The 112562-nt window shown below is 67.4% G+C and carries 95 protein-coding genes and 1 pseudogene (1 of these 96 running past the window's edge); 36 read left to right on the top strand and 60 right to left on the bottom strand.

The window, feature by feature from the left end:
• Nucleotides 1-313: 313 nt before the first annotated feature.
• Nucleotides 314-1015 (bottom strand): DUF4145 domain-containing protein, encoded by a 702-nt coding sequence (locus PIGHUM_RS08240; protein WP_124079076.1) that lies wholly within the window; start codon nucleotides 1013-1015, stop codon nucleotides 314-316.
• A gap of 337 nt (nucleotides 1016-1352) precedes the next feature.
• Here PIGHUM_RS08240 and PIGHUM_RS08245 point away from each other — a divergent pair, with 337 nt between their 5' ends.
• Entirely contained in the window at nucleotides 1353-2420 is a 1068-nt protein-coding gene (locus tag PIGHUM_RS08245; protein WP_124079078.1) for a DUF4062 domain-containing protein, read from the top strand.
• A 498-nt stretch (nucleotides 2421-2918) separates the two neighbouring features.
• On the opposite strand, the gene PIGHUM_RS08250 is transcribed toward PIGHUM_RS08245, so the two are convergent.
• The 4 genes from PIGHUM_RS08250 to PIGHUM_RS08265 form a co-directional block, all read right to left on the bottom strand.
• The gene (locus PIGHUM_RS08250) at nucleotides 2919-4658 is read right to left on the bottom strand and encodes an ATP-binding cassette domain-containing protein (RefSeq protein WP_246013031.1); all 1740 of its coding nucleotides are present in this window, start codon (nucleotides 4656-4658) and stop codon (nucleotides 2919-2921) included.
• Nucleotides 4655-5623 carry a Gfo/Idh/MocA family oxidoreductase gene (locus PIGHUM_RS08255; RefSeq protein ID WP_124079080.1) on the bottom strand — a complete coding sequence of 323 codons (969 nt, stop codon included), beginning with the start codon at nucleotides 5621-5623 and terminating at the stop codon, nucleotides 4655-4657. The genes PIGHUM_RS08250 and PIGHUM_RS08255 overlap by 4 nt, the downstream gene beginning before the upstream one ends.
• Nucleotides 5624-5709: 86 nt before the next feature.
• Nucleotides 5710-6537 carry a ChaN family lipoprotein gene (locus PIGHUM_RS08260; protein ID WP_246013033.1) on the bottom strand — a complete coding sequence of 276 codons (828 nt, stop codon included), beginning with the start codon at nucleotides 6535-6537 and terminating at the stop codon, nucleotides 5710-5712.
• A 106-nt stretch (nucleotides 6538-6643) separates the two neighbouring features.
• Entirely contained in the window at nucleotides 6644-7678 is a 1035-nt protein-coding gene (locus PIGHUM_RS08265) for a hemin-degrading factor (RefSeq protein ID WP_124079084.1), read from the bottom strand.
• Between the two features lie 166 nt (nucleotides 7679-7844).
• Between PIGHUM_RS08265 and ilvD the strand changes: the two genes are divergently transcribed.
• Entirely contained in the window at nucleotides 7845-9731 is a 1887-nt protein-coding gene (gene ilvD / locus PIGHUM_RS08270; protein ID WP_124079086.1) for a dihydroxy-acid dehydratase, read from the top strand.
• A gap of 40 nt (nucleotides 9732-9771) precedes the next feature.
• Here ilvD and PIGHUM_RS08275 read toward each other — a convergent pair whose 3' ends face one another.
• Nucleotides 9772-10161 (bottom strand): helix-turn-helix domain-containing protein, encoded by a 390-nt coding sequence (locus PIGHUM_RS08275; RefSeq protein WP_124079088.1) that lies wholly within the window; start codon nucleotides 10159-10161, stop codon nucleotides 9772-9774.
• Nucleotides 10162-10360: 199 nt separating this feature from the next.
• Between PIGHUM_RS08275 and PIGHUM_RS08280 the strand changes: the two genes are divergently transcribed.
• Nucleotides 10361-10639, top strand: a complete 279-nt coding sequence (locus tag PIGHUM_RS08280; RefSeq protein WP_124079090.1) for a hypothetical protein — start codon at nucleotides 10361-10363, stop codon at nucleotides 10637-10639.
• Here PIGHUM_RS08280 and PIGHUM_RS08285 read toward each other — a convergent pair.
• From PIGHUM_RS08285 to PIGHUM_RS08300, 4 genes are all read right to left on the bottom strand, one after another.
• The gene (locus PIGHUM_RS08285) at nucleotides 10606-12750 is read right to left on the bottom strand and encodes a M3 family metallopeptidase (RefSeq protein ID WP_124079092.1); all 2145 of its coding nucleotides are present in this window, start codon (nucleotides 12748-12750) and stop codon (nucleotides 10606-10608) included. The genes PIGHUM_RS08280 and PIGHUM_RS08285 overlap by 34 nt on opposite strands.
• 167 nt (nucleotides 12751-12917) lie before the next feature.
• Complete coding sequence (gene folD, locus PIGHUM_RS08290; RefSeq protein ID WP_124079094.1) at nucleotides 12918-13760, bottom strand: bifunctional methylenetetrahydrofolate dehydrogenase/methenyltetrahydrofolate cyclohydrolase FolD; 843 nt, start codon at nucleotides 13758-13760, stop codon at nucleotides 12918-12920.
• A 182-nt stretch (nucleotides 13761-13942) separates the two neighbouring features.
• Nucleotides 13943-14557, bottom strand: a complete 615-nt coding sequence (locus PIGHUM_RS08295) for a response regulator transcription factor (RefSeq protein WP_124079096.1) — start codon at nucleotides 14555-14557, stop codon at nucleotides 13943-13945.
• Nucleotides 14558-16936, bottom strand: a complete 2379-nt coding sequence (locus tag PIGHUM_RS08300; protein WP_342773180.1) for a PAS domain S-box protein — start codon at nucleotides 16934-16936, stop codon at nucleotides 14558-14560.
• 323 nt (nucleotides 16937-17259) lie between these two features.
• Here PIGHUM_RS08300 and aceE point away from each other — a divergent pair, with 323 nt between their 5' ends.
• From aceE to lpdA, 3 genes are all read left to right on the top strand, one after another.
• Nucleotides 17260-19971 carry a pyruvate dehydrogenase (acetyl-transferring), homodimeric type gene (gene aceE, locus PIGHUM_RS08305; protein WP_124079098.1) on the top strand — a complete coding sequence of 904 codons (2712 nt, stop codon included), beginning with the start codon at nucleotides 17260-17262 and terminating at the stop codon, nucleotides 19969-19971.
• Between the two features lie 118 nt (nucleotides 19972-20089).
• A complete protein-coding gene (aceF, locus tag PIGHUM_RS08310) occupies nucleotides 20090-21760 on the top strand; it encodes a dihydrolipoyllysine-residue acetyltransferase (RefSeq protein ID WP_124079100.1) in 1671 nt (556 codons plus the stop codon).
• A 9-nt stretch (nucleotides 21761-21769) separates the two neighbouring features.
• Nucleotides 21770-23572, top strand: a complete 1803-nt coding sequence (gene lpdA, locus PIGHUM_RS08315; RefSeq protein WP_124079102.1) for a dihydrolipoyl dehydrogenase — start codon at nucleotides 21770-21772, stop codon at nucleotides 23570-23572.
• An 83-nt stretch (nucleotides 23573-23655) separates the two neighbouring features.
• On the opposite strand, the gene PIGHUM_RS08320 is transcribed toward lpdA, so the two are convergent.
• Nucleotides 23656-25095: an iron-containing redox enzyme family protein gene (locus PIGHUM_RS08320; protein WP_124079104.1), complete on the bottom strand. Its 1440-nt coding sequence runs from the start codon at nucleotides 25093-25095 to the stop codon at nucleotides 23656-23658.
• Nucleotides 25096-25343: 248 nt separating this feature from the next.
• On the opposite strand from PIGHUM_RS08320, the gene PIGHUM_RS08325 reads away from it, so the two are divergent.
• Nucleotides 25344-26252, top strand: a complete 909-nt coding sequence (locus PIGHUM_RS08325) for a methyltransferase (RefSeq protein ID WP_246013035.1) — start codon at nucleotides 25344-25346, stop codon at nucleotides 26250-26252.
• Between the two features lie 39 nt (nucleotides 26253-26291).
• On the opposite strand, the gene PIGHUM_RS08330 is transcribed toward PIGHUM_RS08325, so the two are convergent.
• The 7 genes from PIGHUM_RS08330 to PIGHUM_RS08360 all read right to left on the bottom strand — a co-directional run bounded on the left by PIGHUM_RS08330 (nucleotide 26292) and on the right by PIGHUM_RS08360 (nucleotide 35716).
• The gene (locus PIGHUM_RS08330) at nucleotides 26292-27275 is read right to left on the bottom strand and encodes a Bug family tripartite tricarboxylate transporter substrate binding protein (protein WP_124079108.1); all 984 of its coding nucleotides are present in this window, start codon (nucleotides 27273-27275) and stop codon (nucleotides 26292-26294) included.
• Between the two features lie 23 nt (nucleotides 27276-27298).
• Nucleotides 27299-28666 carry an FAD-dependent oxidoreductase gene (locus PIGHUM_RS08335; protein WP_124079110.1) on the bottom strand — a complete coding sequence of 456 codons (1368 nt, stop codon included), beginning with the start codon at nucleotides 28664-28666 and terminating at the stop codon, nucleotides 27299-27301.
• A 20-nt stretch (nucleotides 28667-28686) separates the two neighbouring features.
• Nucleotides 28687-30105 (bottom strand): FAD-dependent oxidoreductase, encoded by a 1419-nt coding sequence (locus tag PIGHUM_RS08340; RefSeq protein WP_124079112.1) that lies wholly within the window; start codon nucleotides 30103-30105, stop codon nucleotides 28687-28689.
• A gap of 38 nt (nucleotides 30106-30143) precedes the next feature.
• Nucleotides 30144-31109: a Bug family tripartite tricarboxylate transporter substrate binding protein gene (locus tag PIGHUM_RS08345; protein ID WP_124079114.1), complete on the bottom strand. Its 966-nt coding sequence runs from the start codon at nucleotides 31107-31109 to the stop codon at nucleotides 30144-30146.
• A 17-nt stretch (nucleotides 31110-31126) separates the two neighbouring features.
• Nucleotides 31127-32476 (bottom strand): FAD-dependent oxidoreductase, encoded by a 1350-nt coding sequence (locus PIGHUM_RS08350; RefSeq protein ID WP_124079116.1) that lies wholly within the window; start codon nucleotides 32474-32476, stop codon nucleotides 31127-31129.
• Between the two features lie 85 nt (nucleotides 32477-32561).
• On the bottom strand, nucleotides 32562-33416 hold the full coding sequence (locus PIGHUM_RS08355) for an IclR family transcriptional regulator (RefSeq protein ID WP_160142207.1): 855 nt from the start codon (nucleotides 33414-33416) through the stop codon (nucleotides 32562-32564).
• A 47-nt stretch (nucleotides 33417-33463) separates the two neighbouring features.
• Complete coding sequence (locus PIGHUM_RS08360; RefSeq protein WP_160142208.1) at nucleotides 33464-35716, bottom strand: acyltransferase family protein; 2253 nt, start codon at nucleotides 35714-35716, stop codon at nucleotides 33464-33466.
• On the opposite strand from PIGHUM_RS08360, the gene PIGHUM_RS08365 reads away from it, so the two are divergent.
• Nucleotides 35612-36091 carry a VOC family protein gene (locus PIGHUM_RS08365; RefSeq protein WP_124079122.1) on the top strand — a complete coding sequence of 160 codons (480 nt, stop codon included), beginning with the start codon at nucleotides 35612-35614 and terminating at the stop codon, nucleotides 36089-36091. The genes PIGHUM_RS08360 and PIGHUM_RS08365 overlap by 105 nt on opposite strands.
• A 49-nt stretch (nucleotides 36092-36140) precedes the next feature.
• Here the strand turns inward: PIGHUM_RS08365 and PIGHUM_RS08370 are convergent, their stop codons facing one another.
• From PIGHUM_RS08370 to PIGHUM_RS08380, 3 genes are all read right to left on the bottom strand, one after another.
• Entirely contained in the window at nucleotides 36141-36599 is a 459-nt protein-coding gene (locus tag PIGHUM_RS08370) for a hypothetical protein (protein WP_124079124.1), read from the bottom strand.
• A 33-nt stretch (nucleotides 36600-36632) separates the two neighbouring features.
• Entirely contained in the window at nucleotides 36633-38627 is a 1995-nt protein-coding gene (locus tag PIGHUM_RS08375; protein ID WP_124079125.1) for a S8 family serine peptidase, read from the bottom strand.
• Between the two features lie 129 nt (nucleotides 38628-38756).
• Nucleotides 38757-40106: an MFS transporter gene (locus PIGHUM_RS08380; protein WP_124079126.1), complete on the bottom strand. Its 1350-nt coding sequence runs from the start codon at nucleotides 40104-40106 to the stop codon at nucleotides 38757-38759.
• Nucleotides 40107-40245: 139 nt separating this feature from the next.
• On the opposite strand from PIGHUM_RS08380, the gene PIGHUM_RS08385 reads away from it, so the two are divergent.
• A complete protein-coding gene (locus PIGHUM_RS08385; RefSeq protein ID WP_124079127.1) occupies nucleotides 40246-41652 on the top strand; it encodes a 3-deoxy-D-arabino-heptulosonate 7-phosphate synthase in 1407 nt (468 codons plus the stop codon).
• 31 nt (nucleotides 41653-41683) lie between these two features.
• On the top strand, nucleotides 41684-41980 hold the full coding sequence (locus PIGHUM_RS08390; protein WP_246013037.1) for a hypothetical protein: 297 nt from the start codon (nucleotides 41684-41686) through the stop codon (nucleotides 41978-41980).
• A gap of 16 nt (nucleotides 41981-41996) precedes the next feature.
• On the opposite strand, the gene PIGHUM_RS08395 is transcribed toward PIGHUM_RS08390, so the two are convergent.
• Both PIGHUM_RS08395 and PIGHUM_RS08400 read right to left on the bottom strand, forming a co-directional pair.
• Nucleotides 41997-43466 carry a UdgX family uracil-DNA binding protein gene (locus PIGHUM_RS08395; protein WP_124079265.1) on the bottom strand — a complete coding sequence of 490 codons (1470 nt, stop codon included), beginning with the start codon at nucleotides 43464-43466 and terminating at the stop codon, nucleotides 41997-41999.
• Nucleotides 43467-43488: 22 nt separating this feature from the next.
• Nucleotides 43489-44700 carry a putative DNA modification/repair radical SAM protein gene (locus PIGHUM_RS08400; RefSeq protein WP_124079128.1) on the bottom strand — a complete coding sequence of 404 codons (1212 nt, stop codon included), beginning with the start codon at nucleotides 44698-44700 and terminating at the stop codon, nucleotides 43489-43491.
• On the opposite strand from PIGHUM_RS08400, the gene PIGHUM_RS08405 reads away from it, so the two are divergent.
• Nucleotides 44699-45223 (top strand): GFA family protein, encoded by a 525-nt coding sequence (locus PIGHUM_RS08405; protein ID WP_246013039.1) that lies wholly within the window; start codon nucleotides 44699-44701, stop codon nucleotides 45221-45223. The two genes, PIGHUM_RS08400 and PIGHUM_RS08405, sit on opposite strands and share 2 nt — an antisense overlap.
• A gap of 25 nt (nucleotides 45224-45248) precedes the next feature.
• Here the strand turns inward: PIGHUM_RS08405 and PIGHUM_RS08410 are convergent, their stop codons facing one another.
• The 4 genes from PIGHUM_RS08410 to PIGHUM_RS08425 all read right to left on the bottom strand — a co-directional run bounded on the left by PIGHUM_RS08410 (nucleotide 45249) and on the right by PIGHUM_RS08425 (nucleotide 48765).
• Complete coding sequence (locus PIGHUM_RS08410; RefSeq protein ID WP_124079129.1) at nucleotides 45249-46145, bottom strand: NAD(P)-dependent oxidoreductase; 897 nt, start codon at nucleotides 46143-46145, stop codon at nucleotides 45249-45251.
• Between the two features lie 94 nt (nucleotides 46146-46239).
• Nucleotides 46240-47163 carry an alpha/beta hydrolase fold domain-containing protein gene (locus tag PIGHUM_RS08415; RefSeq protein WP_124079130.1) on the bottom strand — a complete coding sequence of 308 codons (924 nt, stop codon included), beginning with the start codon at nucleotides 47161-47163 and terminating at the stop codon, nucleotides 46240-46242.
• On the bottom strand, nucleotides 47160-47768 hold the full coding sequence (locus PIGHUM_RS08420; RefSeq protein WP_124079131.1) for a cupin domain-containing protein: 609 nt from the start codon (nucleotides 47766-47768) through the stop codon (nucleotides 47160-47162). Before PIGHUM_RS08420 ends, PIGHUM_RS08415 begins: the two co-directional genes overlap by 4 nt.
• A gap of 28 nt (nucleotides 47769-47796) precedes the next feature.
• Nucleotides 47797-48765, bottom strand: a complete 969-nt coding sequence (locus PIGHUM_RS08425) for a Bug family tripartite tricarboxylate transporter substrate binding protein (protein ID WP_160142209.1) — start codon at nucleotides 48763-48765, stop codon at nucleotides 47797-47799.
• Nucleotides 48766-48917: 152 nt separating this feature from the next.
• On the opposite strand from PIGHUM_RS08425, the gene PIGHUM_RS08430 reads away from it, so the two are divergent.
• Both PIGHUM_RS08430 and PIGHUM_RS08435 read left to right on the top strand, forming a co-directional pair.
• Entirely contained in the window at nucleotides 48918-49865 is a 948-nt protein-coding gene (locus PIGHUM_RS08430) for a LysR family transcriptional regulator (protein ID WP_124079133.1), read from the top strand.
• Nucleotides 49866-49934: 69 nt separating this feature from the next.
• Complete coding sequence (locus PIGHUM_RS08435) at nucleotides 49935-51341, top strand: GntP family permease (RefSeq protein WP_124079134.1); 1407 nt, start codon at nucleotides 49935-49937, stop codon at nucleotides 51339-51341.
• Nucleotide 51342: 1 nt separating this feature from the next.
• Here the strand turns inward: PIGHUM_RS08435 and PIGHUM_RS08440 are convergent, their stop codons facing one another.
• The gene (locus tag PIGHUM_RS08440) at nucleotides 51343-52257 is read right to left on the bottom strand and encodes a LysR family transcriptional regulator (RefSeq protein WP_160142210.1); all 915 of its coding nucleotides are present in this window, start codon (nucleotides 52255-52257) and stop codon (nucleotides 51343-51345) included.
• Nucleotides 52258-52381: 124 nt separating this feature from the next.
• Here PIGHUM_RS08440 and PIGHUM_RS08445 point away from each other — a divergent pair, with 124 nt between their 5' ends.
• From PIGHUM_RS08445 to PIGHUM_RS08460, 4 genes are all read left to right on the top strand, one after another.
• Nucleotides 52382-53359 carry a Bug family tripartite tricarboxylate transporter substrate binding protein gene (locus PIGHUM_RS08445; RefSeq protein ID WP_124079136.1) on the top strand — a complete coding sequence of 326 codons (978 nt, stop codon included), beginning with the start codon at nucleotides 52382-52384 and terminating at the stop codon, nucleotides 53357-53359.
• Nucleotides 53360-53428: 69 nt separating this feature from the next.
• Nucleotides 53429-54088 (top strand): isochorismatase family protein, encoded by a 660-nt coding sequence (locus PIGHUM_RS08450; protein WP_246013041.1) that lies wholly within the window; start codon nucleotides 53429-53431, stop codon nucleotides 54086-54088.
• Nucleotides 54089-54202: 114 nt separating this feature from the next.
• Nucleotides 54203-54940 (top strand): ABC transporter substrate-binding protein, encoded by a 738-nt coding sequence (locus PIGHUM_RS08455; RefSeq protein WP_124079137.1) that lies wholly within the window; start codon nucleotides 54203-54205, stop codon nucleotides 54938-54940.
• Nucleotides 54941-55098: 158 nt separating this feature from the next.
• Nucleotides 55099-56115, top strand: a complete 1017-nt coding sequence (locus PIGHUM_RS08460) for a Bug family tripartite tricarboxylate transporter substrate binding protein (RefSeq protein ID WP_160142211.1) — start codon at nucleotides 55099-55101, stop codon at nucleotides 56113-56115.
• Nucleotides 56116-56137: 22 nt separating this feature from the next.
• On the opposite strand, the gene PIGHUM_RS08465 is transcribed toward PIGHUM_RS08460, so the two are convergent.
• From PIGHUM_RS08465 to PIGHUM_RS08485, 5 genes are all read right to left on the bottom strand, one after another.
• Complete coding sequence (locus PIGHUM_RS08465) at nucleotides 56138-56905, bottom strand: TetR/AcrR family transcriptional regulator (RefSeq protein WP_124079139.1); 768 nt, start codon at nucleotides 56903-56905, stop codon at nucleotides 56138-56140.
• 83 nt (nucleotides 56906-56988) lie between these two features.
• On the bottom strand, nucleotides 56989-58086 hold the full coding sequence (locus tag PIGHUM_RS08470) for an LLM class flavin-dependent oxidoreductase (protein ID WP_124079140.1): 1098 nt from the start codon (nucleotides 58084-58086) through the stop codon (nucleotides 56989-56991).
• 100 nt (nucleotides 58087-58186) lie between these two features.
• Nucleotides 58187-58459, bottom strand: coding sequence for a hypothetical protein (locus tag PIGHUM_RS08475; RefSeq protein ID WP_124079141.1), 273 nt, complete (start codon nucleotides 58457-58459; stop codon nucleotides 58187-58189).
• Complete coding sequence (locus tag PIGHUM_RS08480; protein ID WP_124079142.1) at nucleotides 58456-60231, bottom strand: FAD-binding protein; 1776 nt, start codon at nucleotides 60229-60231, stop codon at nucleotides 58456-58458. Before PIGHUM_RS08480 ends, PIGHUM_RS08475 begins: the two co-directional genes overlap by 4 nt.
• Nucleotides 60232-60244: 13 nt before the next feature.
• Nucleotides 60245-61225 carry a LysR family transcriptional regulator gene (locus PIGHUM_RS08485; protein ID WP_124079143.1) on the bottom strand — a complete coding sequence of 327 codons (981 nt, stop codon included), beginning with the start codon at nucleotides 61223-61225 and terminating at the stop codon, nucleotides 60245-60247.
• A gap of 353 nt (nucleotides 61226-61578) precedes the next feature.
• Between PIGHUM_RS08485 and PIGHUM_RS08490 the strand changes: the two genes are divergently transcribed.
• The 5 genes from PIGHUM_RS08490 (at nucleotide 61579) to PIGHUM_RS08510 (ending at nucleotide 66981) form a co-directional block, all read left to right on the top strand.
• Nucleotides 61579-62319 carry a DUF3348 domain-containing protein gene (locus PIGHUM_RS08490; protein ID WP_124079144.1) on the top strand — a complete coding sequence of 247 codons (741 nt, stop codon included), beginning with the start codon at nucleotides 61579-61581 and terminating at the stop codon, nucleotides 62317-62319.
• A gap of 10 nt (nucleotides 62320-62329) precedes the next feature.
• On the top strand, nucleotides 62330-64750 hold the full coding sequence (locus PIGHUM_RS08495) for a DUF802 domain-containing protein (RefSeq protein ID WP_124079145.1): 2421 nt from the start codon (nucleotides 62330-62332) through the stop codon (nucleotides 64748-64750).
• Nucleotides 64750-65397 carry an OmpA family protein gene (locus PIGHUM_RS08500; RefSeq protein ID WP_124079268.1) on the top strand — a complete coding sequence of 216 codons (648 nt, stop codon included), beginning with the start codon at nucleotides 64750-64752 and terminating at the stop codon, nucleotides 65395-65397. The genes PIGHUM_RS08495 and PIGHUM_RS08500 overlap by 1 nt, the downstream gene beginning before the upstream one ends.
• The gene (locus tag PIGHUM_RS08505; protein ID WP_160142212.1) at nucleotides 65390-66082 is read left to right on the top strand and encodes a DUF2894 domain-containing protein; all 693 of its coding nucleotides are present in this window, start codon (nucleotides 65390-65392) and stop codon (nucleotides 66080-66082) included. Before PIGHUM_RS08500 ends, PIGHUM_RS08505 begins: the two co-directional genes overlap by 8 nt.
• Before the next feature lie 143 nt (nucleotides 66083-66225).
• Complete coding sequence (locus tag PIGHUM_RS08510) at nucleotides 66226-66981, top strand: YoaK family protein (protein ID WP_124079147.1); 756 nt, start codon at nucleotides 66226-66228, stop codon at nucleotides 66979-66981.
• A 31-nt stretch (nucleotides 66982-67012) separates the two neighbouring features.
• Here the strand turns inward: PIGHUM_RS08510 and PIGHUM_RS08515 are convergent, their stop codons facing one another.
• Nucleotides 67013-68194 (bottom strand): ABC transporter substrate-binding protein, encoded by a 1182-nt coding sequence (locus PIGHUM_RS08515; protein WP_124079148.1) that lies wholly within the window; start codon nucleotides 68192-68194, stop codon nucleotides 67013-67015.
• A gap of 235 nt (nucleotides 68195-68429) precedes the next feature.
• On the opposite strand from PIGHUM_RS08515, the gene PIGHUM_RS08520 reads away from it, so the two are divergent.
• Nucleotides 68430-69335: a LysR family transcriptional regulator gene (locus PIGHUM_RS08520; protein ID WP_124079149.1), complete on the top strand. Its 906-nt coding sequence runs from the start codon at nucleotides 68430-68432 to the stop codon at nucleotides 69333-69335.
• A gap of 32 nt (nucleotides 69336-69367) precedes the next feature.
• Here the strand turns inward: PIGHUM_RS08520 and PIGHUM_RS08525 are convergent, their stop codons facing one another.
• Genes PIGHUM_RS08525 through PIGHUM_RS08535 form a run of 3 tightly spaced genes read right to left on the bottom strand, consistent with a single transcriptional unit; the run spans nucleotide 69368 to nucleotide 71820 of the window.
• Complete coding sequence (locus PIGHUM_RS08525) at nucleotides 69368-70267, bottom strand: fumarylacetoacetate hydrolase family protein (RefSeq protein ID WP_124079150.1); 900 nt, start codon at nucleotides 70265-70267, stop codon at nucleotides 69368-69370.
• Entirely contained in the window at nucleotides 70264-70797 is a 534-nt protein-coding gene (locus PIGHUM_RS08530; RefSeq protein ID WP_124079151.1) for a VOC family protein, read from the bottom strand. The genes PIGHUM_RS08525 and PIGHUM_RS08530 overlap by 4 nt, the downstream gene beginning before the upstream one ends.
• 12 nt (nucleotides 70798-70809) lie before the next feature.
• Nucleotides 70810-71820, bottom strand: a complete 1011-nt coding sequence (locus PIGHUM_RS08535; RefSeq protein WP_124079152.1) for a CDP-6-deoxy-delta-3,4-glucoseen reductase — start codon at nucleotides 71818-71820, stop codon at nucleotides 70810-70812.
• A gap of 367 nt (nucleotides 71821-72187) precedes the next feature.
• Here PIGHUM_RS08535 and PIGHUM_RS08540 point away from each other — a divergent pair, with 367 nt between their 5' ends.
• Nucleotides 72188-74587 carry a phosphoketolase family protein gene (locus PIGHUM_RS08540; RefSeq protein WP_124079153.1) on the top strand — a complete coding sequence of 800 codons (2400 nt, stop codon included), beginning with the start codon at nucleotides 72188-72190 and terminating at the stop codon, nucleotides 74585-74587.
• 11 nt (nucleotides 74588-74598) lie between these two features.
• Nucleotides 74599-75579: a polysaccharide deacetylase family protein gene (locus tag PIGHUM_RS08545; protein WP_124079154.1), complete on the top strand. Its 981-nt coding sequence runs from the start codon at nucleotides 74599-74601 to the stop codon at nucleotides 75577-75579.
• Here PIGHUM_RS08545 and PIGHUM_RS08550 read toward each other — a convergent pair.
• Entirely contained in the window at nucleotides 75561-77510 is a 1950-nt protein-coding gene (locus PIGHUM_RS08550) for an ABC transporter ATP-binding protein (protein WP_124079155.1), read from the bottom strand. The two genes, PIGHUM_RS08545 and PIGHUM_RS08550, sit on opposite strands and share 19 nt — an antisense overlap.
• Before the next feature lie 112 nt (nucleotides 77511-77622).
• On the opposite strand from PIGHUM_RS08550, the gene PIGHUM_RS08555 reads away from it, so the two are divergent.
• On the top strand, nucleotides 77623-78522 hold the full coding sequence (locus tag PIGHUM_RS08555; protein WP_124079156.1) for a ketopantoate reductase family protein: 900 nt from the start codon (nucleotides 77623-77625) through the stop codon (nucleotides 78520-78522).
• A gap of 30 nt (nucleotides 78523-78552) precedes the next feature.
• Here the strand turns inward: PIGHUM_RS08555 and PIGHUM_RS08560 are convergent, their stop codons facing one another.
• From PIGHUM_RS08560 to PIGHUM_RS08575, 4 genes are all read right to left on the bottom strand, one after another.
• Entirely contained in the window at nucleotides 78553-81270 is a 2718-nt protein-coding gene (locus tag PIGHUM_RS08560) for an HAD-IC family P-type ATPase (protein ID WP_124079157.1), read from the bottom strand.
• A 159-nt stretch (nucleotides 81271-81429) separates the two neighbouring features.
• Nucleotides 81430-82827 (bottom strand): alpha,alpha-trehalose-phosphate synthase (UDP-forming), encoded by a 1398-nt coding sequence (locus PIGHUM_RS08565; protein ID WP_124079158.1) that lies wholly within the window; start codon nucleotides 82825-82827, stop codon nucleotides 81430-81432.
• Nucleotides 82828-82842: 15 nt separating this feature from the next.
• A complete protein-coding gene (gene otsB / locus PIGHUM_RS08570; RefSeq protein ID WP_124079159.1) occupies nucleotides 82843-83610 on the bottom strand; it encodes a trehalose-phosphatase in 768 nt (255 codons plus the stop codon).
• 244 nt (nucleotides 83611-83854) lie between these two features.
• Entirely contained in the window at nucleotides 83855-84808 is a 954-nt protein-coding gene (locus tag PIGHUM_RS08575; RefSeq protein WP_124079160.1) for a LysR substrate-binding domain-containing protein, read from the bottom strand.
• 134 nt (nucleotides 84809-84942) lie between these two features.
• Here PIGHUM_RS08575 and PIGHUM_RS08580 point away from each other — a divergent pair, with 134 nt between their 5' ends.
• The 5 genes from PIGHUM_RS08580 to PIGHUM_RS08600 all read left to right on the top strand — a co-directional run bounded on the left by PIGHUM_RS08580 (nucleotide 84943) and on the right by PIGHUM_RS08600 (nucleotide 90896).
• A complete protein-coding gene (locus tag PIGHUM_RS08580) occupies nucleotides 84943-85914 on the top strand; it encodes a Bug family tripartite tricarboxylate transporter substrate binding protein (RefSeq protein WP_124079161.1) in 972 nt (323 codons plus the stop codon).
• Between the two features lie 24 nt (nucleotides 85915-85938).
• Nucleotides 85939-87240, top strand: coding sequence for a sulfatase family protein (locus PIGHUM_RS08585; protein ID WP_124079162.1), 1302 nt, complete (start codon nucleotides 85939-85941; stop codon nucleotides 87238-87240).
• A 66-nt stretch (nucleotides 87241-87306) separates the two neighbouring features.
• The gene (locus PIGHUM_RS08590; RefSeq protein WP_124079163.1) at nucleotides 87307-88227 is read left to right on the top strand and encodes a LysR family transcriptional regulator; all 921 of its coding nucleotides are present in this window, start codon (nucleotides 87307-87309) and stop codon (nucleotides 88225-88227) included.
• 139 nt (nucleotides 88228-88366) lie between these two features.
• Nucleotides 88367-89857, top strand: coding sequence for an aldehyde dehydrogenase family protein (locus tag PIGHUM_RS08595; RefSeq protein WP_246013043.1), 1491 nt, complete (start codon nucleotides 88367-88369; stop codon nucleotides 89855-89857).
• Between the two features lie 61 nt (nucleotides 89858-89918).
• A complete protein-coding gene (locus tag PIGHUM_RS08600) occupies nucleotides 89919-90896 on the top strand; it encodes a Bug family tripartite tricarboxylate transporter substrate binding protein (RefSeq protein WP_124079164.1) in 978 nt (325 codons plus the stop codon).
• A gap of 58 nt (nucleotides 90897-90954) precedes the next feature.
• Here PIGHUM_RS08600 and PIGHUM_RS08605 read toward each other — a convergent pair whose 3' ends face one another.
• From PIGHUM_RS08605 to PIGHUM_RS08640, 8 genes are all read right to left on the bottom strand, one after another.
• Nucleotides 90955-93684, bottom strand: coding sequence for an autotransporter domain-containing protein (locus tag PIGHUM_RS08605; RefSeq protein ID WP_160142213.1), 2730 nt, complete (start codon nucleotides 93682-93684; stop codon nucleotides 90955-90957).
• A 133-nt stretch (nucleotides 93685-93817) separates the two neighbouring features.
• Nucleotides 93818-94165 carry a cytochrome o ubiquinol oxidase subunit IV gene (gene cyoD / locus PIGHUM_RS08610; RefSeq protein ID WP_124079166.1) on the bottom strand — a complete coding sequence of 116 codons (348 nt, stop codon included), beginning with the start codon at nucleotides 94163-94165 and terminating at the stop codon, nucleotides 93818-93820.
• Complete coding sequence (cyoC, locus tag PIGHUM_RS08615) at nucleotides 94165-94800, bottom strand: cytochrome o ubiquinol oxidase subunit III (RefSeq protein ID WP_124079167.1); 636 nt, start codon at nucleotides 94798-94800, stop codon at nucleotides 94165-94167. The genes cyoD and cyoC overlap by 1 nt, the downstream gene beginning before the upstream one ends.
• 130 nt (nucleotides 94801-94930) lie before the next feature.
• Nucleotides 94931-96925 carry a cytochrome o ubiquinol oxidase subunit I gene (gene cyoB / locus PIGHUM_RS08620; RefSeq protein ID WP_124079168.1) on the bottom strand — a complete coding sequence of 665 codons (1995 nt, stop codon included), beginning with the start codon at nucleotides 96923-96925 and terminating at the stop codon, nucleotides 94931-94933.
• A 6-nt stretch (nucleotides 96926-96931) separates the two neighbouring features.
• Nucleotides 96932-97840, bottom strand: a complete 909-nt coding sequence (gene cyoA, locus PIGHUM_RS08625) for a ubiquinol oxidase subunit II (RefSeq protein ID WP_246013045.1) — start codon at nucleotides 97838-97840, stop codon at nucleotides 96932-96934.
• A gap of 303 nt (nucleotides 97841-98143) precedes the next feature.
• A complete protein-coding gene (locus PIGHUM_RS08630; RefSeq protein ID WP_124079169.1) occupies nucleotides 98144-98698 on the bottom strand; it encodes a response regulator transcription factor in 555 nt (184 codons plus the stop codon).
• Nucleotides 98695-99903 carry an ATP-binding protein gene (locus tag PIGHUM_RS08635; RefSeq protein ID WP_124079170.1) on the bottom strand — a complete coding sequence of 403 codons (1209 nt, stop codon included), beginning with the start codon at nucleotides 99901-99903 and terminating at the stop codon, nucleotides 98695-98697. Before PIGHUM_RS08635 ends, PIGHUM_RS08630 begins: the two co-directional genes overlap by 4 nt.
• 43 nt (nucleotides 99904-99946) lie before the next feature.
• On the bottom strand, nucleotides 99947-101197 hold the full coding sequence (locus PIGHUM_RS08640) for an MFS transporter (RefSeq protein WP_124079171.1): 1251 nt from the start codon (nucleotides 101195-101197) through the stop codon (nucleotides 99947-99949).
• 166 nt (nucleotides 101198-101363) lie between these two features.
• On the opposite strand from PIGHUM_RS08640, the pseudogene arsC reads away from it, so the two are divergent.
• Nucleotides 101364-101717: pseudogene (arsC, locus tag PIGHUM_RS08645) on the top strand (arsenate reductase (glutaredoxin)); the annotation flags it as partial.
• Nucleotides 101718-101739: 22 nt separating this feature from the next.
• Here arsC and PIGHUM_RS08650 read toward each other — a convergent pair.
• The 5 genes from PIGHUM_RS08650 to PIGHUM_RS08670 form a co-directional block, all read right to left on the bottom strand.
• Nucleotides 101740-103146 carry a GGDEF domain-containing protein gene (locus PIGHUM_RS08650; protein WP_160142214.1) on the bottom strand — a complete coding sequence of 469 codons (1407 nt, stop codon included), beginning with the start codon at nucleotides 103144-103146 and terminating at the stop codon, nucleotides 101740-101742.
• Nucleotides 103147-103255: 109 nt separating this feature from the next.
• A complete protein-coding gene (locus tag PIGHUM_RS08655; RefSeq protein WP_124079174.1) occupies nucleotides 103256-104308 on the bottom strand; it encodes an NAD(P)H-dependent flavin oxidoreductase in 1053 nt (350 codons plus the stop codon).
• Nucleotides 104305-104751, bottom strand: a complete 447-nt coding sequence (locus PIGHUM_RS08660; RefSeq protein WP_124079175.1) for an RrF2 family transcriptional regulator — start codon at nucleotides 104749-104751, stop codon at nucleotides 104305-104307. The genes PIGHUM_RS08655 and PIGHUM_RS08660 overlap by 4 nt, the downstream gene beginning before the upstream one ends.
• Nucleotides 104742-105146, bottom strand: coding sequence for a group III truncated hemoglobin (locus PIGHUM_RS08665; protein WP_124079176.1), 405 nt, complete (start codon nucleotides 105144-105146; stop codon nucleotides 104742-104744). Before PIGHUM_RS08665 ends, PIGHUM_RS08660 begins: the two co-directional genes overlap by 10 nt.
• A gap of 139 nt (nucleotides 105147-105285) precedes the next feature.
• Nucleotides 105286-105660, bottom strand: coding sequence for a COG4315 family predicted lipoprotein (locus PIGHUM_RS08670; protein WP_124079177.1), 375 nt, complete (start codon nucleotides 105658-105660; stop codon nucleotides 105286-105288).
• 234 nt (nucleotides 105661-105894) lie between these two features.
• On the opposite strand from PIGHUM_RS08670, the gene PIGHUM_RS08675 reads away from it, so the two are divergent.
• From PIGHUM_RS08675 to PIGHUM_RS08690, 4 genes are all read left to right on the top strand, one after another.
• Nucleotides 105895-106191, top strand: coding sequence for a hypothetical protein (locus tag PIGHUM_RS08675; protein ID WP_124079178.1), 297 nt, complete (start codon nucleotides 105895-105897; stop codon nucleotides 106189-106191).
• A gap of 135 nt (nucleotides 106192-106326) precedes the next feature.
• Nucleotides 106327-107064 (top strand): glutamine amidotransferase, encoded by a 738-nt coding sequence (locus tag PIGHUM_RS08680; RefSeq protein WP_124079179.1) that lies wholly within the window; start codon nucleotides 106327-106329, stop codon nucleotides 107062-107064.
• 42 nt (nucleotides 107065-107106) lie between these two features.
• Nucleotides 107107-108384: a lytic murein transglycosylase gene (locus PIGHUM_RS08685; RefSeq protein WP_124079180.1), complete on the top strand. Its 1278-nt coding sequence runs from the start codon at nucleotides 107107-107109 to the stop codon at nucleotides 108382-108384.
• A 2-nt stretch (nucleotides 108385-108386) separates the two neighbouring features.
• Nucleotides 108387-109100, top strand: coding sequence for an ROK family protein (locus tag PIGHUM_RS08690; RefSeq protein WP_124079181.1), 714 nt, complete (start codon nucleotides 108387-108389; stop codon nucleotides 109098-109100).
• Nucleotides 109101-109143: 43 nt separating this feature from the next.
• Here the strand turns inward: PIGHUM_RS08690 and PIGHUM_RS08695 are convergent, their stop codons facing one another.
• The 5 genes in view from PIGHUM_RS08695 to PIGHUM_RS08715 are tightly spaced (at most 60 nt apart) and all read right to left on the bottom strand, a layout consistent with a single transcriptional unit that may run on beyond the window.
• On the bottom strand, nucleotides 109144-109479 hold the full coding sequence (locus PIGHUM_RS08695; RefSeq protein WP_124079182.1) for a thioredoxin family protein: 336 nt from the start codon (nucleotides 109477-109479) through the stop codon (nucleotides 109144-109146).
• A 60-nt stretch (nucleotides 109480-109539) separates the two neighbouring features.
• Nucleotides 109540-110961 carry an efflux transporter outer membrane subunit gene (locus PIGHUM_RS08700; protein WP_124079183.1) on the bottom strand — a complete coding sequence of 474 codons (1422 nt, stop codon included), beginning with the start codon at nucleotides 110959-110961 and terminating at the stop codon, nucleotides 109540-109542.
• A 4-nt stretch (nucleotides 110962-110965) separates the two neighbouring features.
• On the bottom strand, nucleotides 110966-111814 hold the full coding sequence (locus tag PIGHUM_RS08705; protein ID WP_124079271.1) for an efflux RND transporter periplasmic adaptor subunit: 849 nt from the start codon (nucleotides 111812-111814) through the stop codon (nucleotides 110966-110968).
• Between the two features lie 49 nt (nucleotides 111815-111863).
• On the bottom strand, nucleotides 111864-112070 hold the full coding sequence (locus tag PIGHUM_RS08710; protein WP_124079184.1) for a DUF1656 domain-containing protein: 207 nt from the start codon (nucleotides 112068-112070) through the stop codon (nucleotides 111864-111866).
• Nucleotides 112060-112562, bottom strand: partial view of an FUSC family protein gene (locus tag PIGHUM_RS08715; RefSeq protein ID WP_124079185.1) — the final stretch only. It continues 1552 nt past the right edge of the window; only the last 503 of its 2055 coding nucleotides appear in the window; the start codon falls outside the window, past its right edge; the stop codon is at nucleotides 112060-112062. Before PIGHUM_RS08715 ends, PIGHUM_RS08710 begins: the two co-directional genes overlap by 11 nt.

The following is a 112562-nucleotide window of genomic DNA, read 5'->3' on the forward strand; positions in this document are numbered from 1 at the left end:
GGCGCGGACTTGTGTCTACGAGCCCGTGGCGGTGGCGCGGCGGGAGGGGGAGTTGGTGGTGACGGAGATTAGGGGGAAGGGAAAGGTGCCTTGAGGAGACGATCTGTTCGCATGACGTATTTGCCGTTTATGCTCGACGCGGTGTTAGGGCTAATTTGTTCCGGGACTATTTTCGCCAAATGGGGAAGCCGGCGCTCACATTTGAGCCTGAGTTGGCCGCTGCCAAGTAGGCACTTGGCACGCGAGGCGGATGATGGCGCAATTGCCTCGATGATCAACTGTCTATCCGGCGGAGGTTCGCTCAAGCGAAGGATTAACCCACGCTTTTGCCTTTCTCCTCTTTCTTGCTAGCGGCCAAGGCAACGATGTGTTCAAGATGCTGCTCGCGTTCATGACGCGAGATGTACCAGTCCTTTAGCAGAATCTCGATCAAGTCAATGAGAAGCTGAGCCTCCTCCGGCTCAACATCGACGATGACGTTGATGTCTTTCTCCATGTGAGCACCAATGTTGCCGATACTTCGAATCGCATCGATCGCTTTCCACGTTGCAGTGTCAATCTTCGGCTTCAACTCGTTGACCTCATCAATGAGTCGATTGCGGGAAATGCCCCAGAAGTCACGGATGATTCCTTGCAGACATCTTCGAGCAAGTGTGGAGGAGGCCTTAGGACTGAGATCACGGATGAGGCAGGCTTCGTTGTAGTCGGAGATGATGGCCCTAGGGATATAGTTGGGAAAGGGTTTTGCACTGGACTGTGGTCGAAGTTGCCACTCTGTGAGCGGCAAGCCCTTAACCCTGGCTCCGTGGGCCGCATACTCCACGGCAAAGAGCTTGGCCTTCAGTTCGTACTCCCGGCACTGAGGGTTCGGACATGTCACCGCCGTCCAGGCGATTCCGAGAGGACCGTCCTTGTTGCCGTCATTGAACGTACCGAGACCACTTGTGAATGAATTATTCGTGATGATGGCCGCACGATTGCAGTACGGGCACGTCCAAGGAAAGGTGTTCGACATGAGGCGCTCAGTCTTGATGCGGGCTAATGTGGGAATTCAGCGGCCACCGAAGATGGCCCGCTGGAATGACGAGTGAAAGTGCATTAGACCTTCGCAAGCCACCCCTGAATATACTTACATGAATGCCGGACGTCATTCACGGCTGCCTTGATGAATGCGCTGCAGCGCGGGGAGGAAATACTCCCGACGAGGCTACCGTAACCGCTTCAGTTCCGCATAGCGTACACGATGGTCGACAAGTCTAGGTATGTAGAGTTTGGTTTGCGAGATTCGTCTAGTGTAGAGCGTTGCATTACAGGTAGAATTATCACTTATTCTATCTCCAAATGTGAGTGCTATGGATAAGCGCTACCAAGTCTTTATCAGTTCCACATATGCGGATCTTCAAGAGGAACGCCAAGAGGTCATTCAAGCGTTGCTGGAGCTCGACTGTATTCCCGCTGGCATGGAGCTATTTCCGGCAGCCAGTGAAGACCAGTGGACATTGATTAAGAAAGTGATTGATGATTGCGACTACTACATGGTCATAGTTGCTGGTAGATACGGCTCCATGGGCCCTGATGGATTTAGCTATACAGAGATGGAGTACCGATACGCTCTCGACACTGGTAAGCCAATCATCGGCTTCGTTCATCGCAACCCTGGAGACCTTGCAGCAAGTCGTTGCGAACCCTCAGATGAAGGGAAGGCAAAGCTAAGCACATTTCGAGATTTTGTACAGAAAAAGATGTGCCGTTTTTGGGAGAGCCCTGTGGATCTCGGCAGCCAAGTTAGCCGAAGTTTGGTTAAGCTCATTAAAAGCAGTCCTGGCATCGGATGGGTACGAGGCAATCTTGTGCCAGACGAGAGTACGATGGAGGAAATACTCAGTTTGCGTCGTCGTATTGAGGAACTTCAACAGGATCTCTTGGCCGCGAGCATTCATGGGCCTGAAGGAACAAGGGGGTTTGCTCAAGGAGCAGATGTTTTTGAAATTAACTATTCTTTCGTTGCGTCTCCCAGCGCCTATGCGCATGATGGAAAAGGTTATCGGGCAATCGTGGAAGCGGAATGGGATGAAATTTTTTCGGCCGTGTCGCCACTGATGATTGATGAAGCTACCGAAAATGAAATGGCTAAGTCCCTGAACAGATTAATCAGTGATTTGGCAAGCTCAGACCTGCAAAGCAACAAGGGCTTCAAAGACCTTGGATTAATGAACTTCCGAATAGATGGCGACGATTTTCAAACAATAAAGATTCAGCTTCGTGCCCTGGGGCTGATTACCAAGAGCACGAAGAGTCGGAGCGTGAAGGACACAGCTACATACTGGACGCTTACCCCATATGGTGACACTGTAATGACGCGATTGCGTGCCATACAAAGACCCAATACGCCAAGGGAGGGTACGGGTATGGTGGCATAGTCGACCACTGATCTGAGTTGCTGCCCGATCAAAGTCATATAATGAACGGTTGGTAACTGGTATGCATCCGAGTCCTGCCTTTACTGATGATGGGCTGTCTGTCACAGAGTCATTAGTCGAGACCGCAGGGTACTTGCAGCCGCTCGCCTCCAATCTTTCTTTCCTGTTCGAATCAAGATGAAGCGCCGTGGATGGTACCAATTGGCACCTGAATAGCTTCAACGAGAAAATTGGGTACTTCACTGCTCGCAGTTACGAACCTCGCGAAGTGCTGAAAAGGTGCAGCGTCATCGGAGTGTGCCGAGCATAGCGATGAGGACTGGAGTATTCAAAGAGTTTCCTTCCCTCTCCGACAGGTTTATAGTGCATGGGTTGCTAAATGTAAATCATGGTTAACCAGAAATAAACAGGATTTGCGTAGGTTATTGTTTATTATTTTTCTCCAGATTTGATGCTGTAAAAAGGCTGAAGTAAAGAGAATAGCGTATAGGTTGGTTATTACTTACGTCTGCCAAGCACTTCATCCCGTACTCCAGCATCTACCACCTTACCTCCCTCCATCACGACCACCGTATCAAACCGTGCCAACAAACTTGGCCTATGCACCGACGCCACAATGCAAGCCGCCGGAAAAGCCGCAACCATGCGATCAAATACTCGACCCTCGGCTTGAGGGTCGAGCGCACTGGTCGGTTCATCAAGCAACAAGAGCGAACTTCCCTTGGCCGCCAACGCCCCACGTGCCAATGCCAACCGCTGCCGCTGTCCACCGGAAAGATTTCCGCCACGCTCATTGATCGCGCTAGCCAGTCCCTCCGGCATTCGCTGCAGCACCTCGTCGAATACTCCCGCATGCACCGCCGACTGCAAGGCCTGCGCGTCCGCCGGATCTCCAAAGGTCAGGTTCTCTTCGACACTGGCCTCGAACACCTCGGCTTCTTGCGGAATCAGCGTAGCCAACGTGCGTAGTTCCTCCCAATCCACCACCGCGCCATCCCGCAACAACTCACCTTGCTGAGGCGGATAAAGCCCCGCAAGCATGCGCAGCAACGTGCTCTTGCCCCCACCGCTTGGGCCGATGAGCGCAACCCGCGAGCCGCGTCGCAGAACCAGATCAATCCCATGCAAACCGCCGCGCGCATCGTCTGCATAGCTCCACGTAGCGCCACGCAGTTCCAAGGTCTGCCACGGCGCATCCGCAACCACGGCCGGCACCGCAGCATCCGGATCCCCAGGCGCTTCCCAGATCGGCTCCGCGCTGCCGTAGTCGGTATGCATGCGCGCGAAGCTCTGGAAATTTGTGGCCATGGAGCCGACTACGGTGGCGGCTTGTTGCGCGTACTGGTAGATCATGAAGACGGTGCCCAGCATGATCGCCTGCCCGGGCTGGCGATGTTGCAGCACGTAGACCACCACCAGAATCCAGGTGAGCCCCATGCCCAGCAGGTCGACGGCGAACCATTTGCCTTCGTTGACCATGACGGCCTTGCGCAAGGGCGCCATGACGGCTTGCATGCGGCGGCCGAGGATTTTGCGGGAGGCGGCCTGCAGGCGCAGGCCGATGACGGTGCCGGCGTTGCCGACGAAGTCGAGCAGGGCGGCGGCGTAGCGGCGTTCGGCGTCGTTCTCGGCGCGGGCGAGCTGCATGAGGACGCGGTCGAAGCGCAGGATGATGAGGGCGATGACGACGTAGCCGCTTACCGCGATGGCGCCGCTGGTGCGCGAGAGCAAGGCCAGCGCGACCAGCGGGCCGACGAAGTTGAAGGCGCTTTGCAGGTAGCCGAACTGGTTTTGGGCAAAGTCCGAGAGCGCGCGGCTGGCTTGTACGACGCGGTGCTGGAGTTCGCCCGAGTGCCGGCCGTCGCGCCAGGCCAGCGGCGCGGCGGCGATGCGCGCGTAGAGCTGGTCGGCCAGCCGTTCGCGCACGCGGACGCCGACGTTGCGCTCCAGCACGCGTCCGGGGCCGTGCAGCAGCCACGACAGCAGGTAGATGCCGACGAGGTAGACGATCCAGCGGCCGGCCGTCGCCATGCTGCCTTGCTGGAGCGCGTTGATCGCCTGGGCGGCGAGCCAGGGCATGGTCAGCCGCAGCAGTTGCGCCGCGGACAACAGGCCGGCGGCACCGAGCATGTGGGGGCGTACGCCGGTCGCATGGCGCCAGAGTGCGCGATAGAGCTCGCGCGCCGCGCTGCCCAGGCCGATGGTGCGGGTGGGGGAAGAACTGCCGGACTTCGTCACGCGGCGCCGCGCATGATCCGATCCACCGCATCCAGCGCCCGCATCGCCGGCAGCACCGACGCAATATCGCACCCGCTCGGCCTATCTTCGCGCAGCGCCGCAATGAACTCCGCATCCTGCGCCTCGAATGCCGGCATCGCTCCGGGCATATCCACCACCTTCCCTTCGCTGTCCGTCAACTCATCGCGGAACGCCCGGTAGGTTTCTTCTTCCCCGATGTACCGATAGAACCCGCCGAACGGCCCTTTGTTGTTGAACGACATGGCCATGGTCAGCAGCGTGCAGCGCTTGCGCGAGCGCATGGCGACGGTGAGGTCCATGGGGATGCCGAGCTCGGGGTGGTCGGGGCCGCGCTGGCCCCAGACGTCGAATTCCGATTCGCCCAGCAGCCAGCAGAATAGGTCGACGGTGTGGCAGGCGTGGTGCCACAGCAGGCTGTCCACCCAGGTGCGCGGTTCGCCGAACATGTTGAGGTTGTTGCGGCGGAAGAAGTAGGTTTCGCAGACGAGATGGTGCAGGGTGAAGTCGCCGCTCTGGATGCGTTCGCGCAGGGTGGTGTGGGGCGGCGCGAAGCGGCGGCTGTGGGCGACCATCATGGGGACGCCGGTCTCTGCCTGCAGGCTGACCAGCCGTTCGGTGTCGGCCAGGCTCAGCGCCGCGGGGATCTCGATCAGCATGGGCTTGCCCAGGCGGGCGGCCAGTTCGGCGTGTTCGGCGTGGAGGCCCGAGGGGGTGGCCAGGACGACGGCGTCGACGTCGGGGCGGCTCAGGCAGGCCTGGAGGTCGTCGCTGCAGTGGGGGATGCCGTGCTGCGCCGCCAGTTGCCGGCCGCGTCCGAGGTCGGCTGCGGCGAGGGCGGTGATCGCCACACCGGGCATGCGCGAGAAGATGCCCGCATGCGTGGCGCCCATGGCGCCTTCGCCGGCGATGCACAGGCGTATCGGGGTGGACGGGCTGGCTGGCATGAGTGGTCTCCGTTGGAAAGGGCGGGGCGCCCTCAACGGACGATGGCGCCTAGGGGGATGATTCTAGTGCGCCGGCCCCCGGCCTTCTAGCGGAAGGCTTTGCAGGGATCCTCGCGCGTGGCGACGGGCAGGGCGATCGTTTGATCGTAGCGCCCGGGAGCGGCCGCTTCTTCGAGGAAGCCCACCGCGTAGGCAGGCTGGCCCAGCCACCTGGGCGCGCCCAGGTCGCGCCGCACGTGGCCGTTGCCGGCCAGCAGCACGACGGGCCGCGTGCCTTGGGCGTGCGCGGTCTTGACGGCATCGGCCATGACGGCATCGCGCGCCAGTTGCGCCATGGCCATGCCGCCCAGCATGGTGGCGGGCAGGGCGCGGCAGTGGGCTTCGGCCACTTCGTCGCGCTGCGCGGCCATCAGGCCGGCGGGAGGCGAGGCCAGGCCGAGCGCGCGCACGCGCTCCACGGTGAAGGTGGCGCCCAGGCCGTTGCGCATGACGGCCGCCGCATCGGTGCGCGAGAGGTTGGCCGCTACCACGGGCAGTTTCTGCTTGAGCGCCAGTTCCAGCACCGGGCGGTAGTAGGACCAGTTCCAGCCGGTTTTGGCGGGCGAGGCCGCGGCGATCACGCAATCGGCGTCGCGGCAGGTTTTCAGCGCCCGGTCGAGGTCGGCCTGGCGCTCGATGTCGAACTGCTCCATGGCGATGACCGGCCGCCAGCCGCCGTCCACGGCCTCGGCCAGCGCGCGCGTGCGCAGGCGGTGGCCTTCGGCGTTGTCGTGGACTTCGCCCAGCAGCACGATGCCGTGGCGCGGCAGTTCCTTGGCCAGCGCGTCGGCGGGCCGGTTCTTGGCGCCGGGCATGAACGAGCAGCCCGCCAGCAGCAGGGCCGCGGCGCAGGCAGCGGCCGTGCGCAGCGGCAAGAAGGAGCGAGGGGAAGGGAAGCAGGCGGGCATGGGCGATGGATGAAGAATGAGGGCGGTCCGGCCGTGGCGGGACCGCCCGACGGGCGCGGCGCGGCGCGGCGGCTCAGTCCGCGCGCCGCGGCGTGCCCGGCGCAATGCTGGCCAGGCTGTCCGCCAGTTCGGTCCATGCCGGCAGCTCGGGCTTGCCGGGCTTGCGTTCGCCGAAGAACTGCACGATCAGCGATCCGTCGGCATCGTAGCATTCCAGCGAGGTGACGATGCCGTCCTCGGTGGGCTTGCGCACGACCCACGCCTGTTCGAACAAGTCCATCCGCATGTGCAGATTGAAGCCGGGATCGAGCACGTTCAGCCAGGGGCCCATGGGGGCGATGCGATGCACCGGCCCGGTGTGGATCTGCACGCAGCCTGGGTTGCCGACGAACACCATGATGGAGAGCCCGGACGCAGCGGCCGATTCCAGCACCGTATCGACCGCGCCGATGCCGACCTGCTGGGCATGGTCGGCGGGCGCGAGCCGCAGCGCCTGGACGCGGCCCAGGCCGTGGCGGCGCAGCAGTCCGAAGAATTCGTGCGTGTCGCGCAGTTCGCGCCATTCCTGGCGGAAGGCCTCGACGTCGACGTCCGCATCGGGTTTGACCGTTTCTGCGGCGCGGCGCTCGGGCACGAGCGGGCCGGGGACGTCGGCGTGCGCGGCCAGCAGCGCGTCGAACGCGGCCCGGTCGGTGCCTTCCGTGACGTAGATCTTGTGGACGGCGTCGCCTTGCTGGTCGAACACCTGGAAGCTGGGGCGTTCGCCGCCCACGGCGAAGGCGTGCCGCCACTGCGACAGGAACAGGCGCAGGTCGATGGCCGGGTTCAGCGCCAGGCCCATCCTGCCTTCGATCTGCACGTGGTCGTAGGCGCCGGTTTTTTCGTGGACGGCGGCTTCGTTGCGGGTCAGGGCGAGCACCGGCCCGGCGGCCTTGAGCCCTCCCAGCAGCGCGGCCCAATCGGGCTTGAGGCGGACGGCGGAGGGATCGGCGGCCACCAGTTCGCCTTCGCTGGCGCCCAGTTGCGAGGCGGCATCGCGTATGCGCAGCTTGGGCTGTTCGGCCTTCAGGGCCTGGTAGCGCGCCCAAAGCGCGGCAGAAGTCGTCATGGAAATTTTTCCGGGGAGATGGGTAGTTTGTGAATAGTAATTATTTTTATTATCCGGGCCAAGTTCCACGCTGAACCGCTGCCCGTCCATGCCTGTCCAATCGTCATGTATGCTGTTTAAAGCCCTATACTTATCAGCTTCGCCCTTTTTTCGTGTGAGCTCCATCATGCCGCAATACCGTTCCCGTACTTCCACCCATGGTCGCAACATGGCCGGGGCCCGTGCGCTCTGGCGCGCGACCGGCATGAAGGACGGCGATTTCGGCAAGCCCATCGTCGCCATCGTCAATTCCTTCACCCAGTTCGTGCCCGGCCACGTGCACCTGAAGGATCTCGGCCAGATGGTGGCGCGCGAGGTCGAGGCGGCCGGCGGCGTGGCCAAGGAGTTCAACACCATCGCCGTGGACGACGGCATCGCCATGGGCCACGGCGGCATGCTGTACTCGCTGCCTTCGCGCGAGCTGATCGCCGATTCGGTCGAGTACATGGTCAACGCCCACTGTGCCGACGCGATGGTCTGCATTTCGAACTGCGACAAGATCACTCCGGGGATGCTGATGGCCGCGATGCGCCTGAACGTCCCGGCCGTGTTCGTGTCGGGCGGCCCGATGGAAGCGGGCAAGGTGATCGAGGCCTACCATCCGGCGCAGGATGCCGGCGGCCAGAAGATCATCAAGGTCGACCTGATCGACGCGATGATCAAGGCTGGCGACCCGTCGGTGTCGGATGCCGACGTCGAGAACTACGAGCGCTCGGCCTGTCCCACTTGCGGATCGTGTTCGGGCATGTTCACCGCCAACTCGATGAACTGCCTGACCGAGGCCCTGGGCCTGTCGCTGCCGGGCAACGGCACGGTGGTGGCCACCCACGCCGACCGCAAGGCGCTGTTCCTGCGCGCCGGCCGGCTGGCGGTGGAACTGTGCAAGCGCTACTACGAGCAGGACGACGCTTCGGTGCTGCCGCGCAACATCGCCACTAAGTCCGCGTTCAAGAACGCGATGGCGCTGGACGTCTCGATGGGCGGTTCGACCAATACCGTGCTGCACCTGCTGGCGGCGGCGCAGGAGGCCGGCGTCGATTTCACGATGAGCGACATCGACCAGATCTCGCGCCACGTGCCGTGCCTGTGCAAGGTCGCGCCCGCCACGCAGGAGTACCACATCGAGGACGTGCACCGCGCCGGCGGCATCATGGGCATCCTGGCCGAGCTGAACCGCGCCGGGCTGCTCGATACCTCGGTTTCCACCGTCCACAGCAAGAATCTGGGCGAGGCGATCGCCGCCAATGACGTGATGACCTCGAAGGACGAGGCCGTCTCGACCTTCTTCCGCGCCGCGCCCGGCGGCGTGCCCACGCAGGTGGCTTTCAGCCAGGACAAGCGCTTCGACAAGCTGGACGACGACCGCGCCGAAGGCTGCATCCGCGACAAGGCGCACGCCTATTCGCTGGACGGCGGCCTGGCCGTGCTGTACGGCAACCTGGCCGAGAAGGGCTGCATCGTCAAGACCGCGGGCGTGGACGAGAGCATCCTCAAGTTCTCGGGCAAGGCGCGCGTGTTCGAAAGCCAGGAAGACGCCGTGGACGGCATCCTGGGCGACACGGTGCACGAGGGCGACGTGGTCATCATCCGCTACGAAGGCCCCAAGGGCGGCCCCGGCATGCAGGAAATGCTCTACCCGACCTCCTACATCAAGTCCAAGGGCCTGGGCAAGGCCTGCGCGCTGCTGACCGACGGACGTTTCTCGGGCGGTTCGTCGGGCCTGGTGATCGGCCACGCCTCGCCGGAAGCCGCCGAGGGCGGCGCCATCGGCCTGGTACAGGAAGGCGACATGATCGACATCGACATCCCCAATCGCACCATCAATCTGCGTGTGGACGCGGCCGAGATGGCGCACCGCCGCGAAGCGATGGAAGCGCGCGGCGCCAAGGCCTGGAAGCCGGTGGACCGCCAGCGCGTGGTGTCGCAGGCGCTGCAGGCCTACGGGTTGATGGCGACCTCGGCCGACCGCGGCGCGGTGCGCGACATTTCGCAATTGATGGGCCGCCCCGGCTGATCGCCGAAGTTCTTCCTGCCGAAAACGCCAGCAGCAACGGTCAGACCGTTTCCTGCCTGGCGTTTTCTTCTTTCTGGAGCCGGTTGAGCAGTTTGACGAATTCGGCCGCGAGCTTGAGGTGCTTGGCGTCCAGCAGCGCGAGATGGCGCCGGAGCAGGCGTGTTTCGTCGGAGAGGTAGGGGGCTTCGTCGCCGTCGTGCAGTTCGGGGCGGGCGGGGATGACCTGGACGTTTTCGACCAAGGCATACAGGTCGGTCACGCCGACGTTCATCGCCCGGGCGATGCTCTGGAGCCGCTTTAGGGATGGGTTCTGCTTGCCGTTTTCGATGCGGGAAAGGTTGCCGGCGTCGAAACCCGCCTCCATGGCGACGGACTCGAGCTTGAGCCCGAGCTTCTCCCGCGTTTGCCTGATCGCCGAGCCGATATCCATGGCGTGATTGTCAAAGTGCTTTGCTTGCGACGCAAAGCGCTGTACGCAAATGGATCGTGTATATTTTGCGTTATATGCAAAATATATGACCAGGCCTGACGATGGGTGGGTGGACCGCCCGGCGTGAGCGCGGGGGAGGTTGCGTTTTATGCAAACAGGGAAAGCGTGTGCCGAGGTGCTCGTGTTGAGCGGGATAGAAATGAATGGCCGCACCGCCTGGCTGTTCGTGCCGCGCAACTGGAACGTTGCCGAGCTGGAGTCCACGTTTCCGTTCTCCGGTCTCCCAGGCACGCCGCATCGCAGGGCGCTGGTCGCGCTCGATGTCGCCAAGGACTTGCTGCGCACCTATGGCGGCCAGCCGCTGCTCGAACTGCCGGGCGAACCCACGCTGGACGCTTTGCTGTCCAGGGAGCTCGCCGCGGTGCGGATGTCGATCTCGCGCGATCAGGACGCCGCGGGCTCGGCCATGCCGCTGTGACGCAGCAGCGCATCGATGCTGGGATCGCGCCCGCGGAAGGCGCGGAACGATTCGATCGCCGGACGGCTGCCGCCCATTTGCAGGATCTCCTGCAGGAAGCGCGCGCCGACCTCGGGACGTAGCGTGTCTTCGGTCGCCGCATCCTCGAAGGCAGCATAGGCGTCGGCGGAGAGCACCTCGGCCCACTTGTAGCTGTAGTAGCCGGCCGAATAGCCGCCCGCGAAGATGTGGCTGAAGGTGTTGATCCAGCGCGAGACTTCGGGCTGCGGCATGACGTGCATGCGGTCGTTGACTGCGCGCGACAGCTCCAGCACGCTTTGTCCGCCGTCGGGGTCGTAGTCGGTATGCAGATGCATGTCGGTCGCGGCCAGCACGACCTGGCGCAGCGTCATCAATCCGCCCTGGAAGTTCTTGGCGGCGACCATTTTGTCGTACAGCGCGCGCGGAAGCGGTTCGCCGGTGTCGATGTGCGCGGTCATTTGCTCGAGCACCGCCCATTCCCAGCAGAAGTTCTCCATGAACTGGCTGGGCAGTTCGACCGCGTCCCATTCCACGCCGTTGATGCCCGAGACGCCCAGGTCTTCCATCTGCGTGAGCATGTGGTGCAGGCCGTGGCCGCATTCGTGGAACAGCGTGATTACTTCGTCGTGGGTGAACAGCGAAGGCTTGCCGCCGCTGGGCGGCGTGAAGTTGCAGACCAGGTAGGCGATGGGGGTCTGCAACGCGCCGCCGGGGCGGCGGTAGCGGGTACGGGCGTCGTCCATCCATGCGCCGCCGCGCTTGCCTTCGCGGGCGTATAGATCGAGGTAGAACTGCGCCAGCAGCGTGCCTTCCGCGGATTCCACGCGGAAGAAGCGCACGTCGGGATGCCAGGCGGGCGCCTCGTCCGGGCGGATGCGCACCGGGAACAGCGTCTCGATGACCTTGAACAGGCCCGCCAGCACCTTGGGTTCGGGGAAGTATTGCTTGACCTCGTTTTCGGAGAAGGCATAGCGCGCCTGGCGCAGCTTCTCCGAGGCGTAGGCGATGTCCCAGGGTTCGAGCTCGGCCAGGCCCAGCTCGGCTGCGGCATAGGCGCGCAGTTCGCTCAAGTCGCGTTCGGCGTAGGGGCGGGCGCGCTCGGCCAGTTCGGCGAGGAATTGCTGCACCTGCTCGGGCGTATCGGCCATCTTGGGCACCAGCGAGACTTCGCCGTAGTTGGCGTAGTCCAGCAGCTGCGCTTCCTCGCGGCGCAGCCGCAGCAGGTCCAGCATGATGGCGGTGTTGTCCCATTCGGACTTGCCCTGGCCGTACTGCGGCCCGAGTTCCGAGGCGCGCGTCACGTGGGCCTTGTACATGGCCTCGCGCAGCGGGCGATGGTCGGCGTATTGCAGCACCGGGAAGTAGGAGGGGAAGTGCAGCGTGAACTTCCAGGCCGGCCGTTCGTCCGTCCCTTCGCCGGCCTTGGCGGCGGCTTCGCGGGCGGCCTGCCGGACGTCGTCGGGGATCCCGGCCAGTTCGGCCTCGTCGCGCACGATCAGCGCATAGTTGTTGGTGGCGTCCAGCACGTGGTCGGAAAACGCCTTGGACTGCGTGGCCTGCTGTTCCTGGATCTCGGCGAAGCGCGGCTTGCGCGCCTCGGCCAGTTCGGCGCCGCCCAGGCGGAAACCGCGCAGCTCGTTCTCGATCAGTTTCTTGCGCGCAGGCGTCTGATGTCCGAATTCCTTGCCGGCCGCCAGCTTCTTGTAGCGTTCGTAGAGTGCCTGGTTCTGGCCCAGCCCGGCCCAGAACTCGGTCACGCGCGGCAGGTTCTCGCCGTAGGCGGCACGCAGTTCCGGCGTATCCGCCACAGAATTCAAATGCCCGACCACGCCCCAGGCGCGCGACAGGCCTTCGATGCCCGCATCCAGCGTCTCGACCACGTTCTCCCACGTCGCCGGCGCATCTGCCACATGATCGGCCTCCAACGCGGCCACCGTCGCCTCCGCGCGCTCCAGCAACGCCGTTACGGCAGGCGTGATGTGCTCCGGCCGGATCGCATCGAAGCGCGCCAGGCCGGATAAATCCATGAGCGGATTGTCGGCCAGGTCGGCGGAAGAGGGAATGGATTGAGCGGCGGACGATTGCGTCATGAGAACTCCGAAATGCTGACTGTGTACCGTATGTAAGGGCGGCAAGCCGAAAGCCCAAGGGACCATGGGCCCGACGAAGTCCGTTGGGTTTGACCCAGGAAACCGCGGATCCGGCTCCGCCGGTACGCCAGTTTCGCCCCCTGGGGCGCGCGTCAGCGCGTAGGGGGCTATCTTTCAGCCGATTCCAGAGTATTGGCCAGCAGCATCGTGATCGTCATCGGGCCGACGCCGCCCGGCACCGGCGTGATCCAGCCGGCCACCTGCGAGACGCTGTCGAAATCGACGTCGCCGCACAGCTTGCCTTCCTCGTTGCGGTTGATGCCCACGTCGATCACGATCGCGCCCGGCTTGACCATGTCGCCCGTGAGCGTGTTGCGGCGGCCCACGGCGGCCACGACCACGTCGGCCTGGCGCGTGTGGTAGGCGAGGTCGGGGGTGGCGCTGTGGCAGATCGTGACGGTGGCATTGGCCTGCAGGAGCAGCAGCGCCATCGGCTTGCCCACGGTATTGCTGCGGCCGATCACCACGGCGTGCTTGCCGCGCAAGTCGCAGCCGGTGCTCTCGATCAGCTTCATGCAGCCGTAGGGCGTGCACGGGCGAAAGCCATCCAGACCGGCCATCAGTTCGCCGGCGCTCAGCACCGAATAGCCGTCCACGTCCTTGCGGGTGGAAATGGCCTCGATCACCTTGTGCGGGTCGATGTGCCTGGGCAGCGGCATCTGCACCAGGATGCCGTGGATGGCCGGGTCGTGGTTGAGCTGGTCGATGCGGGCCAGCAGCTCGGCCTCGGCCATCGTGGCTTCGTACTTTTCCAGCACCGAATGGAAGCCCGCGTCGTGGCAGGCCTTGACCTTGTTGCGCACGTAGACGTGCGAGGCCGGATCGTCGCCCACCAGGATCACCGCCAGGCCGGGACGCTTGCCTTGCCGGGTCAATTCGGCGGCGCGCAGGGCGATGTCGGAGCGGATCTGCTTGGAAAGTTCGTTGCCGTTGATGAGGCGTGCGGGCATGGCGGTCTGTATGGAGAAGAAAAGCGGACGTGGCGGTGCGCCAGGGAATCGAGAATTTTACTCCATGGCCTTAAACGAGGAGCCTCGCCGAGACACCGTAGCAGACCCAGGGCACTGCGGATCCGGCTCCGCCGGTCCGCCAGTGCCGCCCCCCTGGGGGGCGCGCGCAGCGCGTAGGGGGGTCAATTTTTATGCAGCGCGACCTTCATCAAGTCGGCGACGGTGGTCACCTGCAGCTTTTCCATGATGTTGGCGCGATGCGCCTCGACCGTCTTGATGCTGATGCCCAGGTCGTCGGCGATCTGCTTGTTCAGGCGGCCGGCGACGATGCGTTCGAGCACTTGCTGCTCGCGCACGGTCAGGCGCGACAGCAGGGCCTCGTAGCCGCGGCGGGTGGCGTCGTCGGCGGCGCGGGCGTGGGCCTGTTGCAGCATGTTGGCGATGATGTCGCGCAGGTCGGCTTCGCTGAAGGGCTTTTCCAGGAAATCCACCGCGCCTTTCTTCATGGTCGAGACGGCCATGGGGACGTCGCCGTGGCCGGTCACGAACACGATGGGCAGCGAGGCCTTGCGGGCGATCAGTTGCTCCTGCAGTTCCAGGCCGGTCATGCCGGGCATGCGCACGTCGGCGATCAGCACGCCCACGACTTCGGCGTCGTACTCGGCCAGGAAGCGTTCCGCGCTTTCATAGGCCCGGACCCGGTAGCCGTTGGCTTCCAGCAGCCAGCGTAGGGAGTCGCGCACGGCCTCGTCGTCGTCGACGATGAAGACGGTGCTGGTCTGGGGCGTGTTGCTCATTTAGATAAGCTCCTTGGGGGCGGATTCCTGGTCGAGGGCCGGCGTGGTCGGTTCGGTGGGGCCAACCCAGGGAAGCGTGAACTTGAAGATCGTGCCTCCGGCGGGATTGGGGTCGGCCCACAGCCGTCCGTGGTGGAATTCGATGATCGTGCGGCAGATGTTCAGGCCCATGCCCATGCCTTCGGACTTGGTGCTGTAGAAGGGTTCGAACAGACGTTCGGGGTCGGCCAGGCCGTGTCCTCTGTCGGTGACTGCCACTTCCACCATGTCCTCTCGCACGTTTGCTTCCACCAGCAGTTCCCGCGACTCCGAATTCTGCATGGCCTCCAGGCCATTCTTGAGCAGGTTCAACACGACCTGTTCGATCAGAATAGGGTCGGCGAGAACGTCCGGCAACTGGTCCGGTATTTTTTGGATGATATCGATTCGCCGGGTCCGGGATTCGATCCCGGCGAAACCGACGGCATTATCCACGATCACGGGCAGGCTGACACGCTGGCGTTTGGGTTCGCTGCGCTTCACGAATTCGCGGATGCGGCGGATGATCATACCCGCGCGCTGGGCCTGGGCGGTGGTTTTTTCCAGCGCGGGCAGCAGCTTGGCCGGGTCGGTGTCGCCCGCGCGCACCAGGGCGACCACGCCCATGCTGTAGTTGTTGATCGCGGTAAGCGGCTGGTTGAGCTCGTGCGCCAGCGACGACGCCATTTCCCCCATGGTGATCAGGCGGCTGGTGAGCTGGATCTTTTCCTGCTGGGCGCGCGAGGCCTCCTCGGATGCGCGGCGCTCGGTGATGTCGCGCGCCACCTGCATGCGCACGCGCCGTCCGTCCACCCATTGCAGCATGCGGTGGCGCACCTCGAACCAGCGGTGGGTGGACGACGAATACACCTCGATGGCCTCGTCGGTGAAGCGGCCGCGCCGTCCGGCCGACAGTTCGTCGTGGCCGGTCGGCTGGGAGCCCAGCACGCGCCGGTAGGTCCGGTTGGCGAACAGCAGTTCCGAGCCCTTGGGGGTCTCGGCGGTGACGGAAATCGCGTCGTCCAGGCCTTCGAGCACCGTCATGAAGCGCTCGTGCGCCGCCGCCAGGGCCTCGCGGATGCGCTTGGGCTCGGTGATGTCGGTCATCGAGGTCATCCAGCCTATCTGCACGCCGCGCTGGTCGAGCAGGGGCGACACATACATGCGCGCGAAGAAGAGCGAGCCGTCGCGGCGCTGGGCCTCCATCTCGAAGCCGGTGCTGGGGGCGTTGCCGGACAGCAGCATCTCGGTATTGCGCCACTGCGCGGCGTGGTCGCCCTGCGGCCAGTAGGGGTAGGGCGGGGTGCGGCCGAGCAGGTCGGTCTCGTCCCAGCCCATCATGCGGCAGAAGGCGGGGTTCACGTAGGTGATGCGGCCCTCCATGTCGAGCACGCGCATGCCGGTCAGCATGGAGTTCTCCATGGCGCGCCGGAACGCGGTCTCGGCGATGACGGCCTGCTCCGCCTGCGAGCGGAAGCGGGTATGGCGCCACAGCGCCACCAGGCTCCAGATGATGACCGCCGACAGCGACACCACCACCCATACCAGCATGGTCTGCGAGGTGTCGGTCTGGGTGCGGTAGCCGCGCGCGCTCAGCATCATGCCGTTGCCGGGCGGATCGAGCGGGATCTCGTAGGCGTTGATCGCGCCCTTGTCGGCGCGCGCCGAGGACGAGACCAGCGGCATGTCGTTGCCGTCGAGGATGGTGACCTTGTATTTGCGCGCGGTTTCCTGGGGAACCAGGTGCTGCAGCATCGCGTCCACCGAGTACACGGTGGCCAGCGTGCCGAGGAAGCGCTCGTCCTGGTAGACGGGCACGTAGAGATCCAGGTAGACCTCGTTGTACTGGCCGCGGTAGGGGCGGGAATAGGCGGGCCGGTGTTCGTCGCGGGCGATCTCGAAAGAGCGGAAGGCCTCCGGGTCGGGCGTGCCGGGCACGCTCATGCGGAAGCTCTGGCCGGCGCGGCGGTCCGGCGTGGACACCCAGATGGCCTTGCGGTCGGCATTGATCCAGGCGACGTGGATGATCTCGGGATGCTCGACCAGAAGTTCGCGGGCATCGTCCTGGAACCGGCTTTCCGTCATATTGGTGCGCACGAGGTCGCGGCCGAGCGCGCCCATGCGGTCGCGCGCGACGAGCATGCGCAGGCGCATCGACTGCTGGGCCCAGTCGACGTCGCGCACCAGCGTGCCGTAGCGCTGGGCGTCGTCGCGGGAGTCCAGCCACCAGAGAATGGAGCCCATGACGCAGACGAACAGCCCCAGCGCGATGGCGGGAGTCAGCCAGTACCAGCTGCGGCGGCGCAGGCGGCCCATTTCGCGGAACGGGGCGGGAATGCGGGAAGGATGAACGGTAGACATGGGGAAAAGTGTACGCAGACTGGGACGAGTATGCTGAAGCCGGCGGGCTGTTGCGTGTGGAAGATCGCCGGCATCGCCTTGTGGCAGCAAGGTTTTGGGTTATTGCACTGCAAAATGATTTTCTCGGCGTTTCGTGCTAGATTTCACATCGTGGTAAATGATCTCGTAAGACGAAATTTATATTGCACGGAAGGCTTGCCGCCTTCTAGAATCGCGCCGGAGTTGCGGAACGGCCTTAGTTTTACATAGCCGAAGGCCGTTGGCAGCGACAGACTCCCCGGAGGGGCACCCCCGTCCGGGCCACACAGACTCAGGAGACAGGCATGTCCGCTCTTCCCCAGGTCGGGGCCGCTAACGCCGCCAACGACGAAGATACCCTGGAAACCCAAGAATGGCTCGACGCGCTGGAGGCGGTCCTCGATCGCGAAGGCCCGGAACGCGCCCACTACCTGCTTGAACGCCTGATCGACCTGGCCCGCCGTTCGGGTGCCTACATTCCGTTCTCGCCCAACACCGCCTACGTCAACACCATTCCGACGCACATGGAGCCGGCGCATCCGGGCAAGCTCGACCTGGAAAACCGCATCCGCTCCTACATCCGCTGGAACGCCATGGCCATGGTGGTCAAGGCCAACCGCCTGCACCCGCCCGACGGCGGCGACCTGGGCGGCCACATCGCCTCGTTCGCCTCGCTGGCGACCATGATCGAGACCGGCCAGAACCATTTCTGGCACGGCGAAACCGAAAGCCGCGGCGGCGACCTGGTCTATTTCCAGGGCCACTCTTCGCCGGGCGTGTACGCCCGCGCCTTCCTGGAAGGCCGCCTGTCGGAAGACCAGCTCAACCATTTCCGCCAGGAAGTCGACGGCAAGGGCCTGTCGTCCTATCCGCATCCGAAGCTGATGCCCGACTTCTGGCAATTCCCGACCGTCTCGATGGGCCTGGGCCCCTTGATGGCCATCTACCAGGCGCGCTTCCTGAAGTACCTGCACGCCCGCGGCATCGCCGACACCAGCAACCGCAAGGTCTGGGTGTTCTGCGGCGACGGCGAGATGGACGAGCCCGAGTCGCTGGGCGCCATCAGCCTGGCCTCGCGCGAGAAGCTCGACAACCTGGTGTTCGTGATCAACTGCAACCTGCAGCGCCTGGACGGCCCGGTGCGCGGCAACGGCAAGATCATCCAGGAACTGGAAGGCGAATTCCGCGGCAGCGGCTGGAACGTCGTCAAACTGATCTGGGGCGGCTACTGGGATCCGCTGCTGGCGCGCGACAAGGAAGGCATCCTGCGCCAGATCATGGAAGAGACCGTCGACGGCGAATACCAGGCCTACAAGGCCAACGACGGCGCGTTCGTGCGCGAGAAGTTCTTCGGCAAGCACCCCAAGCTGCTGGAACTGGTCAGCCGCATGAGCGACGAGGACATCTGGCGCCTGAACCGCGGCGGCCACGATCCCCACAAGGTCTATGCCGCGTTCGACGCCGCGCAGAACAGCAAGGGCCGTCCGACCGTCATCCTGGCCAAGACCATCAAGGGCTACGGCATGGGCGCCGCCGGCGAGTCGCGCAACCCCGCGCACCAGCAGAAGAAGCTGGACGACGACATCATCCGCGCCTACCGCGACCGCTTCAGCATTCCCGTGCCGGACGACAAGCTGGCCGACCTGCCGTACTTCAAGCCGTCGGACGAATCGCCGGAAATGAAGTACCTGCACGAACGCCGCCAGGCGCTGGGCGGCTATCTGCCGCACCGCCGCGAGAAGGCCGACGAGCACCTGCCGGTGCCTGAGCTGTCGGTATTCCAGGCCGTGCTCGACCCGACCGCCGAAGGCCGCGAGATTTCGACCACGCAAGCCTTCGTGCGCATCCTGACGCAGCTGCTGCGCGACAAGACCCTGGGTTCGCGCGTCGTGCCCATCGTGCCCGACGAATCGCGCACCTTCGGCATGGAAGGCATGTTCCGCCAGATCGGCATCTACGCCCCCGAAGGGCAGAAGTACGTGCCGGTCGACAAGGCGCAGGTCATGTACTACCGCGAAGCGGAAGACGGCCAGATCCTGGAAGAGGGCATCAACGAAGCGGGCGCGATGAGTTCGTGGATCGCCGCGGCGACCTCGTACTCGACCAACAACCGCATCATGGTGCCGTTCTACATCTATTACTCGATGTTCGGCTTCCAGCGCATCGGCGACCTGGCCTGGGCCGCCGGCGACATGCAGGCGCGCGGCTTCATGCTGGGCGGCACCGCCGGCCGCACGACGCTCAACGGCGAGGGCCTGCAGCACGAAGACGGCCACAGCCACCTGATGTCGGCCACCATCCCCAACTGCGTGTCGTACGATCCGACCTTCGCGCACGAGCTGGCGGTCATCGTCCAGAACGGCCTGAAGCGCATGGTGGAAGACCAGGAAAACGTCTTCTACTACATCACGGTGATGAACGAGAACTATGCCCAGCCGGGCCTGAAGGCCGGCGACGAAGAGGGCATCATCCGCGGCATGTACCAGCTGAAGAAGAGCGAGGCCAAGGCCGAGCACCGCGTCCAGCTGCTGGGCTCGGGCACCATCCTGCGCGAAGTCATCGCCGCCCAGGAACTGCTCGAGAAGGATTGGGGCGTGGCCGCCGACATCTGGAGCGTGACCAGCTTCACCGAGCTGCGCCGCAACGGCCTGGACGCCGAGCGCCACAACCTGCTGCATCCGGCGGACAAGACCCCGCAGGTCTCCTACGTCACCGAAGCGCTGTCCAAGACCGAGGGCCCGATCGTCGCCTCGACCGACTACATGAAGTCGTTCGCCGACCAGATCCGGCCGTTCATCCCCAAGGGCCGCGCCTACAACGTGCTGGGCACCGACGGTTTCGGCCGCTCCGATTTCCGCGCCAAGCTGCGCGAGCACTTCGAGGTGGATCGCCACTTCGTCACGCTGTCCGCCCTCAAGGCGCTGGCCGACGAAGGCAAGATCCCGCTCAAGAAAGTGGCCGAAGCCATCAAGAAGTACGGTATCAACCCCGAGAAAGCCAACCCCCAACGCGCCTGATCGGCGGCCGGGAGGGTAGGATAGGGCCTGCAGGCCCCGTCCCGCCCGCCCGGCTGGCGCGCGCCTGCCTGCGCAAGGGGGTGCGCCGGCCCGGGTCCGGCCTTCTGGAGACTACAGAATGAGCAATGTGAGTGAGCTGAAAGTCCCCGACATCGGGGATTTCAGCGCCGTCGAAGTGATCGAGATCCTGGTCTCGGTGGGCGACGCCATCAAGGCCGAGCAAAGCCTGGTGACCGTCGAATCCGATAAATCGTCGATGGAAATCCCCGCTTCGGAAGGCGGGGTGGTCAAGGCGATCAAGGTCAAGGTCGGCGACAAGGTGAGCGAAGGCTCGGTGCTGGTCGAGATCGAAGGCGCCGCCGCCGAGGCCGAGGCGCCCAGGCAGGAAGCCGCGCCGTCCAAGGCCGAGGCGCCTGCTGCACCGGCCAAACAGGAAGCGGCCCCCGCCGCCGCGCCCCAGGCCGCGCCGGCCCAGGGCGGCGGCGAGGAAACCATCGACGTGCCCGACATCGGCGACTTCAAAGACGTCGAAGTCATCGAAGTGCTGGTCAAGGTCGGCGACAAGGTCTCGGCCGAACAGAGCCTGATCACGGTCGAGTCCGACAAATCCTCCATGGAAATCCCCAGTTCGGCCGCCGGCGAAGTCGTCGAGCTGCTGGTCAAGGTGGGCGACAAGGTTTCCAAGGGCAGCCAGTTGGTCAAGGTCAAGACCGGCGCATCCGCCGCGGCTGCTCCGGCCAAGGCCGAGAGCGCGCCTGCCGCCAAGCCGGCCGAGGCCGCCCCCGCTGCTGCGGCGCCGGCCGCCGCGCCCGCCGCCACGCGCCAGCCCCCCGTGCAGGCCGAGGCCTCGTCGGTGCAGACGGGCGCCAAGAGCCATGCCTCGCCCTCGGTGCGCAAGTTCGCGCGCGAACTGGGCGTGGATCTTGCCAAAGTGACGGCCAGCGGCCCCAAGGGCCGCATCACCCCCGACGACGTGCGCAACTTCGTCAAGCAGGCGCTGGCCGGCGGCGCCAGCACGGCTGCCGCGGCGCCGGCTGCCGGCGCGTCGGGCGGCGGCCTGGACCTGCTGCCGTGGCCCAAGGTCGATTTCACCAAGTTCGGCGAGATCGAATCCAAGCCGCTGTCGCGCATCAAGAAGATCTCCGGCGCGAACCTGCACCGCAACTGGGTGATGATCCCCCACGTCACCAACAACGAAGACGCCGACATCACCAGCCTGGAAGCCTTCCGCGTTCAGCTCAACAAGGAAAACGAGAAGTCCGGCATCAAGCTCACGATGCTCGCGTTCCTGATCAAGGCGGTCGTTTCGGCGCTGAAGAAATTCCCCGAGTTCAACGCCTCGCTCGACGGCGACAATCTGGTGCTGAAGAAGTACTTCCACATCGGCTTCGCCGCCGATACGCCCAACGGCCTGGTCGTCCCGGTGATCCGCGACGCCGACAAGAAGGGCGTGCTGGACATCGCCAAGGAATCGTCCGAACTGGCCAAGAAGGCGCGCGACGGCAAGCTCTCGCCCGCGGAAATGCAGGGCGGCTGCTTCTCGATCTCGTCGCTGGGCGGCATCGGCGGGACCACCTTCACGCCCATCATCAACGCGCCCGAAGTGGCCATCCTGGGCGTGAGCCGCTCGTTCATGAAGCCCGTGTGGGACGGCAAGCAGTTCGTGCCCCAGCTCACGTTGCCCATGTCGCTCTCGTATGACCACCGCGTCATCGACGGCGCCGCGGCGGCCCGCTTCAATGCCCACCTGGCCGCGGTCCTGGCGGACTTCCGCCGGATCATGCTGTAAGGAGCGACGATGGCGAAAGAACTGAAGGTACCCGACATCGGCGATTTCAAGGAGGTCGAGGTCATCGAGGTCCTGGTGGCCGTCGGCGACACGATCAAGGCCGAGCAAAGCCTGATCACAGTCGAATCCGACAAGTCCTCCATGGAGATCCCGGCTTCCGAAGGCGGGGTGGTCAAGGCCGTCAAGGTCAAGGTCGGCGACAAGGTGAGCGAAGGCTCGCCGCTGGTCGAGATCGAGGCCGCCGCGGGCGAGGCCGCGCCGCCGCCCCGTTCCACCGAGTCGACCAAACTCGAATCCGCGCCGTCCGCCATGCACGAACTGGGCGAGCCCACCTCCGACAAGCCGGACCCGGATCCCGTCCCGCTGCCCACGCCCAGCGCGGCCAGCTTCGGCGGCAAGGCCGACCAGAGCTTCGACGTCGTGGTGCTGGGCGCCGGCCCCGGCGGCTACTCCGCCGCCTTCCGCGCCGCCGACCTCGGTCTGAAGGTTGCCCTGGTCGAACGCTACTCGACCCTGGGCGGCGTCTGCCTGAATGTCGGCTGCATTCCCTCCAAGGCCCTGCTGCACACCGCGGCCGTGGTCGAAGAAGCCGCCAAGATGGCCGAGCACGGCATCAGCTTCGGCAAGCCCGACATCGACTTGGACAAGCTGCGCAAGTTCAAGGAAGGCGTCGTCGGCAAGCTCACCGGCGGCCTCGCCGGCATGGCCAAGGCCCGCAAGGTCGCCGTGGTGACCGGCATCGGCGCCTTCGTCGGTCCCAACCATATCGAGGTGGAGACCAAGGACGGCAAGCAGGTGCTGCAATTCGCCAGCGCCATCATTGCCGCCGGCAGCCAGTCCGTGAAACTGCCGTTCGCCCCCGAAGACGAACGCATCGTCGACTCCACCGGCGCGCTGCTGCTCAAGAGCGTGCCCAAGAAAATGCTCATCATCGGCGGCGGCATCATCGGCCTCGAAATGGGCACGGTCTACTCGACCCTGGGCGCGCGGCTGGATGTGGTCGAAATGCTCGACGGCCTGATGCAGGGCGCCGACCGCGACCTCGTCAAGGTCTGGCAGAAGATGAACGAGCACCGCTTCGACAACATCATGTTGAAAACGAAGACGGTCGGCATCGAAGCCAAGAAAGACGGCATCTGGGTCACCTTCGAAGGCGAAAAAGCCCCCAAGGAACCCCAGCGCTACGACCTCGTCCTGCAGGCCGTCGGCCGCAGCCCCAACGGCAAGAACATCGGCGCCGACAAGGCCGGCGTGCAAGTGGGCGACCGCGGGTTCATTCCCGTGAATTCCCAGATGCGCACCAACGTGCCGCACATCTTCGCCATCGGCGACATCGTCGGCCAACCCATGCTCGCCCACAAGGCCGTGCATGAAGGCCATGTCGCCGCCGAAGTGGCCGCAGGCCAGAAGAGCCACTTCGACGCCACCGTCATCCCGTCCGTGGCCTACACGGATCCGGAAGTCGCGTGGGTGGGCCTGACCGAAGACGAAGCCAAGAAGCAGGGCCGCAAGATCACCAAGGGCATGTTCCCGTGGGCCGCTTCCGGCCGCGCCATCGCCAATGGGCGCGACGAAGGGTTTACCAAGCTGCTGTTCGATGAAGAGACGCACCGGATCGTGGGGGGCGGCATCGTGGGTACGAATGCCGGCGACATGATCGGGGAAGTGGCGCTCGCGATCGAGATGGGGGCGGATATGGTGGATATCGGCAAGACGATCCATCCGCATCCGACCCTAGGCGAGTCGATCGGGATGGCGGCTGAGGTGGCGGAAGGGGTGTGTACGGATTTGCCGCCGGTTAGGAAGAAGTAGGGATCGTAGTAGTTAGTCGAAGAGAGGCCGCACTGTGTGCGGCCTTTTTTTCGCGTGCCTTCGCCCGGCTCAGCCGACAGCCATCAAGACGCACCCCCACGCAATCCCTGACTGAACAACCGTGTCGCCAGCAACCCCTCCGGCGTGTGATGACTCGCAGGCCCCAGGTAAGGCAGCAGCATGCGCATGCGTTCCCGCTTGGAGTCCGCTTCATCCAGATCGGCGCAGAGGCGGCGCAGCGGTTCGTTGAAGTCGTTGTCGGCATCCTCGGGCGCCGGCAGGCCGGTATCCGCTTCTTCCATGCGCCGACGCGCCCGGTACGACAGGGCGCGCGAAGGGACTTGAAGTTGCGGGTCTTTCCACTCTCCGGCGATCCAGTCGTGGATGACGCGGATTTCGTAGTCGGTGAATACGCCGAACATTTCGGCACGTTCGCCCGCCAGCAGGCGCCAGAACCGGCTTGCCGCGGGGTCCTGGTTGCGCCGTATCCAGCCGCCACGCTGCAGCTGATCCAGAAAAGCCGGTATTTGCCCGGGGTCGGCCAGCCATGCGTTGACGGATTTGCCGGCGAGCTTGCAATAGTCGGAGTGCATGTGCCGGCCGAAGACGCTTTTGCGTTTGAATATGGCGATGACCTCTTGTTCGAGGTCGAAGTCGCGGATGATGGACTCGCTGCCGTCGCCCAGTTCGTTGAGCATGTACCCGTTGCGTACGCGCTCGAAGAAGGCTGCTCGATGCCTGGCGGGGAGGGTGAGCTGCAATGCGTCGAGGGCCCGCCGCGCGTGGCCGGTGGCCATGTTGTCGATGGTGATGTGCAGGGTGAAGTAGTAGGGGTCGATGCCGAGTTCGTTCAACTCGTAGGCGGTAATGGGCAGGTGCAGCGGGAGCTGTTCATAGCCGAGGTTGAAACCGATGATTTCGGGAAGGTATTTATCCGCGTTGCAGCCGAGGGCGAGTTGGATGGCGCCTTGCACGAAGCGGCTGTCGGCCATGCCGTCGCGGTGCCCGCACGCGTGGGCGTCGAGCAGGCGTCGGTACAACACCACGTGGTTCAGCTCGGGCGCGCCGTCGCCGAGTTCTTCGAGATAGGTTCGGATCAGCGGATGGAAGCGGGAGTCTTCCCATTGGGTCACCAGGCCGGCGAGCCAGGCGCCGTCCACCAGTTTGGTGGGCGCTATTTCATTGAGGAAGTACAGCGCGTGGGCTTCGCTGGAGAAATATTGGCGCGGCGCGCCTGATTGGCGCGCCGCGAGGTATTCGGCATAGCGTTGAGCCGTATGCGCGCTCTTCGCCTCCATCCAGGCGCCGCATGCCTGCGGCGTGGCCGGCATGTCGTTGGGCAGGGCCCGGACGGCCTCCAGGCTGGCATCGAGGAATTTGCCGGCACGCGCGCGAATGCCGGCATCGGGAGTCGCCGAGTAGAGGTTTTCGTAAAGCGAGCGCGCCGTGTCGTAGACGGCGGGTTGGGGCAATGAGGGCAGGCACGGCGACAAAGGGAATTCAACGGCGGTGTCTGAGAACATATTTCCTTATCCTGTGCGAGGGCGATCCTGGCGACGCCATCCGGTCTTCCCGCAATTTCCGTTCCCGCCCCTGGCGGCGTTGGCATCCCCGGCAGTGGCCGAGAGCTGCCGTCACGAAGCTCACAGTTCGACACGCAAGCGCAGGCGTGAGCCCGATATATTTCCCGGCTCGCTTACACGCCTGCAGGCGCATCGACATGCAAACCGGAGTTCCTGCCGAGGAGCCGCTGGTTCGGCTCATCCGTGCCGTGGCCGCCACCGGCTATACCTTCACGACGACCACGCCGGCCACCCACGCGCGCGTCTATCAGCGGACCGCCCATGCGCGGGCGCGAACGCTGCGCGATGTATTCGGCTGGAGCCGTCCTTTCGACCCGGGTGTTCTGCCGCCAGAGGTGTTCGATTTAATGAAAGCGGCCGACGTGCTGGAGCCGAGGGATGGGCTTTGGGCCAGCCGGATCCGGTTGTCCACGCTAGACGGGCAGCTCTACGCGCATTCGGCGTATCCCACTGTGCAGGATGACTCGGTTTTCTTCGGGCCGGATACCTATCGATATGCCGATGCCGTCAAACAGCATCTGGCCGGACGGGGCGCGGGGCCGGCCCGCATGGTGGATGTCGGCTGCGGCGCGGGGCCGGGCGCCATCCTGGCGGGCCTGGCTGTTCCTGGCGCGGAAATCGTCGCGGTCGACATCAACGACCGCGCCCTGGCGTTGACCCGGGTCAACGCCGCGGTGGCGGGGGCGGCCAATGTGCAGGCTTGCCACAGCAATCTCCTGGACGGCGTGGATGGCGAATTCGACCTCGTCATGTCGAATCCGCCTTATCTCGTCGATCCCCACGCCCGCGCCTACCGGCATGGCGGCGGTCCGCTGGGGGCCGAGCTTTCCCTGGCGATTATCGATGCGGGGCGCAGGAGGCTGAAACCCGGAGGCAGCCTGTTGCTGTACACCGGGGCGGCCATGGTCGACGGCACGGATCCCTTCCTGGCGGCCGTGTCCGACATGCTCGCGGATGGCGGGCTTGCCTGGCGCTACCGGGAATTGGACCCGGATATTTTCGGTGAAGAGTTGTCGAACCCGGCGTATGCAGAGTGCGACCGGATAGCGGCCGTGCTGTTGACCGCCACCCGGGTTTACGATGCCGAGGCGGGTTGACCGGGGCTTGCAAGGGCCTTTACCCCGGAACGGTCCGGTTCAATCGATCTTGAGATTGGCTTTCCGGATCACGTCGCCCCAGAGCTGGTAATCGTCCTTGATCATCTTCTCGAACGCGGCCGGCGGCCCACCGATCCTTTCTGCGCCCAGCCCCTCCAGCCGCTGCTTGAACTCCGGGGTTTCCATCACCTGGTTGATCGCCTGGTTGAGCTTGGCGACGACGCTGTCCGGCGTTCCCGTCCGCGCCACGATGCCGAACCACGAATACAGCTCGAAGCCCTTGATGCCTTGCTCGTCCAGCGTCGGCACGTCGGGGAACTGCGGGGAGCGCTTCAGCGCGGTGACGCCCAGGGAGCGCAGCCGGCCGGATTTCAGCAGCGGCTGCACGGAGAACTCGATGTCGAAGTGCACGGGCACGTCGCCCGCGACCAGAGCGACGTTGGCCGGCGCCGAACCGCGGTAGGGGATGTGCTGCATCTCGACGCCGGTGACCTGCTTGAAGCGCTCGGCGCCCAGATGGGGCATGGTGCCGGCGCCGCCCGAGCCGTAGTTCATGCGGCCTTGTTCACGCTTGGCCATGGCGATCAGGTCCTGAATGCCTTTGCCGGGGAAGTCCGGCGCCACGGCCACCTGGTGCGGGCTGCGGAAGACGCCGACCACGGCGCGGAAATCGCGCACGGGCTCGAAGTTCATGGAGGGATAGAGCCATTTGCCGGTGGAAATCACGTTGCTGGCCATCAGCAGGGTGTGGCCGTCGGCGGGCTGGCCCAGCACGACTTCGCTGCCGATGATGGCGCCCGCGCCGGGCTTGTTCTCGACGACGACGGGTTGCCCCAATACCTTGCCCAGGCCCTCGGCGATGGAGCGGGCGGTGGTGTCGGAGGGGCCGCCGGCGGGGAAGGGCACGATCAGCCGGATGGGCTTGCTGGGATAGTCCTGCGCCAGCGCGGGGAATGCGCCGCCGGCCGTGATGGCCGCCAGCATGGCCGCGGCCAGTGTTTTGCGTCGAACGGTATTTTGCATCTCTGTCTCCTTGTTCAATCGTTTCAGGCGGGGCGTGCTTCGACCGCGTTTTCATCCGCCGCGGCCAGCGCGTCGGCGGCGGATACAAGCGCGCCCTGGCTGCGCAGCAGTTGGCGCAGCTTGTCGACCGCGGGGTTTTCCTGCGTGGCCGCCAGCGCCGCATAGGCGCCGGCGGCATGGCCCAGGCACATGGCGGTGCCCATGTGGCGGGCGCCGCCGTTGGCTTCGCGCGTGGCGGAGATGGCGCGGCCGGTGACGACGATGCCTTCGACGCGCTCGGGCAGCAGGCAGGCCAGCGGGATCTCGAACGGCGCGGGCGGCATCCAGAGGTCCACGCCCGTGCCGCCGGCCTCGTGCAGGTCCATGGGGCCGGCGCCCAGGGCGATGGCGTCGGCGAAGCGCTTGCCGCCGACGATGTCTTCGGTCGTGAGGGTGTAGCGGCCGACGATGCGGCGCGTTTCGCGTATGCCGACGCGTTCGGCGATGCCGGCGAGCACGGATTGCTCGAAGCCGGGAACGTTCTCGCGCAGGAAGGGCACGATGGTCTTGATCTGCTGCCGCCCCACCTGCTCGGCACGCGTCAGTTCCGCGCCGTCGAGCGCGTCGATGCCGTGGATGCGGCTCATCAGGCAGATGGCGTCGGTGTCGCCGGGCGTGCTGCAGAACGACAGGCTTTCCCAGGCGAGCTGGCCGCGCTGCAGGCCGTCCAGGGCGATGGCGCGTTTCTGTTCGCGCGGAATGGCGCGAAAGGCGCGCACGTCCACGTTGGACATGCGGAACACCAGCGTCAGGGGCTGGCGCTTGTCGCGCAGTTCGGGCTCTTCGCCGACGTAGGGAACGCCGGCCGCGGCGGCGATGACGGCATCGCCGGTGGCGTCCACCAGCATGCGGGAGCGCAGCGCGCGGCGGCCGGACACGTTCTCCAGCAGCAGGCCGGCCACGCGGCCGTCTTCCAGCAGCGGTCCTACCACGCGCGAGTGCAGCAGCACGTCCACGCCGGCTTCGCGCGCCATGTCGTCGGCGACGATCTTGACGACTTCGGGATTGAAGGGGAAGTTGGTGATGGTGACGGGGTTGGCGCTGGCCTCGGCCAGGGTGTAGCGGCGAAAGCCGTCGCTGCCGCCCGCGGCCTCGATGCGCCGGGTGAGCTCGAAGCCTATGCCGCCCACGCAGCGCACGGTGCCGTTGAACAGGCCGATGTACTGCGCGACCATGCCGGAGGTGGCGGTGCCGCCCAGGCAGCCGGCGCGCTCCACCAGCGCCACGCGGGCGCCGCTGCGGGCCGCCGCGACCGCGGCGATCAGGCCGGAGGCGCCGCCCCCCGCGACGATCACGTCGTAGCGGTCCAGCACCGGCGTGCTCAGGGTTTCGGTAATGACCGAAGCATTCATGTCGTATGTCTCCTTGCGGTTCAGAAGGCCAGCGGCTCGGTCCAGCGGAGCTGCTTGGGGGAGATCTCTTCGCGGATGGCGCGCGCGGCGGCGTGGCCGGCCACTTCGCCGGTCTGGCAGCACCAGGGGAAGTTGCGCATCACCATGAAGATGGTCTCGAAAGTGAAGGACAGCGACGCGCCCGTCAGCAGCAGGTTGTCGACCTCCTTGGGCAGGAAGCAGCGGTAGGGCACTTCGAAGGTGTATTTGGTGTACTGGTCCCAGAAGAAGGTCTTGGCCATGGGCGGCGTCACGGCGTCGGCAAAGCGCCGCCCTTCGCGCGCGTCGTCGATGGAGAAAACGTATTCGCCGATGGGGTGGCGGCCGTCCCGCACGCCGACGTAGCGGCCGACGTGGGAAATGAAGGCATCCTGGAAGCCCGGCACGTACTTGCGCAGGAAGGCGGCCTCGGCGTCGATCAAGCGGCGCAGTTCCTTCTTGGCGCGCGAGGCATGTTCGGTGTCTTCGTCCATGTGCAGCGCCCATTCATAGGGCACGTTCTGCCACAGGATGAAGGTGCCCGGCCCCTGGATGGGGCTCATGTCCACAGTCGGGTGGCCGATGTAGTGGTCGCCGTAGACGCCCTGGTCGGCCAGGCGGGGGCGATAGAGTTCCGGCGGGATGTCGCCCGCCGCGCGCGCCGCGTTGATGAGCTTGCTCAGGGCGGGATCGTTCTCGCGTTTCTGGTAGGCGGCGGTCTGCGCGAAGTCGATGCCGCTCATGATCCACAGCAGGCCGCCGGGAATGGGGCGCGACTGCGCGTCCTGGGCGACGGTCTCGGGCTGCCGTCCGCCGCCGCGCACGAAGGGGGCGCCGGCGCGCGCGACCACTTCCGCGGTGCCGCTGCCTTCCACGAAGACGCGGCCGCCGACGGCTTGGCGGCCTTCTACCGTTTCGATGATGCCGTGGGTGATACGGCGCTCGCCGCCCTCGGCCTGCATCTCTACGTCCACGAAGGCGGCGCCGTAGATGGCCTGCACGCCGGCTTCCTCGAGCATCCGCAGCATGATGTTGCCGGCGCCGTCCGGGTTGAACGATGCGCGCCGGAAGGGCGAGCCGGGCGCCAGGTAATAGTCGTAGTGGGACAGGGCATTGCCGGCCCAGTCGGGCAGGTCTTGCTCGGTGGCCGTGTAGATGGCGCCGGCTGCCGCGAAGCGTTCCATCAATTCGGTATGGATGCCGCCGACCCCGGGGTTGGCGGCGCCCTGGAGCCCGGAGGTATGGACGCCGCCGGGCATGTCGAACTTCTCGACCAGGACCACGCTGCAGCCCTCGCGGCGCGCGCGCAGCGCCGCCGCGAATCCGCCCGGTCCCGCGCCGATGACGACGACGTCGGCTTGCGCGATAATCGGCACGCCCTCGGCGGTGCGGCCCAGGGGCTCGTTGCTACGGCTCTTCAATGCTCATTCTCCATGTGGGTATCGGGTGGCGGGGATCGCTATTCGGCGGTGATCTTGTTATCGACGATCACGGGTTTCCAGCGCGCCAGCTCTTCCTGCATGAAGGCCTTGAATTGCGCGGGCGTGCCGGGTGCGGGTTCCATCAGTTGCTGGCGCAGCAGCTCCACCACCTGGGGCTGGCGCAGCACCTCGCCGATGGCGGCGCTGATGCGCTCGGCCAGCGCGGGAGCCATCGCTCCGGGCGCGACGAAACCCATCCATGCGCTGCCGACGATGTCGGGGTAGAACTCGCGCAGCGCCGGCACCTCGGGCAGCAGCGCCGCGCGGTCGGCGGTGGAGACGGCGATGGGCACCACCTTGTCGCCGCGCACTTGCGCCATCGTGGCCTGCGCGGGCAGGCAGCCCATCTGCACCTCGTCCGTCATCACGGCGGTGGTGGCCTGGACAGCGCCGGCGTACATCACCGGGACGATCTGCGTGCCGCTCTTGTTGGCGAGCAGCGTCATGACCAGGTGGCCCAGCGAGCCGTTGCCGACGTACGAGTAGTTGTATTTGCCCGGGTTCTTCTTCAGGATCTCGACGAGTTCCGGCAGCGTCTTGACGCCCAGCGCCTTGGAGGCGATCAACAGGCAGGGCTGGTGCACGCCCAGCGTCAGGGGCGTCAGATCCTTGTCGGGATCGTAGGCCATGCGCTTGTAGAGCAGGGGATTGTGGACCAGCGGGCCGGCGATGCTGACGCCGAAGGTGCTGCCGTCCGGATGCGCGCGGGCGACCAGCGTGGTGCCTATCATGCCGCCGGCGCCGGGCCGGGAGTCCACGATGAAGGGAGTGCCGAACTTCTTTTGCAACCCCTCGGCGACGACGCGCGCCACGGTGTCGGTGGTCGTGCCGGCGCTGAAGGGGTTGACCACGGTGGTGGTCCGGCCCGGCCATTCCTGGGCGGCCGCGACGGTGGCGGCGGACAGCATGGCGAGGCAGGCGGTGGCGCGTAGTGTTCTTTTCATGGATGTCTCCTGGGGAATCAGGCGGTCTGACCGGGGCTGGCGATCTGCGCGCGGCGGAACAGGGCATGGGCCTCTTCGAGGCGTTGCTGAACTTCCGCAGCGGGGACGGCCGAGGGACGGCGGCCGCTGGCCGCCGCGATGGCGCCGAGCGTGCCGACCGCCTGCCCCATCGCCATGGAAGTCGCCATGTGGCGCGCGCCGGCCATCGCCTCGCGTGTGGCGCTCAGCGTGCGGCCGCACACCAGCAGGCCTTCCACCTCCACGGGCAGCAGCGCGCGCAGCGGGATCTCGAAGGGCTCGGGCGGCGCATACAGGCGGATGCCGGTGCCGCCCGGCTGGTGGCGGTCCATGGGGCCAGCGCCCAGGGCGATGGCGTCCTCGAAACCGCGCGCCTGCATGATGTCTTCTTCGCTCAGCGTGTACCGGCCTTCGATGCGGCGCGTCTCGCGCACGCCCACGCGTTCGGCGACGTCGGCCAGGACCGCGTTCTCGAAACCGGGAATCTCGCGCCGCAGAAAGCCCACGATGCTGGCGATCTGCCGGCGGCCTTCCTGTTCGGCGCGGGTGGCGTCGCGGGCGTCCAGCGCATCGACGTCCTGGATGCGGCTCATCAGGCAGATGGCGTCGGTGCCGCCCGGGGTGCTGACGAAGGACAGGCTTTCCCAGAACAGTTCGCCGCGCCGCAGGCCGTCCAGCACCAATGCGCGGCGCTGCTCCGAAGGCACTGCCCTGAAGCGCGCCACGTCCACGTTCGAGAGCCTGAAGGAGAGGGTGCAGGGTTGGCGCTCGCCGCCGTCGTTCTTGGCGGGAACGCCCGCGCTGGCGCACACCAGGGCGTCGCCGGAAGCGTCCACCACCACCGGTGCGAGGAAGGCCAGGCGGCCTTGCACGGTCTCGACCGTGACGCCCGCGATAGAACCGTCCTGCAGCAGCGTGCGCGCGAAGGTCGTGTGCAGCAGTACTTCCACGCCGGCTTCGTTCACCGCGCCGTCGAGCACCCACTTGACCGTTTCCGGGTTGAAGGGCAGCACGCGCAGCGGAAACGGGGTGCCGGCGGCCTCGCCCATGACGTAGCGGTGGAAGCCGTCCGAGCCGCCGGCGGCCTGCACGCGTTCGGCCAGCTCGAAGGGAATGCCGCCGACCACGCGGGTTTCGCCGTGGAAGAACGCGACCCATTGGGCCACGAGGTTGGCGGTGGCGGCGCCGCCGAGGCAGCCGCCGCGCTCGACCAGCAGCGTGCGGGCGCCCGAGCGCGCGGCCGCGATGGCGGCTACGGTGCCGGAGGCGCCGCCGCCGACGACGATGACGTCGTAGCGGCCCGCGACGGGCGTGTTCAGGGATTCCCGGATGGTGGCGGATGGCTGCATGCATGTCTCCCGGGCGCCCTGTGCGGGCGCCTCCTGTCATGCATGCAGTGTTGCGCTCAGTTCCGCATACCGCTAGGCGGTGTTCTCATACGTGAACATTTTTTGCCTCGGCGGCCTTGGCCCGGTCCGCCGCCGCGGCAATCTCCATCGCGGTGGCGCGCAGGATATCCACCAGCGTCTGCCTGCGCGCATCGTCCAGGCGGCTGGCCGGCATGGCGAGTCCCACGGCCGCGAGCATGCGCCCGTGCACATCCAGGACCGGAACGGCCAGGCCCACGATGCCGGCGGTGAATTCGCTGAGAGACCAGCCCACGCCTTCCTCGCGGATCTGCTGCAACTGCCGCCGCAGCACGGCCGCGGAGCGTATGGTCTGCTCGGTGCGCGGCTGCAGCTTGACGCGCTGGAGGTAGGACTCGCGTTCGGCCGGCGGCAGCCACGCGAGCAGCACCTTGCCGGCCGAGCTGGCATAAAGCGGCTGCATGACCCCGACGTGCACGGAATACAGGACGGCATTCGGCGACTGGGCGGAGGCGATGCGCTCGGCCATGTCGTTGCGCAGCACGCTGAGCACGGCCGACTCCTCCGTGTCGTGCATGAGCCGCTGCAGCCAGGGTTCGCTGGCACGCAGCAGGTCGCGATTGTGCGCGCCGCGGCGCGCGAGCGCATACGCGCCTTCGCCGAGCTGGAACTGCTGCGACTCCTGCAATTGCTCGATGTAGCCGCGGCCGACGAGGTTGTGCAGCAAGGCGGTCAGGCTGCTTTTCGGGACGGCGGTTCGCCGCGCGATTTCGGCGTGCGTCATCGCGCGCCCCGTGCTGGCAAGGAGTTCGAGTATGTCGAGGACGCGGTCCGCCGATTTGACGCTGGACCGGGACGGGCCGGGCGTTCCGCGGGAGGTCGGCGCGGCTCGCTGCGGCTTGGGCGGAAGGGCGGAGTTCACCGGAGAATTGTATGGCAGGGGCCCGGGCCGGGGGCCGCGCCCGCCTGCTAATGCGAAGAAGACTCCCCGGGCTGCGGGAGCGTCAGCGTTTTCAAGAAGGCGTCGAAGTCGGTTTCCTCGCCCGCCGCTTCCAGCACATTGCCGGCGGACTGCAGCGACCCCAGGATGCTCAAATGGCTGTCGTCCGCCATCAAGGGAATATGTTCGCTGGTTTGATAGGTGTTCTTGAACAGCACGGACCGGGTCAGGATATGTACGTTTTCCTTGCTTCGCGCATAGTCGGCAAGCGCCCGGTGCGCGCGGATCGCCATGCCGTCGCCCGAAGCGGATATTTCGTCGGCGGAGAAGTCCATGCCAAGAAGCAGGCTTCTTTCATAGGCCGACCGGACGTTCTTGTCGAACCGCGTGGGGGCTTGCATGATGATGACGGTTTTGTTCAGCCCGGCGATGGCGTCGATGGCTGCCCGCGTCGAGTCCATGAGTCCGCGTTTGTCTATCGGCCCCCAGTTCCCCGCCAGGACGACGTAGTCGTACCGGGCCAGGTTGTTCTTCACGTATTCCCTGTTGATCAGGCATTGTTCATAGGCCGGGCTGGACGTGGGCCCGATGAATGTCCGGTCGAATGCGGGGAAGCACCAACTGGTGGCGACCGCATGCACCTGGATGTGGAAATGCTTGCCCACGCGGTCCCAGAAAGGAATGTTGTGGCCGGCGAAGGAGTCGCCGAACAGGACGGCGGTCTTGAGTGCGGCGGGATCGCCGATATGGCAGTCCAGGCCCTCCGGGCCGACCTTGAGTGTCTTGACCGCATCCAGGCTGTAGAAGCACCAGCCGTTGGCAGGCAGCGGGATCGACAGCAGCCCGGATTGCTCCGGGGGCAGGGTTCCCGCCAGCCGTTCCGGAAACCCATCGTTGCTGCGCAGGTAAAGGGAGGACGATATCGCCAGGAACACCGGCAAGAAGATGAGGGCGAATTGCCTGGCTCGCGACTGCTCGAGCAGCGATCGCTTGCTGGCGTCTTCGATCAGCTTCCACGAGGCCCATCCAAGCATCAGGCTCAGGAGGATGGCCGAAGCCGTCGGCACGATTTGGCCTTGCGTTCCCGTATAGACGAGCGCGACGCATAGCGGCCAATGCCAGAGGTAGATCGAATAGGACGTCTTGCCCAGCCATTGCGCGGCCCGTGTCGTGCTGAGGAGCGAGCCGCCGTTCCGGGAAAGGATGACGAGGGCGGTCCCCAGCACGGGAACGATGGCTTTCCATCCCGGCCAGAGGTCGGCGCTGTCGAAGGCAAGGACGCTGAAGGCGATCAGCAGGAAGCCCAGCCGTTCGATGATTGTGTTCCCCTTATGGGAAAGTGTGTTTTTTCCTTGATGGAGATACACCATGCTTCCCGCCAGCATTTCCCAGGCGCGGGTGGGAAGCAGGTAGAAGGCGGGGCTGGGGGCCTTGGGCGTGACGACTACCGACAGGATGAACGATGCGGCCAGCCCGGCCAGAACGACCGAGCCCAGGAACTTCCTGCCCGGGCGTATTTTCCAGACGACGAGCAGCGCAATCGGCAGGGCGAGGCAGAATTGCCATTCCACCGATAGCGACCAGGTGTGGAGCAGCAGGTTTTCATGCGCGAGGGGGGCGAAGTATCCCGTCTCCCGCCAGAACTGGAAATTCGACAGGAACGCCAGCGCGCCGGCCGCATGGGCCGCGAGCCGCGTGTAGTCGGCAGGCCCGAGAATGAACCCTCCTGCCGCGATCACGCCCGCGCACAGCGCCGTCAGTGCGGGGAGAATCCTCCGGGCCCGGGCGAGGTAGAAGTCCAGTACATCGAATTTCCAGAACGAAGCCTTGTCCGATTTTTCGATCCTGCCGACGACGATGCCAGTCATCAGGAAGCCGGAGATCACGAAAAAAATGTCGACGCCGATGAAGCCGCCTTCAAAGCCCGGAACGCCGAAATGGAACAGGACGACGGAAACGACGGCCCAGGCGCGCAGGCCATTGATGTCTTTTCTAAAACGGTGCAAAGCGGCCCCCGGCTGACCTGGTTCGGTCTCCGGCCGGAACTGTACGCGAAATCGGGCTCGAGGGCCGGGGATGCCCGAGGCCCGGGATGGCCAGGTGCGCCGCCTTGCCGTATCTTTTCCTCGAGTTCCCGACAATCGCACCCATTCCGACCGACTCGCAGGAGACTTCGAATGACGAGCAAGAACACCATCTGCCTCTGGTATGACGGCACCGCCTTGGACGCCGCCACGTTTTATGCCCGGACCTTTCCCGACAGCGCCGTCCAGGCCGTTCACCACGCCCCGGGCGACTACCCTTCAGGCAAGCAGGGCGACGTGCTGACGGTCGAGTTCACGGTGATGGGGATTCCTTGTCTCGGCCTGAACGGCGGCTCGGCGTTCCAGCACAACGAGGCGTTCTCGTTCCAGGTCGCCACCGACGATCAGGAGGAAACGGACCGCCTGTGGAACGCGATCGTGGATAACGGGGGCCAGGAAAGCGCATGCGGCTGGTGCAAGGACAAATGGGGACTGTCTTGGCAGATTACGCCGCGCGTGCTGACGGCGGCAATTACCGACCCTGACCCAGCGGCAGCCAAGCGCGCGTTCGACGCCATGATGACCATGGGGAAGATCGATATTGCCGCGATCGAGGCGGCCAGGCGCGGTTGAGGCGCAGGCGGTCGCCGGTTGGAAACCGGTTGAAGAAGGCGCCCCGGCGTCAGTAAGGACGCGGTTCGGCGAAGGTCACCGGCAAGCCGACCTTGGCCGTCGGCAAGGCGGCCTTGAGCGCGCGCAGCGCTTCGACCGCCTGGGCGAAGTCGGCATACGTCGATACCGTGATGCCGGTCGCCTCGTAGCGCTTGACGGAGACGGGGCGGGGCTGCGTCTGTTCGATCACGGCCTGGACGTCGGCCGGGGCGTTGGACACCATGACCTCGTTGGCGCTTTTGCCCACCACGCCCTGCGCATCGAGCAGCAGGGTGTCCTGGCTGCCCGCATACTGAGGAGGAATCACCCTGATGCGGTTTCCGTCGATGTCGTAGACGGGCAGGGCGCCCCACTCGGCGATCTGCGACTTGGACAGCTTCTGCCCGGGGGCGAGGGCGAATGCCGCATTGCCGGCCAGCGCCAGCGATAGGCCGATCAGCCCGAAGTAGCGTCGATAGTTTTGTTTCATGTCTCGAATTCCTGGAGCGGGTGACGGCGTGGCCTATTGGGCCACGATGCGGGCTTCGGCGACGAATCTGAAGTCCCGGTCGCTGCCATCGCCGTTCTTCGAGGGGCAGGGTTCCGACAGGCGTTTCCGGGGTTCGCCGTCGTCGTCGGTATCGATCACCGTAATCTGTGTATCGGAATTGGACGCGATGGCGAAGAATTCCCAGGAGCCCTCTGCCGTTTCTCCGTGGAAAGCATAGCTTCCCAGCGTGTATTGCCGGAAGGTGTCCCAGCCGTCCGCCTTGAAATGGTCGTTGGGCAGCTTCAAGAGCGAAACAGTGCCCGCGGGAGACCTGGCGGCGATGCCCAGCGAGCCCAGGCAGACCCCTTCGCCCGACAGGCGGATCTGGAGTTGATCCACGGTCTGCCGGCTTCCCTCGAACTTGCCCAGCGACGTAATGCGCCGGTAGGGGAACGGTCCGATTCGGACAGCCGCGCCTTCGAGCTCGTCTTCGTCGAAGTCTTCCGATAGATCGTCGAGCTGCCAATAGGCAACGGGCCGGAACGCCGGCATCTGGACGTCCCCGGAGCGGCTCAGGCCGGGATTGTCCTTGTATTCGAGCGCCAGGGCCACTGCCTTCGCGGTGTCCGGCACGCCGAAGCCGTACCAGTTGGAATACTCGTAGCCCGCTGCGTTCTTCTGCCAGCCCAGGTCCATGGGAAAGGCGGTGGCGCCGTCGCGGATGTCGGCGGGGCTGCCCATCCGGTCGGTGGGCTGGTTGGTGGCGAGATCAAGCAGAGCGCCGAAGGGTTTGTCGCCCTTGAAGGGAATATGGTGGAGGTAGTCGGCATCCACCTTGCGGGCGGAGGCGCGGAAGATGTCGCGCACGTCGCGCCACGTGAGCGCCGGGTTGGCGCTGAGGACCAGGGCGGCCACACCCGCGAGGGTGGGCGTGGCCGCCGAGGTGCCGTTCATGTAGGCGTAGTCGCAATCGGCGTTGTCGGGCTGGCCGTTGCGCGCGGTCTGGCCGCGCAGGAAAGGTGTGTGCGCGCCGGTGCGGCTGTATCCGTAGATGCAGCCGCGCAGGTCCGTGGAAAAGATGGTCGGGCCGTCTTGGTCGTTGCCCGCGCCTTCGCCATAGTTGCCGTTGCTGCCGAATTCGCCGCCCATGCCCGTGACCCACACCACCGAGCCCGCACTGCTGTAGCTGCTGGCGCTGCCCTTGGCGTTGAGGGCGGCGACGGTGATGATGTTCGGTTCGAGATTGGAGATGTCGTTGGCCGGATTGGTGCAGTCGAAATAAGCGGCATCGAGGCCGCACAGGCCTGGACTGAAGGAGTTCCCGGCGGCTTTAAGGAAGACGGCGCCCTTGCCGTCGCGCAGTTTTTTCAGGCCCCTGACCGCGACGGTCTTGCTGCTGGCGACGTCGGATTCGTACGGCGCCGCGAGCGTGTCCGAACCGTAGGAAGCATTGAAGACGTGCGCCTTGCTGGACCAGGGCGCGCCCCCATAGGCGTCGAATATCCCGTCCGACTTGCTGATGAAGTTGGCCCCGCCAAGAGTGGCCAGCGGCGCAATGCCCATGACGCCTTTCCCATTCTGGGCCCCGGCGATGATGCCGGCGACGACGGTGCCGTGCGCAGCGCTGGGGTGGGTCAGATCGGGGTAGGGATCGTTTGTCTCCGTCAGGAAGTTCCAGGACATGCTGAAATCGGCGTTGGGCGCCAGGTCTTCGTTATGCAGGTCGGTGCCGATATCCAGTACCAGTACGTTCACCCCCTGGCCTTTGATGCCCTGCCGATGGACTGGCTCGACATTCAGATCCAGCCCGTTGCCGAAGGCGTCCGGGAAGCCTTTGAAATAGCTCGCTGCGTAGTTCAGCGCCCATTGGAAGGGGTACAGCGGCTCGGTTTCGCCTGTCTTGCAGGCGTAGGGGCCGGTTTCCGCACAGGCGGCGGGCGGATCCTCCTTCGCACCGCTGCCGCCGCAGGCGGTGAGCACGGCGGCGAGGAGAGGCAGCATACCGAAACGCACTGTTTTTCTATTCATGGGTCGTTGATATGGGAAATTGCCGGGCCATGGCGCCTCGCCCCAGGGATGGGTATCGCTTCCGGCCGGCAGTGGTCCTGGATTGCGCAGACGATCTCGACATTATGAATCAATTCATTTCAACTGTGACTATTTGATTCCTGGAATCGACGCATCGTTTTTCGGCTCGACTGCCTCTCCGGTGCTCGCCGCCGCCTTGCTCGCCTCGGGCGCGAGCGTCTCCCGTTTCAACGACAGCACCAGCAGCGCGGCGCCGCCGAGGCAGCAGGCCAGGGCGATCATGCCCGGCGAGAAGCTGCCGGTGCTTTCCTTGATCCAGCCCATCAGATACGGGCCGGCGAAGCCGCCGAGGTTGCCCACGGAGTTGATCAACGCAATGCCGCCGGCCGCCGCCGCGCCTTGCAGGAATACCGGCGGCATGGCCCAGAACGGCCCGAGGCTGGCATAGATGCCGACCGAGGCCAGGCCCAGGCAGCACAGCGCGACCCAGGGCGTGTCGAAGGCGATGCTGCCCAGGAAGCCGACGATGCTGAGGGCGGCCGCGGCGGCGACGTGGCCGGCCCGCTCGCCGCGCCTGTCGCTGTGGCGGCCCCAGGCCAGCATGGCTGCCGCGCTGGCGGCATAGGGGATGGCGACGATGACGCCGACCATGGCGTTGGAGTAGCCCATTGCCTTGGTGATCTGCGGCAGCCAGAAGCCGATGCCGTACAGCCCGATCACGATGCCGAAATACACCGCGCACAGCATGAGCACGCGCCGGTCCATCAGGGCCGGCCACATGGCGTGGTGGCTGCGGTGCGAAGCGGCGAGCCGGTCTTGCGCCAGGTCGGCCTCGACGACTGCGCGTTCCTGCGCCGACAGCCACTTCGCCTTGCCTGGGCCGTCGGGCAGCGCGAACAGCACCACGATGCCGAGCACGCACGAGGGCAGGCCTTCCAGGATGAACAGCCACTGCCAGCCCCGCAGCCCCATGAGATCGTCCATCCCCACCAGCAGGCCGGAGATCGGCGAGCCGATCGCGCTCGCCAGCGGGACCGCGGCCATGAACAGGGAGATGAATTTTGCGCGATGGCGGGCCGGGAACCAGTAGGTGAGATAGAGCAGCATGCCGGGCAGGAATCCCGCTTCGGCGACCCCGAGCAGAAAGCGCAGCGTGAGGAAGCTCCAGGTTCCCGAGACGAAGGCCATGGCCGACGAGATCAGTCCCCAGGTGAGCATGATCCGGGCGATCCACAGGCGGGCGCCGACCTTTTCCAGGATCAGGTTGCTGGGCACTTCGAAAAAGAAATACCCGATGAAGAAAATGCCGGCTCCCCAGCCGTAGATGTACGGCGTGAAACCCAGGTCCTGGTTCATGGTCAGCGAGGCGAAACCGATGTTCACCCTGTCCAGGAACGCCATCAGGTACAACAGCATCATCAGTGGAATGATGCGCGCGCTGATTTTGCGGTATGGACTGATCCGCGTCGTGTTTTCCATCCCCGTTCCCCGTCGGCTGCCATGCTTGGGCGTCGTTCTCGGCCGAGGCATGGTAGCGCATTCCGTCGGCGCATCGCGAGCGCCATGCGGTCTGCCGGCGTGCGCCCGGGGGACACCGCAATGACGAACGGACACCGCCATGCCCATACCGCCGGATCCCTCCATGGCCTTGCTCGACACCGTGCTGCGCGCCGCCGCGCGGCGCTACCGGCTGCCCGCCGGTGGCATCGATAGCGTGCGGCGCCAGGCAGACAGCCACGCCGCGAGGCTGGCGGCCGTGATCGAGCAGGCCCGCGAGGATCGTGCACGCGGCCAGACGCCGACTGCGTCGGCCGGGCATGCTTTCGTTGAAGCGCTGGCCGCCATGATCCGCGACGCGATGCGCCCGGAGGCGGGCGATCCTGTGTTCCAGGCCATGGCGCTGCGCCATCGGCATGCACCGGTGCGCGAATACGCGTCCTTGTCGGCGCATGCCGCGCGGGACCGCCGGCAGGTGCGCGCGGCGGTGAACGCGCTGGCCCATCCGGCCAGGCTGGAAAGCGTGCAGGCCGGCCCGCAGCGCGAGGCGCTGGCGCGATTGCATGCCGCCGCATCGTCGCAGTCGTGGCGCGAACTGGATGAAGCGCTGCGGAGCCTGGAGGCACGGCAACACGCAGACGGGACGCCGTTCGCACACAGTCTGGCGCGGCTTCTGGAGAGCGCCGCATTGCTTCGGCTGGAACGCCTGGCAGCATTGGAACGGGACGACCGCGTGCACCGCTACCAGGCGCTTCGGGATCTCCGCGGTCCGCGCTCGGGCAGTTCCGCCGCGGCCGAGCAAGGCTATGCCTCGCAGCAGCGTGGCAGGGCGGTCGAGGCGCAGGCCGCGCAGGCGCTGGGCGCGCTGGCCCGGCGGCTCGACGAGCAGGCGGGAGGAGCGGGGGTGTTCCGTGTGGCGACATCGCTGCTGGTCTCGCCCGCGATAGCCGGCAGCGCGGCGCGCGCCAAGACGGAGTGGGACGCGGTCCTGCTGCGTCGGGCACATGCCGATGGCGAGGGCCCCGTGTGGGACGTCTGCCTGCTGGTCGAAGCCAAGGCTTCCATCGATGCCGCGACGACGGACTTGCCGCGGCTGCTGCGCGGGTTGCGGCTGCTGGCGCAGGCCGGGGCGGACGCTATCTACCCGTTCGAGTCCAGGGAAGGCAGGGTATGCCTGCGGGGAGCGTCGTTGCGCAAGCTCAGTGCGGATGAACCAGTCCTGGCGCGTTCGGTGCTCTATTGCTGCGACGCATCGGCGGAACCGCCGCGTTTGCTCGGCGCCGCGAGCCGCATGCAACTGTTGTCCGCGCCCGCCAGCCTGGCATTCGCCGATGCGCTGGAGAACGGCGGGCAGACGGATCTCCGAATGCTGGAGCCGGTGTGGCATGCGCTGTTGGAGTCCCCGCAATGGGGGGCAGTGCTTCATCAGTACCCGATGCTGCGCCAGGCGCGCGAATTGGCGGTGCACATCGATGACCTGAAGGCCGCGATCGCGCGCGTGGCGGAAACCGGGCACGGCAGTTGCTGAACGCTCGGCCATTCCACTCCGGAGCGCCGCCATGTCGTCCAGTCCTGTTGCAGATAACGAGCCGTCCGTATCGTCCGAGGTGCCGGATGCCTCGCCGGAGTCTCGCTGGGAGCGCCTCAAGGCCTACGACGCCAATCGCCCCGACCTGCCCGGCGAACATCTGGTCGTATTCGGCGCCGGCGTTTTGCTGATGGTGGCCGGGATGCGCAGCCGCAAGGCGGTGTGGAGCACCTTGCTGACCGCGGCAGGGACGGCTCTGGTCGGCCGCGCGGCAAGCGGGACGGGAGGCATCGCGCGGGTGGCCAGGGTGGTGAAGCGGCTGCGCTGACGCGCGTGGGCGCGCGTCAGGCCGGAAGCGTGGCTTCGGCCAACTGGCGCGCGCGGGCCAGCGTTTCGGCGATGTGCGCGGCGACCTGCGCCGGCGTGCGGACGCCTTGCACCCGCAAGGCGTAGGAGGGATGGTACGTCGCCATGACCAAGGCATCGCCCCGGAGCACGGGCGCATCGAGATGATCCTGCAGCGCGGCCGCGCGCCGCAATACCGCCCGCAGGGCCGTCGCGCCCAGCGCCACGATGACGCGCGGCTTCACGCGCGCGATCTCTTCCTCCAGCCAGGCCGCGCACGCCTCGACTTCCCGTTGGCCCGGCGTCTTGTGCATGCGCCGCTTGCCGCGCGCCACCCATTTGAAATGCTTGACCGCGTTGGTGAGGTAGACGGTCTCGCGCGCGAGTTCGGCGCGGCGCAGGGCGTCGTCCAGCACCTGGCCCGCCGGGCCGATGAAGGGCTGGCCGGCCAGGTCTTCCTGGTCGCCGGGCTGCTCGCCCACCAGCATGATGCGGGCGCCCTGCGGCCCGCAGCCGGGGACGGCCTGGGTGGCGTGACGCCAGAGCTCGCAACGGCGGCACTGGTCGAGCGTGGAGGGCAGGGCGCGCGGCGGCTGCGCGCGGCCGGCTTCCATCGGCACCGGTTTGCCGGGCATCTCGCCTACCGCGGCAGCTTGGCCGACGCGCCGCGCGCCCGCGCGCGCCTGGGCGATCATGGCGGGGATGAGGGGGCCTTCGGGCAGGCCTTTCCAAAAGCGCACCGGCATGTGCTGCACCAGCGCGGCTTCGTTCAGGCGTGCGGGGTTGAAGATGCTCTGGTAGTAGGCCAGCCACAGCGGCTCGACCTGGTCGGCGGTGGCAGGCATGGCGGCGGGATCGGCCGGAAGCCCGGACAAGTGCATCGCCTGGCCGTCCCACAGGGCCGAGCCATGGGGCGTGCCTATCCACCACGAAGACTTTCCCATGCGGCGCGCGAAGTGTTCGGCGGCCGAGGCGAGCACGTCGTGGCCGGGTTCGTACCAGGCCAGGTATTCGGGCATGCCGCCGCCGGCGCGCTGCTGGAAGCGCACGTAGGCGATCATGTCGTGCCGCGCGCGGCGCACGGCCTTCGCCATTGCGTGCAGGCGCGCGCCATCGTGGTCGGCGGCCGAGGCGACGCTGCGGTCGCCGTTCTGCCAGCGCCACAAGGCGCGGTACAGCAAGGCCCAGCGCTGCGTCGAGCGATACAGCGCGGCATGCTGCAGCAGGGCGGCGAAATCCCTGGAGATGCGGACAGGCGCGGCCGGAACGGGCGCGGCGGGTTCGGCCACGGCGCACGTTTGCGCAGGCGGAGCGGGGGCATAGTCCAGCGTCATCTGCCCCGCGGCCGAAGCGGGCAGGGCGTCGCTTTCCGTCCAGGTGACGGCGTCGGGCGGCCACCCGGCCGCCAGGGCGCGCAAGGCTTGCGCCCGCCAGCCCGGATAGCCGCCCGCGACTGCCAGGATCCGCATGCCGGTCATGGGGACCATGCCCTCACAGCAGCGCCAGTTGCTCGGGCGCCCGCGCCAGCGCGCGCCGCAGGCGTTCCGACGGCGGCTCGGCCAAACCGGGCCGGTAGTCTTGCACGACGATGAAGGGCCTGGCCTTGTCCATGGCGCAGCGCAGCCGGATCAGGTCCTGATAGCGGATGGCGCGCAGGCGGCGCAGTTCAATCAGGCGCTTGGCGTTGCGCATGCCGATGCCTGGCACGCGCGCGATCAGCCGCTGTGGCGCGCGGTTCAGGTCCACCGGGAACACGCCGCGATGCGCCAGCGCCCACGCCAGCTTGGGGTCGATGTCCAGCGGCAGGCTGCCTTCTTCCTGGAACAGCTCCTCGGCCTGGAAGCCGTAGCCGCGCAACAGGAAGTCGGCCTGGTAGAGGCGGTGCTCGCGCAGCAGCGGCGGCGCCTGCATGGGAACGGTGGCGGGGCTGTCGGGAATCGGGCTGAAGGCGGAGTAGTACACGCGCTTGAGTTTGTAGGCGCCGTACAGGGTCTGGGCGGTCTGCAGGATGGTGCGGTCGTCGGCGTCGTCGGCGCCGACGATCATCTGGGTGCTTTGCCCGGCGGGGGCGCGGCGGGCGGCCTGTTTGTCGTCTTGCGCGGCTTCCTGCGCCAGGCGGATGGAGCCCATGGCGCGCTTGATGGTGTGCACGCTTTTCTCGGGGGCCAGCCGCTGCAGGGCGCCGCCGGTGGGCAGTTCGATGTTGACGCTGAGCCGGTCGGCGTAGCGGCCGGCCTCGGTGATCAACAGCGGGTCGGCGTCGGGTATGGTCTTGAGGTGGATGTAGCCGCGGAAGCGGTGTTCCTCGCGCAGCGACCGGGCGACCTGCAGCAACTGCTCCATGGTGTAGTCGGGGCTGCGGATGATGCCCGAACTCAGGAACAGGCCGTCTATGTAGTTGCGTCGGTAGAAATCCAGCGTGAGGTCGACGACTTCGCGCGGCGAAAAGCGTGCGCGGGGAACATTGCTGGAGCGGCGGTTGATGCAGTACTGGCAGTCGTACTGGCAGAAGTTGGTCAGGAGTATTTTCAGCAGCGAGACGCAGCGGCCGTCGGGCGTGAAACTGTGGCAGATGCCGGCGCCCGTACTGGCGCCCAGCCCTTCGCGCCCGCGCGAATCCCGCCTGGGCGCGCCGCTGCTGGCGCAGGACGCGTCGTACTTGGCGGCATCCGCCAGGATCTCGAGCTTGGTCGACAGTTGCATGAACGATAGAATACTGTATTTATATACAGTATTCTATGCCGCGAGCTCGAGGCTGGGCGCGTGGATTTCCGGCCTGGCCGCTTTCCCGATCATCGATATGGAGACCAGCAGCATGAACGGCAATTGTCTATGCGGGGCCGTCGCCTTCACCTCTCCGGACACCAGGGAACTGAGTGTCTGCCATTGCGGTTTTTGCCGAAAATGGGGAGGCGGCCCCCTGTTCGTCGTCCATTGCGGACCGAACGTCGTGTTCACGGGGGGCGGCCAGGTCGCCGTCTACCCGTCTTCCAACTGGGCCGAGCGGGCTTTCTGCAAACGCTGCGGCACGCACCTCTACTACAAGCTGCTGGCCACCGGGGAGTATTTCGTTCCGGCCGGAACCTTCGGCTCGACCGATTTCGAGCTTTCCAGCCAGATCTACGTCGACAAGCGGCCAGGCTATTACGAACTCGCCAACCGGACTCCCATGCTTACCGAGGCGCAGGTCATCGAGCAATACGGACAGCCGGGAGACAAACCCTAGACCAGAATCCCGGCGTCCGAGGCACTCATTTCCCGGCGGCTTTCAGCAGCCGATCCGCATAGTCCTGCCACGGCGCGGTCTTGAGGTCGAGGCCCTCGAACACGCCTTCGCGCGCCAGCCGGGCCACCCAGTCCTGCTTTTCGGCCGTGGCGCTGGTCATGAAGGGATCGAAACCGGCTTCCTGCACGGTCCGGGCGGATTCGCGCATTTCCTCGGCGCGGCGCTTGCCGTGCTGCACGACGCGGCTGAAGAAGTAGGCGCCTTGCTTGGTCCAGTCGATCTGCGGGAAGGTTTCCTGCAGGGTGGGCAGCACGTGGTCTTCGACGCCGTAGAAGCGCGCGGTGGCGTAGCTTTCGATCACCAGCGCCTCCAGGCCCTTGATCATGACGCTGCGGCTCATCTTGATGGCCGAGGCGATGCCCAGTTCCTCGGACACCGGCTTGGCGTCCATGCCCCAGCCGTTCAGCGTCGCGGCCAGGCTTTGCGCCTGCTTGCCGCCCAGCAGCATGGGGACGCGGATGCCGTAGGGCGGCACCGAGGTCATGACGCCGGCTTCGACGTAGCGGGCGCCGGCGGCTTCCAGCGCCGCGGCAGCGGTTTTCTTGGTGCCGGGCGAGGCGGAATTCAGGTCGAGGAAGAGCGTGCCCGCGCGCACGTGGCGGGCGGCTTCTTCGGCAACGGCCAGCGTGTTGGAGGCGGTGACGGCCGAGATCAGCAGGGTGGCCTTTGCGCACAGGGCGGCCATGCTGTCGACGGCTTCGATGCCGGCCGCCTTGGCCGTTTCGCGCGCCGCGGCGCCGTCCGCGCCGGCGAATTTCGTGTCCCAGGCGTAGACGGCCTCCACGCCCTCCTTGCCGAGCAGGCCGCGGCCGAAGATGCCGCCGACCTCGCCGAGTCCGATGATGCCCAAGGTAACGTTCATGTGCCCCTCGCTATGTGTTGGTTGGTTGATTGATTCGGTATCTGTAACCGGCAATCGTACAACCGAATCGGGGCAGGGATCGTTGCCCGGGCGGTCAGTCCGCGTCGTCCAGCGTTCGCGCCACGAAAGCGGCCGCATCGCGGGTGGCCGCGCGTGCGACGGGGCTGTCTTCGCCGTAGGCCGAAAAGCCGTGCGGCATGCCGGGGTAGACCGCGAGCTCGCAGGGGCGGCCCGCATCGCGCAGCAGCGCCGCGAATTGCCGCGAGTCTTCGATCAGCGGATCGGCGTCGCCCACGCCCAGCCATGTGGGCGGGAAACCGTCCAGGCCGGTTTTGGCCGGCACCGCGGCCGTGGGGGGATCGGGCCACGCGCCGCCGAGATATTGCCGCCAGACCCACTTCGACTGCGGCCGCAGATTCTCCCGCGGTCCGCCGAGGTTCCCGTAGAACAGGGCCAGCGCCGGCAGGGCGGCAGGATCGGCGCCGGTATCGGCCAGGCGGCGCCAGGCCAGTACGCACAGCGAGGCGCCGGCCGATTCGCCCCACAGCACGGCCCGCCCGGGCAGTCCGAGCTCGCCGGCGCGCGCCAGCAGCCCGCGTACGCCCGCCACGACGTCATCGCGCTGGGCGGGGAACACGTGCTCGGGGGAGCGCCGGTAATCCAGCGCCACGACGGCGCGGCGCGTAGCCTGGGCAATGCCGCGGCAGACCGCTTCATGCGAGTCGAGCCCGCCCGCCCACCAGCCCGCCCCGCGCACGAACACCACGAAGGCCTCGCCCGCTTCGTCCCGGGGCCGGTACAGGCGCGCGCGGATCGGGCCGGCGGCGCCGTCCACGGTCAAGTCGGTGGTGCCGCCTATGGCGGGCAGGGCGGCGTTGACGGCGCGGAAATAGCGGTCTTGCTGGGCGCGCGCTTCGGCCAGGGGAAGCGCCGTGGGGTCGGCTTGCGCGGCGCCTTCGGCCTTGAGGCGCGTCTGGACGGCGGCCAGCGCCGGGTCGACCGGGGCGAGCGCCGTCATGCTTCGGCTCCCTCGCGCATGCTCTTGGGAACGAGGGAGAAATCCCAGCCGTTGTTTTCCAGCGCGGCGAGCACGTCGGCGCCGTACTGGTCGATGATCTTCTGGCGCACGGAAGGCAGGCGGCCGACGTCGTCGAAATCTTCGGGTTGACCCTGGATGAAGACCAGCAGATGGGCGTCCTGGTCGGAAATGTTGATGAACTGGCGGGCGACGCGGGGCGGCATGGCGATCATGTCGTAGGGCTCGAGCACGATGCTTTCCTGGCCCTCGTCGCCCCAGCGTATCAGCCAGCGGCCGGACAAGGCCATGAAAGTCTCGTGGGTCTTCCAGTGCACGTGCAGCTCCGGCCCGTCGTTGGGCGCCGCGAGCGCCAGGCCGATGCGCATGACGCCCTGGTCGCCGCCGACGATGGCCGGGTTGGGAGACAGCCGGCCCGGCAGCGAGGCAGGCGCCATCAGCACGTAGTTGGCCTTGGGGTTGAAGATGCGCAGCACCTCGGCGGGAATGCCCAGGTCCTCGTTCCAGTGGGACGCGCGCGGCTTGAGCTTGTCGAAGCGGGCGATGCGGGACTGCATTTCTTCCTGGGTCGGGCAGAGCGTTTGCATAATAGGATTCCTGGTTGCGGCGGTGGGATCAGTTCTGGACGTTGATGGCGGCGTCGGCCACGACCTTCTTCCAGGCCGCGTAGTCCTGCTTGATGAAGGCGCCGAACTCGGCCGGATCGGAATAAACGAATTCGATGCCGTTGTCGGCCAGCCGCTTGCGCACGTCCGGCGCGGACAGCCCGCGTTGGATCGCGGCGGCCACCTTCTCGCGGATGGCCGGCGGCGTGCCTTGGGGCGCGAGCACGCCGTACCAGGTGGTCACCACCATGTCCGGCAGGCCGATCTCGACCGCGGAGGGCACGTCCGGCAAGAGAGGCTGGCGTTCCTTGGTGAGGACGAACATGGCCTTGAGCTGCTGGCCCTTGATCAGGGGCACGGAGTTGGGCAGGCCGTTGATGACCATGTCGATCTGACCGCCCACCGCAGCCGTGACCGCCTGGGATGCGCCCTGGTAGGGAACGTGGAGGATGTCGCTGCTCGTCAAGGCCTTGAATTTCTCGAAGGCGAGGTGGTTGGAGGAGCCCGCTCCGCCCGAGCCGAAACTGAATTTGCCGGGGTTGGCGGCAATGCGTGCGCGCAGGGCGGCGAAGTCGTCCCGGCCGAATTTCTGCGGGTTGACGACGAACACGTTGGGAACTTCCGCCACCATCGCCACCGGCGCCAGGTCGGTCAGCGGGTCGAAGCGCAGCGCCGGATTGATGGCCGGGGTAATCGTCAATGTGGGCGAGCTCAGCAGCAGGGTATAACCGTCGGCGGGCGCCTTGGCTACGTGTTCCATGGCGATGCGCCCGCCCGCGCCAGACTTGTTCTCGATCACGACAGCCTGGCCGAGTTCGCGCGTCAGGGTTTCGGCCAGGGTCTGGCCGACGACGAAGGTGGCTCCGGTCGGGAAAGGCAGCACCAGCTTGACCGGTTTGGCCGGATAGCCGGCATCGGCGGCCACGGCGCGGGCCGAACAGGCGAGCAGCAGCATCGCCAGGGCGCTGGCTGTTTTCATGCTTGTCTCCATACTTGTGTTGTGCAGGCATGCTACGCGCCGGCGCCCCTCCTGGCGGCAGGGCTGCGCTTATGAGGAAAATAAGCGCGCGCTAATGGGGCGGCGCGGCAAGCAAGCGCACGCCGCCTGCACGGTTTTCCGGATCCCTACCTATGCACCCGCTGGCCAACGTCGATTTCCGCAGCCTGCACATCTTCCTCACGCTGATGACCGAGCGCAGCGTCACCGCGACATCGCTCGTGGTCGGCGTTTCGCAGCCGGCCATTACCCAGGCGCTGAACCGGCTGCGCAAGAGCTTTGGCGACCCGCTGCTGGTGCGCGGTCCGCAAGGCATGCTGCCCACCGAGAAGGCGGTCGCGCTGGAGGCGGAGGTCCGGCGCTTCCTGGGGGAGCTCGCGGGCATCCAGGCGGCGCAGCAGGACTTCGATCCGTCGCGCCAGCAGCGCGAGGTCATCGTGACCGCGCCCGAGTACCTGGAGCAGCTCCTGCTGCCGTCCATAGCCATGGATCTGCGCCGCCATGCGCCGCAGGTCACCTTGAGCGTGCGTTCGCCGGACCAGCGGCGCATCAGCCATTTGCTGGCGTCGGGAGAAGTCGATTTCAGACTGGGCTGGGTGCGAGATCCGCAGCCTTCGGTACGCGCCATGCCTTTGTTCGACGACGATGTCGTGGTGATCGGCGGCCCGGCCAACGCCGCCTTGGCGCAAGCATTGACGCTGCCCGTCTATACGGCCTTGCCGCACGTCAGGCTGCAGGGCAACGGCAGGACGACCTCGGGGCGGGTGATCGACGAGTTCGTCAAGCGGCAGGGCCAGACGCTGCATGTCTGCATCCAGGCGCAGGGCTTGATGGCGTTGCTGGGAACGTTGATGGTGTCGGACGCGGTGGCGACGGTGCCGCGGCGGATGGCGCTCAAGATAAGCGAAGTCTTCCCGGTGCGGATCGCCGATTTCCCCGGTACGCTGCCGCGCGTGAACAACGCCTTGTACTGGCACGAGCGCACCCAGCGCAGCACCTTCCACCAATGGTTCAGGGGAGTGATCGGCCGGGCCGCACAGGATGTCGCAGGCATGGGCCAGCACGGGCAGCCGGCGCGATAGCCGATCCCACCCGCCGCGCCGCAGAAAAATGCGATCATTGGGGTTACCCCCTAGTCTTGCGATCGCTTCATGACCAGCACCCTCGCCATCGTCGTATCCCTTGCCGCTTTGATGTACCTGGCCTACCGGGGCGTGACCGTCCTGCTCCTGGCCCCGCTGATGGGCGCCCTGGCCGTCCTGCTTTCCGGCGATGCCGCATGGCTGCTGCCCATCTACACGAGCACGTTCATGACGGCCCTGAGCGGCTACGTGCTCCAGTACCTGCCCATCTTCCTGCTCGGCTCGCTGTTCGGCCAGTTGATGGCCGATTCGGGCGCGGCCAATACGCTGGCGCGCTGGATCGTGCGCAGCGTGGGCGAGCGGCACGCGATCGTGACGGTGGTGCTGGCCTGCGCGCTGCTCACTTACGGCGGGGTGTCGCTGTTCGTGGTCGCGTTCGCCATCTACCCGGTGGCGGTCAATCTGTTCCAGACCGCGGGAATCCCGAAACGGCTGATCCCGGCGACGATCGCGCTGGGCGCCTTCACCTTCACGATGACGGCGCTGCCCGGCACGCCGGCGATCCAGAACGCGATTCCCATCCCGTTCTTCGGCACGAACGTGTTCGCCGCGCCGGGGCTGGGCCTCCTGGCGTCGCTGGCGATGTTCTCGGGCGGGATCTGGTGGCTGCGCCGGCGCGCCGCAGCGGCTCAGGCGCGCGGCGAGGGCTATGGCGCGGCGGAGGAAGCGCAGGCCGCCGATCCGGCCGAACCGGGCGAGGATGCGCGCTGGTCGCTGATGCCTGTGCCGCTGGCCTTGCTGCCGCTGCTGCTGGTGGTGGGCATCAATGCGCTGTTCACCTACGTGGTGTTCCCCGGCGTGGATTTCTCATTCATGGCGGAGCGTTTTGCCGAGGTCGAGCCGCAGAAGATCGTCGGCCTGTGGGCCATCATCATCGCGCTGGCCGCGGCGTGCGCCACGCTGGTGGTGCTGCGGCTGGGCAAGTGGAGCGACCTGAAGGCGACGGTGAACAAGGGCGTGTTCGGCTTCATGCTGCCGCTGTTCAACACGGCTTCCGAAGTGGGCTACGGCGCGGTCATCGCCGGGCTGGCGGGGTTCGCCATCATCCGCGACGCGGTGCTGAACGTATCGCCCGGCAACCCCCTGATTTCCGAGGCGGTGGCGATGAACGTGCTGGCGGGCATTACCGGGTCGTCGTCGGGCGGCTTGAGCATCGCCCTGCAGACCCTGGGCGCGGATTACCTGCGCATGGCGGAGCAGGCCGGCATCAGCCCGGAGCTGATGCACCGGGTGGCGGTGATGGCGGCGGGCGGCATGGACACCCTGCCGCATTGCGGCGCCATCATTACGCTGCTGGCCATCTGCAAGCTCACGCACCGGCAATCCTACGGCGACATCGCCGCCGTGACGATGCTGTTCCCGCTGCCGGCGCTGGCCATGGTCATCGCATTGGGCACGTGGTTCGGCAGCTTCTGATTCATTCCAGCCGCCAGGCCAGGCCGTCCAGCCGCGCCAGCACCATGTCGAGGGCAAGCTCCACCAGGGGCCGGTCTTCCTTGATGGTGGCGGAGTGGCTGCGCCGTACCACGTAGAGGGTGCTTTCCAGGTCGCAGCCGACGATTCGCCGCGCCGCCAGCGTGCCCTGCGCCAGTTCGCGCGCCACGGTGCCGTAGGGCAGAACGCTGGCGGCCGACCCCCGCATGAGCAGTTCCCGGATCGCGGCGATGGATTGCACTTCATAGCGTATGGGCAGGTCGACCGGTGCAACGCCGACCGCGCGCGCCAGCGCGCTGCGGCCGATGTCGCGTTCCGTGCCCATGGCCAGGTCGAAGTCCAGGATCTGTTCCAGCGTGACGGATTCCTGGGCGGGGGCCTGGTCGGGGTGGGTGACGAACAGGTGGGCTTCCTTGAGCGCGGCGGTGATGCTCAGTCCGGGCCGGGGATCGATGTCGTAGGCCAGCGCGACGTCCAGCTCCTGTCGCTCGACGGCGTCGACCAGCAGGAAACTGGGGTCTTCGCGCAGGCTGAGCGTGAGCTGCTGGTGGTCGCGCGCGGCGGCCAATTGCAGGTCGGCGCCGATGAGCAGGGTCAGGCTGGTCGTGAGCCCGAACGAGATCGCGGGGCGCTGCCTGCGTTCGAGCGCGATGACTTCCTTGCGTATGCGCTCCAGCATGTCGAAGACCTCGGCGCTGCGCGTGTAGAGCAGCTGGCCGGCGGGCGTCGGGTCCACGCCGCGCGAATGGCGCTTGAGCAGGGTGACCTGCAACTCTTCCTCGAGCGCGCGGATGTGCTGGCCCAGCGCGGGCTGGGCGACGTGCATGCGCTCGGCGGCGCGGGTGAAATTGCGTTGTTCGACCGCGGCGCGGAAATAGCGGAGCTGGCGCAAATTCATCTGGCGTCTCGTCGTGCCATGCTGCAGTAGCGAAAACATACCGCTCGCATAGCAAAAATGTTCTGGATGGCGGTTCGCGCCGCGTCTCTAATGGCGTCCATCCATACGATACAAGGAGGACGACATGAATGCTTTTGCCCGTACAGCCTGCGCATGGTTGGCCGTTGGCGTGTGGCTGGCCCCCGCGGCAGTTTCCGCGGCCGATTATCCGTCACGTCCGGTCAAGCTGATCGATGCATTCGCGCCCGGCGGCAGCACGGACTACCTGGCGCGTTATTTCGCCTCGAAGGCGGGCGAGGCATGGAGGCAGCCGGTCGTCGTGGAAAACCGCCCCGGCGCGGCAGGCCAGATCGGCACGGCCGCGGTGGCCAAATCGGCGCCCGACGGCTACACCTTGCTGGTATTGCCCAACGAGATCTGGTCGGTTGCGCCGCTGCTCTACAAGAATCTGCCCTTCAACGTCGGCCGCGACCTGATGCCGGTGGCCAGCATCGCCAAAGTGCCGATCGTGATGACGGTGCATCCTTCGGTGCCGGCCAACTCCGTGCAGGAATTCATCGACTACGCGCGCAAGAACCCGGGCAAGCTGACCTTCGGGTCGGCCGGCGAGGGCACGCTGCACCATCTTTCGGCCGAACTGTTCCAGTCCATGGCGGGCATCCGGATGGTGCACGTGCCGTACAAGGGCACCGCGCCGGCGGTGGTCGACCTGGTCGGCGGGCAGATCAATCTGGTGTTCTCGCCCATTACCGCGGTGCTGCCGCACATCAAGGCGGGCAAGCTGAAGGCGCTGGCCGTGGCCGACACCGTGCCGGTCGCCGCGCTGCCCGGCGTGCCGCCGGTTGCCCAGGCCGGCGTGCCTGGCTATGCGAGCCAGTTGTGGGTGAGCGTGGTGGCGCCCAAGGGGACGCCGGGTGACGTGATCGCCAAATGGGAACAGCAGGTGCAGCGCGTCATGCTGTCGGACGACGCGCGCGCCACGCTGGCGGGGCAGGGGATCGAACCCGAGTTCCTGCCGCAGAAGGACCTGGTCGAGCGCTTCGCCGCGGACTCGGCCAAGTGGGACAAGGTGATCCGCGAGGCGGGTATAAAGGTGGAGTAGGGCTCCCATTCCCTGCCCGCCTGCGCGGGCTCCTTCAAGGGCTCTGAATTGTTTTCTAGGACTTGGCAAGTGACGCATATTTCTCAGCACCCCGACTTCGCTTTTTTCCAGGAGCGCGGCTTTGCCGTGCGGCTGGGCTTCGGCAAGCGGCCCGCCGTCATGGTGATCGACCTGACGAAAGGATTCACCGACCCGGCGCGGCCGCTCGGCGCCGACCTGGCGCCGCAGATCGGCACGGCCAACGCCTTGCTCGATGCGGCCGCGGCCCGGAACGTGCCGGTGATCTTCACCTGCGTGCGCTATGACGATCCGCTCATGCGGGACGCCGGCCTGTGGGCCATCAAGCAGAAGGGATCGATGTCGCTGGCCGCGTCGGGCGACGGCCACGAGATCGACGGCCGCCTGCACCGGCGCGAGCACGATGCCGTCCTGTACAAGAAGTACGCGTCGTGCTTCTTCGGCACGGATCTCGCATCCAGGCTGCAGAACCTGGGCGTGGATACGCTGATCCTCACCGGAACCTCGACCAGCGGATGCGTGCGCGCTACGGCCGTCGATGCATGCCAGATGGGTTTCAGGCCGATGATCGTGGCCGAAGGGGTCGGCGACCGCTCGGCCGCGGCCCACACGCAAAGCCTGTTCGACCTCGAGACCAAGTATGCCGACGTAGTGAGCCTGGACGAGACGCTGGCCTACCTGCGGGGCTTGCCGGCTGGCGACGCAGCGTGACGCCGCGGTAGGAGGCTGCTGCGGCGCCGGCAGGGGGCTGGGTGCCGGAATCCGGCTCGAATCTGGGCTACATTTCCGTTCGTGACCGCATAACGAACTGGAGCAAACCCCATCATGACCGATCAAGCCCTGGCGCGCGCCTTCGCCCCCACCGGCCCGCTGCGAGCCTCCATCAATCTGGGCAACCCCATCCTGGCCGGCAAGGATCCCGAGACGGGCGAACCGTGCGGCGTATCGGTAGATCTGGCGCGCGCACTGGCGGCCGAGCTCGGCCTGCCGCTGGAACTGGTGGTATTCGATTCGGCGGGCAAGTCGGTCGAGGCGGTCACCAACGAGCAGGCCGATTTCGGTTTCTTCGCCGTCGACCCGGTGCGGGGCGCTGGAATCTCGTTCACCGAGCCCTATGTGCTGATCGAGGGCTCCTATCTGGTCAAGCAGGACTCGCCGCTGCGCGACAACAGCGAGGTCGACCGCCCCGGCCACCGCGTGGTCGTGGGCAAGGGCAGCGCCTACGATCTTTACCTGACGCGCGAATTCAAGCATGCGCAGATCGTGCGCGCGCAGACTTCTCCCACCACCGTCGACGTCTGGCTGGAGCAGGGCCTGGAAGTGGCCGCGGGCGTCAGGCAGCAGTTGGAGAGCGATGCGCAGCGGGTGGGCGGCGTGCGCCTCCTGCCCGGCGGCTTCATGGTGATCCGGCAGGCCATGGGCTGCCCCAAGTCGCGTCCGGCGGAAGTGGTGCAGGCGCTGTCGGACTTCGTCGAGCGCATGAAGGCCGAGGGCTTCGTCGAGCAGGCGCTGCGGCGGCACGGCATCGAAGGCGCATCGGTGGCGCCGGCGCGCGGGGCATAGCTGCCCGGATCCGTGCGCGGCGCGCGCCGGCGCCGGTTCGCGGAAGGATCTTCCGAGCTGTTTTTCCCGTGTCCGCCTTGTTCCTGCCCGAGGCCCTCCCTATGATGCCTGGGAGCCGGGGCCATCGACGAAGCCGCGGCAACCCAGGAGACAGACGAGTGGACCACGAACCCAGGCTTGGAGATGACGCACTCGATCCGGCGCGCCGGTCGATGCTGGCGCGGATGGGGGCGCTGGCGGGCGCCACGCTGCTGGGCGGCAGGGCCCTGGCGCAAGGCGACTTTCCCGCCAGGCCGGTCTCGGTCGTGGTGGGAACGCCGCCAGGCGTTTCGGACCAGATGGTGCGCATGGTGGGCGAAAGCGTCCAGGAACAGCTCGGCCAGCCTTTCGTGGTCCTGACCAAGACCGGCGCCAACGGGCTGATCTCGGTCAACTATGTGTCGAATGCGCCGCCCGACGGCTATACGCTGCTGTTCGGCTCGATGTCCACGCTGACGATGAATCCCTTCGTCTACGCCAACGCCCGCTACAACCCCACCGTGGATCTGGTGCCGGTGGCGCAGCATGCGGTCTACCCCATGCTGTGGACGGCCAGCAAGAAATCCGGGATCACTTCGCTCAAGGAACTGGTGGCGTACGCCAAGGCCAACCCCGGCCGGTTCTTCGTCGGCCACCATGGCGAGGGCGGAATGTCCTACCTGACGCAATACCGCTTCTTCCAGCGGCACGACGTCAAACCGGTCTACGTGCCCTACGGCGGCAATGCGCAGACGCTGGTGGCCCTGCAGGCCAACGACATCCAGGCCAGCGTCGAACCGTTCCTGGTGGCCTTGCCGCAGGCGCGCAACGGCATGTTCACGCCCTTGGCGGTGACCAGCGTCGAGCGCAACCGGGCGCTGCCCGACGTGCCGGGCTTCATGGAAGACGGCATGTCCGACTACGGCATGGAGGCCTGGTTCGGCTTCTTCGCGCCCAAGGGCATGCCGGCGGAGCTGGTGAACAAACTGAATGGCGCCATCAACAAAGCCTTGCTCGATCCCAAGGTGCGCCGGCTCGTCGAAGAAGGAGGAGGCGTGCTGCGGCCGGTGGACGCGGGGGCGTTCGCGCAGACCGTGGCGGCCGACTACAAGCGGTTCTCGGCCTGGATTCCCGAGGCCGGGGTGAAGATGCAGTAGCGGGCGCCGCCGCCGGCATCGTTCAGCGCGGCGCGGACGTCCGCTTGGGCTCCGGAGGCCGGGAAGCGCCCGCGCGTTCGTCGGCCTGCGCCTGGACGCGCGCGCGCATGCCGTGCAGGAAGCTCTCGACCAGTTGGCGGATCGTGGCTTCCAGGTCGCGCGGCATGCGGGTCACGTACACCCACCGGCGCATACCGAGATAGAAGATGCTGGCATGCAGAGCCCAGACCATCTCGGTTTCCTCGTCCATGTCGAACGGCGCGTCGGGATGGCCGAATTCGGCATAGCATTCGCGCACCACGGGTTCGTATATCTTGACCCGCAGCAGGCGGAACAGGCGCTCGTTGATGCCTGCGTGCTCCAGGCCGGCGAAGATCAGCAGGCGCACCCAGTCCTGCTGCAGCATGGACTTGGCGTAGTCCTGGTAGTAGGCGATCAGGCGCTCCTGCAGCGGCCGCGAGCGGTCCTGGATCTGTTCTTCCCACAGGGGGTTCCAGCGCGACAGGTAGACTTCGGCATAGACCCGGTCGAACAGCGCCTGCTTGCTGGGAAAATAGCGGTACAGCAGCGACTGCGTGATGCCCAGCTCCTTGGCCAGGTCGCGCGTGCTGCCCTGGAATCCGTGGCGGGCGAAGTAGCGCACCGCATTGCGCACGATCATCTGCTCGCGGTCCGCGGAGCTGAGCTTGCTGGCGCGCTGGCGAACCGGCGCGGCATGCGCGCCGGCGCCGGGACTGGCGCCGGCGGGCGCCGCCGCTTCGGTCCGCAGCCGGGATTTTGTTGTTGTCATGGCAAGCTGGCAGGGTCACCCATGCGGCGGATTGTGCCACGCGCACCCGGCGCGGGCCAGTTCCGCCGTGCGCCGGCGCGGCTTCACGCGCAGGCCTGCACGGCGGCATTGACGCGAGGCAGCACTTCCCGAGCCATCAATTCCATCGACCGTTTGCCCAGCGCGGCGTCCTGCCAATCGTGGCAGGCGTACAGCAGCGTGCCGAAGTCGCCGACCTGCTCCCGGAACGCGAGCAGCTGTTCGGCCACGTCGTCCACCGTGCCGGCAATGACGAGGTTGCGCAGCACGAAGTCCAGGGTCAGGTCGGCATCCGGCATGGCCGGGTCGGGCTTGAAGAGGTTGCCGCGATTGCCGCCGCCGACCAGCTTGCGCATCAACTGCCTGAAGTAGAACGCGTAGGGGCCGTCGGCGCCCAGTGCATAGCGCTGCGCGGTGGCGCGGTCGTCGGCCACGAAGATGCTCTTGGCGACGCGCCAGTCCTGCGGCGAGGCCGCCAGCCCGGCGGCCTGGCGGCCTTCCACGAACTTGGGCCAATGCGTCGCCACCCACTTGGGCAGCAGGAAGTTGGCCGAGATGGGCGACCAGCCGCGCTTGGCCATTTCCAGTACGCCTTGGGAGTAGGGCGCCACCGCAGTGCCGACGATGGGCGGATGCGGAGCCTGGAGCGGACGCGCGACGATGCCCTGGCCGATTTCCGGAATCTGCGTGCGCGCGGTGCTGGCGCTCCAGTACTTGCCGCGGATGTCGTAAGGGGGATCGCGCCGCCACAGTTCGAGGATCATGTCGATGGATTCGACGAACATCTCGTTGCGGTTCTTGTCCAGCGAATCGAACATCTCCGCATCCGACATCAGGCCGCCCGGGCTGATGCCGAACAGCACGCGTCCGCCGCTCAGGTGGTCGAGCATGGCGACCTGGGCGGCGATGTGCGCGGGGTGCTGGTTGGGCAGGTTGCAGGTGCCGGTGCCCAGCTTGATGCGGCGCGTCTGGCAGGCCACGCTGGCGAGGAAGGCGATGCATGACGAGACGGTCTCGGCGGCATCGGTGACGTGCTCGCCAACGAAGGCCTCGGCATAGCCGAGCGCCTCGGCGAGCAGGATGGCCTCGCGGTCTTCCTGCAAGGTCTGCTGCATCGGCCGGCCCGGGGGATGCAGGGGCATCATGAACATTCCGAGTTTCACGGAGACTCCTTCATCGCGATCGAATTCGGCGGGCGCCGGACCGGGGTGGCGGGCGCCCGCCCATGGCGCAGAGCGGGCACGCGCCCGGTACGGAGACGGCTCATGGCGCGATGCGTTCCCGCCAGCCGGCCACGGCATCTGCGCCGAGCTGGCCGGCCAGGTAGTCGATGAGCTCGGACAGTTCGTCCAGGTCGGCCACGCCGAACGTGCCGTCGAGCCGTCCGGAATGCTTCAGGGTGTCCTTGATCTCGGACAGCGCCCACTCGATGCCCAGCAGCTCGTCGTCGTCGGGAATGTTCTCGATCGCGGTGACGCGGTTGGCGCAGACCGTGACGTGGTAGCTGCCGGGGGGAAATTTCTCGTCGCCCATCATTCGCTCTCCGCGAAATCGGTGGGCGCCGTGGACTTGGCCTGCATGACGGCAAGAATCTGTTCCGACAGTCCTTCGATCTCGGGCGGACGTTCCAGCGTGACCCCCATGCCGCCGCCGCATTTCCTGAGGACGACGTTGACGGTCCAGTTCGCGTCGTCCTGGTCCGGATAGTCGGTGCGGTAATGACCGCCGAAATAGCCGCCGCGGCTTTCCTTGCGTTCCTGCGCGGCCCGCGCGATCAGATCGCACAGGCCGGCCTGGCCTTCGGCTTCCAGCGCCTGCCGGATCTGCTGCGGCCAGCCCGCCGCGGACAGGTCTATGCGCAGGCGGGGCAGCGCTTCGGCGCGGACGCGCGCCACCTCGTTCCTGACGTGCTCCAGGCCTTGCGGCGTCTTGGCCATGTTCAGGTGCCGGAAGGCCAGCATCGAGAGCTCGTCGAGCAACTGCCGGGGTTCGCATCCGTCACCGCGCTGCCATTGCTCGAAGCGGGCGCGCAAGGCGGCCGCGTCGTCCTCCCGCAGAAGCGGTTCGGGCTCGCCGCGCGCGTAGCCGGCCGCGTGCAGGCCGCTGGCCGCGCCGAACACCAGGCAGTCGGACAAGGCCGACCCGCCGAAGCGGCTGGCGCCGTGCGAACCGCCCGCCACTTCGCCCGCGGCATACAGGCCCGGCACGTCGGTGCGGCCGAACTCGTCGATGCGCACGCCGCCGACCAGGTCGTGCGGATAGGTGACGATCTCGATGGGCTGGCTGCGCAGGTCCAGGCCGGCGCGCTCGGCCAGCTCGAACATGCGCGCGTAGCGCTCGTCCTGGCGCAGCGCGGCGGGCACGTCCGAGGCATCGAAATAAATGCCGCCGTGGGGGCCGCCGTTGCCGAGCAGGATTTCTTCGCTGATGTGGCGGCACAGCACTTCGGAGAGGTGGCCTTTTTCGCCCTGTTCGGGGTAGAGGCGGTACATGAAGCGCTCGCCCTTGCCGTTGTAGAGACGGGCGTTGCCTTCGTTGATCAGCCCGTTGATGAAACCGATCACCACGAACTTGACCTGCATCTTGGCGGGATGGATGGGCGTGGCCAGGAAGTGGCCGAACTCCATGCCGGTGAGCGATGCGCCCGCCTCGTAGGCCAGCGCGTAGCCTTCGCCGGTGGCGCCGGCCACGTTGTCGCCCACCGGGTAGAGCGCGCCGTAGCCGCCGGTGGCGAGGATGACCGCCTTGCAGCGCACCAGGTAGGCCGCGCCGCTGCGGTAGTCCACCGCCCAGACGCCGCGGACCTTGTCGCCGTCTTTCAGGATGCCGCCGACGATGGTGTGGGGCAGCGCCTCGATCCCCATCGCCTCGGCCTGCTCGCCCAGGCATCTCATCAGGTACTTGCCGGTCACGCGGTGGTGATGGACCATGCGTGGATGGCTGTGGCCCTGCCACGGGATCTGATGGTATTTGTCCTCGACGCGGATCAGGTCCAGGCCCCAGCTGCGCATTTCCTCGGTCAGCTCGCAAATGGCGTCGACCCATTTGCGCACCAGTACCTGGTTGCACAGGCCCACGCCGTTGCGCACGACGTCGCCGAAATGCACGTCGGGATTGTCGCGCGGATCCTGGTGGCCGAAGGCGGCCGCGAATCCCGACAGCGCCTTGGTCGAGTTGCCCGACGGCCACGGCCCTTTGGTGATGGCCAGTACCTTGGCGCCGGCCGCGTGGGCCTTGATGGCCGCCATGGTGCCGGCGGAACCGCCGCCGATGACGACGACGTCGCTGCTCAATTCGGTGATGTTCATGGGAAGCTTCTCTTTATGCGTGGGCGCGCCGGCAGGCGGCGGCCGTGGCCGGGCGCGCGGCCGCGAACTCGGGAGCGCGCGCGGCAGGGGCGCGCAGGGCCGCTTCAGGCGCGGCCGGAGCGTCTTCCTGCATGAGTCCGTGCAGGAAATCGAGCATCGCGCGCATCTTGCCGGGCATGTAGCGTTGCGGCGCGCAGACGGCCATCAACTGTATGGGGGAGGGCGTGAATTCCTCCAGCACGGCGACCAGCGCACCGGATCTCAGCTCGTTGCCTACGGTCCAGCTGCAGGTGTGGATGATGCCCGCGCCGCCCAGCGCGGCGGCGCGCAGCGCCAGCTCGCTGTCCACGCTCGCCTGCGCGCGCACGGCCGCATGGACCGGCACGCCGTCCTGCACGAAGCTCCACGAGCTTCCTTCCATCGTGATGCAGCGGTGCGCCGGCAGCTCGGAAGGATGGGTCGGCACGCCATGGCGCGCGAGGTAGTCGGGGGAGGCCGCGGCGACCATCCGTCCATGGGCCAGTGTTCGCGCGATGCAGGTCGAACTGGGCAGCGGCCCGGTAACCACCGCCATATCCAGGCCTTCGGCCAGTAGATCGACAGGCCTGTCGCCCAGGCGTATGCGTAGCTGGACCTTCGGATAGCGGGACTGGAAGCGCGCCAGGCCGGGCATCAGGACCGACTGTCCGAACGCCGCCGGCACGCGCAGGGCGAGGGTGCCGTCCGGCTCGGCGTGGCCGCGCTTGAGCAAGGCCTCGCCTTCTTCGATCTCGGCCAGGATGGCGCGGCACTGGCGGTAGTAGACCTCGCCCAGGTCGGTCAGCCGCATGGCCCGGGTCGTGCGCGCCACCAGCTGCACGCCCAGTTCGCCTTCCAGCCGAGCGATGCACTTGGCGACGGCCGATGCGGACAGGCCCAGCTTTTCGCCGGCGGTGGCCACGCTGCTGCTTTCGGCAACGCGAGCGAACGCATGCATGCACAACAGCTTGTTCATGATGATGTCTCCTCGGCAGGCGTGCCTGCGGGCCCGCCATGGACGGCAGTATAGTGATCTATCGATCAAAATTGAAAACGATCGAGGATAGTGGATACCCTCATGATCTATCGGAAGAATGAAGCCTGTCCCCTGCCTAATATGATCGATTGATCAAAAAATGAAGCATATGGAGGCTGCGCATGCAGGGGACGTCGCGCGGCGGCGCTTCAGGCAGGCCCGGGACTTCCGGTACGAGGGTAACGGTCGTGACGGTCATGGGCGGGGACGGCGGGCTGCACGGCTGCGGGCCGAAGGAGCGCCGGCCGGGCTGCCTGGGCCGTGTAAACTCCCGGTTTTTACGTTCCGGTTCCATGGTCGATACGTCCCGGCGCACAGCTAGCGGCGCTCCGGCTTTCGTCCGCCTGCTCGCCCGTTTGGCGGACGCTCCCTTGCCCCCCGCGCGCCAGACGCTGGCCGACCGGTTGAGCCTGTGGCTGGGCTGGACCGACGCGATCGCGTTGTCCGCCGTGCTGAGCGGCAGCGCCAAGGCGATGCCCGCAAACGAGCCGGTATCCGGCGATGCCGCACAGGACGCTTGCGCGCGCACGCGCGCCGAGCTCGCCGATTCGATCGCGCACGACCGCGTGCTGAACCCCATCCGGCCAACGGCCAGGCGCGACATCGCGCTCGCCGGCGCCGAGCACGAGGCGGATTTCGCGCGCTATCGCTTGCGCTACCTGGCCAAGCAGCAGCACATGGAAACAACTATCTCGATGCTGCGCGGCCGGCTGCGGGGGCATCTGGCCGCCCGGTCCGCCGGACTGGCCCAGCTCGCGGCGGTGGACGCCGTCATGGAGCGGGTGCTGGGGGCGCAGGAGCGCGCGCTGCTGGGGACAGTGCCGGCTTTGCTGGAGAAGCATTTCCAGCGCATGCGCGGCGCCGCCGCCGGGGCCGCGCGGGAGCCGGGACCGGAAGCGGCGCCGGCCGGCCGCCTGCCGGCACCGGTCTGGCTGGACGCGTTCCGCAAGGACGTGCAGGGCGTCCTGCTGGCCGAGCTGGATTTCCGACTACAACCTGTCGAGGGGCTGATGGCAGCCTTTCGCGCAAGCTGAACGGGTCTTGATGAGCAGATATTTTCCTTTCGTCGTTTTCTTCGCGGGCCTGGCCGCCTTGGGCTGGGTCGGCCTGGGATACGTGGGAGCCAATCCCCTCGCCTTGGCGGTCATCGTGCTCATCGCGGCTTGCTATATCGCGGGCGGCATGGAGCTCTGGCGCTTTCGGCAGGCCACGGCTTCGCTGGCGCAGGCGGTGCGCGATCCCGCCGAGCCCGTTCCGGCGCTGGGAGCGTGGCTGGAGCGCCTGCATCCCTCGCTGCGCACGCCGGTGCGCCAGCGCATCGAGGGCGGACGCGCCGGGCTGCCGGGGCCGTCGCTGACGCCTTATCTGGTCGGCCTGCTGGTGCTGCTGGGCATGCTGGGCACGTTCCTGGGCATGGTGGCGACCTTGCGCGGCACCAGCGTCGCGCTGGAAAGCGCGACCGACCTGGAGGCGATACGTTCGTCGCTGGCGGCGCCGGTCAAAGGACTGGGGTTCGCCTTCGGCACGTCGGTGGCGGGCGTCGCCGCGTCGGCCATGCTGGGATTGCTGTCGGCCTTGTGCCGGCGCGAGCGCCAGGAGGCCGTGCAGCGGCTCGACAGCCGCATCGGTGCCGGACTGCGTGTGTATTCGCCGCTGCACCAGCGCGAGGAGTCGTTCAAGCTGCTGCAGCGGCAGGCGGAATTGATGCCGGTACTGGTCGACAGGCTGCAGACCATGACCGAGACTGTCGTCCGGCAGAACGAAGCCCTGGCGGACAAGCTCCTGGCCGGCCAGGCGGGTTTGCACGACACGATGGCGTCCGAGTACCGGGCCCTGGCGGCCGCGACGGCCCAGGGTCTGAAGGAAAGCCTGGTCGAGAGCATGCGGATGGCCAGCGCGGCCATCCAGCCGGCGGTGGAAGCCACGATGGCGGGCATGTCGCGCGAGGCCGGGGCCTTGCACGAGCGGGTGGAGCAGGCCGTGCAGCGCCAACTGGATACGCTGACCCGCAGCATTGAATCGAGCACCGCGGACGTGGCCCAGGCATGGCGCTCGGCCCTGGACGCGCACCAGCGCAGCAGCGACGCCGCGGCCGGGGCATTGGAAACCAGCCTGGCGCGCTTCGGCGAGACCTTCGAGCAGCGCTCGGCCGGCCTGGTCGATGCGGTGGCGGAGCGCCTGGAAACGGCCGTGACGCGCGTCTCGGGCGCGTGGGATGCGGCGTTGGCCGGCAACCAGCAGAGCCACGAGGCGCTGTCGGGCCGTTTCGATGCGACCTTGGGGCGCCTTGCCGCGACGTTCGAACAGCGGGCCGATGGGCTGGTGGCGGGAGTCGCCGGCCATCTGGAGCGCGTCGCTGGCCAGGCCGATGCGGCTTGGCGCGAGGCCCTGGCGACGCAGCGCCGGGACGGCGAGACGCTGGCGGCGGAGCTGCGCGCGTCGCACGGCCAGTTCGCAGCCACGTTCGACGAGAGCGCCGCGCGCCTGGTCGAGCGCCTGTCGGGCCGGTTCGAGGCGGCTGCCGGCAGCGTGTCGGCGGCGTGGACCGAGGCCTTGGCGCAGCAGGCGCGGACCAACGAGGCGCTGGCCGGCGAGACGCGGCAGGCGCTGACCGCCGTGTCTGGGCATTTCGGACAACAGGCGGCCGCGCTGCTCGAGAGCGTCGGCCAGGCCCATGCGGAACTGCGCGCCGACGCGGCGGAGCACGACCAGCGGCATATGTCGGCATGGAGCGGCGCGCTCGAAACGATGAGCGGCTCGCTGCGCGACGAATGGCAACTGGCGGGAGAACAGGCCGCCGCCCGGCAGCGGCAGATCTGCGAAACGCTGGAGCGGACCGCCGGCACGATCTCGGCCCGGGCCGAGGCGCATGCGCGCGGCACCCTGGGCGAGATCGAACGCCTGCTGCAGGCGGCCGCGGAAGCGCCGCGCGCCGCCGCGCAAGCGATCGCCGCCTTGCAGGAAAAGCTTTCCGACAGCGTCGAGCGCGACAACACGATGCTGCAGGAGCGCGGCCACTTGCTGGAAACCCTGGCAGCGCTGCTCGATACGGTGACCCAGGCGAGCACCGAGCAGCGCGCGGCGGTGGATGCGCTGGTCGCCGCCTCGGCCGACATGCTCGAACGGGTGGGCGGCAGCTTTGCCGAGCGGGTCGGCAGCGAGACCGGCAAGCTGGAAACGGCGGCCGCGCAGGTGTCCGGCGGCGCGGCCGAGGTGGCCAGCCTGGGCGAGGCGCTGGGGCATGCCGTGGCGCTGTTCGGCGAATCCAGCGGCAAGCTGGTGGAACACCTGGTGCGCATCGAAGGGGCGCTGGACAAGGCCATGGCGCGCAGCGACGAGCAACTGGCCTTCTATGTGGAGCAGGCGCGCGAGGTCATCGACCTGAGCATGATGTCGCACAAGCAGATCGCCGAAGCGCTGCACGATCTCGAAGCCCGCCGCGCCGCCGTGGATGACGCCGCGTGATGGCCGACGAACTCGATTCCAGCCTGGAGCCCGCCGCGCCGGTGTGGGCCGTGTTCGGCGACCTGATGGCGGTGGCGCTGGGCGCCTTCGTGCTGATCCTGGTCGGCGTCGTCGGCACGCAGCTCGAGTTGTCCGTGCAGCTGGAGCAGGAAGTGCAGCAGCGCCAGCAGGAATCCCAGCGCCGGGAGGCCCTGGAGCACGCTTTGGCGGGGCCGCTGGCGTCGGGCCGGGTCACGCTGGCCAACGGCCGCATCGGCATCAGCGGCAGCGTGCTGTTCGCGCTGAACTCCGACGCCTTGCAGCCCGAGGGACGCCAGGTGCTCAAGAGCCTGGCCGGGCCGCTGCGCGCCTATCTGGAGGCGCGCGACGAGATCCTGATGGTGAGCGGGTTTACCGACAACCAGCAGGTGTGGGAAGGCAATCGCCGCTTTGCCGACAACTGGGAGCTGTCCGCCCAGCGCGCCCTGACGGTGACGCGCGTGCTGATCGAAGAGGGCGTGCCTTCTGCCTCCGTCTTCTCGGCGGCGTTCGGCGCCGAGCAGCCGGTCGCTTCGAACGACGATGCCGCCGGCCGCTCGCGCAACCGCCGGGTGGAAATCGCGCCCATGCCGCGCCCCGCGCAATCGGGCGCGCCCGTCCGTGGCTAGCGCGGAGGCATCGCAGGCGCTGGACACGCTGGCCGCGTGGCGCGAGCAGGGCGCCCAGCGCCTGGATCCGGTCCGTTTCCGCTTCATCGAGGCGCTGGCCCGCCGCGCCGCGGCGCAACAGGGGCGGGCGCGCGAGCGCCTGGATGCGCGGCTTGCCGAGGTCATGCAGGCGTATGGCCAGGCCTGGTGCGGGCAGGGCGGGGAGCAAGCCGGCGCTGGGCCTGCGGAGCCGGGCGATGGCCAGGGCGACGCGGGCAGCGATAGCGATACGTCCGCGCACGGCGAGGCCGCCTCGCTGGCCGCCTTGTCCGGCCTGCTGGCGAGCCGTTGGCAGGCAAGGAACGGCGCGGCCGGCCAGGAGGGACGCGGCGGCCTGCTGGCGGCACGGCCGGGTGAAATGGCCGTGCTGGCCTACTTCCGCGACCTGTGGGCGCAGCTCAGCATAGACCGCGGCATGCGCGAGACGCTGAGCAAGGTGCCGGAAAACACCGGCCCGCTGAACTCCTTGCACCTGGTGCATCGCTCGCTGACTTTGATGCACGATGTGTCGCCGGATTATGCGCGCGCGCTGCTGTCCTACATCGATGCGCTCGCCCGCATCGAGCAGATCGGCCAGACGCGCCAGGCCCGCCCGGCCGCGGCACGCGGCGCCGAGACCGCACGCAAGCCGCTGCGCGGGAAGTAGGGCCGCACGGCGGCATGCGGCGCCGCGGCGTGGCGGGGATGGAACGGCTATCGCCGCGCGGGCCCGAAAGGCTTTATGCTTTGTCGCTCCCGGCCGGATCCGGCGCTGCGCCCGTACCGGCCGTTTCTTCGATCCCGAACATCATGCCCCTGTTCTACCTTCGCAGGCTGACTGCGGTCGAGCGCACGCCGCAAGCCAACCGGCATCTGGCCTGCTACCTGGCCTTCGTCGCGGGCGCCGTCAATGCGGGCGGATTCCTGGCCGTCCAGCAGTACACCTCCCATATGTCGGGCATCGTGTCGGCCATGGCCGACCATCTCGTCCTGGGCGGCATCGCGGCGTTCCTGCAAGGCCTGGCGGCCCTGCTGTCTTTCGTGCTGGGAGCGGGCAGCACGGCGGTGCTGGTCAATTTCGGCCGCCGCTCGCGCCTGGCCAGCGAATTCGCGCTTCCCCTGCTGCTGGAAAGCGCGCTGCTGCTGTGCTTCGGCCTGCTGGGCGGCAACCTGGAGCAGTTCCGCTGGCTGGCGGTGCCGGCCACCGTCATGCTGCTGTGCTACATCATGGGCTTGCAGAACGCGATCATCACCAAGATCTCGCGCGCGGAGATCCGCACCACCCACGTCACGGGCATGGTGACGGACATCGGCATCGAGCTGGGCAAGCTGTTCTACTGGAACGTCTCGCACGAGGCCGATCCGGGCCATTTCGTGCGCGCCGACCGCGCCAAGCTGAGGATGCTGGCGCTGCTGGTCGGGCTGTTCTTCGCCGGCGGCGTGACGGGGGCGGTCTCCTTCAGCCATTTCGGCTTCATCTCGACGCTGCCCCTGGCTGCCTTGCTCGCGGTCCTGGCCGCCGTGCCCGTGGCCGACGATATCCACGGGTACTGGCGGCATCACTGACCGGCGCTGCCGCCTGCAACAGGCACGCGCATCAGCCGGCGGTGGCGCGCGGCGGATTGCAGTCCTTGGCGTAGGCGTCTTCGTGGTCCGCCAGGACGTTGCGCACCATGATCTGGAACTCGGGCTTGCCGCCTTTGCCCTCGACCACCTTGTAGATGTGGTAGTTCTGGATCGGGTAATTGTTCCGGTTGAACCTGAAGCTGCCGCGCACCGACGGGAACGGCGTGGCGCGCAGGGCCGCGTTCAGGGCCGCGCTGTCGCGGACGTCGCCGCCACGCGCCTTGACGGCGGCGTCGATCAATATCGCGGCGTCGTAGCTGAAGGCCGCGAAGGAAGTCGGCGGGCGCTTGTACTTCTTCTCGAAGGCGGCGACGAACTGGCGCGACTGCTCGTTATCGGCGCTGGGCTGCCAGGCTTCGGCCACGATCGCGCCCAGGCCGGCCTTGCCTATCGCGTTCACGCTGCCGGGCTCGATGGTGTGGACCGAATACATGGGCAGTTTCTGTAGCATGCCGAACTGCTGGTACTGGCGCACGAAGCTCACGCCCTGGCTGCCGGGAAAGAACGCGAACACGCCTTTCGCGCCGGAAGAGCCCGCCGCGGCCAGCTCGGCGGAGAAATCGAGCTGGGTCAGCGGCGTGAGCGTTTCCTGCACGATCTTGCCGTGGTAGAAGCGCTTGAGCCCGGTGATTTTGTCCTTGGAGCCGAGGAAGTTGGGCGCCATGATGGCGATGTCGTCCAGCTTCGCGTCGGCCAGGTATTTGCCCATGGCTTCGGCCGTGGCGTCGCTCTGCCACGAAGTGACGAACAGATTCGGCTTGCACTGCGCGCCGGCGGTGGGCGAGGGGCCGGACACCGAGCCGACGAAGGGAATGCGGCTGGCGGCGATCTTGCCCTGCAGCGCCATGAGCACGTTGGCGTAGGTCAGGCCGGTGACGATGTCCACCTTGTCGCGGTCCAGCAGCTTGGTCAGCCCTTGCGCGGCCACCTCGGGCTTCATCTGGTCGTCTTCGCGTATCACCTTGACCGGTACGCCGCCCAGCTTGCCCTGCCGCTGCTCGATGGCGAGCATGAAACCGTCGTACTGGTCCTGGCCGACGTCGGCCGAGGGTCCGGAAAGCGTGGCCAGGAAGCCGATCTTCAGATCGGCCAGGGCCGGCGAGGCGGCCGCGGCGGCGGCCAATCCCAATGTCAATGCCAGCGTGCGTTGCATGCGTGTCTCCCTGCTTGTGGTTGTGTCGTTCGTGTCTGGTCCGGATAGGCGTACCGGTCGCCGCGGGCGGCTGCGCAATGTGCCCGCCCGCTGCCGCACCGGAAATCACCGTGCTTTATAGTTGCGTCCTTGCCTGCCGAGTATCGATGCCAACGGGCTTGCCATCCATGGGCCGGCGGTGATTCCAGACTATTAACGGCGTTGATGGACGGCGCCGGGCCATTGCGAGCACGACGTGAAAGACCTGAACCTGCTGTATGTCTTCGAGGCGCTGTGGCGCGACCGGTCGGTGACGCTGGCGGCGGAGAACCTGGGCGTGACCCAGGGCGCGGTCAGCAGCGCGCTCAAGCGCCTGCGCACGGAATACCGGGACAAGCTGTTCGTGCTGGCGGGGCGCCGCATGGAGCCCACCGCGCTGGCGGCGGAAGTGGCGCCGGCGCTGCTGGAGTCGCTGAACGCCATACGCAAGACCTCGGGCATGCTGTCCTCGTTCGACGCGGCGCACTCCAAGCGCGCGTTCACGATCCGCACGCGCGACGTGGGCGAGGTCGTGGTGCTGCCCAGCCTGTTCGCCCGCATTGCCCAGGAGGCGCCCGGCGTGAATCTGAACGTGGTGTTCGCGCCCATCGACGAAACCGTGCACGGCCTGTCCACCGGCCGCATCGACGTCGCCCTGGGCTATCTGCCGGCGCTGGAGCGCAACATCCACAAAAAGGTGCTGTTCAAGCAGCGCTATCTTTGCCTGATGCGCAAGGACCATCCCATCGCCGGGCAGGAACTGACGCAGGAGCGCTTCGTTGCCCAGCAGCACCTGCTGGTGGAATATGCGGGCAGCGGCCACATCCTGCTCGAACGCGCCTTGAACGAAGTCGGCGCGCGCGACCGCATCCGGGTGCGCATGCAGCAATACCTGGCCGCGCCGCACCTGGTGCTCAATTCCGACCTGATCTGGACCTGCCCCGAATCGCTGGTGGCCGAACTGTGCAAGTACTTTCCGCTGGTGGTCAAGCCGCTGCCTCTGCCGCTGGGCAATTTCGAGGTCGCGCTCTATTGGCACGACCGTTTCCACAAGGACCCGGCCAGCCAGTGGTTCCGCGCCAAGGTGCTGGCCTGCGTCGAGAGCATAGGCGTATTGCCCTGAACCCGGGACGCGCGCGGCGGTCCGGATGGCGGTCATGGCGCGATCGTGAACTGGAACGAGCCGATGTGCTCGATCCATTGCCGAACCACGTCGCCGGGCTGCAGGAAGCGCTTGCGCGCGAGGCCGACGCCGGCGGGGGTGCCGGTCAGGATCAGGTCGCCGGGCCGCAGCGTCAGACGCGAGCTCAGGAATGCGATCTGGTCGGCGATGCTGAACAGCATCTGCGAGGTGTTCGAATCCTGCATCAGCTCGCCGTTGACCCAGAGTTTCATGGCCAGGTTCATCGGGTCGGGCACGAAGCGCGCGGGCGTGATCGCCGGCCCGAGGGGGCAGGCGCCGTCGAAGGATTTCTGGCCGATCCAGTCCCATTTGAACGGCGAGGCCTCGCCCACGCCGGGTCGGCCGAAATGGCCGCGCGCGGACAGGTCGTTGGCCACGACGTAGCCGGCGACGTGCTCCATCGCATCGGCGAGATCCACGTCCTTGGCCGTCTTGCCGATGACCACGCCGAGTTCCAGTTCCCAATCCAGCAGCGGCGATCCGCGCGGCGCGCGCACCTGCGCGTCGGGGCCGACCACCGTGGCCCCGGAGGCCTTGATGGCATGCCAGGGCGCATGGCCCGCGCCTTTGGGATCGACTTCCAGCGGCATGGACAGCTCGCGCTGCATTTCTTCGACGTGGTCGCGGTAGTTGGCGCCGGCGAAGTAGATCGTGGGCGGGTGGGGCAGCGGCGCCAGCAGCGTCGCTCCCGACAGCGGCTCGCGGCCGCCGGGCAGGTCGCCGGCCAGCGCGCCCAGTTTTTCGCTGGCGCGCGGCCAGTCGTCCAGCACGTCCTGCACCCGGGCGTAGCGCGGCGAGGCGTAGATGTTGCCCTCGTGCAGCAGCCCGGTCTTCTGCTCGCCCTGGTGCAGGAAGGTCACGAGCTGGATCATGCGACCCCCTTGTTGCGGACCTTCAGCTCTTCGAGCGAGTCGATGTCGGCGGCGTCGTCCATGGAGAAGCGGTCGCCGAAGTCGAACAGGTCGTCGTGCTGGAAGCCGTTCTCGTAGTACTGGAATTCCCACCAGTTGTGGTCCAGGTCTTCCAGGTAGAACGAGTAGACGCCGTGCATGTCCTGCACCGGCAGGACCTGGCGGATGCCGTACTTGTCCTGGTAGCGCAGCGCGTCGTCGTGCGCCTGGTCCACCGCTTCCTTGGTGGCCAGGTCCAGCCCCCAGTGATTGAGCAGGTTGGTCGGATGGACCTGGTCGCCCACTTCGACGCAGATGATGTGGAAACGCATCGCCAGCCGCACCGCCATCGCCGGCTTGCCGTGGCGCACGCATTCCAGTCCGAGGAACTCCTCGTAGAAACGGCGCGAGGCCTTCAGGCTGTAGCACTCCAGCGTACCGTGCCCCAGGCAGAAAGGCTTGACGACGGACTCGTGGGCGGGCGTATCGACCCGGCAATTCTCAGGCAGCATGTCTATCTCCGGTTAAATGAATGCATCCGCGAAGAATTCCTCGACGGGCAGGCCGCAGGCCGCCGAGAAATCGCGCCGCGCCGAGTCCACGACGATGGGTGCGCCGCAGGCATAGACCTGATGGCCGGACATGTCGGGGAAATCTTCCATGGCCGCGTGGTGGACGAAGCCGGTGCGGCCCTGCCAGGCGCAGTCCGGGCCGGGCTCGCTGAGCACCGGCACGTAGCGCACGTTGGGGTGCTGCGCGGCCCATGATTGCGCCAGTTCGTGCATGTAGAGATCGGCGCGCCGGCGGCCGCCCCAGTACAGCGTGATGGGGCGCTGTACGCCGCGCTGGAGCGCGTATTCGATGACCGACTTGATCGGCGCGAAGCCGGTGCCCGAGGCCACCATGACGATGGGCTTGCGGCTGTCCTCGCGCAGGAAGAAAGAGCCCAGCGGCATTTCCAGCTTGTGGATCTCGCGCAGCTTCATGGTGTTGAAGACGTGCTCGGTGAACTGTCCGCCCGGCGTGAGGCGGATGTGCAGTTCGACCTGCCGCACGCCCTCGTTGTGGGGGATATTGGCCATGGAATAGCTGCGCCGGCTGCCGTCCGGCCGCAGGATGTCCAGGTACTGGCCGGCGCGGAACAGCATGGGCTCGTTCATCGGCAGGCCCAGCGTCACGATCATGACGTCGTCGGCGGCCTTTTCCATTTTCAGCACGCGGGCCGGCATGAAGCGGGAGCGGATCGCCTGGGCGGGATCGAGCTCGTCGACCTGCACCACCAGGTCGCTGCGCGGCGTGGCCTTGCAGAGCAGGGCGCGTCCTTCGCGCCGGTCCTGTTCGCTCAGGTAGTTGGGATGCACGTCGCCGAAGTCGACGTCGCCGGCGACCACGGTTCCGCGGCAGGTCCGGCAGACGCCGGAGCGGCAGCTATAGGGCAGGAACAGTCCGGCGTCCAGGCCGGCCTTCAGGACCGGCGTATCGGCGGAACAGGAGTACGTGCGGCCGCTGGGCTGCAGGGTGATGGTGTAGGCCATGTGTCTCGGCTTGGCGCCGGTGCTTGGGCCGGCGCGTTCGTTCATGTCGGGACAGTCTAATGAGCTCGCTCCGGCGAAACTATCGTTATGAAAGAAGGCTTGTTATTAATGCGCTTAATGCTCGGGTTATCCCAGGTATTTCCGGAGTTCGGCAGCCGGGCGGCGTGCGGGGGCAAGGCGAACTATTGATTGCAGCGATAGTGTGCCGATGACGCTTCCCCGCGCGCGCTTCATTTCAAGTTGAGACTCGGCTCCCGGGAGCAGCGCGCGCAAGGCTAGAATCCCCGTAGCCGCCTTCCGGCCATGCCGGCGGGCCTTGCCGCCATCCGGCGCGCTTTCCGGCGCGCCAAGCGAGGAGGACGATCCCATGCCCCAGTCTTTCCACGGCCGCGCCAGCGACGACGAACTGAACCTGATCGATACCTACTGGCGCGCGGCCAACTACATGACGGTCGGGCAGATCTATCTGCTGGACAATCCCTTGCTGCGCGAGCCCCTGCGGATCGAACACGTCAAGCCGCGGCTGCTGGGCCACTGGGGCACCTCGCCGGGCCTGAGCTTCATCTATGCCCACCTGAACCGGGTCATCCGTGCGCGCGACGCCAACGTGATCTACGTGTGCGGCCCGGGCCATGGCGGGCCGGCGCTGGTGGCCAATACCTATCTGGAAGGCAGCTATACCGAGCGCCATCCCGCCGTGGCCCTGGACGAAGACGGACTGCGCATGCTGTTCCGGCAGTTTTCGTTCCCGGGCGGGATACCGAGCCACGCCGCGCCGGAGGTGCCCGGATCCATACACGAGGGCGGCGAACTCGGCTATGCCTTGTCGCACGCCTATGGCGCGGCCTTCGACAATCCCGATCTGGTGGTCGCATGCGTGATCGGCGACGGCGAGGCCGAGACCGGGCCGCTGGCGGCCGCATGGCGGTCCAATGCCTTCCTGAACCCGCGCCGCGACGGCGCGGTGCTGCCCATCCTGCACCTGAACGGCTACAAGATCGCCAACCCGACCCTGATGGCGCGCATTCCCGAAGAAGAGCTGCGGCATTTCTTCCTCGGACACGGCTACGATCCGCTGTTCGTGCAGGGCGAGGAGCCGCGCGCCATGCATCGCCTGATGGCCGATGCAATGGACCGTGCGTTCGACCGCATCGCGGCCATCCAGAGGGAGGCGCGCAGCGGCGCCGCCGGGTCGGTGCAACGGCCCGCCTGGCCGGTGATCGTGTTGCGCTCGCCCAAGGGCTGGACCGGGCCGCGCGAGGTCGACGGCCTGCAGACCGAGGGCAGTTGGCGCTCCCACCAGGTGCCCTTGTCGGGCCTGGCCGACAAGCCCGGGCATCTGGCGCAGCTCGAGGCCTGGCTGCGCAGCTACCGGCCCGAGGAGTTGTTCGATGCCGCGGGCGCGCCCTTGGCGGCCTTGCGCGCGCTGGCGCCGCGCGGCGACCGCCGCATGGGCGCCAACCCGCATGCCAATGGCGGCCTGCTGCGCGTACCGTTGGAAATGCCCGCGCTGGAAGGCCATGCGCTCGACGTGGCACAGCCCGGCGCGACGCGGGGCGAGGCCACGCGCGCCATGGGCAGCCTGTTGCGCGGGGTCATGGAGGCCAATGCGCAGGCCGCCAATTTCCGCGTCGTCGGCCCCGACGAGACCGCGTCGAACCGGCTGCAGGCGCTGTTCCAGACCACCGGACGCGCCTGGATGGAGGAGCTCCTGCCCGGCGACGATCACCTGGAACGCGACGGGCGGGTGCTGGAGATCCTGTCCGAGCACACGTGCCAGGGCTGGCTGGAAGGCTATCTGCTGACCGGCCGCCACGGCCTGTTCTCCTGCTACGAAGCCTTCATCCATATCGTCGACTCCATGTTCAACCAGCATGCCAAATGGCTGGACGCGAGCCGCGAGATTCCCTGGCGCGAGCCCATCGCCTCGCTCAATTACCTGCTGACCAGCCACGTCTGGCAACAGGACCACAACGGCTTCAGCCACCAGGACCCGGGTTTCGTGGACGTGGCGCTGAACAAGAAGACCGACATCGTCAGGGTGTACCTGCCGCCGGACGCCAACACCCTGCTGTGCGTGACCGACCACGTGCTGCGGACCTGGGACCGCATCAACATCATCGTGGCAGGCAAGGCGCCCGCGTGGCAGTGGCTGTCGCTGGACGCGGCCAGGCGGCACTGCGCGGCGGGCATCGGCGTCTGGGAATGGGCGTGCCGGGGCGATCCGGATGCGCCGGATCTCGTCATGGCCTGCGCGGGCGACGTCCCGACTCAGGAAACGCTGGCTGCCGTGCAGTTGCTGGGGCAGCACCTGCCCGCGCTGAACGTGCGCGTGGTCAACGTGGTCGACCTGATGACGCTGCAGCCGGCCGAGGTCCATCCCCATGGCCTGGCGGACGCGGCCTACGATGCGCTGTTCCCGCCCGGCGTGCCGGCGATCTTCGCCTACCACGGCTACCCGTGGACCATCCACCGGCTGTGCTACCGGCGCGCCCACCACGCCAACCTGCACGTGCGCGGCTATCGCGAGGAAGGCACGACCACCACGCCTTTCGACATGACGGTGCTCAACGGGCTGGACCGCTTCCATCTGGTTCAAAGCGCGCTCGAGCGCCTGCCGGCGCTGGACGATGCGGGGCGGACCCTGCAAGCCGCCATGGACGCCAGGCTGGCCGAGCACCATGCCTACATCCGCGCCCATGGCCAGGACATGCCCGAGGTGCGCGACTGGCGCTGGCTGGCCGCGCACGGCGGCGTTTCCCCCTAGCAGAGGCAAGGATGCGTTTTTCTTCTGTTTGCGCTGTTCTATCGGTCTGCCTGTCGGCGGCCCTGCTTGCATGGGCGGCCCCGGCATCGGCGCAGCAGCCGCCGTCCGGGGCGCGCACGGTGGCCATCACCATCGACGACCTCCCATACGCCGGCATCTCGGAACTGCCTGCCACGGAGCAGGGCCGCCAGGTCGTGCGCGACGCCAATGCCAGGATGCTCGACGCGTTGCGCGCCTACCAGGCGCCCGCCACCGGATTCGCGATCGAACTGGGCGTGCAGATCGCGGGCGATGCGGGCCGCGCGGTGCTGGACGACTGGGTGCGCGGTGGCATGGCACTGGGGAACCACACCTATTCCCATGCGGACATCCGCGCGCTCGACATGGCCGGCATACGGGCCGAAGTGGAAAAGGGCGAGGCGTCCATCGTGCCGGCCATGGCGCGCGGCGGACAGCCGGTGCGCTTCGTGCGGTTCGCGATGAACCTGACGGGCGAGTCGCCGGACAAGCGCGACGGCATTGCCGCCTACCTGGGCGCACGCGGCTACCGCATCGCCCCGGTCACCATCGATGCCAGCGACTACGTGTTCGATGCGGCCTACCGGCATGCGCTGCGGACGAGCGATGGCGCGGCGGCGGAACGCATCGCGCAGGCCTATCTGGCGCATTGCGGCGCGACGATCGATTTCTTCGCCGCGCTGGACCGGCGGGTGCTGGGCTACGAGCCGCCGGCCATCCTGCAGATCCATGTGAATCCGCTCAACGCCCGGCTGCTGGGGGCGGTGCTGGCGCTGTTCAAGCAACGGGGCTATGGCTTCGTGACGCTGCAACAGGCGATGGCGGACCCGGCCTATGTCCGGCCCGCCTCGTTCGTGGCGCCATACGGGCCGGTGTGGGGATACCGCTGGGCCCAGGAGCTCGGGAAGAACCCGGGAGCGGAACAGCCGCCCGGGGTGCCCGACTGGGTGGCCCGCTACGCCGCGGGAGGCTGATCCCTGCCGAGCGGCGCGCCTTTGCGCTCCAGTTCGCCATGGGCGGCCTCGGAACGCGCCGCCGCGTCGGCTTGCGCCTCGATGCCCGTAGCGGCTTGCGCCGGCAGGGCGGGGCGGGCATCGTCGTCCAGCAGCAGGCCGCGCGCCAGTTCCAGCGCCTGGCGTTCGAACAGTCGGCGGTAGATGCCGTGTTCCAGGCGGATCAGTTCGTCGTGGCGGCCTTCCTCGGCCACGCGGCCGCGGTCCATGACCAGCAGCCGGTCCAGTGCCTGGACCGTAGACAGCCGATGCGCGACCACCAGCGTGGTCCGGCCCTGCATGAGCCGCTGCATGGCTTGCTGGATCAGCATCTCGCTTTCGCTGTCCAGGCTGGAGGTCGCCTCGTCCAGGATCAGAATGGGCGCGTCGGCCAGGAAGGCCCGCGCCAGCGCGACCCGCTGGCGCTCCCCGCCGGACAGCTTGATGCCGCGCTCGCCCACGAGCGTCTGGTAGCCGCGCGGCAGCGCCGCGATGAAGCCGTGCGCATGCGCCAGCCGGGCCGCCTGCTCGATCTCTGCCTGGCTGGCGCCGGGCCTGGCGTAGGCGATGTTCTCGGCCAGGGTGCGGTGGAACAGCACGGGCTCCTGCTGCACGATGGCGATCTGCTGGCGCAGCGAGGCCTGCCGGACCCGGGCGATGTCCTGTCCGTCTATCGTGATGCGGCCGCCATTCACGTCGTACAGCCGCTGGATGAGCTTGATGAAGGTGGTCTTGCCCGAACCCGAGTGGCCGACCAGCCCGACGCGTTCGCCCGGCGCGATGCGAATGGAAAAATCGCGGTAGAGCGGGCGGTCGTGGGCGCCGTAGCGGAAGTCCACATGTTCGAAGCGGATCTCGCCCTGCGTGATGGCGATGGGCGGCGCCCCCGGCGCATCGTCGATGCCCAGCGGCTGGCCTTCCAGCGCCACCAGCTCTTCCATGTCGTTGACCGAGCGCTGCAGGTTGCGGATGTTCATGCCTATGTCGCGCAGGTAGCCTTGCAGCACGAAGAAGGTGGTCAGCGCGAAGGTGATGTCGCCCACGCTGGTCTGGCCGCGCGTCCACAGCAGCAGCGCGGTGCCGAGTATGCCGGCCTGCATCAGCACCAGCATCGCCCCTTGCAGGCCGCCGTTGAGCGTCCCGCGCACCCAGGTGCGGCGCGTGCGCAGCCGCCACTTGCCCACGATCCGCGCCAGGCGGGCTTCTTCGCGTTCTTCGGCGCCGAAGGCCTTGACCACGGTGTTGCAGGTCACCGCATCCGCCAGCGCGCCGCCCATGCGCGTGTCCCAACTGTTGGCCAGGCGCGCGGACGGCGCGACGAAGCCCAGCGACATGGCGGTCACGATGGCGATGTAGAGCAGCGCGCTCGCTCCGACCACGACGCCCATCAGCGGCCAGCGCGCCCACAGCATGGCGGTCGAGCCCAGCAGCATGACCAGCGAGGGCAGCAGCGCGATCAGCAGAGTGTCGTTGAGCAGGTCGAGCGCCCACATGCCGCGCGTGATCTTGCGTACGGTCGAGCCGGCGAAGCTGTTGGCATGCCAGTCGGTGGAGAAGCGCTGGACGCGGTGGAAGGCATCGGCGGAAATGCGGCTCATCATCTTCAGGGTGAGCGCGATGATGTTCATGAACATGACCTGCCGCAGCAGGGTCGCGCCTATGCCCAGTCCGGCCAGCGTCCAGAATGCGGTCAGCGCCGCGTGCCAGGCCTGCGCGTCGCTGGCGGGGCCGGACGCCACCGCATCGACCAGCCGGCCGGCGTACAGCGGGGCCAGCACCGTGGCGCCGGTGGACAGCAGCACGGCGGCGATGATGAGCAGGATGCGCCAGGGCTGGCGGCCCCAGTGGCGGAAGGTGAAGCCCAGGACGGTCCGGAAGGACTGCCCGCGCAGGTCGGATTTCTTGGAGGGCATGAGGGGAGGCAGTCTATCAAGCCGGCCGGGGCCAGGCAACGCGGCGCCGGCGCACGTGGCGGCGCCCCGACGCGGGCCGCGCGATAATCCGGGTTCGGTTGCAGGAGCAGACATGGATATTGCAGTAATGGGCGCCGGCGCGGTCGGCTGCTACTACGGCGCGATGCTGGCGCGCGCCGGACATCGCGTCGTGCTGATCGGCCGCCCCGGCCACGTGGAGGCCGTGCGCCGGCGCGGCCTGCTATGGGAGACGCAAACCTCGCGGGAGTACGTGCCTGCGCAGGCGAGCGAGCAGCCGGAGGCGGTCGCCGGCGCAGAACTGGTGCTGTTCTGCGTGAAGTCGACCGACACCGAGGAGGCGGGAGGCCAGATCCGGGCGCATCTGGCGCCCGATGCGGCGGTCCTGAGCCTGCAGAACGGCGTGGACAATGCCGAGCGGCTGCAGGCGCTGCTGCCGCAGCCCGTGGTGCCCGCCGTGGTCTACGTGGCGGTGGAAATGGCCGGCGCCGGGCACGTGCGCCACCATGGCCGCGGCGAGCTGGTGCTGGGGCCGTCGGTGCGCAGCGACGCGGTCGCCGCGGCATTCAGGGCGGCCGCCGTCCCGACCGAGGTGTCGCCCAACGCCATCGGCGAGCTGTGGGCCAAGCTGGTGCTCAACTGCGCCTACAACGCGCTGTCCGGCATCGCGCAGACGCCGTACGGCCGGTTGGTGCAGGGCGTGGGCGTGGTGGACGCGATGCGCGACGTCGTGGACGAGTGCCTGGCGGTGGCCGCGCGCATGGGCGTCTCCATTCCGGGCGATACCTGGGAAGCGGTGCTGGGCATCAGCCGCAGCATGGCCACCCAGCTTTCGTCCACGGCCCAGGACATGGCGCGCGGCAAGCCCAGCGAGATCGACCACCTGAACGGCTACATCGTCCGCAAGGGCGCCGAACTGGGCGTGCCGACGCCCGTGAATCGGGTGCTGCATGCCCTGGTGCGGCTGATGGAATCCCGCCAGGACGCCGGCTGAGCGCGCGCCGCGGCGGTTCGCGCGTCCCGCCTAGGCGGCGCCGCGCAGCTTCCTGCTCAACTGCTTCTCGCCCTCCAGGATGATCATCAGCAATATGCCCAGGCCCACGATCACCAGCCCGTCCCGCACCGATAGGGGGGTGCTCTGGAAAACCTCCTGCATGAAGGGCAGGTAGGTATAGGCCAGCTGCAGCGCCGTCACGGCGGCCACGGCCGCCAGCACCGCCGGCGTGCCGGCGGCGCCGCGCAGGCTGAACGAGGTCATGTGCAGGTAGCGCACGTTGAACAGGTAGAAGATCTCCATGACGACGATGAGGTTGACCACCATGGTGCGCGCGCCGTCTTCGCCCAGGCCTCGCTGCATGGCGTATTCGAACACCGCGAAGGTGCCCAGCATGAACAGCACCGACACGAAAACGATGCGCCACAGCAGGAAGCCCGAGGCCAGCGCTTCGTCGCGCCGGCGCGGCGGACGCCGCATGACGCCCGGCTCGGGCGGCTCGAATGCGAGCACCATGCCCAGCGTCACGGTGGTGACCAGGTTGATCCACAGGATGTGCACCGCCAGCATGGGCAGCGGCAGGGCGAACAGCACGGCGATGATGACGCTCAGCACCTCGCCGCCATTGGAAGGCAGGGTCCAGCCTATGACTTTGCGGATGTTGTCGTAGACCGTGCGGCCTTCGTGGACCGCGGCGACGATGGACGCGAAATTGTCGTCGACGAGGACCATTTGCGAGGCTTCCTTGGCGGCCTCCGTGCCTTTCCTGCCCATGGCGATGCCGACGTCGGCCTGCTTGAGCGAGGGGGCATCGTTGACGCCGTCGCCGGTCATCGCCACGATGGCGCCGCGCGATTGCAGCGCGCGCACGATGCGCAGCTTGTGCTCCGGGTTGGCGCGCGCGAATACGTCGGTGCGCTGCGCGATCGGCGGCAGGTCGGCATCGGCGATGCCGTCGAGGGCGGAACCGGCGAGTACCTGGGGCGCGTCGGCCAGCGCGAGCTGGCGGGCGATGGCCGATGCGGTGGCGGCGTGGTCGCCGGTGATCATCTTGACGGCGATTCCGGCACGGCGGCAATCCGCGATCGACGCAATCGCCTCCGCGCGCGGCGGGTCGATGAAGCCCATGATGCCGAGCAGCGTCAGCCTGCCTTCGAGCTGGCCGGGGGCGAGCCGTTCCAGGCCGTCGGACGCCTGCGCCATCGCGAAGCCGAGCAGGCGCTCGCCGTGGGCAGCGGCATCGTCGATGCGCGCATGCCAGTAGGCCGGGTCGGGCGGCTGTCCGGCCGCGCCGCCGGACTGGTCGGCGCACATGGCCAGCACCCGCTCGGGCGCGCCTTTGACGAAAATGAAGCGCCCGCCATCGGGCGCCTGGTTCAGGGTGGCCATGTAGCGGTGCTCGGCGTCGAAGGGAATCTCGTCCAGCCGGCGCCAGCGCCGCCGTTCCTCCGCGGGGTCCAGGCCGGCCTTCATGGCCAGCACGTCCAGCGCGCCTTCCATCGGGTCGCCGACGACTTCCCAATGGCCGCTGCGCTCGACCACGCGCGCATCGTTGCACAGCACGCCCGAACGCAGCAGCACCGCGAGCGCGTCGTCCGGCCTGGCGGGACTGCCGTCGGGCAGGACGAGCGCGCCTTCGGGCGCATAGCCGGTGCCGCCGACCGATACCTCCAGGCCCGGAACGGCGAGCCGGCGCACCGTCATTTCGTTGCGGGTCAGCGTGCCGGTCTTGTCGGTGCAGATCACGGACGTGGCACCCAGGGTCTCGACCGCTGGCAATTGCCGGACCACGGCATGGCGCCTGGCCATGCGCTGCACGCCTATGGCCAGCGTGATGGTGATGACCGCCGGCAGGCTTTCCGGCACGACGGAGACGGCCAGCGCCACCACCAGCATCAATGCGTCGGCCCCGTCGTAGGCATGGACCAGGGTGGCGACCGCGTACAGCGCGGCGGCCATGGCGATGGCGGACCAGGTCAGCAGCTTGCCGAAGCGGTTGATCTGCGCCAGCAGCGGCGTCGAGGTCTGCGCCACCTGGCCGATCATGGCCGAGATACGGCCGACCTCGGTGGCGCTGCCGGTCGCGACGGCCACGCCGGTAGCCTGGCCGGTCAGCACGATGGTGCCGGAATAAAGCATGCAGGCGCGGTCCCCCAGGGCGGCGTCGGCAGCGACCGGGTCGGCGTGTTTCTCCGCTGCCAGCGATTCGCCGGTCAGGATGGCTTCTTCCACCCGCAGGTTGCGGGCGCGCAGGATGCGCAGGTCCGCCGGGACCTTGTCGCCGGCTTCCAGGACCACCACGTCGCCCGGAGCGATCCGGCTGGAGGGAACGTCCTGTTTCACCCCGCCGCGCAGGACGTTGGCATGCGGGGCGATGAGGTCGCGGATGGCGTCCAGCGCCTGTTCGGCCTTGCCTTCCTGGATGAAGCCCACGATGGCGTTGACGGCCACTACGATCACGATGACGGCGGCATCGATGAAATGGCGCAGGAAGGCGGCTGCCACGGCGGCAGTGAGCAGGAAATAGATCAGCGTGTTGTGGAACTGCAGGAGCAGCCGCTTCACGGGATGCACGCGCGCGACCGAAGGAAGCTGGTTCGGGCCATAGGCATCGAGGCGCCTGCGGGCCTCGTCCGCGGGCAGGCCGTCGGCCGTGCTTTCGAGCTGCTGCAGGACGTCTTGGGCGGGCAGGGCGTGCCAGGCCGGAGAGGACGACGGGGCGTTGCTGCGGGTCGCGGGTGTGGACATGGTCGATACTGTTCGAGGGGCAGGCGGGTCGATGATGCGCTGCGCCATGTTCTGGCCGGGCCATCATAATGCCCCAATGTCCGTCGCTCGGGGGAAAGATCGGGTCCGGCTACGCCCGCATGGAGGAACGCGGGGCCGGAAGCCGGTGCAGGATGGCGTTCAAGTGGGGCGCGCGTCCGCGGAGGGCCGGTCCAGGTCGGCAAGGAAGCGATCGCGCCATTCGCGGATGCTGTGCTCCCGCAGCCCGCGCAGCATCACGCCGTGGCGCTCCTTGCGCTCCGCCAGCGGCATCCCCAGCGCGCGGTCCAGCGCCCGCGCCATCGCATCGAGATCGTAGGGATTGACGATGATGGCGCCGTCCGACAGTTCGTCGGCGGCGCCGGCGAACTCCGACAGCACCAGGGCGCCCGGATCTTCTTCATCCTGCGCGGCCACGTATTCCTTGGCCACCAGGTTCATGCCGTCGCGCAGCGGCGTGACGAAGCCCACCTGCGAGGCGCGGAACAGCGACAGCAGTTCGGCGCGTTCGTAGGTGCGGTTCATGTAGCGTATCGGCGTCCACGACAGCTCTGTCCAGCGAGCATTGATGTGCCCGGCCGTGCTTTCGAGCTGGCGCCGGATGTGCCGGTAGCCTTCGACGTCGGAGCGCGACGATGGCGCGATCTGCAACAGGCTGACCTTGCCGCGGTGGGAGGGAACCGACTCGAGCAGGCGCTCGTAGGCGTTGAAGCGCTCCACCATGCCTTTGCTGTAGTCCAGGCGATCCACGCTGATGACGAGCTTGCGTTCCTGGAGGCCTTCTTTGAGGGTAGCGACAAGATGGGCGCCACGGTTGCTGCCTGCCTGCTCCTGGATGTCTTCGGGCAGGATCCCTATCGGATAGTGGCCGACGCGCACGCCGTGGCCGTTCGCGCATCGCAGCACGCTGCCGTTTTCCAGCGGCAGTCCGAGGTGGCGCGTGGCGTAGTCCAGGAAGCACCGGGCATCGCCGCGGGTCTGGAAACCCAGCAGGTCGTAGTCGCACATGGCCTGGACCAGGTCGCGATTCGGCGGAATGGTGCGGAGCACGCCCTCGGCGGGGAACGGGATGTGCAGGAAGAATCCGATGCGGTTGCGCATGCCGAGCCGCCGGCAGGCGCGGGCGAACGGGATCATGTGGTAATCGTGGACCCACAGCCGGTCGTCCGGATCCACCAGCGGCTGGAGCAGCCGGGCCATGCGTTCGTTGACCGCCAGGTAGCCGGCATATTCGCGCTTATCGTAGCGGCTCAGGTCGATGCGGTAGTGGAAGGCCGGCCACAGCGTGCCGTTTGAAAAACCGCGGTAGTAATCGTCGTATTCCTTGCGCGACAGGCCGGTGGTGGCGCAGTCTATGCGGCCGATGCGGTGGAAGGCCACCTCGTTGTCGGCCTCCTCTTCGACCTTGCCGCTCCATCCGAACCACAATCCGTCCTGCCGCTTGAGCGCATCGAGTACGCCCACCGCCAGGCCGCCGGCCGAACGCTTGCCCTCGGCCGCGGAAGCCACGCGGTTGGAAATGATGACCAGCTTGCTCATGCTGTCTATGCCTCCCTAGTTGCCAAGTGCCGGACCGGTCCGATGGCCGGCGGGCGGGAGCAGGATCTCCAGCCAGCGTGCAAGTGCCGCGGGATCGGCCAGGTTTGCGCGCGCGCAGCTGGGACCCTCGCCGATCTTGATGGCGAGACCGCCCAGTCTGGCCACGACGGCAAAGGCCGGTTCGTCGGTCAGATCGTCCCCGGCCATCACCGGCAGGCGCGCGGCGAACGGTTCGGTCTCCATGAAACGTTCGAGGGCCTGTCCCTTATCCACCCCGCGCGGCTTGACCTCCACCACCATCTTGCCGTACTGGACGACGTAATCGTCGCGCACGGCCTCGGCGGCCGCGCAAGCCTCGAGCCGGATCTCGGCTTCCCTTTCGGGCGCCTGGCGATAGTGCAAGGCATACGACAGGCCTTTGTCTTCTAGGCGGATACCCGGGTAGCGATCGGCGATGGCGGACAGGCTGGCAAGCAGGCGGCCGGCGGCATCCTCATTCACGGAGAGTTCCCAGATGCGTCCGTCGGGGCCGCGCCATTGCGCGCCGTGCAGGCCGCTGACAGGCAGGCGCAGCGGTGCGAGCATCTGGTCGATGACGGCCTGGCTGCGGCCCGATACGATCGCCACCGCGCCGCAGGCTTGCTGCAGGCGCTGCAGCAGGGCGATGGTGCCTGCGGGAACCCGCGCCGCATCGGGCGTCGGGGCCAGCGGAGCGAGCGTGCCATCGAGATCGAAAAAGAATGCGCAGCGGGCCAGGTCGGGAAGGAGCCGGGCTCCCGGCATGCAAATGTGTTCCAGGGCCGCGGCGAGTTCGCCCCGGACATGGTGCAGTGATGCTGTGGCGTCCGCAGATCCGGCCATTGTCCGTGGATGCGCGGGTTGCGCATCGGGTTGTTCAGGTCTGATCGATGTTACGGAACGCAGTACCTGCAGGTTGATCTATTTTGCGCGTTTTTGTTTCCAGTTATCTCCTTCGTTTCGCGTGCGAAAACACGTTGCGGGCGTCGCCGCGCGGCTGTGCGGCAGCTTAGGCGCGATGCAGCAGGGAGCGCCGATTCCGGTTACGCATTTCTCCGGCCATGCTGCGCAGCGCGTCCACGAACAGCCGGGCGCTGTCGGACAATTCGTCGGCGCCGAGCGTCGTCAGGCCGACGGCCGAAGACGTCGGGCTGGTGTCCACCGGCAGCGTGTGCGCCAATCCGCGTTCGAGGTCCGGCTCGATCGCGCCGTAGGGGGCGAACCAGATCGCGCTGGCTTCATGCATCAGCGCCCGCGCCATCGTCGACGACAGCGTCTCGACGATCTGGCGGGGCATGCCTATGCCGCTCGATTGCAGAAAGGTCTCGGCGGCGGGGCGGATGTAGGTGCCTTTCATCGGCAGGACCAGCATGAATTCACGCACCGCGGCGGGATCGGCCGTCGGGGAGGCCAGCAGCGGATGGCCGGGCCGCACCGCCATGGCCAGCGGCTCCATGTACAGGTGTTCGAACGAGACGCCCACCATTTCGGAAGGATGGCTGATGCGGCCGATGACCAGGTCCAGCTCGCGCAGCTTGAGGCGCACCAGCAGGTCCGCATTGGTGCCGCCATGCGCGCTGACGAGCAGGTTCGGATAGCGTTCGCGCACCTGTTGGATGGCCTGCGGCACCAGCCTGGCAGCGGAGGTGGGAAGGATGCCGATGCGCACGTGCGCGGGCGACTGCGCGCCGCTGCCCAGCAGTTCGAAGCCTTCGCGCAGGGCGCCCATGGCCTGGGCGGCATGGCGCAGCAGCAGGTTGCCGGCGGGTGTCATTTCCAGGCCCTTGCGGTGACGCAATGCCAGGGTTTCGCCGGCAATGGCCTCGAGTTCCGCCAGGCTCTTGGACACCGCCGATGGGGTTTGGGCAAGGGCATCGGCGGCTTTCAGCACACTGCGATGGCTGGCGAGCGCGACCAGGCATTGCAGATGGCGCAGACGGAGGCGAGGGTCCAGGATACGCATTTGATTTCCTTTTGCTCAACCAATTTTAGAAAAGATCAACCAATGATATAGCCGACGATCCTATGATGCCGGCGTGGAGCGACAGTCCGGCGGTGCCCGGGCAGCGCGCTGCGATAAATACAAGGAGCTTGGAGATGCTGGACAAATCGATGGCGCGCGCGGCGGGGCTGGCTGCGGCGCTTTGCCTATCGGCGGGAACCGCGGCGGCGCAGAACTCCTACCCGGACAAGCCGGTGAAAATCGTGGTCAATTTCACGGCGGGAGGTCCGCTGGACATCATGGCGCGGATGATGGCCGAGCGCTTCAACGCCATTTTCAAGCAGCCCTTCGTGGTGGAGAACCGCACCGGCAGCGGGGGCAATATCGGCGCCGCCGCGGTGGCCAACGCCGCGCCGGACGGCTACACCATGCTTTTCGCGCTGGACTCCAGCTTCACGGTGAATCCCAGCCTGTATCCCTCGATGGGCTTTGCGCCCGAGCAGCTCAAGCCCGTAATGCGCCTGGCCTCGTCCGGCATGCTGATCGCCGCGCACGCCTCGGCCAAGGCCGGCACGCTCAAAGAACTTGTCGAGCACGGCAGGCGGGAGCCGGTGAACTTCAGCTCGGCGGGCAACGGTTCGCCGGGACACCTGAGCCTGAGCATGCTGGGCCAGGCCACCGGCATGAAGATCAACCACATCCCCTACCGCGGCAATGCGCCGGCCGTGCTGGCATTGGTCTCCGGCGAAGTGCAGGCCGCCGCGCTGGCCACGCCGGGGCTGCTGCAACACGTGAACGCCGGCACGCTCAAGGCGCTGGCCGTGACCGGCAGCCAGCGCTCGCCGCTGCTGCCCGCCGTGCCGACCACGGCGGAACTGGGCTTTCCCGACATCCGCCAGGACGTGCTCTATCTCGCGATGGTGCCCGCCCAGACCCCGGACAGCGTGGTGCAGGCGCTGCGCCAAGCCATGGAGCAGGTGCTCGCGCAGCCCGACGTCCAGCAGCGCCTGCGCGCGATGGACTTCACGCTCGAATCCCTGGACGGCGAAGCCGCCGCCAAGGAACTGGCGACGGTACGCGAACGCTATGCGAAGATCATCAAATCGGCGGGGATGAAAGTCGATTGAGGCGGTCCCCCCTTCAGGAATTCCATGACTAATTTCGTATTCATTCTTGCCGACGATCTGGGGTATGCGGATCTGGGGTGCTACGGGGGGCGGCAGCCGGTGTCGCCGGAACTGGACCGCATGGCGGCGCGGGGGATGCGGTTTACGCAAGGGTATTCGAATTCGCCCGTGTGTTCGCCGACGCGCTTCGGCCTGATCACCGGCCGCTACCAGTATCGGCTGCGCGGCGCGGCGGAGGAGCCCATGACGGGCAAGTTCCGCGGCAGTACCGAGATCGGGCTGCCGCCCGCGCATCCCACGCTGCCGTCGCTGCTGCGCGAACGGGGCTACCGCACGGCGCTGGTGGGCAAGTGGCACCTGGGCTATCCGCCGCACTTCGGCCCGCAGAAAAGCGGCTATGAATACCACATCGGCCCCTTGTCCGGCGGCGTAAGCTATTTCAGCCACGTCGACCGCATGGGCAAGCACGACCTGGTGCGCAACGGCGACGCGGTGGACTACCACGGCCGCTACCTCACCGACCTGCTGACCGACGAGGCCGTCTCCTACCTGCATGCGCGCGCGCAGGACCGCGATCCCTTTCTGCTCAGCCTGCACTACACCGCGCCGCACTGGCCTTGGGAAACGCGCGAGCAGGGCGGCTCCAACGCGCAGACCGACCAGGACATCCGCCATCTGGACGGCGGCTCCGTGCACGTCTACGCGGACATGATCCGGACGCTGGACGAGGGCTGCGGCCGCGTGCTGAAGGCGCTGGACGAACTCGGCCTGGCCGAGGACACTCTGGTCGTCTTCACCAGCGACAACGGCGGCGAGCGTTTCTCGGACTCGTGGCCGCTGGTGGGCGGCAAGATGGACCTTACCGAGGGCGGCATCCGCGTTCCCTACATCGTCCAGTGGGGCGGCAAGCTGCGGCCCGGGTCGGTATCGCGGCAGTTGTGCATGACCATGGACTGGACCGCCACCATGCTCGATGCCGCCGGCGTGCCGGCCCATCCCGATTATCCGTTCGACGGCGTGTCGATGCTGCCCGTGCTGCGCGACCACGCCGCCGAGATTCCGCGGGAGCTGTTCTGGCGCATGAAGCACCGCAGCCAGCGCGCGATGCGCGAGGGAAGCTGGAAATACCTGGCGATCGAGGACAACGAATATCTGTTCGACCTGTCCGCCGACGAACGCGAGCGGGCCAACCTGGCGCGGCGGCATCCCGACAGGCTGGCGCAGATGCGCGCGCGCTATGATCGCTGGAATGCCATCTTCGGACCCATCCCCGCCGAGGCGAACAGCGAGCTCGTCTATACGGACAAAGACATGCCCAGCCGCTGAACGAGGCGGTCCGGCCGCTGCGGCGGCACGCATGGCGGGGAGGCCGCGAGGCGCCACGGGGAACCCATGCAACTGAACCGGCTCGACCTCAACCTGCTGCTGATCTTCGATGCGCTGATGCGCACGCGCAGCGTTACGCTGGCGGGCGAGCGCGTCGGCCTGTCGCAGTCGGCCACGAGCAATTCGCTGCAGCGCCTGCGCGAAGCCTTCGGCGACAAACTCTTCGTGCGCACGCCGGCGGGCATGCAGCCGACCGCCCTGGCGCTGGAGCTCGAAGACGACGTCAGCGCCGCGCTGGAACGGCTGCGGGCAGCATTCGAGCGCAACCGGGCTTTCGATCCCGCCAGTGCCCGCCGCACCTTCCGCATCCTGCTCAGCGACATTGCCCAGCAGGCCCACTTGCCGACCTTCGTGGCGCTGCTGCGCCAGGAGGCGCCCAATGTGGACCTGGTGGGCGAGTCGCTGCCGGTGCGCGAAGCCCGGGATGCGATGGTGCAGGGAGAGCTGGACCTCGCGGTGGGCTTCCTGCCCGATCTGGGCGCCGAGTTCCACCGGCAGTCGCTATTCGTCGAACATTGGGTGTGCGTCATCAACCGCGACCACCCCTCCATCGGCGGCACGCTGACGCGCGAGCAATACCTGGCCGCCGCGCACCTGAGCTACCGGCCCGCGGCTTCCATCCATGCGTCGCTCGATCAATTGCTGGAGGCCGAGTTCGCGGGGCAGGGCGTGCGCCGGCGCATCGCGCTGAGCGCATCCTATTCGAGCGGGCTTGCCGCCACCCTGGCCATGTCCGACCTGGTCCTGACCGCACCGTCCGGGCCGGCGAGCTTCATGATCCGCGACCAGCCGCTGCGCATCGTGCCGCTGCCGTTCGAATTGCCGACCATAGACCTGAACATGCAATGGCACGCCCGCATGCACGGCGATCCGGGCAACCGCTGGTTCAGGCAGCGTTTTGCGGCCAACTACTGCGCCGGCAGTTGAACCCGCGCCCGGCGCGGGCCGTTCCGCATTATCCGCGCCGCCCATTTCCGGAATTCAGACTATCCATTGGACGCGCCGGCAGGGGGCTTCTTAAGATGCCCGCAGCGATTTCGCGCGTCTCGATCAAGGAAATCAGAATATGTCTGGAACGATTGCCGGCATGCCTGCGCGGGCTGCCGACCCGGCCGCCGTGCGCCTGCCCGCGCACCGCGACCTGTACTACGGCGGCCGCTGGCATGCGCCCGCCGGCGGCTATGCGGATACCTGGGACCCGGCCACGGGGACCAACCTAGGGGCTTGCGCGCACGCCGATGCCAGCGACGTCGATGCCGCGGTCCGGGCGGCGCAGGCCGCGTTCGCCGAATGGAGCCGGATCCGGCCGGCCGACCGTGCCGCCGCGATGCGCCGGATCGCCGCGGTGCTGCGCGAGCATGCGCAGGAGCTGGCCCTGCTGGATGCGGTCAACTGCGGCAATCCCGTAGCCGAAATGACGCGCGACGTGCTGGCCGCAGCAGCGCAATTCGATTTCTTTGCCGGGCTGGTCACCGAGATCAAGGGCGACACCATTCCCATGGGCGAGGGCGTGGTCAACCTTTCCGTGCGCGAGCCCTATGGCGTGGTCGGGCGCATCGTCGCCTACAACCATCCGCTGATGTTCACCGCGGCCAAGAGCGCCGCGCCGCTGGCGGCCGGCAATACCGTCGTGATGAAGCCGCCGGTGCAGGCGCCGCTGTCGGCCTATCGCTGGATGGAACTCATCGACGGCATCCTGCCGCCCGGCGTGCTGAACGTGGTCAGCGGCGGGACGGAGTGCGGGGCGGCGCTGGCGGCGCATCCCGACGTCCCCTTCGTATCGCTGATCGGCAGCGTCGCCACCGGACGCGCGGTGGCGCGCGCGGGGGCGGACCGGCTCAAGCGCATCACGCTGGAACTGGGCGGCAAGAATGCCTGCATCGTCTACCCCGACGCCGATCTCGAACGTGCCGGGCATGGCGCGGTCCACGGCATGAACTTCACCTGGAGCGGCCAATCCTGCGGTTCGACGTCGCGCCTGTTCGTCCATGAATCGGTGCACGACCAGATCGTCGAACGCGTGCTCGACAAGATCCGGCACTACCGGCCCGGGCTGCCGACCGATCCGGCTACGACCATGGGAGCCATCGTGTCGCGCGCGCAGTACGACAAGATCATGAAGTACATCGACATCGGCCTGGGCGAGGGCGCCACGCTCGCCTGCGGCGGCAGGCGCCCGGACGATCCCGCCCTGCGCAACGGCTTCTTCGTCGAGCCGACCGTGTTCACCGGCGTGCGCGCCGACATGCGCATCGCACAGGAAGAGATCTTCGGCCCGGTGCTGTCGGTGATCAAGTGGTCTGACGAAACCAGCATGTTCGAGCAGGTCAACGCCGTCGAATACGGCCTGACCGGCGCCGTCTATACCCGCGACCTCGCCCGCGCGCACCGCGCCGCCAGCCGCATCCAGGCGGGTTTCATCTGGGTCAACAACGCCGGGCCGCATTTCCTGGGCACGAGCTACGGCGGCTACAAGCAATCCGGCATAGGCCGCGACGAATCCATCGAGGAACTGCTGTCGTATACGCAGGGCAAGAACATCAACATCACGTATTGATGCCGCACCGGTTCTGCGGAACCGGCAACACCGGCGAAAGCCGGCTGACAAGGATAAAGCAATGAGACAACTGACCGCCAACCTGTTCATGGCATTCGGCGCGCTGGCGTGGGCCGCCCCCGCCGCCGCGCAGGAGTGGGCGCCGAGCAAGGCCCTGACCATCGTCGTGCCGGTGCCGCCGGGCTCCAGCACCGACATGCTGGCCCGCATTCTGGCCGAACGCCTGCCCGCCACGCTCGGCCAGCCGGTTGTGGTCACCAACCGTCCCGGCGCCAGCGGCCTGATCGGCGCCGGGGCGGTGGCGCGCTCCGAGGCCGACGGGCATACCTTGCTGCTGAGCGCCAGCACGCTGTTGGGCGCGCCGCATGTCCTGCCCAAGGGCGCGGGCGGCGGCGTGGACGTCGTCAAGGATCTCTCGCCCGTGGCGCGGACCGCCTCCTCGCCGCTGGTGATCCTGGCCAATCCGCAACTGGGCGTCAAGACGCCGGCCGACCTGGTGGCCTACCTGAAGAAGCATCCGGGGCTGCCCTATGCGTCGTCGGGCAATGGCTCGCCCCAGCACATCGCCGGCCAGCTCTTCATGAAGGCGACCGATACGGAGATGACGCACGTGCCCTACAAGGGCGTCATGCCGGCGGTGGTCGATACCATCAGCGGCCAGATCAAGCTGGCCTTCGGCGCGCTGGGCGGAGTGGGGCAGTACATCGAGGGCGGGCAGCTGGTTGCGCTGGCCGTCGCGGAAAAGCAGCGCACGCCGCTGCTGCCCAATGTGCCCACGCTGACCGAAAGCGGCATCCGCGGCGTCGAGATGAACGTGTTCTTCCCGGTATTCGTGGCCGCGGGCACGCCTGCGGCCGCGGTAGAACGCCTGAACCGCGAAATCAACCAGGTCATGCGCGCGCCGGACGTGAAGGAGAAAATGCGCGGCGCCGGGGTGGATACCTCGGGCAGCAGCGTGCAGGAAGCCGTGCAGGCGGTCAGGGAGGAATACGACCGCTATGCGCGCGTGGTGGCGGAGTTCGGCATCAAGGGAGAATAGCGGGGCTACGCGCCTGGGCGACAGCCGCCCAGGCGGCCGTCGGTTCTTCACGTTACCCTCAGAAGCTCGCCTTCAACGCGAGCGCGACCCGGTGATCCCGGCCGCCGCTGCCGAAGGCGCCGCGGTAATCGAGCGCGAGCCGGGTGCGCGGACCCAGCGCCAGCGACGCCCCGGCTTCCAGCACCAGTGCGTGCCGCGCCAGCGGCGCGGCCGACGTCGTGAACGCCACCGTTTCGGCCCCGGCGAAGGCCAGCGCGCGGGTCGCCTCGGCGCGCGGCGCATATTGCCAGCCGGCGCCGACGCTCCACCGGCCGCGCACGCTGGAATCCGCCGGCTCTCCGCGCAGGCGCGCGCCCAGCGACAGCACGGCGTAGCTGGCGCTCTGCGCCTGCGCCGCAAGCGCGGCGGGCCCGCCGGTTTCGCGGAAACCGTGCAGGCGCTGCCACTGCCAGGCCGCGCCGGCATAGGGTTCGACCGCCAACTGCGCCCGCAGCGGCATGCGGTACCGGGCCTCGGCGAACGCATGCACCGCGTCGGCGGGATAATCGGCGGCCAGCTCCTGCGCGCCGCCGACGTCGAGAGAGCGCCGGGTTTCGATCCGGTGCCGCGCATAGCCCAGCCCCAGCGACACGCCCACTTCGCGCCCTTCCGGCTGGGCCCACGCGCCCCGTCCGTATCCCAGCAGGGCATAGCTGTCCAGGTCGGCCCGGCCGCCGTGGCCGTCGAGATCGAGCCGCCCCTGCATGGCGCCGGCCGCGGCGCCCAGTCTCCAGTGCGGCGATACCGGACGGTCGCCGCCCAGTTGGATGCCGGCGTGGCGGGTATCGGCGCCGAGGTGGCCGTCGCGAGCCGACTGCCTTCCGCCCTGGGCCACGATCCGGGCCCACAGCGGCGATTCCGGCGCCGCGAGGGAGGCGCGGTCGCGCACCGCGTCGGCAAGCAGCCGCGACGGCGTCCACAGCGCCGGCCCCACTGCGGCGTGCAATTCGCCGGAGAGCGGGTCCATCCGCGACGCGAGATCCGCCGGCGCCGTATTCAGCAGATCGTCGTACAGCGAGGCCAGCCCCGCGGACGGCGCCGCCGAATGGCGATCCAGCGCATTGCCTGCCGCGCGCTGGTTGGCCGTCGTAAGGAAAGGCTCGAACGGCAGGTCGCTGCGCCGTACCGCCAGGTCGATCTGCGTGGGCGAGGTTTCTTCCAGCACGGCGGCGAGAAAGGGCCGGTCTGCGGTGGCGAGGTCGGCGCGCACGCCGTCGTATCCGCCCTCGATGCCGCCGGCGGCCAGCAGTATCGGGTAGCGCGTGCCCAGGCGCAGCGGACCGGCCAGCAGCGGCATGATCTCGCCGCCCTCCAGCGTGGCCGCGCCCGCCACCGTTATGCGTTCGCCGCTGCCGGCATCCAGCACGTGCAGCGCGCCTGGCCGCGACCGGTAATCGCCGGCCACGGTGGCCGCCCCGAGCACCACGCCGCCCGTATCCAGCCCGCCGATCGAGCCCTTGGCCAGCAGCGTGCCGCCGCTCTCCACGGCCACCGACCCGGCGAGCGAGCCGTCCACGCGCAGCACGCCGCCCGATACCCGGGTCGTGCCCGTATAAGTATTGTTACCGGCCAGCACCAGCGTGCCGGCGCCGGCTTTGACGAGCCCGCCGGCGCCGGAAATATCGTTGCCGAACACCGAATCCCACCCCTGCGTATCAACCGCGAAGTCGGCAAGAAACTGCGCCGGACCCAGCACCGCGCGGCCGGCATCGAGCAGCCCCCAGCCATAGCGCTCGTCCACGCCCGGGTCGCCGATATCGCGCGCCGTGGTCAGCAGCGTCTGCTGCAAGTGGTACGCGGTGAAATAAGGAAACGCCTGCTTCACCAGCGCCGCGGCTCCCGCTACCAGCGGCGCGGCCATCGACGTGCCGTCCATCTCGAGATAGCCCGTGCCCGTGCCGGCGACCGACAGCACCTTGCGCGCGGTGGTGCCGCCCGGCGCCGTCAGGCACCAGTCTTTCGCCATCCCGCAATGGTTGGCGTAGCCCACCGCCTCGCCCTCCACGCCGACCGACGTGACCGCGAGCCAGTTCGACTGCAGCTCGGGAAACAGCGCGGGCGCGCCGGCCAGCACTTCCGGATGCGGCTGCGTGCTGTTGCCCGCGGCCACGACCACCAGCACATCGGCCTCGGCGAGCCGCCGCATCGCCGCCACCGTCAAGGGATTCTCGGCCTGGTAGCCTTCAGGCGTGTAGTCCCCCACATGGCACGGCGGCGTGCCGATGCTGCCGTCGCAGCGGTTCAATCCCAGGCTGGCGTTCATGATGGTCACCCGCTGCTCCGCCATGTAATCCAGGCCCTGAGCGAACATCCTGTCGGTGGATTCCGCATAGGGATTCAGGCCCGCCACCATCAGCTTCGCATCGAAGGCGATGCCGTGCATGCCCACCCCATCGCGCCGGGCGGCGATCAGGCCGCCCACGTGCGAGCCATGGAGGCCGGGGTCGGTGCCGCTGCCGGGGGTGTAGGGTTTTTTCGCCAGGAAGTCGTAGCCGCCCAGGAACTGTCCCTGGAATTCGGAATGGCTGCCGTTGAGCCCCGAATCGAAAACGCCCACCACTACGCCGCGCCCGGTGAACCCGCGGTCGTAGGCATCGGCCGCATTGACCAGCGCAAGCCCCGGCTGGCGCCGGTATTCCTCGGTGTCGTAGGGCGAGGCACGGAGCGGGAAGGGCGCGCCCAGCACGCCGGCTGCCATCAGGCAGGAGAACAGCCTGCCGACGCGCAGGCAAGAGCGGGGGGAGGACATGGGGAAATTGGGGCCGCAGCGAAGACGAAAGCCGCATTGTGCGGTCAGGCGCGCCGTGCGGCAATGGCTGGGCCGACGTGGAAACGGCCGCATGCGCGGCCGTTTCCTTTCCTGCAGGGCTTGCCGGACGCGCTTACATGACCATCATGTTCGCGTTCATGTTGTGCAGCACCCATGCGGAGCCGCCGACGATGATCGCGATGATCAGGAGCGTGAACAGGAAGGACGACAGGTTCTCGCGCTGCTCGGGCGAGGTGCCCATGTGCAGGAAGAACACCAGTTGCACGACCAATTGCAGCACGCACAGCGCGATCAGCGCCGAGGCCGCGGCAAAGCCGGTCAGGACGTCGCCCATGACGACGCCGAAGGACATCAGCGTCAGCACGATGCACAGCGCGAAGCCGATGATGTAGGACTTGACCGAACCGTGGCTGGCGGAGTGGCTGTCGTGGCTATCGGCCGTGGAAGAGTGTTGCGCCATTACAGGGCTCCGAACAGGTAGACGAAGGTGAACACGCAGATCCAGACCAGGTCCAGAAAGTGCCAGAACAGGCTCAGGCAGGCCATGCGGCGGCGAACGATGGGATCCAGGCCGTAGCGGCTGACCATGTGCATCATCACCAGCATCCAGATCAGGCCCGAGGTCACGTGCAGGCCGTGCGTGCCCACCAGCGTGAAGAAGGCCGACAGGTAGGCGCTGCGGCCCGGGCCGGCGCCTTCGGAGATCAGGTGGTGGAACTCGTAGATCTCCATCGCGATGAAGCCGGCGCCGAACAGGAAGGTGACCGCCATCCAGGCCAGCACCCTGCCGCGCCGGCCCGCGTGCAGGCCCTGCATCGCCATGCCGAAGGTCACGCTGCTGACCAGCAGCAGCATGGTTTCGGTCAGTACGAACGACAGGTCGAACAGCTCGCTGCCACGCGGACCGCCCGCCGTCGCGCCGGACAGCACGGCGAACGTGGCGAACAGCACCGAGAAAATGAGCAAATCGCTCATCAGGTAGATCCAGAACCCCAGAACGGTCTTGGATCCGTCGTCGTGATGCTCGTGGTGGCCGTGCCCATGCACGTCGCCGCCGCGAGGGTGAATCTTCGGAAGAGCTACTGCTTGACTCATATCAATCTTCAAAAAATCGGCGCTCCGCACCGAAACAATGCTCCACGACCCTGGAAACCGCGGATCCGGCTCCGCCGGTCCGCCAGTTTCGCCCCCTGGGGGGCGCGCGAAGCGCGTAGGGGGGGGACCTCTACGCCGCCAATTTGGCGGCGGCAGCAGCAGTGGCGGTCTCGTGGTGCGCGTTCTCGATGCGCGTGACTTCGTCGGCTTTCACGTAGTAGTCCACGTCGCGGTCGTAGGCGCGGGCGATGAAGCCGGCGATCATGCCGACCAGGCCGGCGCCGGCCAGCCACCAGATGTGCCAGACCAGCGCGAAGCTCAGGATGGTGCCCGCGATGCCGATGTAGACCCCGGCGCCGGTGTTGCGCGGCATGTGGATGTCTTCGTAGCGGGCGGGTCGCTGGTAGGCGACGCCGGTTTCCTTGTCATGCCAGAACTGGTCGAGGTGGGTCACTTGGGGCACCTTTGCAAAGTTGTAGAACGGCGGGGGAGAGGAAATGGACCATTCCAGAGTGCGGCCACCCCAGGGGTCGCCGTCGAAGTCCGGATTCTTCTTGCGGTCGCGGATGCTCACGGCGATCTGCAGCAGCAGGAGCGCGATGCCGATCGCGATCACGACGGCGCCGACCCAGGCGACGATCAGGTAAGGCTGCCAGGCCGGGTTGTCGTAGTGGTTCAGGCGCCGCGTCATGCCCATGAAGCCGAGGATGTACAGCGGCACGAAGGCCAGGAAGAAGCCGACGAACCAGAACGCGCACGACAGCTTGCCCAGGCGCTCGTTGAGCTTGAAGCCGAAGGCCTTGGGGAACCAGTAGGTCATCGCCGCGATGCAGCCGAACAGCACGCCGCCGATGATGGTGTTGTGGAAGTGGGCGATCAGGAACAGGCTGTTGTGCAGCACGAACGAGACCGCGGGGATGGCGATCAGCACGCCGGTCATGCCGCCGATCACGAAAGTGATCATGAAGGCCAGCGTCCACCACATCGAGGCGCTCAGTTCGACCCGGCCGCGGTACATGGTGAACAGCCAGTTGAAGACCTTGGCGCCGGTGGGCACCGAGATGATCATGGTGGCGATGCCGAAGAAGGCGTTGACGTTGGCGCCCGAGCCCATGGTGAAGAAGTGGTGCAGCCATACCAGGAACGACAGCACGCCGATCGCCGCCGTGGCATAGACCATGGACTTGTAGCCGAACAGCGGCTTGCGCGAAAATGTGGAGACGATCTCCGAGAATGCGCCGAAGCAGGGCAGGACCAGGATGTAGACCTCGGGGTGGCCCCAGATCCAGATCAGGTTCACGTACATCATCACGTTGCCGCCGAGGTCGTTCGTGAAGAAGTGCATGCCCAGGTAGCGGTCGGCCGTCAGCAGCGCCAGCGTGGCGGTCAGCACCGGGAAGGCGGCGACGATCAGGATGTTGGTGACCAGCGCGGTCCACGTGAACACCGGCATCTTCATCATCGTCATGCCCGGGGCGCGCATGCGCAGGATGGTGACGATGAAGTTGATGCCGCTGAGCGTGGTGCCCAGTCCCGATAGCTGCAGGGCCCAGATGTAGTAGTCCACGCCGACGCCGGGGCTGTAGTCCAGGCCCGACAGCGGCGGATAGGCGAGCCAGCCGGTGGCGGCGAATTCGCCGACGAACAGCGACATCATGATCAGCACGACGGCGCCGCCGAACAGCCAGAAGCTCAGCGAGTTCAGGAACGGATACGCCACGTCGCGCGCACCGATCTGCAGCGGCACGACGATGTTCATCAGGCCCGTGATGAACGGCATGGCCATGAAGAAGATCATGATCACGCCGTGGGCGGTGAAAATCTGGTCGTAGTGGTGGGGCGGCAGGTAGCCGGCCGAGTCACCGGCGGCGACGGCCAGCTGCGTGCGCATCATGATGGCGTCGGCGAAGCCGCGCAGCAGCATGATCAGCGCCACGATGATGTACATGATGCCGATGCGCTTGTGGTCGACGGTGGTCAGCCATTCTTTCCACAGGTAGGTCCACTTGCCGTAATACGTGACGGCGCCCAGCAAGGCGGCGCCCAAAATGATGACCGCGGCCAGCGTGACCATGACGATGGGTTCATGGTACGGAATGGCCTCCAGGGTCAGTTTTCCGAACATCGATGTTTACTCCGACAAGGCGATCTTGGATAGATTGGCAGGCGTGCACATACCGGTATCCATGCCTGCGGAGGCCATGTACTGGTTGATGATGCCGTCAAACATGTTGGGCGCTGCGCCCGAGTAGTAGGCCACCGGCTCGTGCTCGCTCGGCGAGACCAGGGCCTGGTAGGCCGTCGGGGTCATTTCCTGCGGCGAGGACTGGACCTTGGCGACCCACTGCTCGAACTCTTCCCGGCTGGAGGCGATGGCTTTGAAGCGCATGCCGGAGAAGCCCGAGCCGCTGTAGTTGGCGGATACGCCCGCATAGGTGCCCGGCTCGCGCGCGATGAGGTGGAGCTTGGTGGTCATGCCCGCCATCGAGTAGATCTGGCTGCCCAGCTGCGGGATGAAGAAGGAGTTCATGACCGAGGCGGACGTGATGCGGAAATTCACCGGCACGTCGACCGGGAAGGTGATCTCGTTGACCGTCGCGATCTTGTATTCGGGATAGATGAACAGCCACTTCCAGTCGAGCGAAACCACGTCGATCTCGATAGGCTTGGCCTCGGCCTCCAGGGGCTTGTACGGATCCAGCGCGTGCGAGCTCTTCCAGGTCATGACGGCCAGAATGGCGACGATGATGCAGGGAATCGTCCACACCACGACTTCGACCGCGGTGGAGTGCGACCACTTCGGGTCGTAGACAGCCTTGGTGTTGGAGGAGCGGTACTTCCAGGCGAACACGATGGTCAGGATGATGACCGGGATGACGATCAGCAGCATCAATCCGAGCGCGGTCAGGAGCAGGGTTTTTTCTTGGGCGCCGATGTCGCCCTTGGGATTCAGAACGTCCATGTTGCAGCCAGCCAGCAGCAACAGGACCACGCCGGCGCCCAGCGCGCGCCTTGCGTTCGCAAAGAAGGATTTACTCACGTCCAGCCTTGGGTTGAAGAAGGGATGGCGAAGTCCGCCAGTCCCGCATCCTAAAGAAGACGTCTCGTGTCGCAGTGCGACAAATAGTCGCGCATGGCGTGGCTGCCGGCAGGAGAGAGAATCAGGGAAAGCCCTGATGCGTCAGGGTTTTCTATAGGTATCGCCAGCGGGAGCCGGGCTGAGGGAGGGATGAGGCCTGCGACACTATGTCGCACCGTGTTGGCGGTATTTCACGGGAAATGGCGGCGATATCGGCATTTCCCGGCTTTCCCTCAAGAAGGCGCGGCAGCGATGAGGCTCTGCTTAATCGGGCTCGGGCCCGCGCTCGGGTCCCGGGCGCTTGGCCAGTTTGCGCTGCAGCGAACGGCGGTGCATGTTGAGCAGGCGGGCGGCTGCCGAGACATTGCCGCCGGTTTCGTGCAAGGCCTGCTGGATGTGTTCCCACTCCAGCCGATGCAGCGGAATCATGGTCGATTCGATCGTGACCGCCTCGGCCTTTTCCAGCCCCAGCGCGCGCATGATCATGTCGGCCGTGGCGGGTTTGGGCAGGTAGTCGTCGGCGCCGCGCTTGATGGCGTCGACGGCCGTGGCCACGCTGGCGTAGCCTGTCACCAGCAGGATGCGCATGTCGGCGCGCAGCGCCCGCAGCGGCTTGATCAGGGTCAGGCCGGAGTCGTCGCTGCCGAGCTTGAGATCGAGCAGCGCGAAAGAAGGGCGCATGTCGTCGGCGATCCGCAGCGCCTCGGCGATCGTGGTGGCGGTGCGGGTTTCCAGCCCGCGCCGGGCCAGGCTGCGCTGCAGCGTGCGCAGGTAGAGTTCGTCGTCGTCGACCAGGAGGCCGGTATCCAGGGTTGTCATCGGGCAGTAGAGGTCACGGTAGTTTCCACGGGCAGGTGGAATTGGATGCGCACGCCGCCGCCGGACGCGGGAGTCATGGTCATTTCTCCCCTCAGGCGTTCGACCGTGGCATGCGACAGCGCCAATCCCACGCCCAGTCCACCGGGCTTGGCGCTGCGGAACAGCGTGGCGGGCAGCAGCGGCTGGTCGGGATTGAAGCCATGCCCGTAGTCGCGCACCATGCCGCTGACCATGCCGTTCTTGCACTCCAGGTGCAAGTCCACGTACGGAGCGCCCGCCTGCTCGCCGGCGTCGGCGGCATTGTTGAGCAGCGCCTGCAGCAGGTGGGCGACCGAGGGTTCGACCCGCAATCCCTTGGGCAGGATTCCGGTGCGGTGCAGCTCCACGGTGGGGCGGACCAGGGTCCACTGTTCGACCACGCGTTCCAGTTCCACTTCGCTTGGGACCGCCAGATTGCGCACGCGTTCCCGGCACAGCGCCAGCAATTCGGTGAGCACCTGGGTATCGGCCTTGAGGTCGTCGGTATCGGCCTGCTCGGCGATCTCGTCGGCCAGCAGCGTCATGGTCGCCAGCGGAGTATTCAGTTCGTGGGCCATCGAGGCCGCGTGCGTGGCCAGCGCGACGATGCCTTCGTTGCGGGCGAAGCGCTCGCTCAGGTCGGCCAGTTCCCGTTCGCGGTGGCGCAGGTCGGCAGCCAGGCGGGTGGAAAAGATCAGAATCACCACGACCGTGATCAGAAAGCTGGAGACGATGCCCAGCAGCAGCAATTGGTAGGCGTCGCCAGGCGCTTTCAGCGGCTGGCCGAAGATCGCCGCCGCGCCGTAGCCGGTCACGCCCGCGGCCGCGGTGGCGTAGGCCCAATGGCGCGGCAGGGCCATGGCGGCCAGCGCGATCAGCACCAGGAACAGCAGGCCGAACGGATTGCCGATGCCGCCGCTCCAGGCGATCATCCAGGCCAGCACGACGATGTCCACCAGCATGTGGCCGACGGCGGTGGCGTGCGAGGGCTCGCCGCCGGCGCGCAGGTGCCAGCCCGCATACAGATTGAACAGGATCAGCGTGCCCACGCCGGCCCACAGCATGGATGCGTGCAGGTCCACGTTCAGCAGCCCGCCGGCGATGAAGATGGTGGCGGCCTGGCCGCCGATGGCGAGCCAGCGCAGGCTCGACAGGGTGCGTAGGAAAGAGGTTTCGGTACGGCTCATGCGTAGAAAGGAAAGGGCTGCGCGGAAAAACACCGGCCCTCCATTATGACGAAGCGGGCGGATGAGTTGGCGCGGGAGCTTCGTCCCGGTGCCGCATCTGCGCATACGACACGCCGAAGATCGCCAGGCCGCCCAGCGCCAGCAGCAGCCCGACCCAGCCGGTCGAGGCCCAGCCCAGGCCGGCGGAGATGGTCAGCCCGCCGAGCCAGGCGCCCAGCGCGTTGGCCAGGTTGAACGCCGAATGATTGAGCGCCGCCGCGAGCGTCTGCGCGTCGCCGGCGACGTCCATCAGGCGTATCTGCAGGGCGGGGCCGATGGCGACGATGGTGCCGATGAGCAATACGTTGACCGAGCCCAGCCACAGGTTGGACGCCGTCAGGCAGAAGGCTCCCAGGACCAGCCCCGACCAGACCAGCAGGCCGAAGATGGTGGCCATCAGGGATTTGTCCGCCAGCCGCGACCCCAGCAGGTTGCCGCCGACCATGCCGACGCCGAACATGGCCAGGACGAACGGCACGCCCTGCACCGGCAGCCCGGCCAGTTCCATCAATGTGGGCTTGACGTAGCTGAACACCGCGAACATGCCGCCGAAGCCGATGGCGCCTATGCCCAGCGTCAGCCAGACCTGCTTGCGGCGCAGCGCGCCGAGTTCGCGCCAGGGGCTGGCGCCCGCGCCGGCCGCGAGCGGAGGAATCCAGCGCCAGACGAGCAGGGCGGCCAGCACGCCGATGGCACCCACCAGGGCGAATGCCGAACGCCAGCCCAGCCACTGCCCGAGCCCCGTGGCGAGCGGCACGCCGAACAGGGTGGCGCCGGTCAGCCCCAGCATGACGTAGCCCACGGCGCGGGCGCGCTGGCCGTCGGGCGCCAATTGCGCGGCCACCAGCGCGGCGACGCCGAAATAAGTGCCATGGGGCAGGCCGGTCATCAGACGCATGAAGATCATGGAAAGATAGGCGGGCGCGGCCGCGCTGGCGAAGTTGCCGAGCGCGAAGAACGCCATCAGCGCTACCAGCAGGGTGCGGCGCGGCAGCTTCGCGCCCAGCACGGCCAGTACCGGCGCGCCCACGACCACGCCCAGCGCATAGGCGCTGATCAGGTGCCCGGCGGCCGGGATGGAGATGCCCAGGTCCTGAGCCGCGTCGGGCAGCAGGCCCATGATCACGAATTCACCCGTGCCTATGCTGAATCCGCCCAGGCCCAGGGCGGCCAGGGCGCGGCCGAAAGAGGGGCGCGGCGGCGTGCCGCCGGACGGCGTCGGAACGGAAGTATGCTGCAATGCGGAAGAAACCATGGAATCAACAGGGAAAAGGCGCAGCTGATTCGGAGCGATGGCAGCTGGCAAGAGGCACCTTAGCTTAGCAGTATCCGGTTGCGGTGCACAAAATCGACGGCGGGGCGCGGGCCGCCGCGCAAGGCTATGATGCCGGCATACGGCACGTATGCGAGGAGCATTCCCCATGAGCGACATCACCATCTACCACAATCCGGCCTGCGGCACGTCGCGCAAGGTCCTGGCCCTGCTGCAGGAGCGCGGCCTGGAACCTACCGTGATCGAATACCTGAAAACGCCGCCCAGCCGCGAGACGCTCAAGGGGCTGATCGCGGCGATGGGGCTGCCGGTGCGCGAGGCCATGCGCACCAAGGGCTCGCCTTACGAGGAACTGGGTTTGGGCGACCCCAAGTGGACCGACGAACAATTGCTCGATTTCATGATGGAGCACCCCATTCTGATCAACCGGCCCATCGTCGTGGCGCCGGGCGGCACCCGCCTGTGCCGCCCGATGGAAACCGTGCTCGAGATCCTGCCGGAGTAATGCCGTCCGGCGCCATCGGCTAGCGGCCGGCGATCCGGCCGTCCGCGGCTTCGGCCAGTTCCGTGCGGTTGCGGCCCAGCTTCTTGGCCATGTAGAGCGCCGCGTCCGCCGCGGCCAGCGTGCGTTCGTAGTCGGGATGGCCGGTATGCATGGCCACCCCGGCGCTGATCGTGACGTTCAGCACGGTGCCGTCGGCCAGGACGGTGGGCTCTTGCTCGATCTGCCGCCGCAGCCGTTCCGCCACGGCATAGGCTTCCGGCGCGAGCGTTTCGACCAGGACCAGCAGGAACTCTTCGCCGCCATAGCGGAAGGCATAGTCGCTGCTGCGCAAGCCGTTGAGCAAGGCGGCGGCGACGCGCTGCAGCGCCACGTCGCCTGCGGCATGGCCGTGGTTGTCGTTGATGGCCTTGAAGTGGTCGACGTCCACCATTATCAGCGCGAAAGCGCCTTCCGAGCGCATCGCCAGGGAGACTTCGCGCCGCAGCACCGTGGGCAGGAAGCGCCGGTTCATCAGTTGCGTCAGCGCATCGCGCCCCGACTCCAGTTCGGACATCTGCGCGAACAGCGAGCCCAGCAACTGCTTGATCGACGAGATCCCGGTGCGCACGCTGCGCAGTACCGACGCCCGCAGCGCCGGCGTATCGGCCTGCTGGCGCGCAACGGCCAGCGTGGCGTCGACGTCGGCAATCAGCGTGGAGATGGCCTCGATTTCGGAGTTCTCGCCGAAGCTGGGCACGCCTTTGTGGGTGAACCAGAGACCGAAGGTCGACGACGACAGGTTGCCGGTATCGGCCATCGGCGCGCCGATGGCGATCTGGTAGACCAGTGTGTTTTCCCAATCGAGCAGGCTGGCGCGCTGGCGCTCGCGTTCGGTATTGAGGTTCTGCGTCAGCGAGAACAGGCGGTAGGCCTCGTCGCTTTTGGCCGAGCGCTCGCGCGAGCGGGCATAGGACGCCGTCATCGCCTCCATGCATATATCCAGCACCTGCGACACATAGATCATGCAGATCCGGCGCGTGGCCTCGTCGGTCTGGGCGGCCGCCAGGCGTTCGAGCAGCCGCAGCTTCAGCCGCCGCGCCCCGCGCGCGACGAGATTGGAGGGAATGCCGATGCGCGCATGGATGGTGCCCACCTGCAATTGCGCGGCGATCAGTCCGTCGATGGCATCGGGCGAGTGGGAACCCAGCACCTGGATGGCCCACTTTTGCAGCGAGCCATGCAGCCGCTCGTGGACCTGTTCGCTCGACAGGAAAATCGACGCATGGGGATCGGCCAGCATGTGGGAGTAGAAATCGTCGGCCAGCACCCGCGCCAGTTTGTGGACGAGGGAGGAAAGCAGGGCCGGCGACTCGGGTGTGAGGCGCCCCATGAGCTCCTGCCATTCCGCGCTGATGCGCTCTTCTGAGAAATAATTATCTTTGGACATGGTTGCTGGAGGGGGTACGTACCGCGGCAAACCGGCAAGCTTACCAGTCGCAAAGGCATCGCGGACGGCGCGTAGAGATGGGCGAAGGGCCGGCCAGTTCCGGTTCGTGTCAGATGCCGCTTGCTGCCCAGGCCCGGGCCAGTTCGTCCACGATTTCGGCGGCGGGGCGCTCGCGGCAGCCCGCGGCATTCTGGCCGCACCACAGAGAGGTGAAGTCTCCCGAGCCGCGGGCCTCGGCCCGGGCCCGCAGCGGCGCAATGGCGGCGGTTGCCAGCGGAAAGGCGGGCGCGGCGGGCGATATCGGCCCCAGTTCGCGCATGATGCGGTTGACGATGCCTCGCGCCGGCCTGCCGGAGAACAGGTTGGTCACCGCGGTATGCGCCGTTTCGGGACTTCTGAGGGCGGCGCGGTGGACCGCGCCGGTGGTGGCTTCGGGCGTCAGCAGGAAGGCCGTGCCGGCCTGCACGCCTGCGGAGCCCAGTGCGCGGGCGGCCGCCACGGTGCGGGCGTCGGCAATGCCGCCGGCGGCGATGACGGGAACGCGCACCGCCGCCACGACCTGGGGCAGGAGGGCGAACGTGCCCGACTGCCCATCCAGGTCGCCGGACAGGAACATGCCTCGATGGCCGCCGGCCTCCAGGCCCTGGGCAATGATCACGTCGGCGCCATGGGCCTCGAGCCAGCGGGCTTCCTCGACGGTGGTGGCGGAAGACATGACCGTGGCGCCCCAGGCCTTGACGCGGGCCAGCAGGTCGGGAGCGGGCAGGCCGAAATGAAAGCTGACGACAGGCGGCCGGAAGGGTTCGACGATGTCGGCGATCGCTGCGCTGAAGGGCGCGCGGCCCGGGCCGGCGGCAATGCCGGCCGGGTCGATGCCGCATTCCGCGAAATACGGAGCCAGCGCCTGCCGCCAGGCCTGTTCGCGCGCGGGATCCGGCGCGGGCTCCGTGTGGCAGAAGAAGTTCACGTTATAGGGTTTGCCCGTTCCGGCCGCGAGCGCCTGCAACTCCGTGCGCAGGGCGTCCGGGCCGAGCGTCGCGCACGGCAGCGAACCCAGGCCGCCGGCGTTGGAGACGGCGATGGCGAGCGCGCTGGCCTGCGAGCCGGCCATGGGGGCCTGGACGACGGCGTGCTCGATGCCCAGGAGTGCTTGCAGGGTCATGGGGAAACCTCGAGGGAAACGGGAATGAAGGCGCGCAAGTCAGCGCCCGGGGCCAGCAGGTCCGCCAGCGTGTAGCGGTCCAGGTGGCCCAGGAAGAGCTTCAGGGCATCGCCCAGGATGCCGGTCAGGCGGCAATGGCCGGCCAGCGTGCATCGGCCGCCCGGCGCATGGCATTCGACCAGGTGGAAATCCGGTTCCAGCCGGCCCACCAGGGCGCCCAGCCGGACCGCCTCCGGAGGCTTGGCCAGGCGCATGCCGCCGCCCTTGCCGCGCAGCGTTTCGAGGTAGCCCAGTTGCCCGAGCCGATGGGTGACCTTCATCAGGTGCGCCTCGGAAATGCCGTGCGCGGCCGCGATTTCGGCGATGGTGCACAGCCGGTCCGGGCGGCCGCCCACGTACATGAGCAGGCGCAGCGCATAGTCGCTATGGATGGTCAGGCGCACGGCAGTTCGCGGGCGAGGCGGTCGGGGTCGCGGTGCATCTGGTAGCCCATCCACAGGCTCTGGGCGATGCGCCGCGAGAACGTGCGGGCGCGCTCGGCCATCCGGGCGTTGGGCTGCTCGGCAAGAGTCTGGTCGAACAATTCGAGCCATCGCGCGAACAGGGTTTCTTTCAGTTCGGGCAGGGCGACGTGGACGGACATCGGCGTGCCGGCGTAGCGGCGCGTGCCGCGCAGCATCGACGACCAGAAGTCGGTCAGCTTGGCCAGGTGGGCGTCCCAATCGTCGATGTGCGAGTTGAAGATCGGGCCCAGCCTTTCGTCGCGCCGCACCTTGGCATAGAAAGCCGAAACGAGGCGCGCGACTTCGTCTTCCGTGCAGAGATCGGAGGCTTGCATGGCGGGGAGCGGTGGAGGTCTAAGATGTATATAGGATATACCTTAATTGGCCGGCCGGCAGCCGCAAGAGAGCCACGGCCACGCGCATGCCGCCGTTTTGCCGCGGCGCTCCAGCGCGCCGCGGCCGGTCAGAACTGCGTCAGGGACGGGCCAGGCGCCAGACGCCGTTGAAGCCTTCCCCGGTGCGGTCGCCCGGCGCATTGTCCTTGGACCAGAAATACACGGGCTTGCCGCGATAGGCCCATTGCTTCCTGCCGTCGGGACGGTTGATCACCATCCAGTTGCCGCTGCGCTGGGCGTCGGACGGCGCCAGCAGCGGCGGCCAGTTCTGCGCGCAGGCGCCGGTGCAGGCGCTCTGGCCCACAGGGTCGCGGTCGTAGGTGTAGAGCGTCATGCCGTTGCGGGCGACCAGCGCGTCGCCGTTGACCCGCGCCGGTTCGGCGACCGGAATGGCGGTGCAGCCGGCGGCCAGCAGGGCGGCGGCGCAGCTTGCATAGACGAGGGCTCGGACCATGGATGTCTCCTGTGCGCGTTTGATGGACGAAGCGGCAAGCCATCCGCCTGGGCAGCGGCATGCGCGCGGATAGCCGCAGTATGGCTGCTGCCGGCCATCGCCACGCGCACGCGCGCCGGATCGCTTGTAAACAGTTGCAACGCCGCATCGTGACGATGTTTCCAGCCATGTCGCCACGATCTGCACGCCGGGGCATGGCCCATAATGGCCATGTGCCAATTCCGACCTCGGCCCATGGAACACGACAATACTTTCGAATGGCTGGGCAGCGCGCTGGGCGACGCCATCCGCACCATCGTCGCGGCGCTGAAAACCGTATTCGGCGGCTTCGGCCACGCCGTAGGCGAGTTTTCCGCCGGGCTCGCGCAGGCGCTGGGCATGAGTCCCACGCTGTTCAATTTCGGCTTGCTGCTATTGGGTCTGCTGCTGCTCTACGCCGGCGTGCGCGCCTTGATCGGCCGCTCGCTGCTGGGCGCGGTGATCTGGTGGGCGCTCGCGGTGCTGGTGCTGGGCGGGTTGATAGGGCCTTGAGGGCCCCCCCTATGCGCTTATGCGCGCCTCCCCCAGAGGCGAAGAGGGTGGACCGGCAAAGCCGGATCCACCCGCTTCCTGGATCCGAGGCAGTGTCTGATTACACGATTTAGCCAGCCAGCGGGAAATTGATCCATGCGTCCTATTCTTATCCTGCAGACCGGCGGCCCGCCCCAGGCCGTCGGCGCCGTATACGGCGGCTTCGACCGGATGGTCGGCAGAGTCGCCAATCTGAGCCCGGCCCGGCTGGCGCGCGTGGCGGCCTACAAGGGCGAGCTGCCCGAGTCGCCGTCGGCCTACGCGGCGGCCCTGATCACCGGCTCGCGCGCCAACGTGACCGATCATGCGCCATGGAGCGAGGCCTGCGCGGGCTGGGTCCGTTCGGCCATGGACCAGGAGTTGCCGATATTCGGCATCTGCTATGGCCATCAATTGATGAGCTATGCGCTGGGCGGCCGCATCGACTACCTGGACGACGGCCGGGAAATCGGCACGCAGCAAGTGGAACTGACCGAAACCGGCCGCCGCGATCCGCTGCTAGGCGGCATGCCGCCCCTGTTCGCCGCCCAGTTCATCCACGAACAGACGGTGGCCGAGCCTCCCGCCCAGGCAAGCGTGCTCGCCCGCAATGGCCGAGACCGGCACCAGATGCTGCGCTATGGGCAGAACGCGGTGTCGGTGCAGTTCCATCCCGAATTCACCGTGCCGGTGATGCGCGCCTATTTCGACGTGATGCAGGCCGGGCTGGCCGGCGAAGGCCTGGACGTCTGCAAGCTCCGCGCCGGCGTTGCCGAGACGCCGGTTTCGCATGCGATCATGCGGCGTTTTTTCGAAGGCTGCGGCGCGCAGCCCGAGCCGCGGCGCACGGCCTGAGCCGCCGGCGCACGACCCTTCCCACAGGAGATCTCGACGTCCATGCATGTCTTTCGCAAGTCCGTGCCGCTTTCCCTCTTAGCAGGCGCCGCGGCGCTGATGGCGGCCAGCGCCGCCCATGCCGGCGAAGCCACGCTCGATACGGCGGCCTGCCTGGCCAGGCTCAGGCCGGGCGCTCCCGCCAATGGCGTGCAGCTGGCGGAGTTCGACACGTATACCCAGGGCGCCGCGCTGCTGCCTTCCACGGTCGCTTCCGCCCAGGCGCAGCCCGAGGGCAAGGAAACCTGGTGGGACTACATCGCCAAGACGGTCGATGACGAACGCGTCGCCGCCGGGCGCGAGCTGATGGCCGGCCAGCAACAGGCCCTGGCCGAGATCGCCGCGCGCTACGAGGTCGATGGCGAGGTGATGGTGGCGATCTTCGGCATCGAGACCAACTACGGCAGGCAATTGGGCAAGACCCGCGTGCTCGATGCCTGGCTGACGCGCGCCTGCACGGAGAACAAGCCGCTCTGGATCAAGAACGCCTATGCCTCGATCCGCCTGCTGCGCGATGGCGCGGTCGATCCCGGCACCTTCGTGGGATCCTGGAGCGGCGCCTTCGGCATGACGCAGTTCATCCCGACCTCGTTCTACGAACTGGCCGCCGACGGCGACGGCGACGGCCGCATCGATCTGTACGGATCCCTGCCCGATGCGCTGGCCTCGACCGCCAGCCATTTGCGCAAGCGGCGCGCGCGCTGGACCCGGGGCACGCTGCCGGTGGTCGAGGTGCAAGTGCCGGCGGCGCTCGCGGCTTCCCTGCCGCCGTTGGACGAGTATGCCGGCAGCGAACGCCGCACCCTGGCCGACTGGGAGGCGCGCGGCGTCAAGCGCGCCGGCAGCGGCGCGCCGCTGGCGGGGACCGGCTCCCCCGGCATGCCGGCCTACCTGTTCGCGCCGACCGGCGCGCGCGGCCCGGTCTTCCTGGCCACGGGCAATTTCGACGCCATTCTGAGCTACAACAGCTCGCGCAAATACGCCTTGGCGGTCAGCCTGCTGATCGACCGGCTGCGCGGCGAGCCGGGATTGGCCACGCCCTGGCCGACCGACGACCCGGGCCTGTCGCGCGCCGAGGTGCGCGAGCTGCAGGCGCTGTTGCTGGCGCGCGGCTACGACATCGGCACGCCGGACGGCATCCCGGGCGGCAAGACCCGCGCGGCCGTGGCCAGCGAGCAGCAGCGCGCGGGCCTGGCCACGGACGGCAGGGTGGGCCGGCGGATGCTGGAGCTGCTGCGCCAGGATCCCGTCCCCAGGCACGATGCCGGGCAGGGAGGCTAGCCGTGCGTCCGGGCATTCTGGCGGTGGACATCGGCGGCAGCGGGCTGAAGGCGGCGATCATCGACGACGACGGACAGATGCGCGGCCAGCGGCTGCGCGTAGCCACGCCTCAGCCGTGCCCGCCCGGCGTGCTGCTGGACGAGGTGGCCGGAATGGCGGCCAGCCTCGAAGGCTACGATCGCATCTCGATCGGTTTTCCCGGCGTAATCCGGTGCCAGCGCGTGCTCACGGCGGCCAACCTGGGCTCGGAGGCCTGGCTGGGGTTTCCGCTCGCGCAGGCGCTGGCCGAGCGGCTGAACCGCCCCGCGCGCATGGCCAACGATGCCGACATGCAGGGCTATGGGCTGGTCCGGGGCGAAGGGCTGGAGTTCGTGATGACGCTGGGCACGGGAGTGGGCACGGCCTTGTTCAGGAACGGCGAGCTGATGCCGCACCTCGAGCTCGCCCATCATCCGATGGACGGCATCCGCACCTATGAAGAAGCCCTGGGAGAGGCGGCGCTGGAAAAAGCGGGACGCAAGCGCTGGAATCGCCGCCTGCGCAAGGCGCTGGCGCTGGTCGATGGCTTGCTCACGCCCGACTGGATCTACCTGGGCGGCGGCAATGCCAGGATGGTCGATGCGGCGCTGCCGCCGCACGTGCGCCTGGGATCCAACGAGGCCGGCCTGAAGGGCGGCGCGGCGCTGTGGCGCAACTGGAACGAGCGGTGCGCCTGAAGCGCCTGCCGGCGCGAGCAGGCCGTGCCCGTGCCGCGGCGGTTCAGGGCAGTTCGGCGGGATAGCCGTCGAGCGCGAGGGCCATCTGCCTGCGGATGTCCCACCCTGCCAGTTCGGCGTTCACCGCGCCGTAGAACACGCCATCGCGCACCACGAACAGCGCCGGCAGGTGGAACACCTCGTAGCGTTCGACCAGCCCCTGGTTGCGGCCCGCGTCGATCCAGCAAAGCCGTTCGGCCGGCAGGTTCATGTCCGGCAGGTGCGAACGCGCCAGCCGGCAGTTGCCGCAGGTGTCGCTGGTAAAAACCAGCAGCGAGGTGCCGCGCGCATCGAGCAGGAAACGATCGGCGGTGCCGTCGTCGAGTTCTATCTGTTCCATGGTTCCGCAATCGGTGGGTAGCCGGGCATTGTCGCATCCCGCACGCCTGATGGCCTGGCGCTATTCCCAGCCGCCGCCCAAAGCCAGGAACAGCGCGGCCTGGTCCGCCGCCAACTGGCCCTGGGCGGTGCCCAGCGCGCTTTCCGAGCCGGCCAGCGTGCGCTCGGCATCGAGCACCGTCAGGAAGTCGGTGCGCCCGGCCTGGTACAGGGTGCGCGCCTGCCTCGCGGCGGTGCGATGCTGGTCGCGCGCGGCGGCAAGCGCCTGGGCGCGGTCCAGGTCGCGGGCGTAGACGGTCAATGCGCTGGACGTTTCGCGCAGCGCGCCCAGGACGGCGGCGTCGAAGCGTGCCAGCGCCGCCTTGCTGCCGGCTTCGGCCTGGGCGATGTGGCTGCGCGCCACGCCGGTATTGGGCAGGCTCCACGAGATCAGCGGACCGATGCTCCAGCGGAAAGTATTGGCCTGGCCGAATTGCGAAGCGGCGCCGGTATAGCCTGCGGAGGCGCCCAGGGTGATGCTGGGATAGAGTTCGGCCGTCGCCACGCCGATGCGGGCCGTCGCCGCGGCCAGCGCGCGTTCGGCCTGGCGGACGTCGGGCCGGCGGCGCAACAGCGCCGCGCCGTCGCCGACCGGCACGGGGTCGCGCAGCGTGGGCGGGGCATGGCAGTCCGCCAGGGAGGCGGGCAGCGTGCCCGGCACCTTGCCGGTCAGGACGGCCAGGCGGTAGAGCGCCGTGGTGCGCTGGGCCTCCAGCGGCGGGACCGCGGCGCGCAGCGATTCCAGCTGGCCGCGCGCCCGGCTCACGTCGAGCTCGGTGCCGCGCCCCAGGCCGGCGCGTTGGCTGGTAAGACGGACGAACTCGTCCTGCAAGCCGATCGAGCGCTGCGCCACGTCCAATTGCCGGCCGGCCGAACACAGGTCCGCGTAGGCGCGGACGGTGCCGGCGGCGACCGTGACCCGGGCCAGGTCGTAGGCGGAGCGGGCCGCCTCGGCATCGGCCTGGGCGGCCTCGATGGCGCGCGAAATCCGGCCCACGACGTCCACCTGGTAGGAGATGGCGATGCCGGTGTCGTAGCTGCCCGTATCCGGCAGCACGTAGGGCACGCCCTTGGCCGCGCCCGCCGCCCGTCCGTAGGCCGGCGAGGCGTTGAGCGCGGCAGCGGGCCGGCGCGCGCCTGCGGCTTCGTCGACGACCGCCGCGGCGCGTTCCAGATTGGCGGCGGCAACGCGCAGGTCGGCATTGGCGGCGAAAGCCTCGGCGACGAGCCCGTCCAGCGTGGCGTCGTCATAGAGCCGCCACCAGTGCGGCGGCAGAGGCGCGACCTGGGCGGCACCGGTTTCGACGCCGGCCAGCGGGCCGTTGGCGGCCTCCAGCCTGACGGCGGCCCGCGCGGGCACGGCGTAGTCCGGACCGACCGTCGTGCAGGCCGCGCCCGCCGCCAGCAGGGCGGCCGCGCAAGCGCGCAGAATCAGGAGTCTCATGGCCTCATCCTGCCGAGTGGGCCGTGGCGGCGCGTTCGTGGACTTCGACCGTGGCGGTCTGGCCGGCAACCAGCCGGACCGATGCCGGCACCCGGTCGATCGCCACGCGCACCGGTATCCGCTGCGCCAGTCGTACCCAGTTGAACGTGGGGTTCACATTGGGCAGCAGGTTGGTGGCCGTGCTGCGGTCGCGGTCGGCGATGCCTTCCGAGAAACTGTCGACGTGGCCTTCGAGCGGCGTGCCCACGCCCATCAGCGAGACGGTGACCGGATCGCCCACCTGGATGCGCGGCAGCTTGTTCTCTTCGAAATAGCCTTCCACGTAGAACGAATCGCGATCGACCACGGCCATGACCGCGTGCCCCGCGCTGACGTAGCCGCCCGCGCGCAGGTCGAGATTGGTGACGTAGCCGTTGACCGGCGAGACCACCGTGCTGCGCGCGAGATTGAGCCTGGCCAGGTCCAGGCCGACCTGTGCCTGGGCCAGCGCGGCGCGCAATTGCTCGCGGCGCGACAGCGATTGTTCGCTGGCTTCCCTGGAGACCAGGGAGCCCAGTTCGCCGTTGCGCTCGACCTCGCGGCCGGCTTGGGCGAGCGCCGCGCGCTGGGCGAGCAGGGCGGCCTCGGCCTGGCGCAGCGCCAGCTCGTAGCGCGCCTTGTCGATCTGGAACAGCACCTGGCCGGCCTGCACGGCCTGGTTGTCGCGCACCATGACCTGGGTGACCTGGCCGGTTACGTCGGGCGCGACCTGGACGACGTAGGCTTTGACGCGGCCGTCGCGCGTCCAGGGGCGGACTTCATAGTGCTGCCACAGCGCCCGTCCCGCCGCGGCGGCGATCGCCAGGACCAGCATGGTCAGCGCAAAACGGCCCAGGGCGGGCAGGGAGACTTTCTTGTTCACGTTAAGACTCTGAGGTAAGCAGGAACGACAGCGCGGCCAGGACGATGACGAACAGGCAGGCGTCGAACAGGGGCGGGTGCCAGACCCGGCGATAGACGCCGGTGCGGGCCAGCAGGCCGCCGATCAGCCGGGACACGGGAATGGCAAGCAGTGTCAGGAGCAGCAGCGCCGGGACGTACAAGCCGAAGATATTGATTTCACCGAACATGCGGGTTCTCTGCCTGGACAGGCGCCGGCTGGTAGTCGTCGGCGCCGGGATGGAGGTCGCGGCGCAGTCCGCCCAGGGCGGCCAGCGCATCGCGCTGCTCGCAGGAGGGCGGCAGTGCGCACAGCGTGCGCAGCAGCGCGTCGCCTTGCTGCAACAGGGCCGGAGACGGGGGCTGCCCGGCCTGCTGGCGGGCGTCGAAAAAACCGGCCAGCGCACGCAGCAGCGGCCGCGGGGAAACGCCTTGCCGTTCCAGCTCGGGCATCACGCGCAGCAACTGCGTGAGGTTCAAACCCACCCGCAGATCCCGCAGCGCATCAACGCCTTGCAGCGCCGCGGTGCCGCGGGCCGCCGCGATGCGCGGCGCGAGCAGCGCCAGCCGGTCGAGCATGCGTGCGGAGATTTCGGTCACCGTCGTGGCGCGCACCGACTCGGCCCGGCACAGCTGCGCCAGTTCTTTCCAGTTCGCGCGCAGCAGGCGCAGCGCGCTGTGCT

This window comes from Pigmentiphaga humi, from assembly GCF_900606115.1.
Taxonomy (GTDB): Bacteria; Pseudomonadota; Gammaproteobacteria; order Burkholderiales; family Burkholderiaceae_B; genus Pigmentiphaga; species Pigmentiphaga humi.

What these genes read in the sequence shown, in the direction of transcription:
- PIGHUM_RS08240 (WP_124079076.1), bottom strand. Translation starts at nt 1,015, where the DNA reads ATGTCGAACACCTTTCCTTGGACGTGCCCGTACTGCAATCGTGCGGCC.
- PIGHUM_RS08245 (WP_124079078.1), top strand. Translation starts at nt 1,353, where the DNA reads ATGGATAAGCGCTACCAAGTCTTTATCAGTTCCACATATGCGGATCTT.
- PIGHUM_RS08255 (WP_124079080.1), bottom strand. Translation starts at nt 5,623, where the DNA reads ATGCCAGCCAGCCCGTCCACCCCGATACGCCTGTGCATCGCCGGCGAA.
- PIGHUM_RS08265 (WP_124079084.1), bottom strand. Translation starts at nt 7,678, where the DNA reads ATGACGACTTCTGCCGCGCTTTGGGCGCGCTACCAGGCCCTGAAGGCC.
- ilvD (WP_124079086.1), top strand. Translation starts at nt 7,845, where the DNA reads ATGCCGCAATACCGTTCCCGTACTTCCACCCATGGTCGCAACATGGCC.
- PIGHUM_RS08275 (WP_124079088.1), bottom strand. Translation starts at nt 10,161, where the DNA reads ATGGATATCGGCTCGGCGATCAGGCAAACGCGGGAGAAGCTCGGGCTC.
- PIGHUM_RS08280 (WP_124079090.1), top strand. Translation starts at nt 10,361, where the DNA reads ATGAATGGCCGCACCGCCTGGCTGTTCGTGCCGCGCAACTGGAACGTT.
- PIGHUM_RS08285 (WP_124079092.1), bottom strand. Translation starts at nt 12,750, where the DNA reads ATGACGCAATCGTCCGCCGCTCAATCCATTCCCTCTTCCGCCGACCTG.
- folD (WP_124079094.1), bottom strand. Translation starts at nt 13,760, where the DNA reads ATGCCCGCACGCCTCATCAACGGCAACGAACTTTCCAAGCAGATCCGC.
- PIGHUM_RS08295 (WP_124079096.1), bottom strand. Translation starts at nt 14,557, where the DNA reads ATGAGCAACACGCCCCAGACCAGCACCGTCTTCATCGTCGACGACGAC.
- PIGHUM_RS08300 (WP_342773180.1), bottom strand. Translation starts at nt 16,936, where the DNA reads ATGTCTACCGTTCATCCTTCCCGCATTCCCGCCCCGTTCCGCGAAATG.
- aceE (WP_124079098.1), top strand. Translation starts at nt 17,260, where the DNA reads ATGTCCGCTCTTCCCCAGGTCGGGGCCGCTAACGCCGCCAACGACGAA.
- aceF (WP_124079100.1), top strand. Translation starts at nt 20,090, where the DNA reads ATGAGCAATGTGAGTGAGCTGAAAGTCCCCGACATCGGGGATTTCAGC.
- lpdA (WP_124079102.1), top strand. Translation starts at nt 21,770, where the DNA reads ATGGCGAAAGAACTGAAGGTACCCGACATCGGCGATTTCAAGGAGGTC.
- PIGHUM_RS08320 (WP_124079104.1), bottom strand. Translation starts at nt 25,095, where the DNA reads ATGTTCTCAGACACCGCCGTTGAATTCCCTTTGTCGCCGTGCCTGCCC.
- PIGHUM_RS08330 (WP_124079108.1), bottom strand. Translation starts at nt 27,275, where the DNA reads ATGCAAAATACCGTTCGACGCAAAACACTGGCCGCGGCCATGCTGGCG.
- PIGHUM_RS08335 (WP_124079110.1), bottom strand. Translation starts at nt 28,666, where the DNA reads ATGAATGCTTCGGTCATTACCGAAACCCTGAGCACGCCGGTGCTGGAC.
- PIGHUM_RS08345 (WP_124079114.1), bottom strand. Translation starts at nt 31,109, where the DNA reads ATGAAAAGAACACTACGCGCCACCGCCTGCCTCGCCATGCTGTCCGCC.
- PIGHUM_RS08350 (WP_124079116.1), bottom strand. Translation starts at nt 32,476, where the DNA reads ATGCAGCCATCCGCCACCATCCGGGAATCCCTGAACACGCCCGTCGCG.
- PIGHUM_RS08365 (WP_124079122.1), top strand. Translation starts at nt 35,612, where the DNA reads ATGACGAGCAAGAACACCATCTGCCTCTGGTATGACGGCACCGCCTTG.
- PIGHUM_RS08370 (WP_124079124.1), bottom strand. Translation starts at nt 36,599, where the DNA reads ATGAAACAAAACTATCGACGCTACTTCGGGCTGATCGGCCTATCGCTG.
- PIGHUM_RS08375 (WP_124079125.1), bottom strand. Translation starts at nt 38,627, where the DNA reads ATGAATAGAAAAACAGTGCGTTTCGGTATGCTGCCTCTCCTCGCCGCC.
- PIGHUM_RS08380 (WP_124079126.1), bottom strand. Translation starts at nt 40,106, where the DNA reads ATGGAAAACACGACGCGGATCAGTCCATACCGCAAAATCAGCGCGCGC.
- PIGHUM_RS08385 (WP_124079127.1), top strand. Translation starts at nt 40,246, where the DNA reads ATGCCCATACCGCCGGATCCCTCCATGGCCTTGCTCGACACCGTGCTG.
- PIGHUM_RS08390 (WP_246013037.1), top strand. Translation starts at nt 41,684, where the DNA reads ATGTCGTCCAGTCCTGTTGCAGATAACGAGCCGTCCGTATCGTCCGAG.
- PIGHUM_RS08395 (WP_124079265.1), bottom strand. Translation starts at nt 43,466, where the DNA reads ATGCGGATCCTGGCAGTCGCGGGCGGCTATCCGGGCTGGCGGGCGCAA.
- PIGHUM_RS08405 (WP_246013039.1), top strand. Translation starts at nt 44,699, where the DNA reads ATGAACGATAGAATACTGTATTTATATACAGTATTCTATGCCGCGAGC.
- PIGHUM_RS08400 (WP_124079128.1), bottom strand. Translation starts at nt 44,700, where the DNA reads ATGCAACTGTCGACCAAGCTCGAGATCCTGGCGGATGCCGCCAAGTAC.
- PIGHUM_RS08410 (WP_124079129.1), bottom strand. Translation starts at nt 46,145, where the DNA reads ATGAACGTTACCTTGGGCATCATCGGACTCGGCGAGGTCGGCGGCATC.
- PIGHUM_RS08415 (WP_124079130.1), bottom strand. Translation starts at nt 47,163, where the DNA reads ATGACGGCGCTCGCCCCGGTCGACCCGGCGCTGGCCGCCGTCCAGACG.
- PIGHUM_RS08420 (WP_124079131.1), bottom strand. Translation starts at nt 47,768, where the DNA reads ATGCAAACGCTCTGCCCGACCCAGGAAGAAATGCAGTCCCGCATCGCC.
- PIGHUM_RS08425 (WP_160142209.1), bottom strand. Translation starts at nt 48,765, where the DNA reads ATGAAAACAGCCAGCGCCCTGGCGATGCTGCTGCTCGCCTGTTCGGCC.
- PIGHUM_RS08430 (WP_124079133.1), top strand. Translation starts at nt 48,918, where the DNA reads ATGCACCCGCTGGCCAACGTCGATTTCCGCAGCCTGCACATCTTCCTC.
- PIGHUM_RS08435 (WP_124079134.1), top strand. Translation starts at nt 49,935, where the DNA reads ATGACCAGCACCCTCGCCATCGTCGTATCCCTTGCCGCTTTGATGTAC.
- PIGHUM_RS08440 (WP_160142210.1), bottom strand. Translation starts at nt 52,257, where the DNA reads ATGAATTTGCGCCAGCTCCGCTATTTCCGCGCCGCGGTCGAACAACGC.
- PIGHUM_RS08445 (WP_124079136.1), top strand. Translation starts at nt 52,382, where the DNA reads ATGAATGCTTTTGCCCGTACAGCCTGCGCATGGTTGGCCGTTGGCGTG.
- PIGHUM_RS08455 (WP_124079137.1), top strand. Translation starts at nt 54,203, where the DNA reads ATGACCGATCAAGCCCTGGCGCGCGCCTTCGCCCCCACCGGCCCGCTG.
- PIGHUM_RS08465 (WP_124079139.1), bottom strand. Translation starts at nt 56,905, where the DNA reads ATGACAACAACAAAATCCCGGCTGCGGACCGAAGCGGCGGCGCCCGCC.
- PIGHUM_RS08475 (WP_124079141.1), bottom strand. Translation starts at nt 58,459, where the DNA reads ATGATGGGCGACGAGAAATTTCCCCCCGGCAGCTACCACGTCACGGTC.
- PIGHUM_RS08480 (WP_124079142.1), bottom strand. Translation starts at nt 60,231, where the DNA reads ATGAACATCACCGAATTGAGCAGCGACGTCGTCGTCATCGGCGGCGGT.
- PIGHUM_RS08485 (WP_124079143.1), bottom strand. Translation starts at nt 61,225, where the DNA reads ATGAACAAGCTGTTGTGCATGCATGCGTTCGCTCGCGTTGCCGAAAGC.
- PIGHUM_RS08490 (WP_124079144.1), top strand. Translation starts at nt 61,579, where the DNA reads ATGGTCGATACGTCCCGGCGCACAGCTAGCGGCGCTCCGGCTTTCGTC.
- PIGHUM_RS08495 (WP_124079145.1), top strand. Translation starts at nt 62,330, where the DNA reads ATGAGCAGATATTTTCCTTTCGTCGTTTTCTTCGCGGGCCTGGCCGCC.
- PIGHUM_RS08500 (WP_124079268.1), top strand. Translation starts at nt 64,750, where the DNA reads ATGGCCGACGAACTCGATTCCAGCCTGGAGCCCGCCGCGCCGGTGTGG.
- PIGHUM_RS08510 (WP_124079147.1), top strand. Translation starts at nt 66,226, where the DNA reads ATGCCCCTGTTCTACCTTCGCAGGCTGACTGCGGTCGAGCGCACGCCG.
- PIGHUM_RS08515 (WP_124079148.1), bottom strand. Translation starts at nt 68,194, where the DNA reads ATGCAACGCACGCTGGCATTGACATTGGGATTGGCCGCCGCCGCGGCC.
- PIGHUM_RS08525 (WP_124079150.1), bottom strand. Translation starts at nt 70,267, where the DNA reads ATGATCCAGCTCGTGACCTTCCTGCACCAGGGCGAGCAGAAGACCGGG.
- PIGHUM_RS08530 (WP_124079151.1), bottom strand. Translation starts at nt 70,797, where the DNA reads ATGCTGCCTGAGAATTGCCGGGTCGATACGCCCGCCCACGAGTCCGTC.
- PIGHUM_RS08535 (WP_124079152.1), bottom strand. Translation starts at nt 71,820, where the DNA reads ATGGCCTACACCATCACCCTGCAGCCCAGCGGCCGCACGTACTCCTGT.
- PIGHUM_RS08540 (WP_124079153.1), top strand. Translation starts at nt 72,188, where the DNA reads ATGCCCCAGTCTTTCCACGGCCGCGCCAGCGACGACGAACTGAACCTG.
- PIGHUM_RS08545 (WP_124079154.1), top strand. Translation starts at nt 74,599, where the DNA reads ATGCGTTTTTCTTCTGTTTGCGCTGTTCTATCGGTCTGCCTGTCGGCG.
- PIGHUM_RS08550 (WP_124079155.1), bottom strand. Translation starts at nt 77,510, where the DNA reads ATGCCCTCCAAGAAATCCGACCTGCGCGGGCAGTCCTTCCGGACCGTC.
- PIGHUM_RS08555 (WP_124079156.1), top strand. Translation starts at nt 77,623, where the DNA reads ATGGATATTGCAGTAATGGGCGCCGGCGCGGTCGGCTGCTACTACGGC.
- PIGHUM_RS08560 (WP_124079157.1), bottom strand. Translation starts at nt 81,270, where the DNA reads ATGTCCACACCCGCGACCCGCAGCAACGCCCCGTCGTCCTCTCCGGCC.
- PIGHUM_RS08565 (WP_124079158.1), bottom strand. Translation starts at nt 82,827, where the DNA reads ATGAGCAAGCTGGTCATCATTTCCAACCGCGTGGCTTCCGCGGCCGAG.
- otsB (WP_124079159.1), bottom strand. Translation starts at nt 83,610, where the DNA reads ATGCCGGGAGCCCGGCTCCTTCCCGACCTGGCCCGCTGCGCATTCTTT.
- PIGHUM_RS08575 (WP_124079160.1), bottom strand. Translation starts at nt 84,808, where the DNA reads ATGCGTATCCTGGACCCTCGCCTCCGTCTGCGCCATCTGCAATGCCTG.
- PIGHUM_RS08580 (WP_124079161.1), top strand. Translation starts at nt 84,943, where the DNA reads ATGCTGGACAAATCGATGGCGCGCGCGGCGGGGCTGGCTGCGGCGCTT.
- PIGHUM_RS08585 (WP_124079162.1), top strand. Translation starts at nt 85,939, where the DNA reads ATGACTAATTTCGTATTCATTCTTGCCGACGATCTGGGGTATGCGGAT.
- PIGHUM_RS08590 (WP_124079163.1), top strand. Translation starts at nt 87,307, where the DNA reads ATGCAACTGAACCGGCTCGACCTCAACCTGCTGCTGATCTTCGATGCG.
- PIGHUM_RS08595 (WP_246013043.1), top strand. Translation starts at nt 88,367, where the DNA reads ATGTCTGGAACGATTGCCGGCATGCCTGCGCGGGCTGCCGACCCGGCC.
- PIGHUM_RS08600 (WP_124079164.1), top strand. Translation starts at nt 89,919, where the DNA reads ATGAGACAACTGACCGCCAACCTGTTCATGGCATTCGGCGCGCTGGCG.
- PIGHUM_RS08605 (WP_160142213.1), bottom strand. Translation starts at nt 93,684, where the DNA reads ATGTCCTCCCCCCGCTCTTGCCTGCGCGTCGGCAGGCTGTTCTCCTGC.
- cyoD (WP_124079166.1), bottom strand. Translation starts at nt 94,165, where the DNA reads ATGGCGCAACACTCTTCCACGGCCGATAGCCACGACAGCCACTCCGCC.
- cyoC (WP_124079167.1), bottom strand. Translation starts at nt 94,800, where the DNA reads ATGAGTCAAGCAGTAGCTCTTCCGAAGATTCACCCTCGCGGCGGCGAC.
- cyoB (WP_124079168.1), bottom strand. Translation starts at nt 96,925, where the DNA reads ATGTTCGGAAAACTGACCCTGGAGGCCATTCCGTACCATGAACCCATC.
- PIGHUM_RS08630 (WP_124079169.1), bottom strand. Translation starts at nt 98,698, where the DNA reads ATGACAACCCTGGATACCGGCCTCCTGGTCGACGACGACGAACTCTAC.
- PIGHUM_RS08635 (WP_124079170.1), bottom strand. Translation starts at nt 99,903, where the DNA reads ATGAGCCGTACCGAAACCTCTTTCCTACGCACCCTGTCGAGCCTGCGC.
- PIGHUM_RS08640 (WP_124079171.1), bottom strand. Translation starts at nt 101,197, where the DNA reads ATGGTTTCTTCCGCATTGCAGCATACTTCCGTTCCGACGCCGTCCGGC.
- PIGHUM_RS08650 (WP_160142214.1), bottom strand. Translation starts at nt 103,146, where the DNA reads ATGTCCAAAGATAATTATTTCTCAGAAGAGCGCATCAGCGCGGAATGG.
- PIGHUM_RS08655 (WP_124079174.1), bottom strand. Translation starts at nt 104,308, where the DNA reads ATGACCCTGCAAGCACTCCTGGGCATCGAGCACGCCGTCGTCCAGGCC.
- PIGHUM_RS08665 (WP_124079176.1), bottom strand. Translation starts at nt 105,146, where the DNA reads ATGCAAGCCTCCGATCTCTGCACGGAAGACGAAGTCGCGCGCCTCGTT.
- PIGHUM_RS08670 (WP_124079177.1), bottom strand. Translation starts at nt 105,660, where the DNA reads ATGGTCCGAGCCCTCGTCTATGCAAGCTGCGCCGCCGCCCTGCTGGCC.
- PIGHUM_RS08675 (WP_124079178.1), top strand. Translation starts at nt 105,895, where the DNA reads ATGGAACACGACAATACTTTCGAATGGCTGGGCAGCGCGCTGGGCGAC.
- PIGHUM_RS08680 (WP_124079179.1), top strand. Translation starts at nt 106,327, where the DNA reads ATGCGTCCTATTCTTATCCTGCAGACCGGCGGCCCGCCCCAGGCCGTC.
- PIGHUM_RS08685 (WP_124079180.1), top strand. Translation starts at nt 107,107, where the DNA reads ATGCATGTCTTTCGCAAGTCCGTGCCGCTTTCCCTCTTAGCAGGCGCC.
- PIGHUM_RS08695 (WP_124079182.1), bottom strand. Translation starts at nt 109,479, where the DNA reads ATGGAACAGATAGAACTCGACGACGGCACCGCCGATCGTTTCCTGCTC.
- PIGHUM_RS08700 (WP_124079183.1), bottom strand. Translation starts at nt 110,961, where the DNA reads ATGAGACTCCTGATTCTGCGCGCTTGCGCGGCCGCCCTGCTGGCGGCG.
- PIGHUM_RS08705 (WP_124079271.1), bottom strand. Translation starts at nt 111,814, where the DNA reads ATGCTGGTCCTGGCGATCGCCGCCGCGGCGGGACGGGCGCTGTGGCAG.
- PIGHUM_RS08710 (WP_124079184.1), bottom strand. Translation starts at nt 112,070, where the DNA reads ATGTTCGGTGAAATCAATATCTTCGGCTTGTACGTCCCGGCGCTGCTG.